108 protein-coding genes and 1 pseudogene (2 of these 109 only partly in view) are annotated in these 112,672 nt (G+C 64.7%); 36 read left to right on the top strand and 73 right to left on the bottom strand.

Annotated features, from left to right (window positions below):
• Positions 1-371, bottom strand: partial view of a 4-oxalomesaconate tautomerase gene (locus A3AS_RS0111995; RefSeq protein ID WP_018317830.1) — the 5' portion only. Its footprint begins 703 nt before the window's first position; only the first 371 of its 1,074 coding nucleotides appear in the window; it begins with the start codon at positions 369-371; its stop codon lies beyond the left edge, outside the window.
• 118 nt (positions 372-489) lie between these two features.
• Here A3AS_RS0111995 and A3AS_RS0111990 point away from each other — a divergent pair.
• The 5 genes and pseudogenes from A3AS_RS0111990 to A3AS_RS0111970 all read left to right on the top strand — a co-directional run bounded on the left by A3AS_RS0111990 (position 490) and on the right by A3AS_RS0111970 (position 6,172).
• Positions 490-1,469 (top strand): annotated as a pseudogene (locus A3AS_RS0111990) (LysR family transcriptional regulator).
• 395 nt (positions 1,470-1,864) lie between these two features.
• The gene (locus tag A3AS_RS0111985; RefSeq protein WP_018317829.1) at positions 1,865-3,250 is read left to right on the top strand and encodes an ABC transporter substrate-binding protein; all 1,386 of its coding nucleotides are present in this window, start codon (positions 1,865-1,867) and stop codon (positions 3,248-3,250) included.
• Between the two features lie 95 nt (positions 3,251-3,345).
• Positions 3,346-4,218 (top strand): carbohydrate ABC transporter permease, encoded by an 873-nt coding sequence (locus A3AS_RS0111980; protein WP_018317828.1) that lies wholly within the window; start codon positions 3,346-3,348, stop codon positions 4,216-4,218.
• Positions 4,215-5,066, top strand: coding sequence for a carbohydrate ABC transporter permease (locus tag A3AS_RS0111975; protein ID WP_018317827.1), 852 nt, complete (start codon positions 4,215-4,217; stop codon positions 5,064-5,066). The genes A3AS_RS0111980 and A3AS_RS0111975 overlap by 4 nt, the downstream gene beginning before the upstream one ends.
• A 113-nt stretch (positions 5,067-5,179) precedes the next feature.
• Positions 5,180-6,172, top strand: coding sequence for a hypothetical protein (locus A3AS_RS0111970; RefSeq protein ID WP_018317826.1), 993 nt, complete (start codon positions 5,180-5,182; stop codon positions 6,170-6,172).
• Here the strand turns inward: A3AS_RS0111970 and A3AS_RS0111965 are convergent, their stop codons facing one another.
• Positions 6,173-6,670 carry a DUF6622 family protein gene (locus tag A3AS_RS0111965; RefSeq protein ID WP_018317825.1) on the bottom strand — a complete coding sequence of 166 codons (498 nt, stop codon included), beginning with the start codon at positions 6,668-6,670 and terminating at the stop codon, positions 6,173-6,175.
• Positions 6,671-6,728: 58 nt separating this feature from the next.
• Between A3AS_RS0111965 and A3AS_RS0111960 the strand changes: the two genes are divergently transcribed.
• The gene (locus A3AS_RS0111960; RefSeq protein WP_245283190.1) at positions 6,729-7,382 is read left to right on the top strand and encodes a hypothetical protein; all 654 of its coding nucleotides are present in this window, start codon (positions 6,729-6,731) and stop codon (positions 7,380-7,382) included.
• Positions 7,383-7,566: 184 nt separating this feature from the next.
• Positions 7,567-7,953, top strand: coding sequence for a hypothetical protein (locus A3AS_RS0111955; RefSeq protein ID WP_018317823.1), 387 nt, complete (start codon positions 7,567-7,569; stop codon positions 7,951-7,953).
• Between the two features lie 13 nt (positions 7,954-7,966).
• On the opposite strand, the gene A3AS_RS0111950 is transcribed toward A3AS_RS0111955, so the two are convergent.
• The 5 genes from A3AS_RS0111950 to A3AS_RS0111930 all read right to left on the bottom strand — a co-directional run bounded on the left by A3AS_RS0111950 (position 7,967) and on the right by A3AS_RS0111930 (position 15,221).
• A complete protein-coding gene (locus A3AS_RS0111950; protein WP_018317822.1) occupies positions 7,967-8,779 on the bottom strand; it encodes an ABC transporter permease in 813 nt (270 codons plus the stop codon).
• A gap of 4 nt (positions 8,780-8,783) precedes the next feature.
• Positions 8,784-9,698: an ABC transporter permease gene (locus A3AS_RS0111945; RefSeq protein WP_018317821.1), complete on the bottom strand. Its 915-nt coding sequence runs from the start codon at positions 9,696-9,698 to the stop codon at positions 8,784-8,786.
• A complete protein-coding gene (locus A3AS_RS0111940) occupies positions 9,695-10,864 on the bottom strand; it encodes an ABC transporter ATP-binding protein (protein ID WP_018317820.1) in 1,170 nt (389 codons plus the stop codon). The genes A3AS_RS0111945 and A3AS_RS0111940 overlap by 4 nt, the downstream gene beginning before the upstream one ends.
• A 52-nt stretch (positions 10,865-10,916) precedes the next feature.
• The gene (locus A3AS_RS0111935; protein ID WP_026201911.1) at positions 10,917-12,395 is read right to left on the bottom strand and encodes a glycerol-3-phosphate dehydrogenase; all 1,479 of its coding nucleotides are present in this window, start codon (positions 12,393-12,395) and stop codon (positions 10,917-10,919) included.
• A gap of 138 nt (positions 12,396-12,533) precedes the next feature.
• Positions 12,534-15,221 (bottom strand): EAL domain-containing protein, encoded by a 2,688-nt coding sequence (locus A3AS_RS0111930; protein ID WP_018317818.1) that lies wholly within the window; start codon positions 15,219-15,221, stop codon positions 12,534-12,536.
• 202 nt (positions 15,222-15,423) lie between these two features.
• On the opposite strand from A3AS_RS0111930, the gene A3AS_RS0111925 reads away from it, so the two are divergent.
• Positions 15,424-16,527, top strand: a complete 1,104-nt coding sequence (locus A3AS_RS0111925; protein ID WP_018317817.1) for an NAD(P)/FAD-dependent oxidoreductase — start codon at positions 15,424-15,426, stop codon at positions 16,525-16,527.
• A 174-nt stretch (positions 16,528-16,701) separates the two neighbouring features.
• Here A3AS_RS0111925 and A3AS_RS0111920 read toward each other — a convergent pair whose 3' ends face one another.
• Positions 16,702-16,881: a YdcH family protein gene (locus A3AS_RS0111920; RefSeq protein WP_026201910.1), complete on the bottom strand. Its 180-nt coding sequence runs from the start codon at positions 16,879-16,881 to the stop codon at positions 16,702-16,704.
• Between the two features lie 329 nt (positions 16,882-17,210).
• Between A3AS_RS0111920 and A3AS_RS0111910 the strand changes: the two genes are divergently transcribed.
• From A3AS_RS0111910 to A3AS_RS0111900, 3 genes are all read left to right on the top strand, one after another.
• Entirely contained in the window at positions 17,211-17,417 is a 207-nt protein-coding gene (locus tag A3AS_RS0111910) for a YdcH family protein (protein ID WP_008546179.1), read from the top strand.
• A 121-nt stretch (positions 17,418-17,538) separates the two neighbouring features.
• Positions 17,539-17,757 carry a hypothetical protein gene (locus A3AS_RS0111905; RefSeq protein WP_026201909.1) on the top strand — a complete coding sequence of 73 codons (219 nt, stop codon included), beginning with the start codon at positions 17,539-17,541 and terminating at the stop codon, positions 17,755-17,757.
• A gap of 23 nt (positions 17,758-17,780) precedes the next feature.
• Positions 17,781-18,032 carry a hypothetical protein gene (locus tag A3AS_RS0111900; protein WP_018317814.1) on the top strand — a complete coding sequence of 84 codons (252 nt, stop codon included), beginning with the start codon at positions 17,781-17,783 and terminating at the stop codon, positions 18,030-18,032.
• Here the strand turns inward: A3AS_RS0111900 and A3AS_RS0111895 are convergent.
• Positions 18,029-18,754: a GGDEF domain-containing protein gene (locus A3AS_RS0111895; RefSeq protein ID WP_018317813.1), complete on the bottom strand. Its 726-nt coding sequence runs from the start codon at positions 18,752-18,754 to the stop codon at positions 18,029-18,031. The two genes, A3AS_RS0111900 and A3AS_RS0111895, sit on opposite strands and share 4 nt — an antisense overlap.
• A gap of 141 nt (positions 18,755-18,895) precedes the next feature.
• On the opposite strand from A3AS_RS0111895, the gene purE reads away from it, so the two are divergent.
• Entirely contained in the window at positions 18,896-19,384 is a 489-nt protein-coding gene (gene purE / locus A3AS_RS0111890; RefSeq protein WP_018317812.1) for a 5-(carboxyamino)imidazole ribonucleotide mutase, read from the top strand.
• Positions 19,381-20,487, top strand: a complete 1,107-nt coding sequence (locus A3AS_RS0111885; protein ID WP_018317811.1) for a 5-(carboxyamino)imidazole ribonucleotide synthase — start codon at positions 19,381-19,383, stop codon at positions 20,485-20,487. Before purE ends, A3AS_RS0111885 begins: the two co-directional genes overlap by 4 nt.
• 37 nt (positions 20,488-20,524) lie before the next feature.
• On the opposite strand, the gene aqpZ is transcribed toward A3AS_RS0111885, so the two are convergent.
• Positions 20,525-21,247 (bottom strand): aquaporin Z, encoded by a 723-nt coding sequence (gene aqpZ / locus A3AS_RS0111880; RefSeq protein WP_018317810.1) that lies wholly within the window; start codon positions 21,245-21,247, stop codon positions 20,525-20,527.
• A gap of 261 nt (positions 21,248-21,508) precedes the next feature.
• On the opposite strand from aqpZ, the gene rpsU reads away from it, so the two are divergent.
• Entirely contained in the window at positions 21,509-21,805 is a 297-nt protein-coding gene (gene rpsU, locus A3AS_RS0111875; protein WP_008546194.1) for a 30S ribosomal protein S21, read from the top strand.
• A 271-nt stretch (positions 21,806-22,076) separates the two neighbouring features.
• Complete coding sequence (locus A3AS_RS0111870) at positions 22,077-22,727, top strand: tetratricopeptide repeat protein (RefSeq protein WP_018317809.1); 651 nt, start codon at positions 22,077-22,079, stop codon at positions 22,725-22,727.
• Positions 22,728-22,752: 25 nt separating this feature from the next.
• Here the strand turns inward: A3AS_RS0111870 and A3AS_RS0111865 are convergent, their stop codons facing one another.
• The 12 genes from A3AS_RS0111865 to A3AS_RS0111805 form a co-directional block, all read right to left on the bottom strand.
• The gene (locus tag A3AS_RS0111865) at positions 22,753-23,706 is read right to left on the bottom strand and encodes a hypothetical protein (RefSeq protein ID WP_018317808.1); all 954 of its coding nucleotides are present in this window, start codon (positions 23,704-23,706) and stop codon (positions 22,753-22,755) included.
• 92 nt (positions 23,707-23,798) lie between these two features.
• Complete coding sequence (locus A3AS_RS0111860) at positions 23,799-24,083, bottom strand: cupin domain-containing protein (RefSeq protein ID WP_018317807.1); 285 nt, start codon at positions 24,081-24,083, stop codon at positions 23,799-23,801.
• Positions 24,084-24,110: 27 nt separating this feature from the next.
• Entirely contained in the window at positions 24,111-25,208 is a 1,098-nt protein-coding gene (locus A3AS_RS0111855; RefSeq protein ID WP_018317806.1) for a calcium:proton antiporter, read from the bottom strand.
• A gap of 50 nt (positions 25,209-25,258) precedes the next feature.
• Positions 25,259-26,737: a sodium:proton antiporter gene (locus A3AS_RS0111850; RefSeq protein WP_018317805.1), complete on the bottom strand. Its 1,479-nt coding sequence runs from the start codon at positions 26,735-26,737 to the stop codon at positions 25,259-25,261.
• Entirely contained in the window at positions 26,691-27,488 is a 798-nt protein-coding gene (locus A3AS_RS0111845) for an alpha/beta hydrolase (RefSeq protein ID WP_026201908.1), read from the bottom strand. Before A3AS_RS0111845 ends, A3AS_RS0111850 begins: the two co-directional genes overlap by 47 nt.
• A 217-nt stretch (positions 27,489-27,705) precedes the next feature.
• On the bottom strand, positions 27,706-29,103 hold the full coding sequence (locus tag A3AS_RS0111835) for an NAD(P)(+) transhydrogenase (Re/Si-specific) subunit beta (protein ID WP_018317802.1): 1,398 nt from the start codon (positions 29,101-29,103) through the stop codon (positions 27,706-27,708).
• A 38-nt stretch (positions 29,104-29,141) separates the two neighbouring features.
• On the bottom strand, positions 29,142-29,459 hold the full coding sequence (locus tag A3AS_RS0111830) for a proton-translocating transhydrogenase family protein (protein WP_018317801.1): 318 nt from the start codon (positions 29,457-29,459) through the stop codon (positions 29,142-29,144).
• An 11-nt stretch (positions 29,460-29,470) separates the two neighbouring features.
• Complete coding sequence (locus A3AS_RS0111825) at positions 29,471-30,598, bottom strand: Re/Si-specific NAD(P)(+) transhydrogenase subunit alpha (protein ID WP_018317800.1); 1,128 nt, start codon at positions 30,596-30,598, stop codon at positions 29,471-29,473.
• A gap of 137 nt (positions 30,599-30,735) precedes the next feature.
• Positions 30,736-30,888 carry an aa3-type cytochrome c oxidase subunit IV gene (locus tag A3AS_RS0111820; protein WP_018317799.1) on the bottom strand — a complete coding sequence of 51 codons (153 nt, stop codon included), beginning with the start codon at positions 30,886-30,888 and terminating at the stop codon, positions 30,736-30,738.
• Positions 30,889-30,985: 97 nt separating this feature from the next.
• Positions 30,986-31,372 (bottom strand): type II toxin-antitoxin system death-on-curing family toxin, encoded by a 387-nt coding sequence (locus tag A3AS_RS0111815; RefSeq protein ID WP_018317798.1) that lies wholly within the window; start codon positions 31,370-31,372, stop codon positions 30,986-30,988.
• Complete coding sequence (locus A3AS_RS0111810) at positions 31,369-31,635, bottom strand: AbrB/MazE/SpoVT family DNA-binding domain-containing protein (RefSeq protein ID WP_018317797.1); 267 nt, start codon at positions 31,633-31,635, stop codon at positions 31,369-31,371. Before A3AS_RS0111810 ends, A3AS_RS0111815 begins: the two co-directional genes overlap by 4 nt.
• A gap of 77 nt (positions 31,636-31,712) precedes the next feature.
• Positions 31,713-33,620 (bottom strand): M3 family oligoendopeptidase, encoded by a 1,908-nt coding sequence (locus A3AS_RS0111805; RefSeq protein ID WP_018317796.1) that lies wholly within the window; start codon positions 33,618-33,620, stop codon positions 31,713-31,715.
• A gap of 127 nt (positions 33,621-33,747) precedes the next feature.
• Here A3AS_RS0111805 and A3AS_RS0111800 point away from each other — a divergent pair, with 127 nt between their 5' ends.
• From A3AS_RS0111800 to A3AS_RS0111790, 3 genes are all read left to right on the top strand, one after another.
• A complete protein-coding gene (locus A3AS_RS0111800) occupies positions 33,748-35,244 on the top strand; it encodes a sigma-54 dependent transcriptional regulator (RefSeq protein WP_018317795.1) in 1,497 nt (498 codons plus the stop codon).
• Between the two features lie 347 nt (positions 35,245-35,591).
• Complete coding sequence (locus tag A3AS_RS0111795; RefSeq protein ID WP_018317794.1) at positions 35,592-37,763, top strand: murein L,D-transpeptidase; 2,172 nt, start codon at positions 35,592-35,594, stop codon at positions 37,761-37,763.
• 268 nt (positions 37,764-38,031) lie between these two features.
• On the top strand, positions 38,032-39,648 hold the full coding sequence (locus tag A3AS_RS0111790; protein WP_018317793.1) for a DUF882 domain-containing protein: 1,617 nt from the start codon (positions 38,032-38,034) through the stop codon (positions 39,646-39,648).
• Positions 39,649-39,774: 126 nt separating this feature from the next.
• Here the strand turns inward: A3AS_RS0111790 and A3AS_RS0111785 are convergent, their stop codons facing one another.
• The 3 genes from A3AS_RS0111785 to A3AS_RS0111775 form a co-directional block, all read right to left on the bottom strand.
• The gene (locus A3AS_RS0111785) at positions 39,775-40,200 is read right to left on the bottom strand and encodes a DUF1801 domain-containing protein (RefSeq protein ID WP_018317792.1); all 426 of its coding nucleotides are present in this window, start codon (positions 40,198-40,200) and stop codon (positions 39,775-39,777) included.
• Between the two features lie 148 nt (positions 40,201-40,348).
• Complete coding sequence (locus tag A3AS_RS0111780; protein WP_014492426.1) at positions 40,349-40,621, bottom strand: DUF2312 domain-containing protein; 273 nt, start codon at positions 40,619-40,621, stop codon at positions 40,349-40,351.
• 198 nt (positions 40,622-40,819) lie between these two features.
• On the bottom strand, positions 40,820-41,125 hold the full coding sequence (locus A3AS_RS0111775; protein WP_018317791.1) for a DUF1244 domain-containing protein: 306 nt from the start codon (positions 41,123-41,125) through the stop codon (positions 40,820-40,822).
• A 177-nt stretch (positions 41,126-41,302) separates the two neighbouring features.
• Here A3AS_RS0111775 and A3AS_RS0111770 point away from each other — a divergent pair, with 177 nt between their 5' ends.
• Positions 41,303-41,896, top strand: a complete 594-nt coding sequence (locus A3AS_RS0111770) for a DUF1036 domain-containing protein (RefSeq protein WP_018317790.1) — start codon at positions 41,303-41,305, stop codon at positions 41,894-41,896.
• Positions 41,893-43,329 (top strand): pyruvate kinase, encoded by a 1,437-nt coding sequence (pyk, locus tag A3AS_RS0111765; RefSeq protein ID WP_018317789.1) that lies wholly within the window; start codon positions 41,893-41,895, stop codon positions 43,327-43,329. Before A3AS_RS0111770 ends, pyk begins: the two co-directional genes overlap by 4 nt.
• 151 nt (positions 43,330-43,480) lie before the next feature.
• On the opposite strand, the gene A3AS_RS0111760 is transcribed toward pyk, so the two are convergent.
• Complete coding sequence (locus tag A3AS_RS0111760; RefSeq protein ID WP_026201906.1) at positions 43,481-44,161, bottom strand: TetR/AcrR family transcriptional regulator; 681 nt, start codon at positions 44,159-44,161, stop codon at positions 43,481-43,483.
• Positions 44,162-44,697: 536 nt separating this feature from the next.
• Here A3AS_RS0111760 and A3AS_RS48985 point away from each other — a divergent pair.
• Positions 44,698-44,988 (top strand): phosphatase PAP2 family protein, encoded by a 291-nt coding sequence (locus A3AS_RS48985; RefSeq protein ID WP_018317787.1) that lies wholly within the window; start codon positions 44,698-44,700, stop codon positions 44,986-44,988.
• On the opposite strand, the gene A3AS_RS0111750 is transcribed toward A3AS_RS48985, so the two are convergent.
• A complete protein-coding gene (locus A3AS_RS0111750) occupies positions 44,981-45,145 on the bottom strand; it encodes a Flp family type IVb pilin (RefSeq protein WP_018317786.1) in 165 nt (54 codons plus the stop codon). The two genes, A3AS_RS48985 and A3AS_RS0111750, sit on opposite strands and share 8 nt — an antisense overlap.
• 415 nt (positions 45,146-45,560) lie before the next feature.
• Here A3AS_RS0111750 and A3AS_RS0111745 point away from each other — a divergent pair, with 415 nt between their 5' ends.
• The 4 genes from A3AS_RS0111745 to A3AS_RS0111730 all read left to right on the top strand — a co-directional run bounded on the left by A3AS_RS0111745 (position 45,561) and on the right by A3AS_RS0111730 (position 50,563).
• The gene (locus A3AS_RS0111745) at positions 45,561-47,051 is read left to right on the top strand and encodes a hypothetical protein (protein ID WP_018317785.1); all 1,491 of its coding nucleotides are present in this window, start codon (positions 45,561-45,563) and stop codon (positions 47,049-47,051) included.
• Positions 47,052-47,147: 96 nt separating this feature from the next.
• Positions 47,148-48,710 carry a hypothetical protein gene (locus A3AS_RS0111740; RefSeq protein WP_018317784.1) on the top strand — a complete coding sequence of 521 codons (1,563 nt, stop codon included), beginning with the start codon at positions 47,148-47,150 and terminating at the stop codon, positions 48,708-48,710.
• A gap of 165 nt (positions 48,711-48,875) precedes the next feature.
• Positions 48,876-49,871: a glycosyltransferase family 2 protein gene (locus A3AS_RS0111735; RefSeq protein WP_018317783.1), complete on the top strand. Its 996-nt coding sequence runs from the start codon at positions 48,876-48,878 to the stop codon at positions 49,869-49,871.
• 8 nt (positions 49,872-49,879) lie between these two features.
• A complete protein-coding gene (locus A3AS_RS0111730; protein ID WP_049814853.1) occupies positions 49,880-50,563 on the top strand; it encodes a class I SAM-dependent methyltransferase in 684 nt (227 codons plus the stop codon).
• Positions 50,564-50,565: 2 nt separating this feature from the next.
• On the opposite strand, the gene A3AS_RS0111725 is transcribed toward A3AS_RS0111730, so the two are convergent.
• The 11 genes from A3AS_RS0111725 to tolQ form a co-directional block, all read right to left on the bottom strand.
• Entirely contained in the window at positions 50,566-52,011 is a 1,446-nt protein-coding gene (locus A3AS_RS0111725; RefSeq protein WP_018317781.1) for a hypothetical protein, read from the bottom strand.
• A gap of 170 nt (positions 52,012-52,181) precedes the next feature.
• On the bottom strand, positions 52,182-54,107 hold the full coding sequence (gene ftsH, locus A3AS_RS0111720) for an ATP-dependent zinc metalloprotease FtsH (RefSeq protein ID WP_018317780.1): 1,926 nt from the start codon (positions 54,105-54,107) through the stop codon (positions 52,182-52,184).
• A 264-nt stretch (positions 54,108-54,371) separates the two neighbouring features.
• Complete coding sequence (gene tilS / locus A3AS_RS0111715; protein ID WP_018317779.1) at positions 54,372-55,430, bottom strand: tRNA lysidine(34) synthetase TilS; 1,059 nt, start codon at positions 55,428-55,430, stop codon at positions 54,372-54,374.
• Positions 55,431-55,507: 77 nt separating this feature from the next.
• Entirely contained in the window at positions 55,508-56,554 is a 1,047-nt protein-coding gene (gene ybgF / locus A3AS_RS0111710) for a tol-pal system protein YbgF (RefSeq protein WP_018317778.1), read from the bottom strand.
• Positions 56,555-56,755: 201 nt separating this feature from the next.
• Positions 56,756-57,244: a peptidoglycan-associated lipoprotein Pal gene (pal, locus tag A3AS_RS0111705; RefSeq protein WP_018317777.1), complete on the bottom strand. Its 489-nt coding sequence runs from the start codon at positions 57,242-57,244 to the stop codon at positions 56,756-56,758.
• Positions 57,245-57,565: 321 nt separating this feature from the next.
• A complete protein-coding gene (locus A3AS_RS0111700) occupies positions 57,566-58,291 on the bottom strand; it encodes a hypothetical protein (RefSeq protein ID WP_018317776.1) in 726 nt (241 codons plus the stop codon).
• A 190-nt stretch (positions 58,292-58,481) separates the two neighbouring features.
• Complete coding sequence (locus A3AS_RS0111695) at positions 58,482-60,812, bottom strand: bifunctional diguanylate cyclase/phosphodiesterase (RefSeq protein ID WP_018317775.1); 2,331 nt, start codon at positions 60,810-60,812, stop codon at positions 58,482-58,484.
• Positions 60,813-61,064: 252 nt separating this feature from the next.
• Positions 61,065-62,411: a Tol-Pal system beta propeller repeat protein TolB gene (tolB, locus tag A3AS_RS0111690; RefSeq protein ID WP_026201904.1), complete on the bottom strand. Its 1,347-nt coding sequence runs from the start codon at positions 62,409-62,411 to the stop codon at positions 61,065-61,067.
• 41 nt (positions 62,412-62,452) lie between these two features.
• Positions 62,453-63,412 (bottom strand): hypothetical protein, encoded by a 960-nt coding sequence (locus A3AS_RS0111685; protein WP_018317773.1) that lies wholly within the window; start codon positions 63,410-63,412, stop codon positions 62,453-62,455.
• A 4-nt stretch (positions 63,413-63,416) separates the two neighbouring features.
• A complete protein-coding gene (gene tolR / locus A3AS_RS0111680; protein WP_018317772.1) occupies positions 63,417-63,866 on the bottom strand; it encodes a protein TolR in 450 nt (149 codons plus the stop codon).
• Between the two features lie 43 nt (positions 63,867-63,909).
• Positions 63,910-64,626, bottom strand: coding sequence for a protein TolQ (gene tolQ, locus A3AS_RS0111675; RefSeq protein ID WP_018317771.1), 717 nt, complete (start codon positions 64,624-64,626; stop codon positions 63,910-63,912).
• Positions 64,627-65,038: 412 nt separating this feature from the next.
• On the opposite strand from tolQ, the gene A3AS_RS0111670 reads away from it, so the two are divergent.
• Positions 65,039-65,557 (top strand): DUF2231 domain-containing protein, encoded by a 519-nt coding sequence (locus tag A3AS_RS0111670; RefSeq protein WP_018317770.1) that lies wholly within the window; start codon positions 65,039-65,041, stop codon positions 65,555-65,557.
• A 112-nt stretch (positions 65,558-65,669) separates the two neighbouring features.
• On the opposite strand, the gene A3AS_RS0111660 is transcribed toward A3AS_RS0111670, so the two are convergent.
• Both A3AS_RS0111660 and A3AS_RS0111655 read right to left on the bottom strand, forming a co-directional pair.
• The gene (locus A3AS_RS0111660) at positions 65,670-65,927 is read right to left on the bottom strand and encodes a hypothetical protein (protein ID WP_018317768.1); all 258 of its coding nucleotides are present in this window, start codon (positions 65,925-65,927) and stop codon (positions 65,670-65,672) included.
• Between the two features lie 128 nt (positions 65,928-66,055).
• Positions 66,056-66,820 (bottom strand): serine acetyltransferase, encoded by a 765-nt coding sequence (locus A3AS_RS0111655; protein ID WP_018317767.1) that lies wholly within the window; start codon positions 66,818-66,820, stop codon positions 66,056-66,058.
• 322 nt (positions 66,821-67,142) lie between these two features.
• On the opposite strand from A3AS_RS0111655, the gene A3AS_RS0111650 reads away from it, so the two are divergent.
• The gene (locus tag A3AS_RS0111650) at positions 67,143-68,306 is read left to right on the top strand and encodes an acyl-CoA desaturase (protein ID WP_018317766.1); all 1,164 of its coding nucleotides are present in this window, start codon (positions 67,143-67,145) and stop codon (positions 68,304-68,306) included.
• Between the two features lie 91 nt (positions 68,307-68,397).
• Here the strand turns inward: A3AS_RS0111650 and A3AS_RS0111645 are convergent, their stop codons facing one another.
• From A3AS_RS0111645 to A3AS_RS0111615, 7 genes are all read right to left on the bottom strand, one after another.
• Complete coding sequence (locus tag A3AS_RS0111645; RefSeq protein WP_018317765.1) at positions 68,398-69,099, bottom strand: peptidoglycan-binding protein; 702 nt, start codon at positions 69,097-69,099, stop codon at positions 68,398-68,400.
• Positions 69,100-69,206: 107 nt separating this feature from the next.
• Positions 69,207-70,100 (bottom strand): peptidoglycan-binding protein, encoded by an 894-nt coding sequence (locus A3AS_RS43400; RefSeq protein WP_018317764.1) that lies wholly within the window; start codon positions 70,098-70,100, stop codon positions 69,207-69,209.
• A 407-nt stretch (positions 70,101-70,507) separates the two neighbouring features.
• Entirely contained in the window at positions 70,508-70,999 is a 492-nt protein-coding gene (locus tag A3AS_RS0111635) for a DUF2852 domain-containing protein (protein WP_018317763.1), read from the bottom strand.
• 121 nt (positions 71,000-71,120) lie between these two features.
• Complete coding sequence (locus A3AS_RS0111630) at positions 71,121-71,873, bottom strand: TetR/AcrR family transcriptional regulator (RefSeq protein ID WP_018317762.1); 753 nt, start codon at positions 71,871-71,873, stop codon at positions 71,121-71,123.
• Positions 71,874-72,002: 129 nt separating this feature from the next.
• Positions 72,003-72,368, bottom strand: a complete 366-nt coding sequence (locus A3AS_RS0111625; RefSeq protein ID WP_018317761.1) for a YciI family protein — start codon at positions 72,366-72,368, stop codon at positions 72,003-72,005.
• 59 nt (positions 72,369-72,427) lie between these two features.
• A complete protein-coding gene (locus tag A3AS_RS0111620; RefSeq protein ID WP_018317760.1) occupies positions 72,428-72,832 on the bottom strand; it encodes a YciI family protein in 405 nt (134 codons plus the stop codon).
• A 126-nt stretch (positions 72,833-72,958) separates the two neighbouring features.
• Positions 72,959-73,324 (bottom strand): nuclear transport factor 2 family protein, encoded by a 366-nt coding sequence (locus tag A3AS_RS0111615; RefSeq protein ID WP_018317759.1) that lies wholly within the window; start codon positions 73,322-73,324, stop codon positions 72,959-72,961.
• Positions 73,325-73,638: 314 nt separating this feature from the next.
• Between A3AS_RS0111615 and A3AS_RS0111610 the strand changes: the two genes are divergently transcribed.
• From A3AS_RS0111610 to A3AS_RS49985, 4 genes are all read left to right on the top strand, one after another.
• Complete coding sequence (locus A3AS_RS0111610; protein ID WP_018317758.1) at positions 73,639-75,303, top strand: PAS domain-containing methyl-accepting chemotaxis protein; 1,665 nt, start codon at positions 73,639-73,641, stop codon at positions 75,301-75,303.
• 183 nt (positions 75,304-75,486) lie between these two features.
• Positions 75,487-76,275 carry an SDR family NAD(P)-dependent oxidoreductase gene (locus tag A3AS_RS0111605; protein ID WP_018317757.1) on the top strand — a complete coding sequence of 263 codons (789 nt, stop codon included), beginning with the start codon at positions 75,487-75,489 and terminating at the stop codon, positions 76,273-76,275.
• 89 nt (positions 76,276-76,364) lie between these two features.
• Positions 76,365-76,802 carry a hypothetical protein gene (locus A3AS_RS0111600; protein ID WP_018317756.1) on the top strand — a complete coding sequence of 146 codons (438 nt, stop codon included), beginning with the start codon at positions 76,365-76,367 and terminating at the stop codon, positions 76,800-76,802.
• Positions 76,803-77,340: 538 nt separating this feature from the next.
• Complete coding sequence (locus A3AS_RS49985) at positions 77,341-77,703, top strand: hypothetical protein (RefSeq protein WP_018317754.1); 363 nt, start codon at positions 77,341-77,343, stop codon at positions 77,701-77,703.
• A 105-nt stretch (positions 77,704-77,808) separates the two neighbouring features.
• Here A3AS_RS49985 and A3AS_RS0111585 read toward each other — a convergent pair whose 3' ends face one another.
• The 4 genes from A3AS_RS0111585 to A3AS_RS0111570 form a co-directional block, all read right to left on the bottom strand.
• The gene (locus tag A3AS_RS0111585; protein WP_018317753.1) at positions 77,809-78,222 is read right to left on the bottom strand and encodes a VOC family protein; all 414 of its coding nucleotides are present in this window, start codon (positions 78,220-78,222) and stop codon (positions 77,809-77,811) included.
• Between the two features lie 30 nt (positions 78,223-78,252).
• The gene (locus tag A3AS_RS0111580) at positions 78,253-78,792 is read right to left on the bottom strand and encodes an SRPBCC family protein (protein ID WP_018317752.1); all 540 of its coding nucleotides are present in this window, start codon (positions 78,790-78,792) and stop codon (positions 78,253-78,255) included.
• Positions 78,793-78,930: 138 nt separating this feature from the next.
• A complete protein-coding gene (locus A3AS_RS0111575; protein ID WP_018317751.1) occupies positions 78,931-80,223 on the bottom strand; it encodes an RNA polymerase sigma factor in 1,293 nt (430 codons plus the stop codon).
• Entirely contained in the window at positions 80,220-80,588 is a 369-nt protein-coding gene (locus A3AS_RS0111570; RefSeq protein ID WP_018317750.1) for a YciI family protein, read from the bottom strand. Before A3AS_RS0111570 ends, A3AS_RS0111575 begins: the two co-directional genes overlap by 4 nt.
• 140 nt (positions 80,589-80,728) lie before the next feature.
• On the opposite strand from A3AS_RS0111570, the gene A3AS_RS0111565 reads away from it, so the two are divergent.
• Positions 80,729-81,694 carry a glyoxylate/hydroxypyruvate reductase A gene (locus A3AS_RS0111565; protein WP_018317749.1) on the top strand — a complete coding sequence of 322 codons (966 nt, stop codon included), beginning with the start codon at positions 80,729-80,731 and terminating at the stop codon, positions 81,692-81,694.
• A 206-nt stretch (positions 81,695-81,900) separates the two neighbouring features.
• Positions 81,901-83,868, top strand: coding sequence for a methyl-accepting chemotaxis protein (locus A3AS_RS0111560; RefSeq protein ID WP_018317748.1), 1,968 nt, complete (start codon positions 81,901-81,903; stop codon positions 83,866-83,868).
• Between the two features lie 176 nt (positions 83,869-84,044).
• Here A3AS_RS0111560 and A3AS_RS0111555 read toward each other — a convergent pair whose 3' ends face one another.
• A complete protein-coding gene (locus A3AS_RS0111555) occupies positions 84,045-84,725 on the bottom strand; it encodes a TetR/AcrR family transcriptional regulator (RefSeq protein WP_018317747.1) in 681 nt (226 codons plus the stop codon).
• Positions 84,726-84,828: 103 nt separating this feature from the next.
• Between A3AS_RS0111555 and A3AS_RS0111550 the strand changes: the two genes are divergently transcribed.
• Complete coding sequence (locus tag A3AS_RS0111550; RefSeq protein WP_018317746.1) at positions 84,829-85,473, top strand: glutathione binding-like protein; 645 nt, start codon at positions 84,829-84,831, stop codon at positions 85,471-85,473.
• Between the two features lie 975 nt (positions 85,474-86,448).
• Here A3AS_RS0111550 and A3AS_RS0111545 read toward each other — a convergent pair.
• The 9 genes from A3AS_RS0111545 to A3AS_RS0111505 all read right to left on the bottom strand — a co-directional run bounded on the left by A3AS_RS0111545 (position 86,449) and on the right by A3AS_RS0111505 (position 98,355).
• Positions 86,449-87,753 carry a TRAP transporter large permease gene (locus A3AS_RS0111545; protein WP_018317745.1) on the bottom strand — a complete coding sequence of 435 codons (1,305 nt, stop codon included), beginning with the start codon at positions 87,751-87,753 and terminating at the stop codon, positions 86,449-86,451.
• Positions 87,754-87,784: 31 nt separating this feature from the next.
• Entirely contained in the window at positions 87,785-88,378 is a 594-nt protein-coding gene (locus A3AS_RS0111540; RefSeq protein ID WP_018317744.1) for a TRAP transporter small permease subunit, read from the bottom strand.
• Positions 88,379-88,388: 10 nt separating this feature from the next.
• Positions 88,389-89,390, bottom strand: a complete 1,002-nt coding sequence (locus A3AS_RS0111535) for a TRAP transporter substrate-binding protein (protein ID WP_018317743.1) — start codon at positions 89,388-89,390, stop codon at positions 88,389-88,391.
• Positions 89,391-89,423: 33 nt separating this feature from the next.
• On the bottom strand, positions 89,424-91,082 hold the full coding sequence (locus A3AS_RS0111530; RefSeq protein ID WP_018317742.1) for a hydantoinase B/oxoprolinase family protein: 1,659 nt from the start codon (positions 91,080-91,082) through the stop codon (positions 89,424-89,426).
• A gap of 2 nt (positions 91,083-91,084) precedes the next feature.
• Positions 91,085-93,169, bottom strand: coding sequence for a hydantoinase/oxoprolinase family protein (locus A3AS_RS0111525; RefSeq protein WP_018317741.1), 2,085 nt, complete (start codon positions 93,167-93,169; stop codon positions 91,085-91,087).
• A 141-nt stretch (positions 93,170-93,310) separates the two neighbouring features.
• On the bottom strand, positions 93,311-94,132 hold the full coding sequence (locus A3AS_RS0111520) for an NAD-dependent protein deacetylase (protein ID WP_018317740.1): 822 nt from the start codon (positions 94,130-94,132) through the stop codon (positions 93,311-93,313).
• A gap of 76 nt (positions 94,133-94,208) precedes the next feature.
• Positions 94,209-96,008, bottom strand: coding sequence for a cation:proton antiporter (locus A3AS_RS0111515; protein ID WP_018317739.1), 1,800 nt, complete (start codon positions 96,006-96,008; stop codon positions 94,209-94,211).
• A gap of 116 nt (positions 96,009-96,124) precedes the next feature.
• On the bottom strand, positions 96,125-96,961 hold the full coding sequence (locus A3AS_RS0111510; protein WP_026201903.1) for an SDR family oxidoreductase: 837 nt from the start codon (positions 96,959-96,961) through the stop codon (positions 96,125-96,127).
• A 74-nt stretch (positions 96,962-97,035) separates the two neighbouring features.
• Positions 97,036-98,355, bottom strand: coding sequence for a solute carrier family 23 protein (locus tag A3AS_RS0111505; protein ID WP_018317737.1), 1,320 nt, complete (start codon positions 98,353-98,355; stop codon positions 97,036-97,038).
• 140 nt (positions 98,356-98,495) lie between these two features.
• Here A3AS_RS0111505 and A3AS_RS0111500 point away from each other — a divergent pair, with 140 nt between their 5' ends.
• Positions 98,496-99,830, top strand: a complete 1,335-nt coding sequence (locus tag A3AS_RS0111500; RefSeq protein WP_018317736.1) for a dicarboxylate/amino acid:cation symporter — start codon at positions 98,496-98,498, stop codon at positions 99,828-99,830.
• 186 nt (positions 99,831-100,016) lie between these two features.
• On the opposite strand, the gene A3AS_RS0111495 is transcribed toward A3AS_RS0111500, so the two are convergent.
• From A3AS_RS0111495 to A3AS_RS0111450, 10 genes are all read right to left on the bottom strand, one after another.
• Complete coding sequence (locus A3AS_RS0111495) at positions 100,017-101,630, bottom strand: ABC-F family ATP-binding cassette domain-containing protein (protein ID WP_018317735.1); 1,614 nt, start codon at positions 101,628-101,630, stop codon at positions 100,017-100,019.
• Between the two features lie 164 nt (positions 101,631-101,794).
• Complete coding sequence (locus A3AS_RS0111490; RefSeq protein ID WP_018317734.1) at positions 101,795-102,142, bottom strand: RidA family protein; 348 nt, start codon at positions 102,140-102,142, stop codon at positions 101,795-101,797.
• A 15-nt stretch (positions 102,143-102,157) separates the two neighbouring features.
• Positions 102,158-103,279: an FAD-binding oxidoreductase gene (locus A3AS_RS0111485; RefSeq protein ID WP_018317733.1), complete on the bottom strand. Its 1,122-nt coding sequence runs from the start codon at positions 103,277-103,279 to the stop codon at positions 102,158-102,160.
• Positions 103,276-104,694 (bottom strand): NAD(P)/FAD-dependent oxidoreductase, encoded by a 1,419-nt coding sequence (locus A3AS_RS0111480; protein ID WP_018317732.1) that lies wholly within the window; start codon positions 104,692-104,694, stop codon positions 103,276-103,278. Before A3AS_RS0111480 ends, A3AS_RS0111485 begins: the two co-directional genes overlap by 4 nt.
• Positions 104,691-104,987, bottom strand: coding sequence for a (2Fe-2S)-binding protein (locus A3AS_RS0111475; protein WP_018317731.1), 297 nt, complete (start codon positions 104,985-104,987; stop codon positions 104,691-104,693). Before A3AS_RS0111475 ends, A3AS_RS0111480 begins: the two co-directional genes overlap by 4 nt.
• 28 nt (positions 104,988-105,015) lie before the next feature.
• A complete protein-coding gene (locus A3AS_RS0111470; protein ID WP_018317730.1) occupies positions 105,016-106,152 on the bottom strand; it encodes an FAD-binding oxidoreductase in 1,137 nt (378 codons plus the stop codon).
• 8 nt (positions 106,153-106,160) lie between these two features.
• Positions 106,161-106,970: an ABC transporter permease gene (locus A3AS_RS0111465; RefSeq protein ID WP_018317729.1), complete on the bottom strand. Its 810-nt coding sequence runs from the start codon at positions 106,968-106,970 to the stop codon at positions 106,161-106,163.
• Positions 106,967-107,842 (bottom strand): ABC transporter permease, encoded by an 876-nt coding sequence (locus A3AS_RS0111460; protein ID WP_018317728.1) that lies wholly within the window; start codon positions 107,840-107,842, stop codon positions 106,967-106,969. Before A3AS_RS0111460 ends, A3AS_RS0111465 begins: the two co-directional genes overlap by 4 nt.
• A complete protein-coding gene (locus A3AS_RS0111455; protein WP_018317727.1) occupies positions 107,839-108,879 on the bottom strand; it encodes an ABC transporter ATP-binding protein in 1,041 nt (346 codons plus the stop codon). The genes A3AS_RS0111460 and A3AS_RS0111455 overlap by 4 nt, the downstream gene beginning before the upstream one ends.
• Positions 108,880-108,903: 24 nt before the next feature.
• Positions 108,904-109,938: an ABC transporter substrate-binding protein gene (locus A3AS_RS0111450; RefSeq protein ID WP_018317726.1), complete on the bottom strand. Its 1,035-nt coding sequence runs from the start codon at positions 109,936-109,938 to the stop codon at positions 108,904-108,906.
• Positions 109,939-110,209: 271 nt separating this feature from the next.
• On the opposite strand from A3AS_RS0111450, the gene A3AS_RS0111445 reads away from it, so the two are divergent.
• The gene (locus A3AS_RS0111445) at positions 110,210-111,127 is read left to right on the top strand and encodes a LysR substrate-binding domain-containing protein (RefSeq protein ID WP_018317725.1); all 918 of its coding nucleotides are present in this window, start codon (positions 110,210-110,212) and stop codon (positions 111,125-111,127) included.
• Here the strand turns inward: A3AS_RS0111445 and A3AS_RS0111440 are convergent.
• Both A3AS_RS0111440 and A3AS_RS0111435 read right to left on the bottom strand, forming a co-directional pair.
• Positions 111,117-112,490: an amidohydrolase family protein gene (locus A3AS_RS0111440; protein ID WP_018317724.1), complete on the bottom strand. Its 1,374-nt coding sequence runs from the start codon at positions 112,488-112,490 to the stop codon at positions 111,117-111,119. The two genes, A3AS_RS0111445 and A3AS_RS0111440, sit on opposite strands and share 11 nt — an antisense overlap.
• Positions 112,487-112,672: the end of an ABC transporter substrate-binding protein gene (locus A3AS_RS0111435; RefSeq protein ID WP_018317723.1), read on the bottom strand. Its footprint extends 1,398 nt past the window's final position; only the last 186 of its 1,584 coding nucleotides appear in the window; the start codon falls outside the window, past its right edge; its stop codon occupies positions 112,487-112,489. The genes A3AS_RS0111440 and A3AS_RS0111435 overlap by 4 nt, the downstream gene beginning before the upstream one ends.

Below are 112,672 nucleotides of genomic sequence, written 5' to 3'. Positions count from 1 at the left end.
ATACGCACATGGGTGCGATCTGCGGTAGCGGCGACCAGGCCGGCTTCGATTGCGAATGGCCCGACCGCCGCAAGCATGTTTCCGCAGTTCGGCGAGGTATCGACGATCCCTTCACGGACCCTCACCTGGGCAAACAGGTAGTCGACATCGGCGCCGGGCACCGTTGCCGGTCCGATGATCGCGACCTTGTTGATCACGGCATTGTCGCCGCCGATTCCATCGATTCCGAGATCGTGCCCGCCTCCCATTACCGACAACAGCACCGCGTCGCGCGAGCTGGGGTCGGCCGGAAGGTCGCAGGCCAGGAAAAACGGTCCGCGCGAGGTCCCACCGCGCATGACCACACAGGGAATGGCAATCTGATCGTTCATGATGTTCTTCCGTTCGAAGACATGCTCGTCTGAACCAGAGCATCCTCCGTCCGAACTATTTTGTGAAATGCAAATATCTGAGGTATTATTTCTCTATTCGACATAATGGAGCCCTGGCATGAACGCAGAACTGCTCGACCTCAAGGCGTTCATCACCGTCGCGGAGATGGGCAGCTTCGTCCGGACCGCGAAGGCGCTGAATTTGTCCCAGCCGGCGCTCAGCCGACGCATTCAGAAGCTGGAGGAAAGCCTTGGTGCGCCGTTGCTCGAACGGTCCACGCGCCACGTCAATCTCACCATGACGGGACGCGACTTCCTGCCGAAGGTCCGCCGCCTCATCGACGAGTTCGAGACCTCGGTGCTCGCCATCCATGATATCGGCGCGCGAAGTTCGGGTTTGGTCTCCGTGGCTGCGGTGCCGACGGCGGTGTTCTATTTTCTTCCGCGAGCGATCGGTCGGTTCGCCGAAGCCTATCCGCGCATTCGCATCCGCATTCTGGACATCGGCGCCAATGAGGGGTTGGAAGCGGTGGCGCGTGGAGAAGTCGACTTCGGCATCAATTTCATCGGCGCTTCGCATGCCGAAATCGAATTCGAGAAATTGGTTGAGGACCCGTTCGTGCTGGCCTGCCGCCATGACCATCCGCTAGCATCGCGCAAGCAGGTGAGCTGGTCGGAGATCGTGTCGCACCGGGTCATCACTGTCGGTCGCAACAGCGGCAACCGCGCGCTGATCGACAATGCGCTCGCGCGGCAGGGCCTGCAGCTGAACTGGTCCTATGAAGTCGCGCACCTCTCCGGCTCGCTTGGTCTGGTCGAGGAGGGATTGGGCATCGCCGTGCTGCCGAGGCTCGCGACGCCCGCCGCCGGTCATCCGATCATTCACACCGTTCGGCTGGTCGAGCCGGAAGTGTCGCGGACGATCGGATTGTGCGCAGGCGCGGGGCGACGCTATCGCCGCATGCCAGCCAGTTTCTCAAGATGCTGCTCGAAGCATGGCGCTCTCCATTGCGGATGAGCGGGCAAGCCAGGTCGCGGCCCCGATCAACCGAGGCAAGTTCGAATGCCACTTCGACGGGGCCAAAGCGCAGACGCTGACATTTCACCCGCAGAACGGCGCCAGACTGTTCCCGAGCCAAACCGGAACCCCTCGGATCGCCCCTGTAATGTCTTCAAAGGCATGTTGGATCCACGGCCGCGGCGGTGGCGCGGGTGCCTGTCACGTTGCACCCGGTCCTCGCACCGCTTACAACAGCCGGTCTTTCGGCGATCCGGCGTTTGACGTCGCGGATGGCCCGGCGAAGCCAGAACGCACAAGGCGAATTGATTGCCGCGAATTGATGCGGCGATTGGATCGATGCACGCGTTAAGCATCTCCGCAAGGCCCGTCCCCACGACCTATGTCTGACAACATGCCGCTAGATCGGGTTAACGGCATGGGCTAGTGTTTTATACGACCGGTTAAAAACACCGGCCGTTTGAGGGAGAAAAACGTGAAATCCAAGGTTATTGGCGCAGTATCACTGGCGGTCGCTGCGGCCGGGCTGTTTGCAGCCGCTGCACCCGCATTTGCGCAGCAGAAGACGATCACGGTGTGGTGGGGCAAGGGCTTCTATCGCTCCGAAGACGACGCGCTGATCGAGACGATCAAGAAGTTCGAAGCCAAGACCGGCATCAAGGTCGAATTGTCGCAATACGCGATCCAGGACATGATTCCGAAGACGGTCGCCGCGCTCGATGCCGGCACCGTGCCCGATGTCGCCTATTCCGACTCTTATGACGTGCAGGCGCAGGGCAAGTGGGCCTATGAAGGCAAGCTCGAGGATCTCTCCGAAGTGATGGAGCCGATCAAGGGCCGGTTCGTGCAGAACACGCTGGATGCGTCGATCCTCTATAACGACGTCACCAAGAAGAAGGCCTATTACGGTTTCCCGCTGAAGCAGCAGAGCATGCACGTCCAGATCTGGAACGACATGCTGGAGAAGTCCGGTTTCAAGCTCACCGATATCCCGAACGACTGGACCGGCTACTGGACGTTCTGGTGCGACAAGGTGCAGCCGGCGATCCGCAAAGCTACCGGCCAGCGCATCTATGCCGTCGGCCAGCCGATGGGCGTGGAATCCACCGACGCCTTCCAGTCGTTCTACACCTTCATGGACGCCTACCACGTCAAGCTGGTCGACGACGACGGCAAGCTCACGGTCGACGATCCCAAGGTTCGCGAGAACCTGATCAAGGCGATGAAGGATTACACCGACACCTACATCAAGGGTTGCACGCCGCCGTCCTCCACGACCTGGAAGGATCCCGACAACAACGTCGCCTTCCACAACAAAACCATCGTGATGACCCACAATTTCACGATCTCGATCGCCGCGAAGTGGTTCGAGGATTCCCAGAACCAGGCGCTCACGCCGGAACAGCGCGAAGCCGGCAAGAAGGCCTATGAGCAGGACATCGTGACGGCGTCCTTCCCGAAGGCGCCGGATGGTTCGACCATCCGCTACCGCTCCGACGTCAAGACCGGACTGATCTTCACCGCGGCCAAGAACAAGGCCGAGGCCAAGCAGTTCATCAGCTTCCTGCTCCAGGAAGAGAACGTCCGTCCCTACATCGAGGGTGCGCTCGGCCGCTGGTTCCCGGTGACCAAGGAAAGCCAGGAAAGCCCGTTCTGGCAGGCTGACAAGCACCGCAAGGCCGTCTACACCCAGTTCAAGGGCGGCACCGCGGCGTTCGACTTCACCAAGAACTGGAAGTTCACGATCCTCAACAACGAGAACGTGTGGGCGAAGGCGATGAATCGCGTCGTCAGTGAGAAGGTTCCGGTCGACAAGGCCGTCGACGAACTGATCGCCCGCATCAAGCAGGTCGCAGGCTGAATCATCCTTTCCCTCTCCCCGCTGTGCGGGGAGAGGTATAAGAACAACACCGGCCGCGTTTCGCGGCCGGCATCTCTTTGAAGAGTCCGAAAAGAATGGCGATCACGCTCTCTGGCGACCAGGCAATCCCCGCCCCGCCCCTGTCGTCGCGGCTGACCCCGGCGCAGGTCTGGGGCATCGTGCTGCTTGCGCCCTATCTGCTCGTTTTCCTTGCCTTCGTCGTCTATCCCGTCGGCTACGGGCTGTGGCTGGCGCGAGCCCCGTCGAATTATGTCGCGCTTTACAACGATCCGATCTTCGCGCGTGCCGCGGTCAATACGCTGATCTTCCTGGTCATCGGCATCAACATCAAGATGCTGATCGCGCTATTCCTCTCCGGCTTCTTCGCCGTGCAGCGCCCCTGGATCAAATGGCTCTCGGTGATCTTCATCCTGCCCTGGGCGGTGCCGTCGATCCCGACCATCCTGTCGGTCCGGTTCATGCTCAATCCCGAATGGGGCATGGTCAACCATTTCATCTTCTCCCTGACCGGCGATGACGGCCCGAACTGGCTGAACGATCCGACCGTGGCACTGACCATGGCGATCGCGGTGCATATCTGGAAGTCGCTGCCGTTCTGGACGCTGATCCTGATCACCGGCCGCCTTGCGATCTCGCACGATCTGTTCGAGGCCGCCGAGGTCGACGGTGCGAGTTGGTGGCAGAAATTCCGCTACATCACCTGGCCGTCGATGCAGACGCTCTACGTCACCTGCACGCTGCTCTCGATGATCTGGACGCTCGGCGACTTCAACAGCGTCTATCTGCTCACCGGCGGTGGCCCGGCCGACCTCACGCACGTGCTGTCGACCCTCGGCATCCGCTATCTCCGGCTCGACCAGCTCTCGCTGGCCATGGCATCGATCGTCTGCGCAATGCCGTTCGTCCTGCCGCTCGTGTACTTCATGATGAAACGGTTGTCGCGATGAAGCTCCCTACCCTGCGCGAAGTCGCAACCGAAGCGCGGTTGCTGCTGATCGGCATTCCCGTCTTCCTCTGGACGATGATTCCGATCTACCACATGTTCCTGTTCGCGATCTCGCCGAAGGAGGACGCATTCTCCGGCAAGCTGTGGCCGGACCATCCCACGCTGCACAACTTCGAAATCGTGTTCAAGCAGCAGCACTACTTCCTGCGCGACTTCTACATACAGTTCTGGAACTCGCTGGTGATCGCGGCATCCGTCGGCGTGCTGACGCTGTTCATCGCCACCGCCGCGGCGTTCTCGATCTCGCGGCTGAAGGTGCCCGGCGGGCGGGTCGTGATGAACCTCGCGCTGTTCACCTATTTCATCCCGGCGGCATTCCTTGCCGTGCCAATGTACCGCACCATGGGTAATTACGGCCTGCTCAACAATCACTGGTCGCTGATCCTGGCGATGGTGACCATCGCCAGTCCCTACGCGATCTGGGTGCTCAAGCAGGCCTCCGACAAGCTGCCGGTCGAATTGGACGAAGCCGCCGTGATGGACGGTGCGACGACGCTTCAGATCTTCCGCCTGGTCTACCTGCCGCTGATGATGCCCTCGCTGGTCGCGATCGGCACCTATGCGGTGCTGTTGGCCTGGAACGAATATCTCTACGCGTTCCTGCTGCTCTCGAACGACCGCGAGATCACCCTGCCCGTCGCGCTCGGCAACTTCCTCGCCGCCGACGACTCGCCGTGGGAGCTGTTGATGACGACCGGCTTCATCTACGCACTGCCGCCGGCCGCGATCTACTATGCCTTCCGCCGCTACATGGTGGGCGGGCTCACGGCAGGTGCGGTGAAGTCCTGACGCGACAGGACGCATCGGGTCGCCGCAAGCAGGACGTTCGAGCGACAAGGTGGACAATTGCGGGTTGTTCACGCCTGCTCTAACCTCGGTGCCCCAATGCAGGGCACGGCATCATGCGCAGCAACGACGCGATCCATCTCGGCCTGATGCTGCTGGCGCTCGCGGCGGCCTATCTGATGCCGTTCGAGCTGTTGCTGCTGGCTTATGTCGTGCTCGGCCCGGCGCACTACTTCACCGAGATTTCATGGCTGCACGACCGCAGCTATTACCTGCCACATCGTGGGATTGCGGCAGCCCTCGCAATCATCGCCGTGGTCGCGGCCCTGATCGACAACGCCTCGTGGTTCGGCTTTGCGATGTGGGGCGCGCTGATCGTCTGCGCCATGCTTGCGGCCACCACCTCGGCGATCGAGAGCATGTTGCTGTTCATGACGGCGATCGCACTGTCCGCGCTCATGTATTCGAGCGGATCCTCGCTCGCCGTGATCGGCATCCTGATTCCGACCTTGATCCACGTCTCGCTGTTCACGCTGATCTTCATGGTGCTCGGCGCGCACCGATCCGGCAGCCGCGTCCAGGCTGCGCTGGTGGCTGTCTACCTCGTCGCGATCGCTACGATTCTGCTGCTGCCGCCAACCGCTGAAATCCGGATCGCGAGCTTTGCCCGGGTCGGACAGGACTATTTCGGCAATGTCGGCCCGGCCCTCAGCCGGCTGTTCGGCGTGCCCGGCCTCGTCCTCGACACCAGGCTGACGAGCCTGCTCGCCTTCGTCTATACCTATCATTACCTCAACTGGTTCATCAAAGCCGACGTGATCCGCTGGACCGCGGTCCCGAAGGCGCGGCTGGCGGCGATGGCCGCCGCCAGCGCAGCTTCCACCGCGCTCTATTTCTACGACTACGCGTTCGGCTTTACCTTCCTGCTGGCGCTGAGCCTGATCCATATTCTGCTGGAATTTCCGCTCGACGCCCTGGCGCTGCGGCAGCTCGGGGTGGCGGTGCAGGGCGCAGTGCGCGCGCGGTATGCCGCCCCCGTCGCAGCCACCGCAACGCGGCCGCGTCCCACAGGCACCAGAGGCTCGAAACGTCCGCCCCGGTCGCGCTGATCATCCGAGGGTGCGTTTTCGTCGATAGGCCATCACCAGCGCGATCGTCGAGCCGATGAAGTAGCCGGCGGTCGCGCCCGAGATGGCGCGGCCGATGATGATTGCCAGTGCGCGGTCGCTCGCATCGATCACCGAGATCACGCCGACCGCATATTGCAGTGAGAACACGACAAGGTTGCGGATCAGGGCAAACGCGCTGCCCTGGCGGATGATCTCACCTGTCGTGTGATCGACCTCGAAAGGACGCGGCGTCAGCACACCCAGCAGCAGCAGTGCCAGCGCGGCCGCGATCCACGCGATCAGCGGCCAAGCACTGCCCTGAGGCCCGAAGCCGATCCGAGACATCCCCCAGACGATGAACACGACCGGCAGGATCAGCGCGCGCCAGATCGGCGTCGTGCGTGGCTGCATCGACTGGATACCCTGCCAGACCAGATAGGCGAACAAGATCCAGACCCATAGCGGGGTATGGGCGGCGATAGCGAGCCAGCTCTTCATGAGACCTCCAGTCCTGCCGACCGGGCGGAGAAAGGCAAGAATCGGATTGACAACCTAAGTGTGCGCGCAGGATATTCTCTACTTATTGCCTGTGCCGCGTATTTTTCAATTCAATTGCCCGACGGATAGCAAAATGCTGCTACACCGACTGACGAGATTTGCCCTCATCGTGCTGATGCTTCTCTGCGGCGGCCTGGCTTGTGCGCAACAGCTTCCCGACAATCCGAGCCCCAGCGCCACCGCGACGCCCTCAGACGTCAGTCAAGATCAACGGATTACCAATCCGCCGCCGACGGGACAATCGCCCGCAAGCGTGGGGACCGGCAAGCCGGCGCAGCAACAGGGTTACATCACCTACAAGACGCCTTATGAATTCTGGTTGACCGGCCTCGCCATCGCATTGGTGGTCACAATGGCAATCCTGCTGTGTGTAATGGCGGCGATCGGCAAACTCACACAGGAGTTCTATAAGGCCTTCCTACTTCTCGTCGTGGTTTTTGCCGCGTTGTTCTTGATCGTAGCCGGCTACACCGACACGCAGACCGCACCCGTATTCAGTCTCCTCGGCACGATCGTCGGGTATATTTTCGGCAAGTCGGCGGCCGGGGCGGCCGAAGAACCTCAGGGCCAACCGCCAGCCCTCAATGCTGCCAACGCGGCTCCTCCCAATCAAGCGGCACCGCCGGGCACCGCGACCGCACCTAGAGGTTAACGTTAGACAAGAGGGCATCGTCATGGACTGCTTACGCACCGCAGTAGCGACCGCCGGCCTTATTCTGATTTCGGCGCCCCAGTTGGCATCGGCTCAATCAGCCTCGCCTGGAAATCTTGGCTTGCGAGCCCCAAATCCGCAGACCGCGATCGAGAGAAACGCGATAAGGCCTGATCTGGCCCCGATGACTCCCTATGTGACCCAGATGCCGCTCCAAGTCCCCGGACTTGCGCCGGGCCACGTTCCAACAGCCACAGGGCTGGCTCCGAATGGCAATCAAGGTCTCACCGTTCCCGTCCGCTCGCTCGCCGAGCCGGTGGTCGCAGCAAACAGCGTCGGCTTTTACAACGACGCCGGTCAGCCACTCGGCTTCCAGTTCGTTGTCGGGGGAGTTTCACAAAAGATCGAGCTGGCGCCACGGCAGATCTTGACCGTACAAGCCGATGCAGCCGGCAGCGAGCTCAAGGCCATCATCGGAACGGGAAATACCGATTTCCAGACCGTGTTGGCGCGCGGCAAGCTATACATCTTACGCGCGGACGGAGCCAAGTGGGTGTTGGCTGCTTTCTGAGAAGCGCGCCCGCTTACAGCGGCGCGGCGCTCTCGCCCTGCGAACTCGACAGTTTTGAGGCGAGCGAAGCGATCACGATCACCACCGCGATCAGGGCGATCACCAGCGTGCAGATCGCGTTGATCTCGGGTTTCACGCCCAGCCTCACCTCGGAATAGATCCGGATCGGCAATGTCGCCGAGCCGGGGCCGGTGGTGAAGCTCGCGATCACGAGATCGTCCAGCGACAGCGTGAAGGCCAGCATCCAGCCTGCGACGATCGCGGGGACGATCAGCGGCAGCGTCACCGAAAGAAAGGCGCGCACCGGGTCGCAGCCAAGGTCCATCGCCGCCTCCTCCAGCGAACGATCGAGCGAGCCGAGGCGGGACTGCACGACCACGGCGACGAAACACATCGTCAGCGTGGTATGGGCGATCGTCACCGTCCAGAAGCCGCGCTCGGCGTTCAGCGCCACGAACAGCAATAGCAGCGACAGCCCCGTGATCACCTCGGGCATCACCAGCGGCGCGTAGAGCATGCCGGAGAACAGCGTACGGCCTCGGAAGCGCTCGCCGCGCGACAAGGCGACCGCGGCGAGCGTGCCGAGCAGCGTGGCGATGGTCGCCGAGGAGACCGCCACGCGAAAACTCATCCAGGCGGCCTCGATCATGGCGCGGTCGTTGAAGAACTCGTGATACCAGCGCAGCGACCAGCCGCCCCACACCGTCACCAGCCGCGAGGCATTGAAGGAATAGATGACGAGGATGAGGATCGGCAAGTAAAGGAACGCCAGCCCCAGCGCGAGCGAGGCGACGTTGAAACGGGACAGGCGCGAGACCTTGCGCATGGCGTCAGCGTCCCTGTTCCAGCTGCCGCTTCTGGAGGCGCTCATACAGCAGCAGCGGCACCAGCAGCACCACCAGCAGCACGGTGGCCGCTGCAGAGGCGACCGGCCAGTCCTTGTTGGTGAAGAATTCGAGCCACAGCGTCTGGCCGATCATCAGCGAATTGGAGCCGGCCAGAAGGTCCGGGATGACGAATTCGCCGACGATGGGAATGAAGCACAGCAGCACGCCGGCACCGACGCCGGGCAGCGACAGCGGGAAGGTGACGAGCCAGAACACCTGCCACGGCGGCGCGCCGAGATCGGAGGCCGCCTCCTCCAGCACCGGCTCCATCTTGGCGAGCGTGGCGTAGAGCGGCAGGATCATGAATGGCAAATAAGAATAGACGATGCCGATATACATCGCGCTGTCGGTGGAGAGCCAGACCACGGGCTGGCTGACCAGATGTAGCGCCAGCAGGATCTGGTTCAGCAGGCCGTCGTGCTGGAGGATGTTGATCCAGGCATAGATGCGGATCAGGAACGAGGTCCAGAACGGCACGATCACCAGCACCATCGCCACAGCCTGCCAACTCTTCGGCAGCCGCGCCATGCCATAAGCGATGGGATAGCCGATCAGCAGCAGCAGCGTAGTCGCGGTCAGAGCGACGGTGAGGCTGCGCGCATAGGCGAACACATAGATGTCGTCGGAGACGAGCAGCCTGAAATTGTCGATCGACAGTGCGGCAAAGGCCGCCTTGAGCGCATCCCACCCCGCCGTCAGCGCGAATACCGGCTCGTAGGGCGGCTGTGCGATCGCCGTCTGCGACAGGCTGATCTTGAGCACGAAGGCGAATGGCACCAGGAAGAACAGCACCATCCAGACATAGGGCGCGATCGCGGCAAAGCGCGCCGGGCGCGCGAAGATGCGGCGGGAGCTCATGACGGCAGCACCACGCAATCATCCGGCGTGAACCAGGCGACGATTTGCTGGCCCACGCTATAGGCGTCGACATCCAGGCGGGCGCTGTTGGCGACCGAGGCCCGTACGATTCCGCCGGTATCGAGCTTCACTTTATAGGTCGTGGTGCCGCCGAGATAGCAGATCTCCGCGACCACGCCGTCCAGGCTGTTGATCATGGTTTCACGACCGGCTTCGCTCACCGGGGCGCGCCGCGACAACTTGATCTTCTCGGGACGAATCGCGATCGAGAATCTTCCCGCACCGACCGGTTCGCGCGGCTCCGCCACCACCAACGTACCCGCATCACGCGTGCCAATGACCAGACGATGACCGTCGCGCAATTTCGTCTCGCCGTCGAACAGGTTGACGTCGCCGACGAACTCCGCGATCCAGCGCGAGCGCGGCGCTTCGTAGAGCTCGCGGGGACTCGCGACCTGAGCGAGCTTGCCTGATTTCATCACGCCGATCCGGCTCGCCATCGTCATGGCTTCCTCCTGGTCGTGCGTGACGACGATGAAGGTCATGCCGAGACGGCGCTGCAGCTCCATCAGCTCGCCTTGCGTATTCTCGCGCAGCTTCTTGTCGAGCGCCGCGAGCGGCTCGTCGAGCAGCAGCAGTTGCGGCCGGCGCGCCAGTGCGCGGGCAAGCGCCACGCGCTGGCGCTGGCCGCCGGAGAGCTGATCTGGCTTGCGCTTCTCGAGCCCTTCGAGCTTCACCAGGGCGACCATCTCGGCCACACGGGTGGCGATGTCGGCGCGCGCCATGCCGGCGCGCTTCAGGCCGAAGGCGATGTTGTCGCGCACCGACAGATGCGGAAACAACGCGTAATTCTGGAACATCATATTGATCGGGCGCTCATGCGGCAGCGCCTGCGCGATGTCCTTATCACCAAGCAGGATGCGCCCCTCGTCCGGCGCCTCAAAGCCGGCGAGCATGCGCAGCAGCGTGGTCTTGCCGCAGCCGCTGGGCCCGAGCAGCGCGAAGAATTCGCCAGCCTTGATGTCGAGCGAGACGCCATCCACCGCGCGGAAAGTGCCAAAGTTTTTGACGACGCCCTCGATGCGCAGCAGCGGCCGGCCCGCCGCGGATGCGTCTCCATCGGCCGCACCTGTCGCGGCGTGCGTTTTGGGCAATTCGTCCGTCATGTTCCCTGCCAACCCCGATTCCGCCGCACGCTAGCGGCCGATCGGCTTTTGCTCAACCAATTAGCGGTGCATCTTTCACACCCGCCATGAACGCCGCCAGAGCGTCACGATCCGCCGCGGGCATGGTCAAGCCGAGCTTGGAGCGGCGCCAGAGGATATCGTCCGGAAAGCGCGCCCATTCGCTGGCCATCAGATAACGCACCTCGGCACCGGTCAGCTCGGGGCCGAACGCCGGGCCAAGTTCGTCGCGGGTCTTTGCCTCGCCTAGCACTGCGGACAACCGCGAGCCATAGGCTCCGACCAGACGCTGGGCTTCTGGCTCCGACAGAAAGCGCCAGCGGTCGCGCGCGAGGTCGACTTCGGTGTCGAAACTGTCCCAGGCGAAATCTCCGCCGGGCAGCGCAGCTCCAGCAGTCCAGGGCGGCGACATCGGATAGAACGGCGTCAGCTTCGTCACCGCCCATTCCGCGCGCAGGCGCGAGGTGGTGACGTCGCCGCCGAACATCGTGAGCAGCGGCGCCTTGCGCCGACGTGCATGGAACAGCATCGTGCCGTCGCGTCCGCGCTCGGACGCCAGCGTCAGGTTGACGCCGGAGACCGTCCGGACCACGTCGGTCGGGGCGACGCGCTCACGAAAATAGCGGCTCGCCGCTTCGCAGAGATAGCCGACGTCGGCCCCAGGCATCGCCACAATTGCGGGATCGCCGGTGAAGGCGTGCGTGACCGTGCCGATCAGCGTGAAGTCGCGCTCGAAGGGCCGGGCAAAGATCAGCCGCCCATCATTGTTCTGAAAGACGTAGACGTTCTCGGAGTCGAACAGCCTGGGCACGATAATCTGGCTCATCTGCGTGGCCGCCATCGCGGGCTGCGGCTGCCGCAGCACGGTCTCAGCGACCATTGGCGTCCAGCCGCCGGTGGCGTTGGCCAGCGCTCGCGCCGTGACCGTGCGGCGGTGGCCACGATCGACCACCGCGAGCCGCCAAATGTCGGTTCTGTCGGCACGGACGCAACGCGCACCGGTCCGGATCGCCGCGCCATGTTCAGCGGCATCCAGTGCCGTCAGCGCCACCAGGCGGGAGTCGTCGACAACGCAGTCCGAATATTCGAACGCTGTACCGAACGGGCGTTTCAGCGCGTTGCCGACCGGATGATGCGTGATGTCGATGGTCGCCGAGGGTGGCAGACCGCCCCGGTTCGTGAGACCGTCATAGACATAAAGGCCGACCCGCAGCAGCCATGGTGGACGCTCGTCGGCATGCGCGGGGATCACGAAGCGCATCGGCCGGACCAGATGCGGCGCGATTTGGAGCCAGGTCCGGCGCTCGGCCAGGGCCCGGCGCACCCGCCGGAACCGGCGCCGCTCCAGCACCGACAGATCGCCATGGATCAGCCGCGGTGTTGCCGAGGAGGCCGCGCCGCCGAGATCGCCCTGCTCGAACAGGATGACCCGCAAGCCGCGGCCGGCCGCATCGCGCGCGAGGCTGACACCGTTCAGCCCGCCGCCGATGATCGCGAGATCGTAATCCGCCATGAAGCCGTCGAATGGGAGCAAAGCGCCCCATCATCACTAGAGCCATTTCCGTTCCGATGAAATCGGAACGGGGCTCTAGATTCTTATTCTGACGCTTTTTCTTGACGCGAACCGGTGTCCACTTCGCTCGAAAATGCTCTAACCGGTTTTGAGCGCAAGCTCCATGAGTTCAGCGCGGCCGACCAGCCCGGCATATTTCCCGATCGGCAGGGGCTTGCCGAGCAGATAGCCCTGCACGCCGTCACAGCCCTCCTTGGCGAGGAAGGCGAGTTGCTCGACCGTCTCGACGCCCTCGGCAATGATCGACATTTCGAGGCCGTGGCCGAGATCGATCACCGCGCGAACGATCGCAGCCGATTGCGGGTTGCGGCCGAGATTGATGATGAAGGCCCGGTCGATCTTGATCTTGTCGAACGGGAACGCCTGGAGGTAGCTCAGCGAGGAGTAACCGCTGCCGAAATCGTCCATGGAGATGCGCACGCCGAGCGCCTTCAGGCGGCGCAGCAGCGCAAGGCCCCGGTCGAAATCCTCGATCAGCACACCCTCGGTGATCTCCAGCTCGAGCCGGCCGGGTGCAAGGCCGGTCTCGATCAGGATCGAATGGACGAGGCCGACCACGTCGCCGTGCATGAACTGCGCCGGCGACAGATTGACCGCGACCTGAAGCGGCTTCGGCCAGGACGCCGCCTCGCGGCAGGCCTGGCGCAGGATCCACTCGCCCATCTCGACGATCAGACCGCTCTCCTCGGCGATCGGGATGAATTCGGCCGGCGAGACCTGGCCGCGCACCGGATGCTGCCAGCGCGCCAGCGCCTCGAAACCGATGATCTCGCTCTCGGCAACGCTGTGGCCGGCGACGCCCTGCGGCTGGAAGGCAAGCGAAAGCTCGCCGTTCTTGATCGCCACCGACAGGTCCTGGTGCAGCACGCGGCGGTCGCGGATCTGATGGTCCATCTCGGGCTGGTAGAGGCTGATCGTGCCGCGCGACTTCTGCTTGGCGCGGAACAGCGCCGCACCGGCATTGGCGAGCAGCGAGGCGCCATCGGCGCCGTTGTGCGGGAAGATCGACATGCCGGTGGTAACGCCGGCGCGGACCGCACGGCCGTCGATCTGGAAGTCCTTCGCGACGGCGTCGCCAATCTGCTGCGCCAGTGCAAGACCTGCGTCCGGCTGCTTGCCGTCGATGATCAGGCCGAATTCGTCGCCGGACAGGCGCGCCACCACGCCGCCACGGGCGGAGTCCTGGAGCCGCTGGGCCACCTCGATCAGGAGCTTGTCGCCGAGCGCATGACCGAAGACGTCGTTGACCTCCTTGAGGCCGTCGAGGTCGACGCAGAGGACCGCGAACTCCTCGCCGGTGCCTTCGCAGGCCTCGATCATCTGGGTCAGCGCCTGGAGGAAGGCGGCGCGGTTCGGCAGATCGGTGAGGCCGTCGTGATAGGCCATGTGCGCCATGCGCGACTCGGTCTGCCGGCGGTCGGTGACGTCCTCGTGGGTCTTGATCAGATATTGCGGCTCGCCGGTATCGCCGAGCACCGTGGCACGCCGGGTCAGGAACAGCCGCAGGCCGTCCTTGGTGGAGATCGGATGCTCCTCGGTGATCATCCCGCGTTTCTTGATCGCGGCCTCGTCGCGCGCGATGATCAGCTTGGCTTCCTTGGGGTTGAAGATGTCGGACGCGGTCAGGCCCGTGGCCTCCTCGCGCCGGCGGTTGAGGATCGTCTCCGCGCTGCGATTGGCGAGCAGATAGCGGCCGTCCTTGACCTGCTCGACGATCAGCGCCACCGGGATGTTGTCGACCACGAGCTCGAGGAACTTCTTGGTGCTCTCCAATTCCTGCGACAGCGACCGGCGGTCGGTGATGTCCTCGAACACCAGCAGCAGAAACTCGGGCTTGTTGCTCTCGTTGCGGACCACGATCCGGATCGAGGCGACCATGCGCCGCTCGCCGCCGCGGTCGACCTCGAATTCGTTGCGGAACTGGCCGTCCGGGGAGTTGAGCGCCGCCCGGTCGGTCGCCTCGATAATGGCTGCCGAGACCGGCGCAAACAGCTCGCCTGCGTTCTTGCCGACGGCGTGATCCCGCGAGAACCCCCAGAATCGCTCATAGGCGCTGTTGGCGAAGATGTAGCAACCATCCTCGATGTTCTTCGCGGCCACGCAGGCCGGCACATGGTCCAGCACCGATTCCAGGAATTGCTTGGTGGAAGCGAGCTGTCGCGACAGCTTGCGCTGCTCGCTGACGTCCAGATGCGTCGCCACCGAGCCGCCGTTCGGCAGCACGAAAAACTTCACCAGGATGGCCCGGCCGTCGGGCAGCTCGGTGATCAGGCCGTTGTGGCTTGCCGCCTTCTCGTAGAACTCATCGTCGGAGATGCCGCCAAGCACCCCGCGCTTGCGCCTGAGCTCGAGAAGCTCATGGCCGTCCATATTGGCCCAGAGTTCCGACCGCGTCAGGCCGTAGATCTCGAGATAGCGGTCGTTGCAGAAGATGATGCGACGCTGCGCATCCGTCATCACCACGCCCTGATTGAGATTGTTCATGGCGGAGGAGACGAAGGCGTTGCGCCGCAACTGCAAGCGCCTGGTCCGGCGCAGCGAGGAATGGATCCACAGCACGATCGCGGCGAGGAACGCGCAGACGACGATGCCCGCGATCAGGACCTCCCAGACCACGTTGGGATCGAGCTGGCCGAGATAGCTCGGCGCGGCGAAGCTGTCCGACAGCGCAAAGGCGCGCGCGGGCGCAACCGTGCCGGCCAGGCACACAACGGCCTGCACAGCAATCGGAAGCGTGCTGCCCTCGTGCCAGTTCTTCTCAGCCATCAGCCACCCGCGATTTCAACGTCGGATTGTCTGGCTTCACGCGTTTGGATCGGGTAAACGCCTGTACGCGCAACAGAAAAATGTGACGTGAAATACGGCAATTGCCCTGACATGATAAATTCTTCCTTAACGGAGAATGGCCCCGCGGCATTCTCTCCAGTCCTGACGCCACCGGCGCTTCTAGCGGACATCCTGCACAACCATGGATAGGGTCGATTGCGTCGTCATCGGAGCCGGCGTGATCGGGCTCGCGGTGGCTCGAAAGCTTGCGCAGGCCGGGCGCGAGGTCATCGTGCTCGAGGAGGCCGAGGCGATCGGCACCATCACCTCCTCGCGCAACAGCGAGGTGATCCATGCCGGCATCTACTACCGCGCCGGGAGCTGGATGGCGCGCATGTGCGTCGACGGCAAGCACGCACTCTACCGCTACTGCGCCGAGCGCGGCATCCCGCACAGGAATTGCGGCAAGCTGATCGTTGCGACCAGCCCGCAGGAGACCGCAAAGCTGCAATCGATCAAGGCGCATGCCGAGGCCAATGGCGTGCTCGACATGCAGTTGCTCACAGGCGAGGCGGCACGCGCGCTGGAGCCGGCGCTGGCCTGCGACGCCGCACTGCTGTCGCCCTCGACGGGCATCATCGACAGCCACGCCTACATGCTGTCGCTGCGCGGCGAAGCCGAGGAAGCCGGCGCGGCCTTCGCGTTTCACACCCCGCTGATCCGCGCCAAGGCGGCGGACGGACTGATCGAGATCGACGCCGGCGGCGAGGCGCCAATGACGCTGCAATGCAGCCTCCTCGTCAATGCCGCGGGGCTCTCGGCGACGAATGTGGCGCGCAACATCGACGGCATGCCGCTGGACCGAATTCCACGGGCCTATCTCGCCAAGGGAAATTACTTCAGCTGCAATGCCAAGGCGCCGTTCTCGCGCCTGATCTACCCGGTGCCCGAGCCCGGCGGGTTGGGAGTGCATCTGACGCTGGACATGGCAGGCCAGGCGCGCTTCGGCCCTGACGTCGAGTGGATCGAGACGATCGATTACGAGGTCGACCCGTCACGCGCCGAGCGGTTCTACCCGGCGATCCGCAAATACTGGCCGACGCTGCCTGACGGCGCGTTGATGCCGAGCTATTCGGGTATCCGGCCGAAGATCGTACCGCCCGCGGTGGCCACGCAGGACTTCCTGATGCAGGGCCCGCGCGATCACGGCGTCGCTGGCCTGATCAATCTGTTCGGCATCGAATCGCCGGGACTGACGTCATCGCTCGCGATCGCAGATCACGTCGCCGAGCTCGCAGACATCTGAAAGCGTTTTCGAGCGAAGCGGGTACCGGTTCGCGGCAAGACAACGCGTTCAGACAAAAACGAAACACCGCGCAAACTTCTTTGCACGGTGCGCGCTTTGCTGCAGGGATGAGCGCAAAAGCTCTCACCCCTGCGGGATAAGGGTACGATCAACTCTACGCTGTTACGGGGGTCACTAGTGGAGCGTGTCGCCGTGCCTCAGACGCTCGATCTGGTCCTTGACCATCAACTTCCGGCGCTTCAACTCAACAATTTGCAGGTCGTCTGTTGAAAGGTGCACGAGAGCTTCGTGCAATTCGTTTTCGAGAAGTTTGTGCTTCCGCTCCAATTCAACGAGATGTGCCTGAATTGTCATTCGAAACCTCCTCGGTAGGGTTGAACCTCAGGATTCGATCCGGACAGGGAAGTGTACATCAGCGATTCGTTCTGTCGATGGGTAACCGTCGCCGCAGCTTCATTTTTGAAATTTCATATGTAACGAAGCGTGAGTAAAGGAACCGCGCGGGAAAAATCCATGATATCAATGCGCTTGCGCAGCGCCGCGGCGATCAGCGGAAATATGTCGCTGGAGATCGGCGAACGGTGGTCGCAGATCGCTTGCGATCACGCCGCGCAAGGACGATAATTTCCACAGGGCATCCACAGCCTTAATCCCACGCCTATCGGTTTTCGGCCACCGCAGACATGACCAATGAAGACGAGCGTGAGCTCGAAGCCGAGCTCACCCGGTTGCAGCAGGAACACCGAGATCTCGATGCGGCGATCGATGCACTGCATCAATCGCCCGCCCCCGACCTATTGCGGTTACAGCGCTTGAAGAAGCGCAAGCTGTTGTTACGAGACCGCATCGCGTTCATCGAAGACCAGATCACCCCCGACATCATCGCCTGACCTGCGAGCCGGCTTCCGTCGTGCGGATGAATCCGCTTGACTCGAATAGAACAAAATAGGAACATTTGAGCACCCCAGCGCCCCCAGGAAATGTCCAGCACAACTGACAAGGACAATGCAGATGTCGACCGCCGCCCTTCTCGACAACAGCCATTATGAACAGGCCTGCGATCAGGCGATCGCGATGTGCGACGGCAATCTGCGCAGCACCATCAAGGCGCTGATCATGGCCAACGAATATCTGGAGGCCGAGCTTGAGGAATTGCAGGCGGCGATTTCCGCCGGCTGCATTCCGGAGACCTCGCGCAGCAAGATGCGGAGCAAGAGCAGCGCCGCCTGAACCGTCAGCTATCGGAGCCGACCATGCCCGACGTCACCTACTACGTTGCATTGCCCTTCCTGATCGACGAGGACGGATCGCCGGTGGCAGGTGCGGCCGAGGAATGTCAGACATCGGCTGCCGCCCTGCGTCGTGCGGAAATGCTGGCGCACGGCGCCGGCCATATCGGCGCCGTCGCCTTCAGCCGCAGCGGCGACCCCCTGACCGGCGAGTTTGGCGACGCCAAATTGCTGCGGACATTCGGTAACGTACCGCCGGATCTCAGCGCGCTTTAGCTGCCGAGCAGCCTGATCCGCGGCTCGTGCCGCCGGTGCGCCTTGCGCACATACATGGCGGCATCGGCCTCCTCCAGGGCGCGGCCCGCGTCGGACTGCGCGCCCAGCAGCGCGACACCGGCGGAGGCGCCCGCGGTCACGTGCTCGCCGCGAAAAACAAAGGACAATTCGTCGACCGCCTGCTCGAAGACGGCCGCCTTCGCCTTGGCGTCGGTCTCGCTGAGATTCCACAGCAGCAGCGCGAACTCGTCGCCCCCCAGCCGCCCGACCACGTCGGAGGCGCGAACCTGCCGCGTCAGCGTGGCGGCAATCGCCTTGAGCACCTCGTCACCGGCGCCATGACCGAACGAATCGTTGATCGGCTTCAACCGATCGACGTCGAGCACGATCAGTGCCCCGCTGGCGCGGTAGCGCTTCATGTAGGCGATGGCGCGCGCCAGCTCGCGCTCGAAGCCGCGCCGGTTGGGAATCTCGAGCAGGAAATCGGTGTCGGCCGCAGCTTCCAGTTCCGTGACCCGGCGCTGCGCCTCCTTGAGCTTGGTCCGCAAGCCCCGGATCGTCGCCCTGACGGTATCCTTGGCTCCATCATCGCCCGACGCGCCACGCCCCGGCGGCTTCGCCGGCCGCCTGGTCAGCCGTGTTGGGGCGGCTTTGGATCGGCCGGCACTGGTCTTCCGGCCCTTTTTGGCCTTCGCAGCGCCTGCCCTTTTTGGTTTCTTCATGGGCATCCTGCTCAATGAAGGCTTGCGGGGATTCACCAAGACAGGATAGTGGATTCCCTTCTCCTTGCCACCGCCTTGCGAGCCGCCGGCCGGAACCGTTAATCTGGCCTATCTTTCTGTTTTTCGGGCACAATTAACGTCATGACCGCGCCGATCGCCATCATCATGGGAAGCCAGTCGGACTGGGACACGATGCGGCATGCCGCCGACACGCTTGCCGCGCTCGGCGTCGCCGCCGACACCCGCATCGTCTCGGCCCACCGCACCCCCGACCGTCTCTTTGCTTTCGCCAAAGGCGCCAAGGCCGCGGGTTACAAGGTCATCATCGCCGGCGCAGGTGGCGCTGCACACCTGCCCGGCATGGCGGCGGCGCTGACCGAACTCCCGGTGTTCGGAGTTCCCGTCGAATCCAAGACGCTCAAGGGCCTCGATTCGCTCTATTCGATCGTCCAGATGCCCGCCGGCATCCCGGTCGGCACCCTCGCCATCGGCAAGGCCGGCGCGACCAACGCCGCGCTGCTGGCGGCGGCCGTCCTGGCGTTGTCCGACCCGGCCTTGTCCGATCGCCTCGCGGCCTGGCGCAAGGCGCAGACCGAGGCGGTCGCCGAGCGCCCGGAGGACAAGGCGTGACCGACACCAGGCAGGTGAAGCTGAAGCCCGGTGACACCATCGGAATTCTCGGCGGCGGACAATTGGGCCGGATGCTGGCCATGGCTGCGGCGCGGCTCGGCCTGCGCTGCCAGGTTTTCTCGCCCGATCCGGACTCGCCGGCCTTCGACGTCGTATTGAACGCGACCTGCGCCGAATATGCCGATGTCGAGGCGCTCGAACTGTTCGCCAACGACGTCGACGTCATCACCTACGAATTCGAGAATGTGCCATCGGCCGCCGCGATGGTGCTGGACGCGCGCCGACCCGTGCTGCCCAACCGCAAGATTCTCGAGACCACCCAGGACCGGCTCGCCGAGAAGGATTTCGTGACGCGGCTCGGCATCGGCACCGCAGCCTATGCCGACGTCACCTCCGTGTCCTCGCTGCGCGAGGCGATCGCCAGGATCGGCCTTCCGGCCGTGCTCAAGACCCGCCGCTTCGGTTATGACGGCAAGGGCCAGGCCATCATCCGCGAGGGCGACGACATCGCCAAGGTGTGGACCAGCCTCGCGACCAAATCGGCGATCCTGGAAGCCTTCGTGCCCTACGAACGCGAGATCTCCGTGATCGCCGCACGCTCGGTCACAGGCCAGGTCGAGTGTTTCGACGTCACCGAGAACGAGCACCGCGACCACATCCTGAAGATATCGCGCGCGCCCGCGCCGATCCCGCCTGCGCTTGCCGAGGAAGCACGCAGCATCGCCGGCAAGATCGCAAGCGCGCTCGACTATGTCGGCGTGCTCGCTGTCGAGATGTTCGTGCTCGCCAACGGCACCGGCCCGAAGGTGCTGGTCAATGAGATCGCCCCGCGCGTGCACAATTCAGGGCACTGGACGCTCGACGGCGCCTCGGTCTCGCAGTTCGAGCAGCACATCCGCGCCATCGCCGGCTGGCCGCTCGGCAAGCCCGTGCGCCACGGCGAAATCGTCACCATGACCAATCTGATCGGCGACGAGATCAATGATTACGAAAAGTGGCTGAGCGTGCCGGGCGCGACCGTGCACATCTATGGCAAGGGTGCGCCGCGTCCCGGCCGGAAGATGGGCCACGTTACCGAAGTCAGGCCGACGAAAGGCAAGTAGAGGGACCGCAGCTTCGAGCTGCGATCCCGCTCCGCGATTACGCCGTCTTCGCGCCTGCGACGACGCCCGTGGGCTCCTCGCTGAGCCAGCGATAGATCACCCCGCCCAGCGCGCCGCCGATCAGCGGTGCGACCCAGAACAGCCAGAGCTGCGCCGTCGCCCAGCCGCCGACGAACAGCGCGGGGCCCGTGCTGCGCGCCGGGTTCACCGAGGTGTTGGTGACGGGGATGCTGACGAGATGGATCATCACCAGCGCGAGCCCGATCGCGAGCGGCGCGAAGCCTGCGGGCGCGCGGCCATGGGTCGCGCCCATGATGATGAACAGGAACATCATGGTCATCACCACCTCGGTGAGGAAGCACACGATCATGCTGTACTGGCCGGGCGAATGCGCATCATAGCCGTTGGATGCGAAGCCCTTGCTGACATCGAATCCGGGAGCCCCGCTCGCGATGACGTAGAGGAGCCAGGCGGCCACGATCGCGCCGGCCACCTGCGCGATCACATAGGGCAGGATCTGCCCGGCCGGAAAACGCCCGCCGGCGGCAAGACCGACCGTGACGGCCGGGTTGAGATGGCAGCCGGAGATATGGCCGATCGCATAGGCCATGGTGACCACGCTCAGTCCGAATGCGAGGGAGACACCGACCAGACCGATTCCGACCTGCGGAAAGCCGGCAGCGATCACCGCGCTTCCGCAGCCTGCGAATGTGAGCCAGAAGGTGCCGATGGCTTCAGCAGCGTATTTCTTGATATCCATGTGTAGTCCCCTGCTTTCAAGATTCCGGAACAAAGCTCCGGAAACGGCCCCATCCCTGGCGTCGAATCGCCCAAATCAGGGCCGCACAGAGGTATTTTTGCCTCATTTAATGGCTGAACTTGGCCCGAAAACCCGCTTGTCCGGTGGACATCCCGGGAATTGTCTGATACATCCGCGCCCTCAAGGTTAAGGGCTTGCGCGTTTTCGCCATCCCCTTCGTCTTACCAGAATTCAAATCCGATCCACTGAAGAGGATGCCGCGTGCAGGTTCTCGTTCGCGATAACAATGTCGACCAAGCCCTCAAGGCGCTGAAGAAGAAGATGCAGCGCGAGGGAATTTTCCGCGAGATGAAGCTCCGCGGTCATTACGAGAAGCCCTCCGAGAAGAAGGCCCGCGAAAAGGCCGAAGCCGTGCGCCGCGCGCGCAAGCTGGCCCGCAAGAAGCTGCAGCGCGAAGGCCTGCTGCCGATGAAGCCGAAGCCGGTGTTCGGCGCAGGTCCCGGCGGTGATCGCGGCGGTCGTGGCGGCCCGGGTGCAGGTCCGCGCGGACCGCGCTGATTCACCGAATTTTGCAAGATTTCAGTTTCGATGACGCGGGCCTCTGGCCCGCGTCATTGTTTGTGCGCGCTGCTCTTTGGGCCAGGCACCACGGATGCGGCACGCAAACGCGATGAGATTTGGATTGAACGTCGTCGCGCTTTAGTTTGTTGTTTGACCTTGATCTCTACGCAAGCGCGTTCCGCCTTTGTCGCGAGGGAAAACCGCTGCATACTTTTCGCCAACGCGGCCCTTCGGGTCCGGATCATGCCCTAGCGCGAGCGAACCGCAGATGGCCTCCCCCTTCCCCGAGCGCGGCTTGGCGCGGCGACGCCGGATCTGGCGGCAGCCGTGCGCGCTGGCCTTGATGGGGATTGCGCTGTGCGGCTGCTCCTTCGATCTGGGATCGTTGATGCCGGAGAAGGACAAGCCGCAGGAGGCCCCCCAGGCGGCTGCGCCCGCCGAGGGCGCGGTGAGCGCCGGCAACGTCACCGAAGCTCAGGCCCACACTGCAAAAGCCCAATCCCTGGCCAAGTCAGGCGAGGTCGCGGCAGCGCTCGACGAGTTCAATCGCGCGGTCGGACTCGATCCCTACAATGCGCAGGCGCTGTATGGCCGTGCCCTGATCTACCAGGGCAACAATCAGCACGCCTTCGCCATCGCAGATTTCAGCGCTGCGAGCGGACTCAATCCCCAGAAGGTCGAGCCGCTGCTCGGCCGCGCCACCAGCTATCTCGCGCTCGGCAAGGTCAAGGAGGCCACGGCCGATCTGGATGAGGCCTCCGAGGCCGATCCGCACAACGCCCAGGTCTGGACCACGCGCGGACAGGCCTATGAGCGGCTGGGCGACAGGGCCAAGGCGGCGGCGTCCTACACCAGGGCTGTCTCGCTTCGCCCACGCGACGACGCCGCACGCAGCGGTCTTGCCCGCGTCGGCGGCTGACGGTTTTGACGGCGCAGGCGCCGTCTTAATCGGGGGTGGCGCTCTTCGGCAGAACCGAGTGGAACATCGACTTCATGCCCGACAGCATCTCGTCGGCGACATTGGTCTTCTTCGGCCGCGGCATGGAACCACCGGCGTCGGCGCGCAGATCGAGCGGTGGCGCGATCATCGGCACGGGAATGTCAGCCGGCGGCGTCATCCGATTCGGATCATTGCCGACCGAGGCCGTGTACGGCGGACTGGCCGGCGAGAAGCCATCCTTGCCATAGGCCTCCGGTGAGGGCGTCGATACCGTGATCGGCGGCGGCAGCGGACGGACCGCAGCCGGCTCCATGCTGACGACCCGCGGGGCCTCGGGCGTGCGGGCTGCTTCCCGCATGGCAGGCTCAGTCGGCCTCTCGGCTGACCTGGTCTCGGACGGCCTGACCTCGGCAGGTTTGGTTTCGGCAGACGACTTTCCTTCGGAAGACTTGCCCTCGGAAGATTTGCCCTCAGGAGTCTTGCGCAGGCGCTCGATCGCGGCACGCACGAGGTCGTTGGCGTCGGGGGCCGGAGCCGCAGCAGCCGGCGCCGAATTGGCCTCGACCACCGGAGCGGCGGGAGCGGGCGTGCTGGTGGCCGGGGTCGACTTGGCGACCGCCTTCTCGCGCGCCGACGGCTTGCCACGCGGGCTGGCCTCAGCCGGGGCCACATCGGCAGCCTTGTGCTCGGCGGACGGCTGATCGGCAGCCTTTTCGGCCGCCGGCTTGTCCGTCACGCTCTTCTCGGGGATGCCTTTGGCCTTGACGCCGGGCGCAGGGAGATTGGCGACATCGGCGGGTTTGCCGTTCTTGCCGGCCTCGGCAGGGGCCACGACGGCCGCAGGGGCATCAGCCGCCGGCTTGGCGTTGATGTAGTGGTTAACGATGTACGCCCCGATGATCGTCGCGAGCACCGAGGGGAAAATATCCATCGAGATTTTAGCGAGGTATTTCAGCATTCCGGCCACTCCCCGCGCGATCTGATGCGGGAACTTTAGGGCATTGTAAGGGATCAACTGCGACGGATCGATGGCAAGTGTTAAGGCCGGATCTACGGCTTTAGCTCGATCTCAAGGAACACGATCTCGGTTGAGGTTTCGTTAAGTACGTCATGTTGGACGCCCGCCTTGCGGAAGTAGGATTTCCCGGCTGCCAGTAGCGCCTTGGACCGCTCGCCGCCCGGCGCCACGATGGTCATCTCCCCCGCGACGACGGGAACAATCACATAGTCCATGCCGTGGGTGTGATGCCCGGTGGCGCTACCGGGCGGAAGCCGCCATTCGGTCACCCGGACCTCCTCGTTGTCGACCTGGATCTCGGACTTGGCGGCAAGCATCTGAAACCTCTCTTGGGACGTCGCGCTTCAGGGCACGAAAACCATGAACGCGTAGACGGCAAATACCACCATATGGACCAGCCCGAACAGGACATTGGTCCTGCCGGTGCCGAAGGTCAGCATGCTCAGGAAGAAGGTCAGGAGCAAAAGCACACTGCCCTGGGCGCTGAGGCCGAGCGTGAGTTCCTTGTCGAGCGCGTAGGTGGCGACCCCCACCGCCGGGATGGTCAGCCCGATGGTGGCGAGGGACGAGCCGAGCGCGAGGTTGATGCTCTTCTGGAGGTCGTTCTTGCGGGCCGCCGATACGGCCGCGACGCCTTCCGGCATCAGGATCAGGAGCGCGACCAGAAGGCCGGCAAAGGCCGGCGGCGCGCCGATCTTGGCCGCGACGGCGTCCACCACCAGCGAAAACTTCTTGGCGAGCAGCACCACGGCCAGCAGCGCAATCAGCAGCAGCACGACGCTGACCACCAACATCCGGCCCGGCAGATGCGCCACGCCGCTGCCGCCGTCAGCCCGTTCATGGACGAAGTAATCCTTGTGCAGGACGGTCTGGGTGTAGAGGAACACTCCGTACAGCGCGAGCGTGACCACGTCGACGAAACCGAGCTGAACCGCCGAATAGACCGGCCCCGGCGTGCTGGTCGTGTAGTTCGGCATGATCAGCGTGATGGTCGCGAGCGCGAACAGGACGCTGAGATAGACGTTGGCCCCCGAGAGCTGAAAGCCCTGCTCGCGATAGCGCAGGCCGCCGATGAAGATGCAGAGCCCGACGAGGCCGTTGCAGACGATCATGACAACGGCGAACACGGTGTCGCGCGCCAGTTCCGGAGCGGGCTTGTCGCCCAGCATGATCGTGGTGATCAGGGCCACCTCGATGACGGTCACCGAGAGCGTCAGCACCAGCGTGCCATAGGGCTCGCCGACCCGCTCGGCGATCACTTCGGCATGATGAACCGCGGCGAACACCGTGCCGAACAGGATGATGAGCAGCACGGTCGCGAAGACGAGCCCGCCCAGCGACAGCGTGAAGACGTAGCCCGTCGCGCTGACGGCTGCGAACAACAGCACGGCCAGCGCCGGAAAGATCCAGGCCGACCGGGGCATCGGATTATGCGCGCTCATCTACCGGCTCCAATCACTGAAGACGAGCAGTAGCAAATCGGCCGGCAGATTCAATGCCAGCGCAGGATCGGGGCGACCGGCAGCAGCGTCAGCAGCATGAACAGCGGGATCAGCACGGCGCCGGCGCGCAAGAGATAGCCGAAGAAGCTCGGCATCTCGATGCCGTTCTCGCTCGCGATGCTGCTGACCATGAAGTTCGGCGCATTGCCGATATAGGTGAGCGCTCCCATGTAGACGGCGCCCATCGAGATCGACGCGAGCGTGCCCGACAGCTCGTGCATCAGCGTTTGCGGATCGCCGCCGGCAAGCTGGAAGAACAACAGATAGGTCGGCGCATTGTCGAGAAACGCTGACATCAGGCCGGTGAACCAGAAATAGGCGACCTCGCGCGGCGCACCGTCCGGTGCCGTCACGGCCGACAACAGCCAGGCGAAGGCGCCGTGGTGGCCGGCATTGAGCATGGCAATGACCGGGATGATGGCGACGAAGATGCCCGCGAACAGTTTTGCGACCTCGCGGATCGGCTCCCAGGTGAAGCCGTTGGCCTCCCTGTGCTCGTCCGGTGTCAACCACACCGACAGCGCCGCAATGGAAAGCAGCGCCACATTGCGCGCGATGTCTTCCAGCCCCAGCTTCGTTCCGAGAATGTCGAAAGCAACAGCGGGCTTCCACATCGCCGAGGCCAGCAGGCTCGCGACGATGGCTGCGATGAGCACGAGGTTGACGAGACCGCGGATGCGGACCGGATCCGCGGGACCGGCGTCGCTGAGCCGAGGCTCGCTGCGGAAGCGCCAGAAGTCGATGGCGATGAAGATCGCGAGCAGCAATCCGGCGACGATCGCGGTCTGCAGCCAGATGCTCCGCGTGGTCCAGAAGAAGTCGACGCCGTGGAGGAAACCGACGAACAGCGGGGGATCGCCGAGCGGGCTCAGCGCGCCGCCGACATTGGCGACAAGAATGATGAAGAAGATGATGACATGGGCATTGTAGCGCCGCGGCCGGTTGGCACGGATCAGTGGACGAACCAGGATCATCGCGGCTCCCGTGGTGCCGACGATGCTCGCCATCAAGGTGCCGAGCGCGAGGATGCCGGCATTCGTCGCCGGCGTGGCCTTGATGTCGCCGGTGATGAGAATGCCACCGGCCACGACATAGAGCGCGAACAGCAGCACGATGAAGCCGAGATATTCAGCGAGCATGGCATGGACGAAAGCCGCCAGCGTCGTCATGCTCCCGGCAAAAATGACGAGCGAGGCCAGCGCCAGCAGCGACCAGGCCGCGGCGATCTTGCCGTAATGATGGTGCCAGACTTTCGCAAACAACAGCGGTCCGAGCGCGATCGACAGCAACAGGCCGGCAAAGGGAAGTGCATAGGGCCAGCGCATCGCCGCACCATCGAGACCGGTTGCGGCCCAGGCCTGCTGCGGCAACAAAGCGAGGATGGCGGCGAGGGATACGCCCCGGAGCCGGGTGACGAGCCGTTCAGGATCCAATGAAGCGCCTTGCCGTTTCGATCGCTCCGAATGCATCGAGATTGTCATGTCCGCCGCCCGCAAAGCGAACGAACTGCTTCGGTTCATGCGCGAGCGCGAACAGACGTTCTCCGAACACGATCGAAATGACAAGGTCATTGGTGCCATGCATCACCAGGAGCGGCACCGTGACGCGCGCGATCCGCTGGTCGGAAGGGAACGGATCGCGCATCAAGAGGCGCACCGGCACGTACCAGAATGACGAAGATGCAATGTCGGCCGTCGACGTATAAGGCGCCTCCAGGAGCAGCTTTCCAACACGCTGTTCCGAGGCGAGCGCGACCGCCACGCCGGTCCCGAGCGAGAAGCCCCAGGCGACGATTCGTTCCGCCGTGTAGCGCGCCGTGGTGAAGGCGTAGGCGGCGGCGGCATCGCGCAGCAGCCCCTCCTCGCTCGGCGCGCCGCTCGAGCCGGCATAGCCGCGGTAGGACAGCGCGACGAGGCCGGTGCCATCTGCCGTCATGGCCTTGAAGCGGCTGACACGGCCGGCAAGAAAGTCGCCATTGCCCGGAAAATACAGGATCACGGGACGACCGGGCCTCGCCGGCACGTGCCAGACGATGATCTTCTCGCCATCCGAGGTGGTCAGGACATGCTCCTCCGCCTCGGGACAATCTGCCGCCTCAGGCGGGGTCCGCTTGGCGGTCGGTATCGGAAACAGCATCTCGCGCTGCCGGGCATAGAGCACGAGGAGCCCGGCGAGATAGACGGTCGCAAGCAGGATGACGGTCCATTTGGCGATGGTGATCATTGCGCGGCCGGCCCCAGGTTCAGCTCAGGGCTTGCGACGGCTCCGCAGCAATTTCATGACGTCGGGCCGGAGGCTCGCCGGTACGTCCCGGCAGCCGCACGCCGCCTTGTGGGCGGCATGCCATGCGACGCGCTGCTCGCGCGTCGCCTTGAGAGGCATGCGATGAGACCGGTGCCAATCCCTGTTGATGGCCACGGTCCGTTTCCCTCGCGTGCTACATCGCCTTGACGATGTTCTCGGTGACCTTCTTGGCGTCGCCGAGCAGCATCATGGTGTTGTCGCGGTAGAACAGCGGATTGTCGATGCCGGCATAGCCGGAGGCCAGCGAGCGCTTGATGAACATCACGGTGCCGGCCTTCCAGACCTGCAGCACGGGCATGCCGTAGATCGGCGAGGTCTTGTCCTCCTCGGCCGCCGGGTTGGTGACGTCGTTGGCGCCGATCACGAAGGCGATGTCGGCCTGCGCGAACTCTGAGTTGATGTCCTCGAGCTCGAACACCTCGTCATAGGGGACGTTGGCTTCGGCGAGCAGCACGTTCATGTGGCCGGGCATGCGGCCGGCGACCGGGTGAATGGCGTACTTCACCTCGACGCCTTCCTTCTTCAGGATGTCGCCCATCTCGCGCAGCGCGTGCTGCGCCTGCGCCACCGCCATGCCGTAGCCGGGCACGATGATGACCTTCTGGGCGTTCTTCATGATGAAGGCCGCGTCGTCGGCCGAGCCGAGCTTGGCGGGCTTCTGCTCACCGCCGCCACCGCCGGCGGCGGCGGTCTCGCCGCCGAAGCCGCCGAGGATGACCGAGATGAAGGACCGGTTCATCGCGTGGCACATGATGTAGGACAGGATCGCGCCCGAGGAGCCGACCAGCGCGCCGGTGATGATCAGCGCGGAATTGCCGAGCGTGAAGCCGATGCCGGCCGCAGCCCAACCCGAGTACGAGTTCAGCATCGAGATCACGACCGGCATGTCGGCGCCGCCGATCGGGATGATCATGAGCACGCCAAGCGCCAGCGCCAGGATGACGATCAGCCAGAAGTCGAGCGCGCCGCCGGTCAGGACCAGCCGGACGATGAAGAACACCAGCGCCACCGCAATCGCGATGTTGATGATGTGACGGGCGGGCAGGATGATCGGCGCGCCGCTCATGCGCGCGGACAGCTTCAGGAACGCGATCACCGAGCCGGTGAAGGTCAGCGCGCCGATGGCGACGCCGAGCGACATCTCGACCAGGCTCTGCGGATGGATGTTGCCGGGGGTGCCGATGTCAAAGGCTTCGGGCGCATAGAACGCGCCGGCGGCGACCAGCACCGCGGCCATGCCGACCAGCGAGTGGAAGGCGGCGACCAGTTCCGGCATCGAGGTCATCGGCACGCGGCGGGCGATCACCGCGCCGATCGCGCCGCCGATGGCGATGCCGACGATGACGAGCACCCAGGCGAGGCCGTCTGCCGGCGGATGGTTGGCCAGCGTGGTGGCGACCGCGATCGCCATGCCGATCATGCCGAACAGATTGCCCTGGCGCGACGAAGCCGGGCTGGACAGCCCGCGCAGCGACAGGATGAACAGCACTCCCGCCACGAGATACAAGAATGCAGAGAGGTTGGCGCTCATCTCAGGTCCCCATTAATCCTTCAGCCCGAGGTGGCCGCTTACTTCGACTTCTTCTTGTACATCGCCAGCATGCGCTGGGTGACAAGGAAGCCGCCAAAAATGTTCACGCAGGCGAAAATGAGCGCGACAAAGCCGAAGGCGCGAGCCCAGCCCGAGCCACTCGAGACGTTCGCGACGCCGCCGGCAAGCAACGCGCCGACCACGATCACCGAGGAGATCGCGTTGGTCACGCTCATCAGCGGCGTGTGCAGGGCCGGTGTCACCGACCACACCACGAAATAGCCGACGAAAACGGCGAGGACGAAGATCGACAGCCGGAAGATGAAGGGGTCGACGACCTGTGCAGCATGCTCCATGGCGGGTCTCCTTAAACCTTCGGCTGGAAGTTCGGGTGGATGACGGCGCCGTCTTTCGTGAGCGCGGTCGCCTTGACCAGTTCGTCATCCCAGTTCACGGCGAGCTTCTTCTCTTTCTTGTCGACCATGGTCTCGATGAAGGAGAACAGATTGCGCGCGTAGAGGCTGGAGGCCGAGGCGGCAACGCGGCCGGCGACGTTGGTGTAGCCGACGATCTTGATGCCATCGAGGTCGACGACCTCGCCGGCCTTGGCGCCCTCGACATTGCCGCCGCGCTCGACGGCGAGATCGACCAGCACCGAGCCCGGCTTCATCGACTTGACCATCTCGCCGGAGACGAGCTTCGGCGCGGGCCGACCCGGAATCAGCGCCGTGGTGATCACGATGTCCTGCTTCTTGATGTGCTCGGCGGTGAGCGCGGCCTGCTTGGCCTGGTATTCCCTAGACATTTCCTTGGCGTAGCCGCCGGCGGTCTGCGCGTTCTTGAACTCCTCGTCCTCGACGGCGAGGAATTTCGCGCCGAGCGATTCGACCTGCTCTTTGGTCGCGGGCCGCACGTCGGTCGCGGTGACAACGGCGCCAAGACGGCGCGCGGTCGCGATCGCCTGAAGGCCGGCAACGCCGACGCCCATCACGAACACCTTGGCCGCGGGCACGGTGCCGGCGGCGGTCATCATCATCGGGAAGGCGCGGCCGAACGCCTCGGCGCCCTCGATCACGGCGCGGTAGCCGGCAAGGTTCGCCTGCGAGGACAGCACGTCCATCACCTGCGCGCGCGTGATGCGCGGCATCAATTCCATCGCGAAGGCGGAGACGCCGGCATCGGCGATCGTCTTCAGCGCAGCCTCGTTCCCGTAGGGGTCCATGATGGCGATGACGAGCGCACCGCGCTTGTACTGCGCGAGCTCGGAGGCTTCAGGGCGCTTCACCTTGATGATGATGTCGGCATCCTTCAGCGCATCTGCGCTGACGGTGGCACCCACGGCGGTGAATTCGGAATCAGGCAGGCCCGATTTGATGCCGGCGCCCGGCTCGACGGCGATCTCGGCGCCCAGCGCCTTGAACTTCTTCACCGTATCGGGCGAAGCGGCGACTCGCGGCTCGAGCGGATCGATTTCCTTGGCAACGGCGATCTTCATAGGTCCTCCGGCGGCGCGGGACAGCGCGCGCGCAAACTAAGCGTTACTCCCGCGGCGTTCGATACCGGTTTTGGCACCGGCTTGGATGCAAATATTCTGGGCAGCTGCTGCCGCTGGCGTGTGCAGCCGCCGACAGATCAGGTCAGGAAGATCGCCATCAGGATCACGATGAGCGCGACCGAGGCCGTGCCGTACTTCACCAGCTTGATGAAGCCCTCGTAGGTCTGCTCGTGGGCAACGTAGTCGTTGCCGTCGGCGGTGCTGTACGCCACTTCGCTATGATCAGCCATGGATTGTCCCCAGTCGAAAGTCGAATTCTTGGGCTGGGATACCTGAAAGATTTAGACAGGGCAACGGCACTTGGCAGCGGTTTTCCGCCAAATCAGGTCATTTGGAATCCAGATTGTCGCGGATCCAGCGCGTCAGGCCCTCCTCGCTGACTTCGCCGGCGGCAAGGGAGAGGATGATGGCTGCCGCCTCTGCCTCGGACACAACGAAGCCGACGCCGTTGACACCAAGGAAAGTGTACAGCGCCAGCAGAGACGTGCGTTCGTTGCCGTCGACGAACGGATGGTTGCGCGCGATGCCGAAGGCGTACGCCGCCGCCAATTCGGGAAGATCGGCGCTCTCGGAAGACCATTGGTTTCTGGGCCGATCGAGCGCGGATTCGAGCATGCCTTCGTCCCGAAGGCCGCTTGCACCACCATGGATCGCCAGCTGTTCGTCGTGGATCGCAACGATGATCCGACGCGTCAGCCAGAACGGCTCGCTCATTTGGCGAGTTCGGCGAGGGCGTTGTGATAACGCTTCATGCCTCGCCGTGCGATTTCCATCGCTTTTTCGAAGTCGGGATCATGCGGCGTCAACAAGACGCCACCGTCCGACTGCTCGACCGGAAACAGCTTGTCGCCCTCTTTGAGATTCAGACGACCGGCAAGTTCCTTCGGCAGGATAACCCCGATGGAATTGCCGATCTTGCGGACCTGAAGCACGGTGGAGTCGCTCTTCAGGTCCTTGGGGTCCGCCTTCTCGTTCATGGCCGCACCTCGTTATACATCTGTATAACGCCCGGCGAACAGACGTTCAACAAATGTTTTACGGGCCGCCCACCGGCTCAGCCCATCGCCTCCAGCTCGTCGATCATCCCGGCGATGACCGAGAGACCGCCGTCCCAGAATTTCGGGTCCTTGGCATCCAGTCCGAACGGCCGTAGCAACTCGGAATAGTGCTTGGTGCCGCCGGCGGCGAGCATGTCGAGATAGCGCTCGGCAAAGCCCTCGTTCGCGTTCTCGTAGACAGCATACAGCGAGTTCACGAGGCAATCGCCGAACGCGTAGGCGTAGACGTAGAACGGTGAATGGATGAAGTGCGGGATGTACATCCAGTAGTTCTCGTAACCCGCCTTGATCTCGATCGCCGGTCCGAGGCTGTCGCCCTGCACCGACAGCCAGATCTCGCCGAGCCGGGTCGCGGTGAGCTCGCCGTTCTTGCGCTCGGTGTGGACCGCGCGCTCGAACGAGTAGAACGCGATCTGCCGCACCACGGTGTTGATCATGTCCTCGACCTTGCCGGCCAGCAGCGCCTGGCGCTGCTTGGCGCTCTTGGTCTGCGCCAGCAGCCGCCGGAAGGTCAGCATCTCGCCGAACACGCTTGCGGTCTCCGCCAGCGTCAGCGGCGTCGGCGCCATCAGCGCGCCGTTCTTCGCCGCCAGCACCTGATGCACGCCATGGCCGAGCTCGTGGGCGAGCGTCATCACGTCGCGCGGCTTGCCCTGGTAGTTCATCAGCACATAAGGGTGCGCCGAGGGCGTGGTCGGATGCGAGAATGCGCCGGGCGCCTTGCCCGGCCGCACCGGCGCGTCGATCCAGCGATCGGTGAAGAAGCGCTCGGCGATATCAGCCATTTTGGGCGAGAAGCCGCGATAGGCCGTCAGCACCATGTTGCGCGCATCGGGCCAGCCGATGACGTCCGTCGCGGCAAACGGCAGCGGCGCGTTGCGATCCCAATAAGCCAGCCGCTTCTTGCCGAACCACTTCGCCTTCAACGCGTAATAGCGATGCGACAGCTTTGGATAGGCCGCCTGCACCGAGGCGACCAGCGCATCCACCACCTCGCGCTCGACGCGGTTGTTGAGATGGCGGGAATCCGCGACGTCCTGGAAGCCGCGCCAGCGGTCGGAGATGTCCTTGTCCTTGGCGAGCGTGTTGGTGATCAGTGCGAAGGTGCGCTCATTGGCCTTGAAGGTTTTTGCCAGTGCCTCGGCCGCGCTCTTGCGCTTGGCGCCGTCGCGGTCCTGCAGCAGATTGAGCGTCGGCTCGATCGCCAGCTCCTTGGCTCCGACCTTGAAGCGCAGTCCGGAGATGGTCTGGTCGAACAGCCGGTTGAAGGCGGAATAGCCGGTCTGCGCCTTCTCCAGGAAAAGCTGCTCGAGCTTGTCGTCGAGCTGATATGGCTTCTCCTTGCGCAGATCCTCGATCCAGGGACGGTAGTGCGCGAGCTCGGGCGCTTGCATGGCCCGGTTCAAAATATCGTCATCGACACGGTTGAGCTCGAGCGCGAAGAACAGCAAATGCGTGGACGCCGCCGTCAGCCGCTCCGACACATCGCCGTAAAACTTTGAAATCGCAGGGTCGACGCTGTCGCCGGCGTGGATGAGCCCGGCATAGGAACCGAGCCGGCCGGCAAGATCGTCGATTGCCTCATAGCGTCGCACGGCTTCCGCGAGCCATTTTCCGCCATCTTCGTTTGCTGTCCCTGTCGCCAGCTTGCCCTTGTAGTCCGTCTCGAACGCGACGCAGTCGGCATCCATCTTTTCGAGATCGCGCGCCACTTCCGGCGCATCGATTCCGGAATAGAGATCGGCAAGGTTCCACTCCGGAAGCTTGCCGGTCTTGCTCGCAGGCTTTGCGCGTGAAGACCCGGAGGACTTCGTCTTGACGGTAGATTTCTTGGCGGCGGATGTCTTGGCAGCTGGCTTGTGGAGGGCGGACTTTTTAAGAGCAGGCTTGGAGCGCGAATTCATTGTGTGGGAAACCTGTGTTCAACAAGCGCGACGGCGGGCGGGGGCATCAAGGTTTAAGAGTGCGTTAATCGGCTTCGGCCAGAGTGCCCCGATTCGAGACAAATAGTAGTAGCGTGCGGGGAACACCATGGCTGCCAGTATTTTGATCGCCGACGACGACGCCGTAGCCCGCCGGCTGGTCGAGAACATGGTGCAGAAATGCGGCTATGAGACGGTCGTCGTGGACTCCGGTGACGCCGCGATCGCAGCCCTCACCGCGCCCGATGCTCCGGCCATCGACGCCGTCATCCTCGATCTCGTGATGCCCGGCCTCGACGGCATGGGCGTGCTGGCGAAAATCCGCGAAGCAGGTCTCAGCGTCCCCGTCATCGTGCAGACCGCCCATGGCGGCATCGACAACGTGATCTCGGCGATGCGCGCCGGCGCGGCCGATTTCGTGGTCAAGCCGGTTGGTGTGGAGCGGCTCCAGGTCTCGCTGCGCAACGCGCTCAACGCCTCCGCGCTCAAGGGCGAATTGCAGCGCATCCGGCACAGCCGCGAGGGCCGGCTGACCTTCTCCGACATCATCACCCGCGCCGAGGCGATGGCAGGCGTGATGCGCGCCGCGCAGAAGGCGGCGAACTCCGCGATTCCCGTTCTGATCGAAGGCGAGTCCGGCGTCGGCAAGGAGATGTTCGCGCGCGCCATCCATGGCAGTGGCGAGCGCAAGGCCAAGCCCTTCGTCGCCGTCAATTGCGGCGCGATCCCCGACAACCTCGTCGAGTCCATTCTGTTCGGCCACGAGAAGGGCGCTTTCACCGGCGCGACCGAACGGCACATGGGCAAGTTCGTCGAGGCCCATGGCGGCACGCTGTTTCTCGACGAGGTCAGCGAGCTGCCGCTGACCGCGCAGGTCAAGCTGCTGCGCGCGCTTCAGGAAGGCGCGGTCGAGGCGGTCGGCGGCCGCAAGCCCGTCAAGGTCGACGTCCGCATCGTCTCGGCCACCAATCGTCGGCTGCTGGAGCGGGTGAAACAGGGACACTTCCGGGAAGACCTGTTCTATCGCCTGCACGTGCTGCCGCTGACGATCCCCTCGCTCCGGGCCCGGCGCGAGGACATCCCGCATCTGCTCCGGCATTTCCTGGCGCGGTTTGCCGCCGAGGAGAACCGCGCGATCACCGGCATCAGCGGCGAGGCCATGGCCCATCTTGCCCAGCTCGACTGGCCCGGCAACATCCGCCAGCTCGAGAACGCGGTCTACCGTGCCGTGGTGATGAGCGACGGCGACCAGCTCGGCCTCGGCGACTTCCCTCTGCTCGCTTCGCAGCCGCATCCCGTAACCGAGATTCCGACCGCTCCGCTGATGCTCGAGCCGGCGGCAACCCCTTCGGTGGTATCGGGCAATGAAATACCAATCGCGCCGCTCCCGGCTGTGGGAAATCTTGCCATGCTGACCCCCACCGGCGACGTCCGCGCGCTCGAGGACATGGAGAACGAGATCATCCGCTTCGCGATCTCGCACTACCGCGGCCAGATGTCCGAGGTGGCCCGCCGCCTCAAAATCGGCCGGTCCACCCTCTACCGCAAACTCGACGAGGCCGGGGTTCCCGGACATGGCGGGAAAAGCGGCGAGGAGACGCACTGAGCCTCATGCGAACGAGGGTTCGTGCGGCGATGCGAGACCGGCTGTAAGCCGTTCGCATGACGACAGAATTCGACTGCTTCTTGAACCGTGACTTGGAAGTGACAGACACAGGGAAAAGCGCGCTGGGCAGGCGCACAATCCGTTGCCAAGAGGCTCCCTTGAAGTCAGTTTGGCGTGAGTTGTCCCGGTTAGCGCTGGCTGCAAAACCGGGGCCTTTATATCGTCTGCGTATGAATCGTTGCGTGCAGGCGTGCAACTTTCGAGAGGCCGGCGCGATTTAGCCGAAGCTCAATAGGCGATAACAAAGCTGTTCCACGAGGAACAGTTCACCCGAGGGGTGCGACACAATGCGTGACTGTTTGAACCACCGTGCGGGCTTCGACCGTGTCTTGATGACGGTCGCGGCAACCTTCCTCACGGTGTCGGCCAGCTCGGCCCTGGCGCAGGATCAGGCGCGCAGCAGCGCCGCCGAGCTCGCGATCGAAGCCGCGATCCCGCGCCCCGAGCCGGCCAACGTCCCTCCCCCGACCGCCTCCGATATCAAGCTCGACACCACCGCCACGGTGCAGGATTCCGCCAAGGAGCCGGCACAGGCGCCCGTAAAGGCTGACGTCGCGCCCGCCCCGGCCCCCGAGAAGGTGGAAACCAAGCCGTCCGACGTCGCCACCACGCCCGCGCCCGAGGCGCCGAAGAGCGACACTGCGAAGTCCGAGCCCGCAACCGCTGCGCCTGCGGCACCCGCCACGGCTGCGGCCCCTGTCGCTGAGCCCGTGAAGGCCGCGAGCAACGTTGCCGCCGCCGACCAGCCGGTCGCCGACAAGCTCAGGGACATCATCGGCGCCAAGACCTCGCGCCATTTCGATCGCAAGAACGAGCGCGCGGCGATCGAGAAGTTTTATGGCGCACGGGACTTCGCGCCGGTCTGGACGCAAAGCGGCAGCCTGACCACCGCGGCCAAGGGCGTCATCGCGCGGCTGAAGGACGCGGCGTCCGACGGCCTCAATCCCGCCGACTATCCGGTGCCGGACTTCGCCAGCGCCAGCACGCCCGATGCGCTGGCCGATGCCGAGCTCAAGCTCACCGCCAGCATGTTCGACTATGCACGCCAGGCCCAGAGCGGCCGCATGCACTGGTCCCAGGTCAGCGGCGACATCCTCTATCCCGAGCATCCGGTCGACCCGAACGAGGTGCTCGCCAAGGTCACGACCGCGGCGGACGCCTCCGCGGCGCTCGACAGCTACAATCCGCCCCACAAGCTCTACAAGGAGCTGAAGGCCAAGCTCGCGGAGCTTCGCGGTCAAGGCAGCGGCCCGGTGATCGAGATCGCCGATGGTCCGGCGCTGAAATACACCCCGGCCAGCAAGAAGCAGGCTGAGATCGTCGTGGAAGATCCGCGCGTGCCGCAACTCCGCGCCAAGCTCGGCCTTGCCGAGAACGCCAGCGACACCCGCTATGACGCAGCGGTCGCGGACGCCGTGCGAAAATTCCAGAGCGGCGCCGAGATGAAGGCGACCGGCATCCTCGACGACAAGACGGTCAAGGCGCTCAACACTCCGAAGCGCGACAAGCAGATCGACGTGGTGCTGGTGAACATGGAGCGCTGGCGCTGGCTGCCGCGCGATCTCGGCGCGCCCGCGCTGGGTGATGCCTATGTGATCCTCAACATTCCCGACTACACGCTGAAGGTGATGCAGCGCGGCCAGCAGGTCTGGACCACCCGCGTCGTCACCGGCAAGCCGGGCACGCACGCGACCCCGCTGCTCACCGAGACGATGAAGTACATCACGGTCAATCCGACCTGGAACGTGCCGCCGTCGATCGTCTACAACGAGTACCTGCCGGCGTTGCAGCAGGACCCGACCGTGCTCCAGCGCATGGGCCTCAAGCTCGAACAGAACCGCGACGGCTCGGTGCACATCTCGCAGCCGCCCGGTGAGGCCAACGCGCTCGGCCGCATCCGCTTCAACTTCCCGAACAAGTTCCTGGTCTATCAGCACGACACGCCGGACAAGAACCTGTTCGCGAGGGAAGATCGCGCCTTCAGCCATGGCTGCATGCGCGTGCAGAACCCGGATCAGTACGCGTCCGTGCTGCTCAACATCACCATGCCGAACGAGAAGTACACGCCCGAGCGCGTGCGCAGCATGTACGGCAAGAGCGAGATCGACCTGAAATTCCCGACCCCGGTCCCGGTCAACATCACCTATCAGACCGCCTTTGTGGACGATGCCGGCAAGCTGCAGTTCCGCAAGGACGTCTATGGCCGCGACGCGACCATGATCAACATCCTGAAGAACAACCGCGGCAAGGATCTCGAGGCCGTCGTTGCGCACTCGCAGCCGAGCTATTCGCGCCCGGCGACGACCCTGCCCTCGGGCGTGGCGGTGGCCAACAATGGCGGCGGCTTCGGGTCCTCCGGCCCGAACTTCTTCGAGCGGCTGTTCGGAGGCGGGGCGCCGACGCCCCCGCCGGCTCCGGTCGGCCGCCGGCCCCAGCAGCAGCGGGTCTTCACTCGGTAAGCCAGCGCGGACCTGGCTTTGCGAATTTCACAACGATATCAACGGCCCCATCCCATGGATGGGGCCGTTTAACGTTAACCATTGTCCACCTGGCTCCCGGCACCGGGCGTTTTTTTGCCACACTCAACGGGTTAGGATTGTAGTCTGACTTGGTTTGGGGGCGGGAAGGTCAACCTCGAATTAACCTTCTCGCTTTAAGAAAGCGTTCATCCTCTTTCGCGCTGCTACGGGGTTGGCGGGAGAGTCCATTTGAACGCTCGTCGACTGGGTGGGCTCATACGTGCTGACTGGTCTCGCACGCCAATTAACTGTGCTGTCGTTGTCCCATGCGGGAGTGAAGACCGGTTCGCGGATCGGCCTCGCTGCCGTATTGCTGCTTGCGGGCGCAGGCTCGGTTCATAACGCCGCCGCGCTGAACGAGACCAAGACGCTCTCCTTCCACCACACCCATTCCGGCGAAGACCTGACCGTCACCTTCAAGCGCGATGGCCGCTATGACGAAGCGGCGCTGAAGCAGCTCAACCACTTCCTGCGCGACTGGCGCACCCAGGACGAGACGGTCATGGACCGCCGCCTCTTCGATATCCTCTGGGAAGTCTACCGCGACGTCGACGGCAAGCAGCCGATCCAGATCATCTCCTCCTACCGCTCCCCCGCCACCAACGCCATGCTCCGCCGCCGCTCCTCGGGTGTGGCGCGCGCCAGCCAGCACATGCTGGGCCATGCGATGGACTTCTACATTCCGGGCGTGGCGCTGGAGCAGATCCGCTTCGCCGGCCTGCGCCTCCAGCGCGGCGGCGTCGGCTTCTATCCGACCTCCGGCTCCCCCTTCGTGCATCTGGATACCGGCAGCGTCCGGCACTGGCCGCGGATGACGCATGACCAGCTCGCCCGCGTCTTCCCGGACGGAAAGACGGTGCATCTGCCGACCGACGGCGTGCCGCTGAAGAACTATGAGCTCGCTAAGGCCGAGATCGAGCGCCGCGGCAATGGCGACGACTCCAGCAGCAGCAAGCCGAACTTCTTCGCCGCTTTGTTCAAGGGCAAGTCCGCCGCTCCGGCCGCCAGCAGCGACGAGGACGACGAGGGCGCGCCCGCCCCGGCCGCCAAGCCGGCGGTACCGACCGTGGTCGCAGCCGCCGCCAAGCCCGCCGAACCGGTGCCGACGCCGCGCGCCAAGCCGCAGATCCCTGCCGCGATCCAGCTCGCCTCGGCCGATGCGCAGCTCGTTGCACCGCCCAAGCCGAAGCCCGCGCCGGTGGCCGACAAGCCCGCTGCCGGCAAGCCGGAGACCCCGGCCGACATCATCAATGCCCGCGGCTTCTGGGATGATGTCCCGGCCGCGCCGCAGCAGGCGACGCCGGCGCAAATCGCTGCGCTGAAGGCCCGCCAGGCCCTTGCCGCCGCCACCGATTCGCAACCGACCGCGAGCGTGTCCAACGCCGCCCTTCAGGCGCTGGCTTTTGCGCCTGCCGCCTCCCCGGTCGATCGCGCCAATGTCGTCGCCGCCTCCGCGCCGATTCCGCGCTCGGCCCGTCCCGCGTCGCGCAACATCGCTCAGGCGACCGAAATCAACACGGTGGTCGGCAAGAGCGTCGACGGCGCGGTCGCGACCGCGACCCGCCTCTCCGCCGCCAAGAGCGAGAGCATCTGGCTCAAGATCGTGATGCTGTCGCCGAGCGCCAGCCGCGCGATGTCGGTCACGCTGATGGGTGAGCTCGATACGGCCGCGCTGCGCGGCTATTTCGTCAAGCCGCAGGCCGTGATCGCGATGGGCTTTGTCGACGACCCGATGCACGGCCTGTCCTGCGACAGTTTTTCGGGCAGCGCGACCGCGAAGCTCCAGACGACATCGTTCGTCATGCGCACCGCCGCGCTGCGCTGAGGCGCCGAGCTACCTCCACGAATTCAGTCTCGTCGCCCGGACGGAGCGCAGCGCAATCCGGGAATCGCGCCACGAGCAACGACGGCCCCGGATTACGCTTCGCTCCATCCAGGCTACGAGAGCGCCCTACCGCGCTTTCCTCGCTCGCCGGTCCAGATGATAGGTCAGCGCCAGCGACAGGCAGACGGATAATTCCCGCTTTGGCAGCCGGCCCGCCACCGGCAACAGCAACGCCCGCGTCTGCCGGTATTCAAACAGATCGGGAAAGCGTTCGCGGAAGCTATCGATCAGCGTCGTCTTGCAATTGAACAGGATGGCGGCATGCGCGGAGTCTTTGACGCGGCCAAGCCGGATCGTCGAGCCGCTGCCGGTCTGATCGGTTAGATAAGCCGGCTCGCCCCATTTCAGCGTCTCGGTGAGCCGGCCGACCTCTTCATGCGCCGCGGCGGTCGCGAAGATCAGCGCACGCACCTGAAGCAGCCGCTTGCCGATCGGCGCCGGAAGAGCGCCGAAGGCACGGCTCACCTCGCGCGGCGGCGATGGCGCAGTCATTCGCGACTCCGTTCGCAAACGAAACACGCGCAATTTGTAGCCCGGATGGAGCGCGGCGCAATCCGGGGATTGCTTTCACACTGCGAGAGCCCGGATTTCGCTGTCGCTCCATCCGGGCTACGGCAGTCGTGCTTGAGGCGCCAACGCCTCAGAGCATGCCCAGCGCCTGCATGTAGGTCTCGAGGATGGTCTCGGCCTCGGCGCGCTCGTTGGGGTCCTGCTTGCGCATGCGCACGATGGTGCGCAGCGCCTTGACGTCGTAGCCGTTACCCTTGCTCTCGGCATAGACGTCGCGGATATCGTCGGAGATCGCCTTCTTCTCTTCCTCCAGCCGCTCGATGCGCTCGATGATGGATTTGAGCTGGTCCTTGGCAAATTTCGTCGCGGGCTCGTCGTCGCGGACGGCGGCGGAGGTGGCCATCTAGGTACTCCCAATGGAACTGGCAAAACGAGGTGACGCCGGCATCCCTCACCGCGCGTGCTGGTAGACCCTTAGGGTTGGTACCGACGGCGTTCAAGGCAGCATCGCGCTCGTCCACAGCGCGCCCACACCTTCCTGCGGCGAGGCCAAGAAAGCTGTTGTGTGGTGCGACTCAGGCGAGGCGCGCGCCCGGGCCGTTCAGTGCCCGTGGGGATGGACCTTCTTCATCGTCTCGAGCTGTTCGGGCGTGGCCGTGCCCTGGTATTTCGACTTCCAGGTCTCGTAGGGCATGCCGTAGACGGCTTCCCGGCTCTCGTCCTTGCTTAAGGCGACGCCTTGGGCGTCGGCGGCTTCCTTGAGCCAGTTGGACAGGCAGTTGCGGCAGAAGCCAGCCAGATTCATCATGTCGATGTTCTGGACATCCGTCCGCGACTTCAGATGATCGACCAGACGGCGGAAAGCGGCCGCCTCGAGCTCCGTTCTGGTTTTGTCGTCGATTGCCATGGCTGTATCCTTGGTATCCCCTTGGGCCTGACCCGATGGAGGTCACCCTTACGGGATCAGGTGGGTCCTGTCACAGATTTTGCCATATCCCGGCGCAAACCGACCCGAACCCGGCCTTGAGGCAGTTCCCCGGCCCCTACGCCAAATCGTCAATGATCTGATATAGCTTCCGCGACAATGATCGCCGAATCTCCCCGCTCCCCCCTTCGCATGCTCGTCCGGTTGGTCCCGGTGCTGGCGATTGGCCTGCTGTGCTTGTGGAGCAGCCCCGCCTCCGCCGATTTCCGTCTCTGCAACAACACGTCGAGCCGGGTCGGCATTGCGCTCGGCTACAAGGACGCCGAGGGCTGGACCACCGAGGGCTGGTGGAACATCTCGTCCCGCTCCTGCGAGACCCTGCTGCGGGGAACGTTGGTCGCCCGTTACTATTACATCTACGCCATCGACTATGACCGCGGCGGCGAGTGGTCGGGGCAGGCCTTCATGTGCTCGCGCGACAAGGAGTTCACCATCCGCGGCACCGAGGATTGCCTCGCGCGCGGCTATGACCGGACCGGCTATTTCGAGGTCGACACCGGTGAGCAGCGGGCGTGGACGGTGCAGCTTACCGATGCCAACGAACAGCCGGCGCAGCAACGCGTACCCGGCCTCCCCGGTCCGGTTGGCCCGGGCGGGGTTCCGGGTTTGCCCAATAGCCCGCCCGGTGGTACGCCCCCCGCCCCGCCTGGCCTCCCGCCAGCTCCCTCGCCCCCGTCTGGAAATAAGCCATGAGGCGTCTTCGCCGTATCAAGATTCTCGCGACCCTGGGCCCAGCCTCTTCAGACCTCGCGATGATCCGCCGCCTGTTCGAGGCCGGCGCCGACCTGTTTCGCATCAACATGAGCCACACCCCGCATGACAAGATGCGGGAGCTGGTGGCGACGATCCGAAACGTCGAGAGCAGCTATGGCCGGCCGATCGGCATCCTGGTCGACCTGCAGGGCCCGAAGCTCAGGCTCGGCTCCTTCGCCGAAGGCTCGGTGCAGCTGCAGAACGGCCAGACCTTCACGCTGGATTCCGACAAGGCCCCCGGCGACACCACGCGCGTCCACCTGCCGCATCCGGAGATCCTGGCGGCGCTGCGGCCCGGCCACGCGCTGCTGCTCGACGACGGCAAGGTGCGCCTGATCGCGGAGGAGACCTCGAAAGAGCACGCGGTGACGCGGGTCGTGGTCGGCGGCAAGATGAGCGACCGCAAGGGCGTCAGCCTGCCCGACACCGACCTGCCGGTCTCCGCCATGACCTCGAAGGACCGCGCCGACCTCGAGGCGGCGCTCGTCACCGGCATCGACTGGATCGCGCTGTCCTTCGTGCAGCGCGCCGACGACGTGATCGAGGCCAAGAAGATGATCCGCGGCCGCGCCGCAGTCATGGCCAAGATCGAGAAGCCGCAGGCGATCGACCGTCTCGCCGACATCATCGAGGCCTCCGACGCGCTGATGGTGGCGCGCGGCGACCTCGGCGTCGAATTGCCGCTCGAGCGCGTGCCGAGCCTGCAGAAGCAGATGACGCGGATGGCGCGCCGCGCCGGCAAGCCGGTGGTGATCGCAACCCAGATGCTGGAATCGATGATCCAGTCGCCGGTGCCGACCCGCGCCGAAGTCTCCGACGTCGCCACCGCCGTCTATGAGGGCGCCGACGCCATCATGCTGTCAGCGGAATCGGCGGCCGGCAAATTCCCGGTCGAGGCGGTCTCGACCATGAACCGCATCGGCGAGGAGGTCGAGCGCGATCCGATTTATCGTTCCGTGCTCACCGCGCAGCGCCCCGCGCCGGAATCCACCGCGGGCGATGCCATCGCCGACGCCGCGCGGCAGATCGCCGAGACGCTCGACCTGCCCGCCCTGATCTGCTGGACCTCATCGGGCTCGACCGCGGTGCGGGTGGCGCGCGAGCGGCCGAAGCCGCCGATCGTGGCGATCACGCCGAACATCACCGCCGGCCGACGGCTCGCGGTGGTCTGGGGCGTGCATTGCGTGGTGGCGGAAGACGCGCGCGACCAGGACGACATGGTCGGCCGCGCCGGCCAGATCGCGTTCCGGGACGGTTTCGTCCGCGCCGGCCAGCGCGTGATCATCGTCGCCGGCGTGCCGCTCGGCATCCCCGGCACCACCAACATGGTGCGCATCGCCTCGGTCGGCCCCGAGGGCGACGCGATCATGTAGGCCCGCCAGGGCACGCCAAACAAAAAATCGAAAAACAACCCCATGCACAGTAGCCGGAGGGGCCGGCGAGCCTGCTGCGGTTTTGCGAAAAGGCTCGCTCAGTCAACCAGCTGAGCGCTGTCAGGCCGGCCGCTTCGTGCGCACCGCGATTTCACGCCCCAACGAGCGCCTTCGCGGTCGGCAGCAGCGTCTGCTGCACCACCAGACCCCGGGCGCGGGCGTCCATGACGCCGACGGCACGGAGCGCCAGCAGCGTCACGGTCTGCACTGCATCGCGCATCTTGACGGGATCATCGAGATTGTCAGGCGCAAGCGGCCCGACCAGGGCCTCATGCAGCGCGCCGAGCAAGGCGGTCGCGGCGAGTGCGGTGTCCTGCGCCGGCAGGTGACCGGCACGCACGGCGGCGTCGATCCGGGCGGCTATCTCGCCGGCAATCTCCCGCCGGCTGGCAAGGCGGGAGGCGCTGACATCGACATCGACAGGTTCGGCCAGAATGCCCCAGGCCAGCCGCCGCTGCGACAGGGTATGGACCGCCACGGTGGTAACGGCAGCCGCCAGCGCCGAGGACGGCCCCGGCGCGGCATCGGCCGCCCGGCGGATCGCCGCGAGCTCATCGCGGGAGACCTCGGCAATCAGCTCGGAGATCAGCTCGGCCTTGGAGGGGAAGTAGCGGTAGACCGTGCCGGCCGCGACATTGGCCCGGACCGCGACGGGCGCGATCTGCACCGCCGCCATCCCGCCTTCCGCCGCAGTCTCCCGCGCCGCCGTCAAGATCGCACTGCGCCGCGCCGCAAGGCGCTTCACCACTTGATGCGTCCGCCGATAAACCATGGCGCGCTTCCTGTCCCACACGCCTGCCGCACGCCCTGCGGCCAAACGCTTCGTCACGCAAAAGATGCAAATCGCCCCGCAAGGACTGAACAACTATTCAGGCGGGATGACAAGATGCAAATGCGTGGGAGCGCCACCGGAGAGGCCGCGCCACAAACGCTAAAAGTACTGCGCGCTGGTTGTAAGACCGATAACCACAGTTCTTACCACGATCTTGAAGGCGGTCCGTGACTGTACGGTAGTAATGCAATTGCACCTCGGCGCACCATGCTCGACACGGACTCCCGGACCGCCTGGCAGCTCTTCCACCTCAACCGGATTCCGATTCTCGGGATGGCCACCCTGCTGGCGCTCGGCTTCCCCTCGACCGGACTGAGTCTCGAGCCGGTCGCCTACGGTGTGACCCTGGCGATCGCCGCGGCGCTACTCGCGGCCGCCTATGGCCACCGGCTCGTCAAAGGCGAGCTTGCCGGCTGTTCTCTCTGTCCGGCATCGTCTCGTTTCCGAGCTTTCACGCGGCGTCGGCCGTGCTCTATATGTGGGCGCTGTGGCCGGTGCGTGGCATCGGCGGCATCGTGGCCGTGCTCAGTCTGTTGATGATCGCGGCGACGCCGGTGATCGGTGCGCATTTTATCATCGACGTCGCTGCCGGCGCCGCGCTCGCCGCAGCCTCGATCTGGGCCGCGAAATTCTATCTCGACCGGAGTTACGGCGTGTGGGTCCGCAGCGCCGGCTTCGTTAGGGGCCTTGCCGGCCTCGCCCAAAAGAAAAGAGCCCCGTCAGCGACGAAGCTCTCAGAAATTCGCAGTTCGTCCGGTCTTACTTGAGGCCGGTCGAGATCGCGGTGAACTTGGTGTTCAGCGTGGTGCCGAGATTGTTGACGACGGTGATGATCGCCAGCGCGATGCCGGCAGCGATCAGGCCGTATTCAATGGCGGTGGCGCCGGATTCATCCTTGAGGAAACGCGCAACGAGGTTCTTCATAGAGTGCTCCAAATGAGTACACGAGGCTACAACTGATCTGGTCTTTTCGGCTTCCCAGCGCCGCCCGACCATGGAACCGAACGTAGAGGCAAAGAATTGCGCCGCAGTTAATTCGACTGCGTAAACACCGAGCGCTTCGCGTGTATTCGCCGATGGTAAATTGAAATCTAAAACAATCTGTTAAATTTGTCGGGACCTGAAACCGGCGTGGCCTGCCGGTTTACCCGAAGTTATGACCGCCCGTGGTCCAATGCCGCCCGCTCGGACTGGCGCGCGATGAGATAAATCGTTCATCGCGCTTCAGGTGATTGCTCGAGCATGATCTTCTCGGAAACCGCGCCTCACTTTGCGCCAACGCGGCCCGCCGGGTCCGGATCATGCCCGACCGACAAGAACAACAGGACGACGAGGCGGCATGTCACTTTCCTTTGCCAACAGCATCGCGGCGCAGAGCCGCGCGAGGGCCCTGGTGCCGCTGTGTGTCGGCGCCGGCGTCTATCTGTTCTTCCTCTACCTCGGCGACACCCGGCTGCAGGACTCCGACTCGTTCTGGCAGGTGAAGATCGGGCAGTGGATCCTCGATCACCGCGCCATGCCCACCACCGACTTCTATTCGTTCACGCGAACGGGCGCGCCATGGATCTCGACGTCGTGGCTGTCGCAGGTGCTGTTCGCCTATTCCCATGCGCAATGGGACTGGGCAGGCCCCGTCATCCTCACCGCGGTCGCGGTCGCGGTCACGGTCGCGATCTTCGTCTATCTGCTCGATGCTCAGATCGAGGCACCACGCGCAGTGCTGTTCGCGATGCTGGCGCTGCTGCTGTCGGCCCATCACGTGCTGGCGCGGCCGCATATCCTGGCGCTGCCCGTCATGGTGGCGTGGGTCGGCCTGCTGATGGCAGCTGCCGACCGCAAGAGCGCGCCGTCCTGGTGTTGGCTGCCGCTGATGGCGCTCTGGGCGAATTTGCATGGCGGCTTCGTGCTGGGCCTCGTGCTGATCGGCCCGATCGCGCTCGAGGCTGTCGAGCACGCCGAGAAGGGACGACGGCTCCAGCTGTTCATGCGCTGGGTGTTGTTCGGAATCGGCGCTCTGATCGCGAGCTGCTGCACGCCGTATGGCTGGCGGACGCTGCTGGGCGCGACCAATATTCTCGGCCTCGGCGAACTGCTGTCGCTGATCTTCGAATGGATGCCCGCGAACTTCTCCACGTTCACCCCATTCGAAGGCGCCCTGCTCGGCCTGATCGCATTCGGCTATTATCGCGGCCTGGTGCTGTCGGCGCCCCGGATCCTCCTGATCCTGTTCCTGACCTGGAGCGCGCTGACCCATGTCAGGAGCATCGAGGCATTTGCGTTCGTGGTGCCGCTCGTGCTGGCAAAGCCGCTCGGCGAGATGTTCCCGCGCACGGCGCCTGACGCCGCCGGAGCCGGGCGCTGGCCCGCCCGCTATGTCACCGCGCTTGGCGCGCTGATGATCGTGGCGGCGAGCTGGACCTCGACGTCGCTCTACATGGCGCACCACCGCTTCACCTTCACGACGACGCACACGCCGGTTGCGGCCGTCGACGTGCTCGAGCAACGCAAGGTGCAGCGCATCTTCAATGCCTACCAGTTCGGCGGCTATCTGATCTCGCGCGATATTCCGGTCTTCGTTGACGGCCGTGCCGAGCTCTATGGCGAGAAATTCGTCATGGACTTCTTCAAGGCGACGGAGGGCAAGAAGCCCGAATTGCTGCCGCGCCTGCTCGACGAGTACAAGATCGATGCGACGCTCCTGGTTGCCGATGCGCCGGGCCCGCAGATCCTCGACCAGATCAAGGGCTGGAAGCGGATCTATACGGACGACATCGCCGTGATCCATGTGCGAGACCATGCGGACGGCGCGACCGCGGCGCCTTCGAAGTGAGAACCTACTTACGGGCGTGTACGCGTAATCGTGAGACGTCCTTCCAAAGGCGGCGTGGACGCGACCACTGCGCTCAACCCCCGGCGATCCCGCGACATGTCTTCTTTTGACAGGCCGATTTTGACAATCCCGGCTCGGCTCGGCTCGGAGCGGTCCCTGGCGATCGCCGTTCTTGCGGTGCTGGCGGCGGTCTCCTTTCTTCCGGTGCTGCTGACCCCCATTCCTGCGATGGTGGATTATCCCAATCACCTCGCCCGCATGTACATTCTGAGCCAGAGCGGCACCCCCGATGCCAATCCGCATTACGAGGTGGCCTGGGCCTTCTATCCCAACCTTGGAATGGATCTGCTGGTGCCGCAGCTGGCGCGGCTGATGAGCGTCGAGAACGCCACGCGGCTGTTTTTGCTGCTGAGCCAATTGCTGATCGTCGGGGGCGCGCTGCTGCTGGAATGGACCCGGAAGGGACGGGTCCATCTTGCCGGCTTCGCTGCACTCGCTTTCCTCTACTGTCTGCCGTTCAGCTGGGGCTTCGTGAATTTCGAGTTTGGCCTCGGCCTCGCTCTCTGGGGCATCGCAATCTATCTGATGCTGGCCGAAGGCCCATGGCCGCTGCGCTTCGTCGCCAACGTGCTGTTCGTCGCTGCGCTCTACGCGGCGCATTTCTTCTCGCTCGGCATCTACGGTGCGACGCTTGGCCTCTACGAGCTCTCGCGCATTCGTCAGCAGCGAATATCGTACCGGGTGGCGGCCGCGCGGCTCGGCGCGCTGGCCCTGCCGGCGCTTGTGTTGTTCGGGATCATGCAATTGACCGCGGGCTCGATCGGAAGCGAAGGGACGAGCTGGTTCTTCGGATTCAAGCCGATCTGGCCGCTGCGCATCCTGAACGGCTACAGCCCGACGGCATCGGCAGTGACCGGGCTGGCGCTGATGATCTCGTTGCTGTTCGCTGCAAGGCGCGGCGTCCTCAAGCTCGAGCCGGCCGGCCTCTGGCTCGCGATCGGCTTTGCGCTGCTTTACCTCGTCATTCCCTCGAAGCTGTTCGGAACCTCGTTCGTCGACCTTCGCGTGATTCCCGCTGCAGCTCTGATCCTGCCGGCCTTCTGCTCGCTGTCGCTGCCCAGCCGGGCCTGGAGAACGGCTGCGCTCGCCGCGATCAGCGGCATCATACTGATCAATCTCGCGGTCGTTTTCGCGGTGTGGCTGCCTTACCGCGCCGATTATGCGGCGATCATCGCCTCGTTCCAGAAGATCGAGCGCGGCTCACGCGTTCTCGTTGGCAGCACGGGCGACAATGGTGATCCGCCCTTCGCCGACCTCACCTCGTATCCGATGTACTATGCGCCGACGCTGGCCGTGCATTATGCCAACGCGTTCGTGCCCAACCTCTTCACGGAAGCGGGCAAGCAGCCGGTGCGGCCACGCGAGGCCGTGCGCCGCCTTGCCATTCCCTACGGAGGACCGGTGCCGTCGGAGCTGCTTGCGGTGATCGCAACGAGACAGCCGCCGGCGGACGTTCCGCCGTTCATCCGCACCTGGTACCGGGACTACGACTATCTCTATGTGCTCGGACCGCCGGCCGCGAACCCGCTGCCGGATCTGCTGGAGGTGTTGGATAGCTCGCAGCGATTTGTTCTCTACAAGATCCGCCGCAGCTCCTAGACCGACGCCGCAGCTGCGCAAGCATGGTTAATCGGGCATCGCCATCCCGTTCCGCCTCCGCCCTCAATCGCCCGAGGGCCCTAGATCCTTAACGGTTGCGGCAAGGCGACCTTAACCACCGCCGAACTAGACTCCCGCCCCTGCAACCCAGCCGGATTCTCTCGCATGGCGGCCAATTCCAGATCGATCCGCTACAGCCTCGTCATCCCCGTGTTCAACGAGGAAGCCGTGCTGCCGGTCCTGCTGCGCCGGCTCGACCTGGTCTTGTCCCGGCTCGACGGTCCGGCCGAAGCGATCTTCGTCGACGACGGCAGCAGCGATTCCAGCTCGATCGTGCTCGAGGCGCTCGCCAAGCGCGATCCGCGCTTTCGCTATATCGGCCTGTCGCGAAATTTCGGCCATCAGGTTGCCATCACCGCCGGCATGGACGCAGCGGAAGGTGACGCGATCATCGTGATGGATGCCGATTTGCAGGATCCGCCCGAAGTGATCGAGCAATTGATCGCAAAATGGCAGGAAGGCAACGACGTCGTCCACGCCCGCCGCCTGTCGCGCGAAGGCGAAAGCCGGTTCAAGCGTGCGACGGCGCATCTGTTCTACCGGCTCCTCGGCAGGATGTCCTCGGTCGGCATCCCCGCCGATGTCGGCGACTTCCGCCTGATCGATCGCAAGGTGCTCGATGCACTCAGGCAGATGCCGGAGCAGGATCGATTCGTACGCGGCATGATCGCCTGGCTCGGTTTCCGGCAGGCCGAGGTCGCCTTCCACCGCCTCGAGCGCGCTGCGGGCGAAACCAAATACCCGCTGTTCAAGATGGTGCGGCTCGCGGTGAACGCCGCGCTCGGCTTTTCCGATCTGCCCCTGCGGCTTGCGATCTGGTGCGGCTTGACGGTTTCGGGACTGGCCCTGCTCTACGGCGGCTGGGTGATCCTGCTGTGGCTCAGCAAGGACAGCCATCTCGTCACCGGCTGGTCGTCGACGATCGTCGTGGTGTCCCTGCTGTGCGGAATCAACATGCTGATGACCGGCATCGTGGGGCTCTATGTCGGCCGCATCCATGCCGAGGTGAAGCGCCGCCCGCTTTATGTGGTGCAGACGCGCGCCGGCTTCGATCGCAACGAGGCGGCGGCAGCCCCTGCCATCCACGCCGTCAACGAGTGACCCGGCGCATGAGCGAGCTCTTCGACGGCTATCACGCCAACTACCGTGACGTTGTCCAATCCTCGATCGACTTCTCCGGCTTGCCGCATGATTTCTTCATGCGCGCGAAGGCCGATCTGCTGCGCAATCTGATCGCGGAGCGGCTGAACACCGAGAGGCCCGACATGCTGGACGTCGGCTGCGGCGTGGGCAGCCTTCATCCGCTGCTGCACGGCATGGTCGGCTGCTTGAGCGGTATCGACGTTTCGTCGGCCAGCCTGGCGCAGGCCCGCGCGGCCAATAGCGGGGTCGACTACCGCGAGTTTGACGGCCGCAGTTTTCCCTTCGAGGACGCCAGCTTCGATCTCGTGACGGCCATCTGCGTGATGCACCATATCGTGCCGGCCGAATGGACGCATTTCATCACCGAGATGCGGCGGGTGGTGCGCCCCGGGGGGCTCGTCTGCGTGATCGAGCACAATCCCTACAACCCGCTGACACGTCTTGCCGTTGCGCGCTGTGAGTTCGACCGGGACGCCGTCCTGCTCAGTGCCGGCAAAGTCCGAAAGCTGATGGCTGCGGGCGGCTTGCGCGAGATCGGCGCCCGCCATTTCCTGCTGCTCCCCTGGGACACCAAACCGGCGCGTCGCCTCGAAGATGCCCTGAGCGGCGTGTCGCTCGGCGGCCAATACGCGGCCTTCGGGACCGTCTGACTTTATCTTTGCGGCGTATCCCGCCGCTTGTGCACGACCGCCACGTCGTCGCTGTAGACGCGTTGCCACTGCGGCAGCCGGTCGAGCATCGCGACCGCCGGTGTCCGCGGCGCGAGCAGCGTCGCGCCAATGTCGTATTCGTCGAGCAGCTTGAGAAAATCTGCGAGGTCGACCAGCGCCAGGGCACGATTGTAGCGGTCGATGAACGGCCCGCCATACAGTTCGCCGCGACCATCGATAAAGGTGGGAATGCCGGCAAAGATCAAATAGCCGCCGAAGGAATAGTCGTTGAGCACACGCCCCGCCTTGGCGAGGTCGGCTTGAGCGATGGCAGCCTGAGGGGTGATGACGGGAGCCGGCCGTATGTCGCGCGCCAGCGCCGCCCCGCTCATCGCGATCAGAACACCGAACGCGGCCAGATTCAGGCCACGCGACGCCCCCTCCGCATCGTCCGTGACCCGCCCGCCGAACTTCCTGCCCAAGGGAGCCGCCAGATAGAGCGGCGCCAGCATGGCCAGCAGATCCGCGTTGCGGACCTGCGCCAGTGCGAAATGGAGCAGGCCGATCACCACCAGGGCCCGCACGACCGGCAGCGTCACGCCGCGCGCGAGCGCAAAGATGCCGGCCAGCAGCAGCAACTCGAAGCCACCGACATGGCTGAAATCCTGCGGCCGCCATTCCCCGATCCAGGCGAGCGCAGAGCCGAGGCCGAGCGTCGTCAGCGGCATCAGCAGCGGCTCCGGCCCGTGCGGCGTCAGGCAGGACGCTGCGAGGGCAAGGGCCGAGAAGGGCAGCCATCGCAGCAGCACGCGCGGCCATTCGCTTCGCTCCTCACGCAGCAGCGCCTCGAGCACCGCCGGACCGATCAGCCCGAGCGCGAGCACGACGCTGCCATGCAGATTGGTCCACAGCACCAGCAGCGGCAGCGCCCAGTATGGCGGAGGCCCGCCGCGATCCATGCAGCGCACCAGGGCGGCCGCCCAGATCACCATCACCGGCAGCACGAGGACATGTGGCCGCGCCAGCATATGCGGCGCCAGCAGGATGACGGCCGCGATCACCATCAGCAGCGTCAGGGCCGGCGAGAGCTCGCGCAGCAGGAAGAAGGTGAACAGGCCAAAGGCGAGCGCTATCGCCGCTGCTGCGACGACGACGACGCCGGGCCAGCCGGACAATGCGTAGGCTCCGGCGTAGACGATTTCCGAGAGCCATTCGAACGTGATCCAGGGCGCGCCATGCTTCGAAAACGAAAAGGGATCGCTCTCCGGCAGGGTGCCATGCGCGATGATCCAACGCCCGACCTCGATATGAGAATAGCTGTCGGGATCACCGAGCAGCCACGGCCCAACGATCAGCAGCAGGGCATAGACACCGAGGCCCACTGCCCAAGGGAGCGCTGCACGTGCCGAAAACGGTTGAACCGCGCTGTGGACGACCTGGTCAGTCATGGCGGGCCAAAATAGGCCGCAAGCGTTAAGTTCTTCTTTAGTGATTCCCGCGTTTGCCCCGGAAGCCGCGCGCCTCGCTCGCGCCGGGGACGCTCTGCATCCACGAACCGCCGGCCAACAAAAAACGCGGCGTTTCCGCCGCGTTTTGCAATCTCATCTGTCGCTCGCGATTACGCCTGCGGCTGCGGCTCCAGGCCGGGATCCGCATCGGGCCGCGGGCGCGGCGACTTGCCGGCCGGGGGCACCGCCGAGGCACGCGGCGTGCTCGGCTCGAGCACGGACTCGCGGTTCGGCTTCTTGCCCTTGAGCAGATCGACGATCTCGTCGCCGCTCAGCGTCTCGAACTCGAGCAGGCCCTTGGCGAGAGCTTCGAGATCGGCGCGCTTCTCGGTGAGAATACGCGTCGCTTCGTTGTAGCCCTCTTCCACGAAACGCCGGATCTCGGTGTCGATCTTCTGGACCGTCGCCTCCGATGCGTTCTGGGTGCGCGACACCGACATGCCCAGGAAAACCTCGTCCTGGTTTTCGCCATAGGACACGGTGCCGAGCGCCTCGGACAGGCCCCAGCGCGTCACCATCATCCGGGCCAGGCGTGTCGCCTGCTCGATGTCGGAGGACGCACCCGAGGTCACCTTCTCGCGGCCGAAGATCAGCTCTTCGGCGACACGGCCGCCCATCATGATCGCGAGCCGCGAGGTCATCTGCTCCAGAGACATCGACAGCTTGTCGCGCTCGGGGAGCTGCATGACCATGCCGAGCGCACGACCGCGCGGAATGATGGTCGCCTTGTGGATCGGGTCGGTCGCGACGACGTTGAGGCCGACGATGGCGTGGCCGCCCTCGTGATAGGCCGTCAGCAACTTCTCTTCCTCGGTCATGACGAGCGACTTGCGCTCGGCGCCCATCATCACCTTGTCCTTGGCCTCTTCGAACTCGGCCTGCGTCACCATCCGCTTGTTGCGGCGGGCGGCGGTCAGCGCAGCCTCGTTGACGAGGTTCATCAGGTCGGCGCCGGAGAAGCCCGGGGTGCCGCGCGCGATGGTCTTGAGGTTGATATCGGGGGCCAGCGGCACCTTGCGAACGTGAACCTTGAGGATCTGCTCGCGGCCGACGACATCCGGATTGGGCACCACGACCTGGCGGTCGAAGCGGCCGGGACGCAGCAGCGCGGGATCGAGCACGTCGGGCCGGTTGGTCGCGGCGATCAGGATCACGCCCTCGTTGGCCTCGAAGCCGTCCATCTCGACCAGCAACTGGTTCAGCGTCTGCTCGCGCTCGTCATTGCCGCCGCCGAGACCGGCGCCACGGTGACGACCGACCGCGTCGATTTCGTCGATGAAGATGATGCAGGGCGCGTTCTTCTTGGCCTGCTCGAACATGTCGCGGACGCGGCTCGCGCCGACGCCGACGAACATCTCGACGAAGTCAGAACCGGAGATGGTGAAGAACGGCACGTTGGCTTCGCCCGCGACCGCACGCGCGATCAGCGTCTTACCGGTGCCGGGAGGGCCGACCAGCAGCACGCCGCGCGGAATGCGGCCGCCGAGGCGCTGGAATTTGCCGGGGTCGCGGAGGAATTCGACGATTTCCTGGAGGTCCTGCTTGGCCTCGTCGACGCCGGCGACGTCCTCGAAGGTGACGCGGCCATGCGCTTCGGTCAGCATCTTGGCGCGCGACTTGCCAAAGCCCATCGCCTTGCCGGCGCCGCCCTGCATCTGCCGCGACAGGAAGATCCACACGCCGATCAGGGCGATGAACGGCAGCCAGGAGACCAGCAGCGAGACGAACCACGGCACGTTGTCGCCCGGCGGCTTCGCGGTGATCTGGACCTTGCTGTCATAGAGACGCTTCACCAGCGTCGGGTCGCTGGGCGCATAGGTCTGGAAGCTGGAGCCGTTGGTGAAGGTGCCGTGAATGTCCGGCCCCTGGATCACGACGTCGCGCACATTGCCGCGGTCGACCTCGCTCAGGAGCTGCGAGAAGGCGATGTCCTGCGAGGAGGCCCGCTGACCTGGATTCTGGAAGAGCGTGAACAACGCCAAAAGCAGCAAGACAATAATGACCCAGAGGGCGAAATTGCGCAGATTGGCGTTCATCGATCTTCCTTCGTGGTCGCGCGGATCGCGGCCTCATCCTTGGGCTCTACGAGGAAATCCCCAAGGAATCCTCATCGTTAGACGCATACAATTTAGGTGCCGCCCCGGTCGCTGCCAAGGGAACGAGATGGGACTATTTATCCCATCTTAGAGCGATTCCCGCTGAAATAATGGCGACCTGACCGGGGTTTTTCCTGCCTGGTTAAGGTGTCCTGACGGCACGGGGCCGAATTGGCCGGTGTCATGATCCGCCCACGCCCGCGCCTATCCGCCCTTGCGACGCCGGGCCGGCGCCGGTGCGATGTGGATACGCCCGCGGGCAAGGCTGATCAAGGCTCCCGCAAGGGTCTGCCTCATGGCCGGACGGCCGTTTGCGCCTGCGCGAGGGCTTGCGGCGATGGCCTGGTCGAGCACGGCCAGGAGAGATTCAATCTTGCCGAGTTCCGCCGGCCCTTCATGCCCGAGCGCGTTGATGGCCCGCAGCAGCAGCCGCAGCCGGACCTCCTCCGGCAGGCCGGCAAAGGTCGCGGCCTCGAAGCTTCGAACGCCAGCCTGCGGCGCATCGCCGCGATCCCGCAAACGGAGGAAGCGCTCGGCGCCGTCGGCCAGCACCTCGACCGCCGCATTGGCCCGCGCCAGCCGGGCCGCGAGCCGCACCAGCGTGCGGGCATCGCCACCCTCGGCCGCAAGCAGCGGCAGCAGCGCGCGCAGCCGCGGCCGGGTGAAGGCGGTGTCGCGGTTGGTGGGATCGTCGGCAAAGCCGATCCTGGCCCGCCTCAAGGTCGCGATCAGTTGCGCCTTCGGGACCTCAAGCAGCGGACGCGCCAGCACGATCCCGTCGCGCTCGCTGAGGGAGGCCATTGCCGACAGCCCGGCAAGTCCGCTGCCGCGCAACAGGCGCATCAAGAGGGTCTCGGCCTGGTCGTCGCGGGTGTGAGCGGTCAGCACATGGCTCGCGCCGACGGCACGCGCGGCCTGCGCGAGCAGGCGGTAGCGCGCCTCGCGCGCCGCCGCCGGCAGTCCGGTCTTCGGCTTTGCGCCGCGCCAGCGCAGGGTCCGGTGCGGCAATCCGAGCTCAGTGGCGAGCCGCTTGACCTCGCGCGCCTCACGCGCCGCCTCTCGCCGCAGGCCGTGATCGATCGTGACGACGGTGAGACGCGGGCCGCGCGCAAGGCTGCGCTGCCAGCGCGCCGCGAGCCACATCAGCGCGACCGAGTCCGGCCCGCCCGACACGGCGAGCACCAGCGCCGGCGCGCGCTTCAGGCCGGCGAAGAGCCGCCTCGCCTCGCGTGCCGAGATCGGAGAATTGTCATCGTCTGACATGACGCGGGCCCTGACTGCCGCAGGCGGATGGTTACGATGTCTAGCGCAGCACCATCCGCATTGTCAGGACCCCGACGTCAGCACTTCACCCGTTTCTGCTCGCGGTCGACCGCGGCTTTGACGCCGGCGGAGGCGCGCGGATATTTGCGGCCGACCTCGCCGAAGGCGGCGCAGGCGGCCTCCTTCTCCTTCAGCGCGGCGAGCGACTGGCCGAGCCGCAGCAGCGCATCCGGAGCCTTGGCCGATTTTTCATATTTGGTGGTGACGGCGAGGAAGGCTTCCGCGGAGTCCCGATATTGCTGGCGCTGGAAGTAGCTCTCGCCGAGCCAGTATTGCGCGTCCCCGAGCAGCGGGTCGCTCGGATATTTCTGCGTGAAGTTCTTCATGGTCTGCTCGGCGAGCGCGTAGTCCTTGCGCTGCATGTAGCCGATGCCGAGGTCGAACTCGTCGCGCGGCGTCGCCGAGGGCGGCAGGGTGGTCAGGCCGGCGCCGCCAGCCGGCGGCGGATAGCCGGATTGGGCCGGCGGATAGCCGGGCTGCGCGGCCGGGGGAGCGGCCTGCTGCTGATAACGGGGGCCGGTGTTGGCGAGATCGAGCGGCTCGCCGGCGCCGCGGCCGCCTGGTGCTCCCGACGGCATCGGCTGCGGGCCGCCGCCGAGCGCGCGCGGCGCACCGGGCGCGTTCGGGTTCTGGCTCGGATCGAAGGCATCGCCGCGGCGACGCGTGCCGGGAGCGCCGGGCGCCGGCTGCTCCTGAATGATCGGCGCCGGAGCGGCGCTCTGCGGCTGCTCGTAATTCGGCTGCACGGCCTGCTGCTGCGGCTGCTGGCGATAGCCGGGCGCGACCTGACCTGGTCCGACCTGGGCGGGCGGCATCGCCGCGACGTTGGGCGCCTGTCCGGGCGCGCCTTGGGCGCCGCCCTCGAGCGCCCGCAGCCGCTCTTCGAGCTGGCGGTTGCGGTATTGCAGCTCTTCGTTCTGGCCGGTGAGCTGGCGCAGCTGGTTCTCCAGCCGCTCGATCCGCATCTCGGGATCATCATCGGTCTGGGCGAAGACGGGCGTGCACAAGGGGAGCAGCGCGGCGATGGCCACGGCGCCTGTAAAGACCTTAAATCTGGATGACATCTTGCCCTGACGACGAAAGCGAAATGGCCTGCGACGGAACATGCGACGCGCCACACATTGAAGGGGAGTACGCCAAAAATGTGTCTGGCACCACGGGGATTCTGTCACGGATTGCTGAAACGAAACCGGCGCCCGAGAGGGCGCCGGCATAATCGGTCTTGGAAGATGAACGGCGCCTGACTGAGAGCCAGTATCTCGGCGTCAGGAGCTCGCGTTCAGCACGGTGACGGCACGACGGTTCTGCGACCAGCAGGAGATGTCGTTACAGACGGCGACCGGCCGCTCCTTGCCGTAGGAGATCGTGCGCATGCGGTTCGGATCGATGCCGCGCGAGGCGAGGAACGAACGCACCGACTGGGCACGGCGGGCGCCGAGCGCGATATTGTATTCGCGGGTGCCGCGCTCGTCGGCGTGGCCTTCGACGGTGAAGCTGTAGCGCGGATAGGTCTGCAGCCACTGCGCCTGCTTCTCCAGGGTCACGATCGCCTGCGGGGTCAGATCGGTCTGGTCGCTTTCGAAGAACACGCGGTCACCCACGTTGACGACGAAATCCTGCTGACTGCCAGGCGTTGCCGCATTGGCCATCGCATCCGTCGCAGCATTCTTGTTGGCGCAGGCGCCCATCGACAGCGCGACGGCGAGCACCGCGACCAGCTTCAATCCCTGGAGGATACGCATAGGATGTTTCATTCCGGAGCCTCCACGCTCACGTTAGTCCACTGCTGTCCGGTCTACAGGGGGTTGGTTAAGCGAACGTTCCGTCAACCTTGACGGAACCTTGCCTCAGCCGATCAAATGCCCCCAACCAGCGAAAAGCACCCGTCATGGTTAATGGGTTGTAAATGTGGCGCGAGGGTGAAGGCAAGTCGCACCGGCCGGCAAAAACGCCGGCTTTCGCCTGAATTTTGGGCCAAGGGCGTGATGCGTGGCGACGCGCGATGGGTAAGGGGTGACGGGCAAAAGGCCGAGCCCAGGCTCAAACCTGGCGCCGCATCCGCGCCACCGCCGACTTTAGGCGTGCGCGGCGTCCGCCACGAGCACCGGTCGCTGCGGCACCTGGCGCTGGCCGCCGCGCCCGAACAGCATCCGCCGCTCGAACGCGGTCGACCGCATGATCGGATAACGCTCGAACACCTTCTTGCGGAAGGTCGGGAAGTCCGCGGCCATCAGTCCGAACGGCTTGGTGAGGCCGGGAACCAGGCGGGGCTCGGCGATGGTCTCGTGCAGGAACACCCGCCGGTAGAAAGCCTGATGCTCGGGACGCACGATGGCGAGACCGAGATCGGCATTGAAATGCTCGCAGGCCATGTAAGCGAGACGCGTCGTCAGATAGGGCAATTCCGGAACCCGCTTTACCTGGTCGGGATCGGCGACGAAGCGGGTCGGGTCGATCATGACCTCGCCGCGGTCGAGCCGCGGCAGCAGGATGTCGGGGAAGACATCGGCCGAGGTGGACTCGCGCCATTCCGATGTCAGCACGCTGATGCGCACCGAGCTGCAGAGCTCGCCATGGAGATAGACGCCGAAGGTCCACGCGTTCGGCAGCTCGTCGTAGCGGTCGGTCACCCGCGCATCGGCGGAGGGCTTGACCGCGCCCTCCCGCAGATAGGCGCGGTAGCGGAGATTGTAGATCTCCTCCTTCTCAGCGACGGTTTCCGCAAGATGATAATCGACGTCGGTCAGAAGCTCCGCTCCCCGTCCAACAGCCGAAATGACAGATCTGGCTGAGGACTGCATTCCAACTCCTTACCCACACTCACGTCGCGACATTCAAAGGCAATTCCCGCAAGACAACTTGCGCGCGCGCCATGATTTATTAACACCTTCTTAACAAGTATGCAAAGCAATCGAACGGTTAGGGTTAACCACCGTAGCACTACGGTACCCTGCAACAGCCTGAAATGTTGGGACGTTTTGAGAAACGGACTTAAGCGAAGGAGCGCGAGCTGGCGACGTGAAGCTGGCCTTCGCCGCGCCGTCCATGCGAGGCGTTGAGCAGCTGGCGCATCCGCACGGCGGGCACCGGACGGCTGAACAGATAGCCTTGCGCCTCGGAGACGGTGCCGTCGGCGCTGATCAGATCGAGCTGCTCATTGGTCTCGATGCCTTCGACCACGACGGCCATGCCGAGATCGGCGGACAGCCGCGCCACGCCGCGCAGCAGCGTCAGCGGGCGGTCGGTGTCGATGCCTTCGAGGAAGGATCGGTCGATCTTCACCTTCTGCATCGGGAAATTGTGCAGATAGCTGAGGCTGGAATAGCCGGTGCCGAAATCGTCGAGCGAAATGCGCACGCCGAGCGCATGCAATTGCGACAGGATGTCGTGGGTCAGCTGGGTGTTGCGCAGCAGGGAGGACTCGGTGATCTCGATCTCCAGCCGATGCGCCGGCAGGCCCGACACCTCCAGTGCGTAACGGATTTCGCTCAGCACGTCGCGCTGGTGGAATTGCTGCGGCGAGAAGTTGACGGCGACGCTGACGCCCTCCGGCCACTTCATGCATTCCATGCAGGCGCGGCGCAGGATCCAGCGGCCGAGATCGACGATCAGGCCCATGTCCTCGGCGACCGGGATGATGTCGATCGGCGAGACCGTGCCGCGCACCGGATGATTCCAGCGCAGCAGCGCCTCGCAGGTGGTGATCTTGCCGGACTTCAGATTGACCAGCGGCTGGTAGAACAGCTCGAATTCCTCGTTGGCGAGCGCCTTGCGCAGGTCGAGCTCGAGGATGCGGCGGGCCTCGACGGTCGCCGCCATCTCGTCGCGGAAGAAGCAGAAGGTACCGCGGCCGTCGGCCTTGGCGCGGTACAGCGCCATGTCGGCATTCTTGAGCAGCGTATCGGCACTGGCATCGCCCGGCGAGGTCAGCGCGATGCCGACGCTGGCGCCGATCTCGACCAAATGATTGTCGATGCGGTAGCGCTCGCTCAGCCGCTCGACGATGCGGCGGGCCAGCGCGGCGGCGTCCTCGGGCGAGGAGATGTTCTGCTGGAACACGACGAATTCGTCGCCGCCGAAGCGGGCGACGAAATCTTCGGGGCGCAGCATCTCGCGCAGACGGTTGGCGACGGCGCACAGCAGCTGGTCGCCGCAGGGATGACCGAGCGTGTCGTTGACCTGCTTGAACTGGTCGAGGTCGACGAACAGCAGTGCGGACAGCCGCTCGGCATGATGCGAATTCTTCAGCAGCCGCTCGATCTCGTCGTGGAAGCTGACACGGTTGGGCAGCGCGGTGAGCTCGTCATAACGGGCGAGATGGCTGATGCGGGCTTCCGCATTGGTGCGTTCGGTGATGTCTTCCAGCAGCAGCACCGTGCCGCCGCCGGTCATCGGCTGGAACGTCCAGGCCAGGGTGCGGCCGCGCGAGGAATCCGGATCCGCGGTGACGATCTCGCAGATCCGCGCATGCTCGATCTCGGCCAGGATCTGATCGCCGCTCTCCGCCGAGATCGACCCGGCGGAAACGCAGGCCGCCGCGATATCGGCGGCGGTGGCGCCGCGCTTGACGAGGTCCTCGGGCAAAGCCATCAGCTCGCCGAAACGATGGTTCATCACCGCAAGGCGGCCGTCGGCGCGGAACATGCACAAGCCATGCGGCATGTTGTTGAGCGCGGTGTCGAACTGGCTCGCCAGCGCGGATTCGCGGAAGCTCGAGGTCAGCGCCTTGACGAAGATCGCATGCAGGCTGAGGTTGATGTTCTTCAGCCCGATGAAGAAGAACACCAGCAGGATGGCAAGACCGATGTGGTAGAAGCCGCCGTGCAGCAGCAGGGCGAGCGACATCGGACCGCAGGCCAGTGCGACGTGCCACTGGATCACCCGGGGCTGCCCGTAATTGCGGGCGGCGCCGCCCGCAGTGTAGCCGATGCCGATGGCCACACAGAGCATGTCGGCGACCGGATCGTTGTTGTTGTAGATGACGACGAAGGCCCACACACCGAGCACCGCCGCATAACTCAGCGCGCCGATCCAGTAACGCGGCTCCAGGTGCTTGGCCTCTTCGAATGACAGCACCTGGGTGCGGTTTTCATATCCGCGCATCTGGAACGCGCGCGCGGTGCCGATGGCGATCAGCAGAAACGCGAGCGGCCACAGCCAGACATCGCCCGTCTTCAACGCAGTCATCACCGCGGCCACGGCCGCGGAGGCCGAGCCGAAGAAGATCGCCCAGAAATTCTGCACCATGGAGTTGATGAGAGCGGCGTAGAGTATCGGCTCCAGCTCGTCTCGATCACTCTGCTTCTGGTCGGCCAGTTGCATTGGCTTGTTACGCGTCCTGTTTGGCGCGTAGTCTTACCCAGCCCAGATGAAGTCTTTCTGAGGGAACATCGTTAAAGTCGAGTTGTTTTTCGGTATCAGCGAACCGATTTCCGCTTAAATATCAAGCAACTAGGCAAGCCTTGCCGGGCGCAAGGTGAAGGAAAGCTTGCTTGGCGCCGAGAAGTCGAAAAAATCGGCGCGTTTTTCGACAACATCGCGCGTCTGAACGCGCGATGTTTTAGCGTTCTCTTGTCAGCCCGCCGTCGAGGACAGCAGCGGCGACCACGCGGGGTCGGAGGCGAAGCCCGGCGTCGGCACCTTGAGCTCGTTGCGGCCAGAGATGTCGACGCTGAACAGCGACGGCCCGCCACTGCCGCCGGGATCGCGGAAGAACATTAGCACGCGGCCGTTCGGCGAGAAGGTCGGCCCTTCGTTGTGGAAGCCGGAGGTGAGCAGCCGCTCGCCGGAGCCGTCCGGCTTCATGACGCCGATCGAGAACTGTCCGCCGCCCTGCCTGGTGAAGGCGATGTAATCGCCCTTCGGCGACCACACCGGGGTCGAGTAGCTGGCGTTGGTATCGTCCTTGGAGAAGGAGATGCGCTGCGCCTGTCCTCCGCCCGCCGCCATCACGTAGATCTGCGACCTGCCGCCGCGATCGGACTCGAAGCAGATGCGGGTGCCATCCGGCGAGTAAGACGGAGACGTGTCGATCGCCGGCGTGTCGGTGAGGCGCGTGGTCGAGCGCGAGCGCAGATCCATCACGAACAAATTGGAATTGCCGCCCTGCTGCAAGCTCATGATGACGCGCTGGCCGTCCGGCGAGAAGCGCGGCGCAAAGGTCATGCCCGGGAAGTTGCCGACGATCTCGCGCTGGCCGGTCTCGATGTTGAACAGATAGACCTTCGGATCGCCCTGGCCGAACTCCATATAGGTGATCTCTTGCGAGTTCGGCGAGAAGCGCGGCGTCAGCACGAGGTCGGAGCCGCGGGTCAGGTAGCGCACATTGGCACCGTCCTGGTCCATCATCGCGAGCCGCTTGACGCGGCGCTCCTTCGGACCGCTTTCGTCCACGAACACCACGCGGCTGTCGAAATAGCCCTTCTCGCCGGTCATCCGCTCGTAGATCTGGTCGGAGATGATGTGGGCGATGCGGCGCCAATATTCCGGCGAGGTGAAATATTGCTGCCCGGCAAGCTGCTGGCCGGAGACCACGTCCCACAAACGGAATTCGGCCTTCAGCCGTCCGTCTGACTGCCGCGTCATGCGGCCGGTGACGAGGGCCTGCGCGTTGAGGGTTTTCCAGTTCTGGAATTGCGGCGCGACGTCGATGTTGCTGATGCGCTCGATGAAGGCGGCCTGGTCGATCGGCGCGAACAGGCCCGAACGCTTGAGATTGTTGGTGATGACCTGCGTGACGCCGTTGCCGACGTCGCCGTCGGACGGCGAGCCCGGCACGAAGCCGGTGATCGCGATCGGAATCGGCTGAAATGCATTGGGGTCGATGCGGATGCGGCCGTCCTGGCCTTGAGCGAAGGCACGTCCGCCCCCGAGCATCGCGAGCGTCGATCCGGTCAGGGTCATGAAGCGGCGGCGGTTCATCGATCGGACGTCATTCATTGCAAAATTCTTTTGTTCGGATGTCACAACATATCTTTCAGGCCGAAAGTCATCGGAATGAGCTTCCAGCTCTCGTACTGCTGCTTCGGCATGAACGAGTAGACCTGGCACTGCACGATGGCGCGCTTGGCGCTCTCCGCCACCGCCTGGGCGATCGACCGCGACGGTCCCCTCACCGCGACCACGATGGGCTCGGACGCCAGCGATCCGTCGATCTTCATGGGAATGTCGATGTCGGCTTCGTACTGGTCGGCATCCTGCCCGTTATAGGTCGGCGTGAAGCAGCGCTTGACCGCGCCCTGGAACGCACCGCGCCATGTCGCAACGTTGTTGGCAGCAGTGCCGGTCGCCGATCCCAGCGAGGCCGACGCGTTCAGCGCCGTTCCCGTGAGCTCGTGCCGGGTCGCGGCACGCTTGTCGAGGTCGCGCTGGATCTGTGCGGGATCGAAGCTGCGCTCCTTGGGCTTCGGCTGCTGCTGCGGCTGCACCGCCGCGACCTTCTGCTCAACCGGCTTGGGCGGCGGCTTCTTGGTCTCCAGCTTCTTCTGCAGCTCGGCGATCGGATCTTCCTTGGCCGGATCAGGCTTCTTTTCCTGCGGCTTCGGCTCTTCCTTCGGCTTCGCCTCGGCGACGGGCTTCGGCGGCTCGGGCTTCTTCTCCACCGGCTTCTCGACCGGCTTCGGCGGCGGCTCTGGCTGCGAATTGGTCTTGATCAGCTCTTTCTTCTCGGTGACCTTGCCGACGGCGTCTTCCTCCGGCTTGGGCTCGGCGATCTTCTCGACCTTGGGCTTGAGCTCTTCCTTCTTGCCGGTCTTCTGCCCGGCCATCATCTTCGCGAGCTGATCGGTGGAGATGATGTCGATCGGGAGCGACTCTTCCGGCGCGACGTAGGCCTTGCTGCTAAAGGTGACCAGCCCCCATCCCAGCACGAGGACATGCAGGGCAATCGACGCAACGAGTGTCTTGTCGACGTTCACCTTCACCGGCCTATCCCTGATCCGCTTCCGTGACGAGGGCGAGCTTCTTGAATCCGGCGCCGGACAACTGGCCCATCACCCTGGCCACCGTGCCGTAATCCGCCTTCTTGTCGGCACGCAGATAGATGCGCTCCTCGAGCCCGCCGCGCGCGTCGGTGATCGCCTTCAGCTTGGGCACCAGCTCGTTGATCGCGATCTCGGCGTCGTTGATGAACACCTTGCCCTTGATGTCGATCGACATCTGGATCGGCTTCTGGTCATTGTTTTCGAGGCTCTTGGCCTGGGTCTGCGGCAGGTCGAGCGGCACGCCGACCGTCAGCATCGGCGCCGACACCATGAAGATGATGAGCAGCACCAGCATCACGTCGACCATCGGCGTGACGTTGATCTCGGCCACGACGGGCTTGCGCCGGCCACGGCGCCCGCCGCCTCCGGACGAACTCGCAACGTTCATCGCCATGATCGCGTGCCCAAATTGCCCTTCACACTATACATGCCGTCCGTCAGCCCCGCTCGTCGATCTGACGCGACAGGATGGCGGAAAATTCATCAGCGAAGCCCTCGAGCCGCTGGGCCTGCCGGTTCACCTCGGAGGTGAACTTATTGTAGAAAATAGTGGCAGGAATGGCGGCGATAAGGCCGACCGCGGTCGCAAACAGTGCTTCCGCAATACCGGGGGCGACGACCGCCAGAGAGGTATTTTTCGACGCCGCGATCGACTGGAAGCTCGACATGATGCCCCAGACGGTGCCGAACAGGCCGACGAAGGGGCCGGCGGAGCCGACGGTCGCGAGCACCAGCAGCCGGCGTTCCAGCCGTTCGACCTCGCGCGCGATCGAGACGTTCATCACCTTGTCGATGCGCATCTGCAATCCCGCGACCGAGCGGGCCTGGTTCTCGAACGAGCGCTTCCACTCGCGCATCGCGGCGACGAAACAGGCGGCCATGGAATGCGTCGGCTTGGCCGAGAGGGTGCGATAGAGCTCCTCGATCGATTCGCCGGACCAGAAGGCCTGCTCGAAACGGTCCATCGAGCGGCGGGTACGGGCAAACAGGAAGATCTTGTCGATGGCGATCGCCCAGACCCAGACCGAGCAGGACAGAAGTCCCAGCATCACCGCTTTCACGATCCAGTGAGCCTGCCAGAACAGCGCGATCAGCGACACGTCCGCGGAAGCGGCAACCGGAAGGGCTGACTGAGCCACGTCGGCCGGATTCATAAGCAGTATCCTCTCAAGGCGATCGTTACCCGATGTGCCGGCCAGCAAATGGCTGCCGGTTCCCCAATGGCCGCGCTAGAACCGGCGCGGCCGGCAAGCCCGCTCAAAGCCTTGTCTTTCTGGGTGCAGGGGCTCGTCCAAAGCCGGCCGTCTGCATTCCCTGCCAAGATGTCAAAACTATGGGCCTTTGGCCCCGGGCCTTGACGGGTCTCGGCTTCGGGCTTTGGGCGCGACTGTCCGCCCTTACCAGAGCCCGGCGTTGGTTAATGCGAGGTTACCGCAGGCAAATTTGGCTGCGGGAAAGGTAGATCGCGCAGGCAGTTGGATCGGCTTGAGTCCGGACACCTGGTCCGGAGGAACCAGCCCTCGCCCGAAAAATTGTCCCAAAAATCACTTTCCGCGAGGTCCTGCCATGACCATCAACCCCAAGACGACCGCCGCGATCGGCGATCACCCGCTCCACCCCATGCTCATCCCGTTCCCGGTCGCATGTCTGGTCGGCGCGCCCATCGCCGATCTCGCCTTCATCGAAACCGGCGACAATTTCTGGGCCAGAGCCGCGATGTGGCTGATCGGGGCTGGCATCGTCATGGCGCTCGTCGCGGCCGTGGCCGGCTTTACGGACTTCTTCAGCGAGCCCCGCATCCGCCGCCTCAACGATGCCTGGTACCACATGGTCGGCAATCTCGGGGCGGTCGTGCTGGCCCTGATCAATTTCTACCTGCGCTACGCCCAAGGCGCCGAGGCTGCGATCAAGCCGTGGGGCGTGGTGCTCTCCCTGATCGTGGTCGGCATCCTCCTGTTCACGGGATGGAAGGGCTGGGAGATGGTCTACCGTCATCACGTCGCGGTGCTGGATGCGCCGGGCCAGACCAGCTCGGAGCCGATCACGCCCCAGCATGGCGGCGAGAGCCATCGTCGCGCCGCCTGAAACCAGCGATCGCGTTACGGGCGAGCTCGCCGGCGCAGGCTGAGCACATAGAGCCAGCCGCCTGCCGCGATCAGCACGGGCAGAACAAAGAGCACAAAGTCGCGGAGCAGGATCATGGGTCCAGCCCCGCTTCCGCAAACGAAACAGCGCGCCCAAGCGCGAAGGCGGCAAGCTGATAGAGGGCGCCGCTGAGAAAGACGTGCCACGCACCGCTTTCCACGAACTCCTGATAGGTCTTGACCTCGGTCGGCCAACCATTGAGGAACGCGATCGCGACCGGCAGCAAGCATCCGAACCGTTCGAACAGGTCCGAGGCACGCGCAAGCAGCGCGATGCGCTGCCTGGTCTCCTTGCATACAATAGTGGTCATGGTCGTACCCGTCGGCGCAGGCGAAAACGCGCCGTCGGGGCTTGGTCGGGCCTCATCGCGATTCGGTTCTAAGGCGCCTGTCTTTTTGCGCGGGCGCATGGATTGGAACGTCGCGCTCTCGGTGAGCGTCAGGCCGCGGAAGCGGGTTCGGGGCAGTTGGTCAGACGCGCGGGATTGCCGATTGCCGTGCAGCCGGCGGGCACGTCACTGATCACCACCGTCCCGGCGCCGATCTTGGCGAAATCGCCGACCTCGATGTCGCCGAGGATGGTCGCGCCGGAGCCGATGAAGACGCCGCGGCCGATACGCGGCGAGCGCATCGGCAAGTCGCCATGGCGCCCGATGCTGACGTTCTGAAGGATGGTGACCTCGTCGCCGATCACCACATTGGCGCCGATCACGATCCCGGTGGCGTGGTCGAGATACACCGACGATCCAAGGGTCGCGGCGGGATGAATGCTGACCTGCAGGACGTTCGAGGCCTCGTTCTGCAACAGCAGCGCCGCGTCGCGCTGGTCATGACGCCAGAGCCGGTGCGAGACGCGCCAGGCTTGGAGCGCCAAATAGCCCTTGAAATGCAGCAGCGGCGGCAACAGGCCGGCGACGGCGGGATCGCGGAGCACGATCGCCTGCAAGTCGCGGCCGGCCGCTTCGATCAATTCCGGCGCGCCACGAAAGGCGTCGATAGAAAAGGCCGTGAAGCGTGCCTGTTCGGCGGCGTTGCCGCCAAGCCTGCGCCCGATCAGATCGGCCAGAGCCGCGGCAAGACTATCATGCGCCAGCACCGCATCGGCAAGCGACTTGCCGAAGACGGGATCGGATGCGCACGCACGCTGCGCCTCCGCGCGTATATTCTGCCAGAGGCGATCATTCGTTGCGGTCGCAGCTGCCATCAAGGCCGCCTCCGGTGCTTTGGTGCTTCCTTCACGTGTCGAATATAGGCTGCGGGCAACCCGCGCGCCACGCGGCGGCCGCAATGACTACCTGAGCACCATGCCGCAGCTCCCCGTGGAGCTACGAGCTTGCATGCCAGCCATCCGCGACCATATAGTCAGTCGAATTTTCGGCCGACGCTGCTTTGGCCGGGATGATCACGCAAAGCAGCTCGCTCAAGCCCCGCGGTGGTCCGCCACCCGCGGGTTTTTCGTACCCGGCGGCCCTCAATGCTGCCGATGCAAAATCCCGGATCCCCGTTACCTGAGGTCACGCTGAAACATGTTGCCCAACGCGCCCGCCGACGACCACCACGACGACGTCATGTACCCCTCCGCCATACCGTTCGTGCTGGTCCATCTCGGTTGCTTTGCGGCGATCTGGTCAGGCGTCACGTGGCAGGCCGTCGCGATCTGTGGGGCGCTGTATGTCGTGCGGATGTTTGCGATCGGGGCGGGGTATCACCGCTATTTCTCGCATCGGGCTTTCGCCACCGGCCGCGTGTTTCAGTTCATCCTGGCCTGCCTTGCGCAAAGCACCGCGCAGAAGAGCGTGTTGTGGTGGGCGGCCAAGCACCGGCATCATCATCTGCATTCCGACACCGAACTGGATGTGCATTCGCCGCGGCAGCGCGGTTTCCTGTACAGCCATCTCGGCTGGATCTTTTACCGGGAGCACGATGGGACTGATCTCGTGAAAGTCGGCGATCTCACGGTCTTTCCCGAGCTGATGTGGCTGCATCGGCTGGAGCTGCTGCCGGCCTTCGTGCTTGCAGCGCTCTGCTTCATGGCGGCGGGGTGGTCGGGTCTGATCGTCGGTTTCCTGTGGAGCACGGTGCTGGTCTATCACGCGACCTTCTGCATCAACTCGCTGGCCCATGTGCACGGACGCAAGCGCTACGTGACGGGCGATGATTCCCGCAACAACTGGCTGCTGGCGCTGCTCACTATGGGCGAGGGCTGGCACAACAATCACCACGCCTATCAGAGCAGCGTGCGGCAGGGTTTTCGCTGGTGGGAGATCGACGTCACCTATTACGTGCTGAAGGTGTTGTCCTGGTTCGGAATCGTCTGGAACATGAAGGCGCCGCCCGAACAGGTGCTGCGCAACGAGCAGCCGCTCGGCGCCCGCGTCATCAATCGGGCCGCCCGCGAGCTTGCCGGGCGGTTCGACGCGCCGAAGCTTGCCCATGCGATCTCTTCGGCGCTGCACCGCGCCGACCCGACCCAGCTGCAGCTGCCGACGCTGCACGACATCCTCAATCGCGCGCATGACGGCGTCGATGCGCTGACACACCTGCATCTGCCGAAGATACCGACCCGCGAGGAGTTTCTCGCCGAGGCCAAGGCGATGTTCGCACGAACGCGATCGCTCAACGAGATCGTGGATCACGCCTACGAACACTTCCTGGCTTCGGTTCACGCGCAGCTCGCCACCGCGCGCTGAAGCCGGCGGTCATGCGATGCAGCCCGGCGCGCGTCATGGCGCCGGGACGCTTCCGTCGCGCGCGCGGCAGGTGAGAGAATCCCGCCGATCCCTAGAGTTCGATCTTCAACCGTTTTGCCGTCTGCGGTCCTACCTGTCCGTCGACAATGAGTCCTTTGGTCGCCTGAAACGCTGCGACCGCCGCCACCGTCAGGTCATTGTATTCACCGTCGATCGGCCCCGGATTGAATCCCAGCTCTTTCAAAGCGCGTTGAATGTCTCGAATGACGGACGCCTTCATGTTCGGCTGCCCAAGCGCATACAGCTGGCTCGGCTCAGCCAGGTCGAGTGCTCCACCCGCCGCCCCATACGTAAAGTTCGGCAGCAAGACGCCGGTATCCCAATTCCGGCCCGACACCTTGCCGCGACGAACGCCATAAGCGGTGCCCATCGCCTCCACGGTGCCGCCCTCGCCGTCACAAACGACGATGTGCCCCATCATGCCCGGTCCGGGCGGATAGCGGAGAAGAATGCCGCCCACCGTTGAAGCTGCCTGCCGCCACGGCACGCGCTTTCCGAGTTTTTGTGAATCGCTCTTCCAGGCGCCCGTATAGGCTTCGACCGTTGCAGGATTGCCGTTGTCGTCGACGCATCCGTACAGGATTCCACCGACCTGATACACTAGCCAGGACATGAACTCCGCGCAGTCCCATGGACCGTGCCAGTTCTTGTTGTTCTTGGGAACGCAGACATTGACGTATTTCTCGCCGATGCGGGACTCGGCCAGCTTCAGCATCTTTTCGCCGTCGGTCATGCTCAATTCCTTCTGCGCAATGAACTTGCTAAAATTCGGCCCTCAATAATCGAGACATCTATTCGCGAAGCTCCGGCGAACTTCGCGCGTCAAAAGGCGGCACGCTCTTAGGGGCGCTCTGAAGCCGTCCGGGAATTCAGGCGGAGATTCAACGCCGCCTGCGTCACCACGCCTGCATTTCCATCGACCGGAATCTTGGCGTGGTTTTGAAACCACTCGACCGCCTGCGCCGTGGCGGGACCATATCGTCCATCCACGACAAGCGCCGGCTCAGCCCCGAGATCGTTCAGGGCCTCCTGAAGCTCGCGCGTTTCATCCGACGTGGTTGCGGCTTTCCAGGCCACCCGGTTCGCGCCGCTCTTGCCTACTGCGCTCCACACGATCTCGAAGAGCTCCGTGCGTCCGCTCAGGCCGTTGTAACCACCGTTGATGAGCCGCGTGATCGTACGGATGTCGTTCCGATCCGCATACGCGTTCAGGCCTCCCTCATTCCATTCGTGTAGGGCGGGAAGCAGAGCCGCTTCGGGTGAGACAATCAGATCCGGGTTATTGTAGAAGTCCACGCCTGCGAGCTTGCCCATGCGCAGGTAGTTGGCGCCGCCCGTCGTCTGCAACAGACCGCCGCCGCGATATTTGTATCCGTCTCCGGGCTTGCTGTTGCCAAGCTCCTTCGCCTTCTTCGGATTACCCAATCCATAGACGCGCTCGGCCAAGGCACGATCATTGTTGAGATATTGATCGACCTCGTCGGGCCGGATGGCCGCGCTATGATGGCCGATGCCGAAAATCTCGAGAAGTCGCGCCGAGGTTTTGTATTTGAGGCTCTCGAACAGAACGGTACCGCGGCCGGTTTCATATAGCGCCTGAGCGAGGAAGTGCGCGATGCGAAGCGGCGTGTTGATCTTGAAGCGGTCGAAGATTTCGTCGCCGTCTTCAAAAGCCTTGAGGTAATTGGGATAGCAGCGAGGGGCTATCTTCCGAACGATCGTTACGATCCGCACGAAAATACTCCCTAATAATAATATTCAGCCAAATATCATCGAGTGAAAACGTACTTAGATTATGCATAGCACCCTTTGGTTGCAAGAGAAGATTCGCTTTCTGGACAGGCCGCATTGCACCAGTCAGGCGGCATTTTGCAGCAACGTCCGGTTTAGTTACGACCAGTTGTCGCTGCCATCAATTACAACCCGCATCTCGAGACAGGGCTAGGCCCGGCACGACGAGCAATGCGAACAATGATGGCGGCCGAAACCGGCCAACGCCTGCTCTCTCTCGCGCGCGCGAGAGATTGAACCCAAAAACCAAACCGCCCGCCTGCGGGTTGCGCAGACGGGCGGCTCGGGGCCATCAGGACTTTGGGGGCATGCGCCTGAAGGCTTTGAGAGGTGTCAGTCAGCCTTGAAGGTCAGCCCTGCTGCTGGTCGGTCGGCGGCGGGGTCGGACGCGTCTTGTGCTGCGCCATGAACTGGTCGAACTCTTCCTTGTCCTTGGCGTGACGCAGACGGTCGAGGAAGTTCTTGAACTCGACCTGCTCCTCCTCGAGCCGCTGCAGCGTCTCGGTGCGGTACTCGTCGAAGGCGCGGTTGCCGGAGGACGGGGGGCCGAAGCCAAAGCCGAAGCCGCGGCGCTCCATGCGGCCGCGCATGCGGTCCATCTTGTACTGCATCTTTTCCATCTTGTTCTGCCAGCGATCTTGGTGGCTCCAGCACGACATTCTTCTGCTCCCGAGTGTGAAAAAGAGAAGGGCAAGTCCGATCGGCCACCAGATGATGAAGCCGAGGATGGTCACGGCGATCCAGCCGGGATGCCAGGGCGTATCGAGCATGCGGGGACGTTCGTACTGTTGGTATTGGTCCGAAGGGCCGCGCCAGCGATTAACGTCAGCGGTGTAGGCCATTTCCCATCTCCATCACGGCACCAGCGCCGTTGTGAATGTAAATAACATTTACATAGCTAGACCATCCCGCGATTTTGTCAAGCTGGCCGCCAGACACGCCCGCGTGATCATTTGGGTAATTTTATTTCGGCTTGCCCCAAGGACCACCTGGAGTGCCGCCGGGCGGCACGCCTGAACCGGAGGGCACCTCCGGGGGCACCGGCGGCGGCTCGGCGCCCTTGCCCGCAGGACGACGGTCGGTCGGGAAGCCGAGGCCGCGCAGATAGATCAGCACCTCGGCCTCGAGCAGCTCGTCCGGCGACATCGGCAGTTTTCGTCGCGCGGCGTCGCCACGGGAGAACAGCGAAGCCACGCCGTGCGCCATCGACCAGATGTGCAGCGCCATCATCATCGCCGGCGGCCGCGGCGTACCCGGCGGCGTCAGCGCCGCTAGCCGCTCGGCTGCAGCGCGAATGATGTTGAAGGCGCGTTCGCTGGCGGCCTGAAGTGCGGGATTGGCATCGACCGGCACGCCCGATTCGAACATCGCGTTGTAGAACGCGGGCTCCTCACGGGCGAAGGCGAGATAGGCTTTGCCGACGCGCTCGAACGCGGTGACCGTGTCGGGGCGCCCGTCGTCCCAGGCCGCGGTCAGGCGCTGCTCGAACTGCTCGAAGCCGCGCTGGGCGATCGAGGACAACAGCTCGTCACGGTCGCGGAAATGCCGATAGGGCGCCGCTGCGCTGACGCCGGCCATGCGTGCGGCATCGGCGAAGGTGAAGCCGGCCGCGCCCTTCTCGGCGATCAGCCCCAGGGCGGCCTGCAACAGGGCTTCCTTCAGATTTCCGTGGTGATAGCCGCGCTCGGCGCGGCGCTGCTCCTTGCGCCAGCTCATGTGAACGATCTTTACATGAGCCGGCGGTGAAGGTCACTAGCAGGAATCGGGCGTGATTAACCCCGTACTTTCACGGGCGATGCCGGGCCTGAGCGACGGCATCGCACCCGGAATTGGCCTCGTCCGCAGCTACATCTGCGGAATCGGCAGCACGGGCATGACCTCGATCGCCTCGCCCGGGAAGATCGCAAAATGCGGATGGTTCTCGAACAGTTTTGCAGCTTCCTCCTGCGAGGCAGCCCGCACCACCGTGAAGCCGGTCAGCGCATTGCTGATCTCCGTAATGCCGCGTCCGTCGATCCGGCGGGTCTTGCCGAGCGGGCCGCCCATCTCGACGATGACGTCCTTATGCTTCTCGACCCAGCCGTGCCAGGCGGCCATGCCCTCGCGCTCTTTTGCCTTCCGTTCAGCCTCAGGCATCGCATGCCAGGCCTTCATCTTTTCGCCGCTCATGCTGCCGAGATAGACGGCGAGGAATTTATGTTCGGTGCTCATCGGTTCTCTCCTTGCTGATTGATTGACGACAGCCGCGAATTTTTCCGCGGCCGCTGTGGCTAGTTCTTCAGATCGTCGAAGCCGGCGGCGGCCGCCTGCACGTCAGGGGGAAAGTCGGCCATCTCCTGCACCTGGCGGATCTCGATGATTTCGTTGGCCGAAGCCGGACATTTCTTCGCCCAGGCGATCGCCTCTGCGCGCGAGGCGACCTCGATCATCCAATAGCCGCCAAGGACTTCCTTGGCTTCAGCGAATGGGCCGTCGGTCACGACAGGCTCGCCGGTCGCAAATGAAACTCGCGCGCCCATCGACGGCGGATGCAGGCCATCGAGCGTGATCAGCACGCCCGCGTCCTTCAGCGCCTCGTTATAGCGCATCATCGCCGCGACGCGTTCGGGATCGAGCTGGACGTCCGGCGGCGCGGCCTCGTAGCCGAGCGGGATCATCAACATCATGAATCGCATGGGTCGTATCCTGGCTTCTGCGGTGGTTCCGGGATGCGCCGTGAGGCGCAGGCCCGCTCGCCTTCAAGACGAACGAACTCTCACGGAACCGACACGCCGGCGGAAATAATCTGGAGGGCCCCGGCCCTAGCGCGGCTGCGGCAGGAAACGACCATCCCGCCGGGCAGCGCCGAAATAGACATCGATGCGCCGGACCTTGCCGCCTGCGAAGGTGAAGAACTCCGTGTTGCGAAAACTCCTGCCATCTGTCGCAAGGCAGAGATAAGTGACGAAGGCTTCCTCGCCCCGGACGAAGATGCGCTCGATGTCATGCCGTGCGATCCAGCCGCTGTCGCTCCAGCAGCGTTCGAAATAGGTCGCCTTGTCGAGGTCGTCGTCGAACGGGCTGGTGAAGCGGAAATCGTCGGCCAGTGCGTCGGCGACCCGCTGCCGGTCGTTGGCGAGATAGGCGGCGAAGAGGTCTCGGATCAGGCGTTCGCGGTCGTCGGGCATCAATGGTCTCCGCAGCGAGCATCTTGTTAAAGACGGTTCGCCCTCGACCGCGCCGACACCGCCATGCGAGGCGACGCGAAAAAATATCTCGGCTGCGCCCCCGTACAAGTACGGCTCCGCATTGTGAACTCCACCGTGCATATAAACCAAGAGCAGCTGTCAGTTGAAGTAGTTGGCTATTGCTCGTGAAATCGCGGAGCTCGTCGCAGCGTTTTCCAGAATTTACCGATGCTCAAGGATAGCATGCAACTTTCAGCTCAGGGGAAACGGTATGGCGATCCTGTCAGATCGCTTCCGAGCATTGCGGGGCTTACGTGTTCAATTTCCTGAGCAAGAAGGTCAGGCACGCCATCGCGGAGGTCGAGGCGCTCGACCGGTCGCAAGCCGTGATCGAATTCGGTCTCGACGGCACCATCCTCGACGCCAACGAAAACCTTCTCAAGATGAGCGGCTATACGCTTGCCGAGATCAAGGGAAAGCATCACAGCATCTTCGTCAACCCGGCCGAGCGCGAGAGCACTCGCTACCGCGATTTTTGGGCCAGCCTGAACCGCGGGGAATTCCAGACCACGCAATACAAGCGTTTCGGCAAGGGCGGCAGGGAAGTCTGGGTCCACGCGTCCTACGCCCCGCTACGCGACGAAAACGGCAAGGTGGTCAGCTTCATCAAGTTCGCCACCGACATCACGGCCTATAAGATCAAGGCCATGGAAGAGTCCGGCAAGATCGCCGCGATCAACCGCGCGCAGGCCGTGATCGAGTTCAACATGGACGGTACCATCGTCACCGCCAACGAGAATTTCCTTGGCGCGATGGGCTATTCGCTCGATGAGATCAAGGGCAAGCACCACTCCATGTTCGTGACACCAGAGGACCGTGCGAGCCCGGCCTATGCCGCGTTCTGGGCCAAGCTGAACCGTGGCGAGTTCGAGGCTGCCGAATACAAGCGGCTCGGCAAGGGGGCTAAGGAAATCTGGATTCTGGCCACCTACAATCCGATTCTCGATGAGAACGGCAAGCCGTTCAAGGTGGTGAAGTTCGCCACCGACGTCACCGCGCAGAAGATGAAGGCGGCCGACAATGACGGCCAGCTCGCCGCGATCCAGAAATCGCAAGCGGTGATCGAGTTCAATATGGACGGCACGATCCGCACTGCCAACGAGAACTTCCTGAAGGCGATGGGCTATGCGCTGGCCGAGATCAAGGGCCAGCACCATTCCATGTTCGTCGAGCCGAACGAGAAGAATTCGGCCGCCTACCGCCAGTTCTGGGAAGCACTCAATCGCGGCGAATACCAGGCCGCCGAATACAAGCGCATCGCCAAGGGCGGCCGCGAGATCTGGATCCAGGCGTCCTACAACCCGATCTTCGATCTCAACGGCAAGCCGTACAAGGTGGTGAAATACGCCACCGACATCACCGCGCAGGCGATCGGCCGCAAGAAGGCCGACAACGCGCGCGGGCTGATCGATGCGGTCGCGGCCGGCAGCGAAGAGATGAGCGCCTCGATCCGCGAGATCTCCGAGACCATGACGAAGTCGCGCGAGACGTCCAAGGTCGCGACCACAAGGGTCGAGTCCGCCGACCTCCAGGCCCAGAAGCTGACGGCCGCCGCACAGGCCATGAGCGGCATCGTCGAGATGATCTCGGGCATCACCAGCCAGATCAATCTGCTCGCGCTCAACGCCACGATTGAATCGGCCCGCGCCGGCGAAGCGGGACGCGGCTTTGCGGTGGTCGCCTCCGAGGTGAAGAATCTCGCGAGCCAGGCCAAGCAGGCGACCGACACGATCACGTCCGAAATCGACGCGCTGAACACCATCTCCGGCGACGTCGCGAGCTCCCTCACCGCGATCAAGGCCGCGATCGCAGGTGTCAACGAGTTCATCGCCTCCACCGCAGCCGCGGTCGAGGAGCAGAGCATCGTGACCGCGGACATGTCGGCCAACATGCAGCGTGCCTCGGCGGAGCTGGCGTAAGGACGACTTCCCCTCATGTTCGTCATCCTTCGAGGGCCGCGAAGAAGCGGCCGCCTCGGGTGACGGATTTGGCATTTTTCCAGCTGCACGCAGCCCTCGCCTGCCCCTTCCTCGTCAGCACAAAAGCGCAGTAAAAGGAGCCTGCACTCCTGCGCCCATATGCTACTCGAGGACAATTCTGCCATGCCGCAAGCCCCGCAAAAAATCGCTCTCGTTACCGGAGCCGCCCGCGGCATCGGGCTTGCGACCGCGAAGAAGTTCCTGGCCGAGGGTTGGCGCGTGGCGCTGCTCGACATCGAGGGCGAGTTGCTCGGCCGGGCGGTCGCCGAAATCGACCAAGGCGAGGCGACGCTGGCGCTGACCTGCGACGTCTCGGATGCCGCCGCAGTGAGCGATGCAATGGAGGCGGTCGAGCGCCGGTTCGGCCGACTGGATGCACTGGTCAACAATGCCGGAATCGCGGTGTTCGCACCGCTGATGGAGACGTCCGAGACCGATTGGCGCCGCGTGATCGAGGTCAATCTCACCGGCCCGTTCCTCTGCACCAAGGCCGCGGTTCCCTTGATGCGCGAAGGCCATGGCGGCGCCATCGTCAACATCACCTCGATCTCGGCGGTGCGCGCCTCGACGCTGCGCTCGGCCTACGGCACCAGCAAGGCCGGGCTCGCGCACCTGACCAAGCAGCTCGCGGTCGAGCTCGCCTCGCTCAACATCCGCGTCAACGCGGTCGCGCCGGGGCCGGTCGACACGGCGATGGCGAAGCAGGTGCATACCAAGGAGATCCGCGCCGACTATCACGACGCCATTCCGCTCAATCGCTACGGCCTGGAGGAGGAGCTTGCGGAAGCGATCTACTTCCTGTGCTCGGCAAATGCGAGCTACATCACCGGCCAAATTTTGGCCGTTGATGGCGGCTTCGATGCGGCAGGTATCGGCCTGCCCACGCTGCGCGGCCAGCGCCGCAACGGATAGGTCCGGAAATTGTAGGGTGGGTTAGCACTGCCGCTGCGCGGGCCGCTGGGCGTAACCCACCCTACGGAACCGATTTAGGTGGAGACTTCATGCGACGCATCTCTTTGCTCAACGCCCTGATGCTTGCATTCGCGCTGCTCGCCACCGCGCCCGCGTCCGCGGAAATCCGCATCATCCAGTCTCCGGGCGGACAGGTGGGGCCGTTCCTCGATTTGTTCGAGAAGGTGCGCGAGAGCGGCGAGCGCGTGGTGATCGATGGTCCCTGCCTATCGGCTTGTACCCTGGTGCTGAGCATCGTGCCGGGCGAGCGCATCTGCGTCACCAAGCGCGCCGTGCTCGGCTTCCATGCGGCACGTTCGGTCGACCGGCGCGGGCGCTTTTATGCCGAGCCGGAAGCATCGGTCGCGGTGCTTGCCGCCTATCCCGGCCCAGTGCGCGACTGGATCAGCCGCCGTGGCGGCCTCACCTCGCGGCTGCTCTTGCTCAAGGGGCGCGATCTCGCCGCGATCTATCCCCGCTGCCGCTGACGAATGTGGCAGCCGCCACGGATGTGACGTGAATGAGTTCTGTGAACCGCGTCACATCAAAGGCATTTGGCTTGGCCGGCCCGAGGCCACACGGCAGGTTCCCTGTGTCGCACCCAATGTGCGCACCGGGGTCTCCACGCCATCACACTTTGGCTGCCGTCAATAAAGAGTCTGGATCACCGGCCCCAGCTTCATGCTGACGCAGATAAGCATCCCCCACAGGGCAAAATTGATCTGTAGCGCCGCCGCCATCGGTCGCTCCCCTTCCAAGTGACGTCCACCCCAGCTTTTTAGATTTTGTGATTCACCAATAGCGATTCTGACGTGCAGATTACAGCCCAATATTGCGTCAATTGTTGTGCGATGCAGTCCGCATGGTTTCACGAAGCGGCCTCACTGCTCCCGCAAAGTGATGCGAATCGTGAGTTCATTCCTCGGCCACGCCCGCCAATCGTTTGCCTTAAGTTCCATTTGACCGATGCCATGCAAGTTTCCCGTGTGGAAGTTTGCGCATTGCGCATCGAACTTTGGGTCCGGCATGATACGACGCGGCTTCATCTTGCTTACTTTCTGCACAGCGCTGCTTGGATGTGCAGTCGCATCGGCGCAGGAGCGTCGTCCGATCGCATGGGATGGCCTCGGCCAGGACCCCAACAAAAGCTCGCATCGCCCGCATGTCGCGAAGCGGCGCGCGACGAACCCCGCGCCCGCGGCAGCTGATCCCAATCAGGAGCGGGAACGAGTGCTCGGCACCTTGCGGCCATATTCGGATGCGTGGTGGGCGGTCCATGACGAGATCGAAGCCGAGAACGACAAGCAGCTCGGCACCAAGCTCGTGATCTGCCCTCGCTGCGTTCAGTCGCCGCAGCAGAGCGAGGACGCGACCGGATCGGTCCGTTGAGCGAGCTCACGACCGATCCGCGTATGACGCGATAAATCCAGGCGTCCCCTCCCGACAGTGGAGAGAGGGGATCGCAATTCCACAGATCGTGCAGGCTCGCGCCTGTCACATTCCTTCGGCCGGGCAGTTCACCATCCAGGGAATGCCGAACTTGTCGACGCACATGCCAAAGCCCTTGGCCCAGAACGTCTTGCTGAACGGCATGGTGACGGTGCCGCCATCGGCGAGTGCATTGAACTTACGCTCGCCGTCCGCAGGGTCCTTGACGGTGAGCGAGATCGAAAAGCCTTGCGGCTTGGCGAAATGCTCCGGCGGCGCGTCGGAAGCCATCAGCACGCTGCCGTCGGGCAGCGACATCCGCGCATGCATGATCATCTTTTCGCGGCCGGGCGCGGCGGGCATCTCCGGCGGCGCGTCCGATGACCGCATCATGGCGTCGATCTTGCCGCCCAGGACCTTGGCGTAGAAGTTGAACGCAGCTTCGCAGGTGTCCTGATAGAACAGATAAGCGTTGAGCATCGTTTCTCTCCTCTTCGTTTGCAGTGAGGCTTATTGCTTCTCGGCCAGCTTCTTCAGCCTGGCGAGGCCGGCATCGAAATCCTTGCCGATCATGCTGTCCATGTTGATGAACACCTGCATGATCTTGGACATGAACGGAGCCGGACCGTACATCGCCCATGTGACCAGAGTAGCATCGCCTTGCGGCACAAAGGTGAACTCGGCGGTGTTGTGACCTTCGAACGGCCGCTCGAAATCGAGCTTGATGCGAAGCTTGGACGGCCCGGTCGCCTCGAGGATCTCCATGCGGCCGGCGCCGACATTGTTGTTACCATCCCAAGCATAGGTCGCGCCCTTGCCTCCCTCAGATCCACCGAAGGTGCGCTTCATGGCGGGATCGCGGGTCTCATAGGGGGACCAGTTGGTCCAACGGCGGAAATCGGCGACGTGTGGATAGATCGATCCGGCTGGCGCCTTCACCGCGAGGCTCCGCTCGACGCGGAAGGTGTCAGATCTTGTCAGGGCAAAGGCGAGGACGCCCGCGATTCCAACGGCGAGCACGACGGCGATGACGGCAATGGCTTTCAGCATGAAGGGGCTCCGTGGGTACGGGCTTAGGACGAACGGGAACGGCAGGAGCCGACAATTGCCGGAATGAAATTTTGCACGCTACCCACCCCACGTCATGGCCGGGCTTGTCCCGACACGATGATGTGGAGACAGACGGGTCTACTTCACTTTCGCGCCCTGCCGCGCGCCCGCCTTCGGCTGGCTATCCCGGATCAGGCGATCGATGTGCATGCGAATGTGGGCCGCTTCTGCGGACGTGTTGGCAAGCGCGATGGCGCGGTCGAAGGCGACACGTGCCTCGTCGTTGCGACCGAGCTGCATCAGGAAGGCGCCGCGCACGCCGTAGAAATGGAAGTAGTTGGCGAGCTTCGGTGCAAGCGGCTCAATCAGATCGAGCGCGGCTTGCGGCCCCCGCACCTTGGAGACCGCGACCGCGCGGTTGAGCGTCACCACGGGAGACGGCTGCACGACCTCGAGCGCGCCGTAGAGCAGGTCGATCTGCGCCCAGTCGGTCTCCTCCGGAGTCGACGCGCGGGCATGCAATGCAGCGATCGCGGCCTGGATCTGATAGGGCCCGCTGCGGCGGTGGCGCATCGCCTTGTCGATGAGCGCCAGCCCCTCCGCGATCATGGTGCCATTCCACAGCGAACGGTCCTGGTCGTCCAGCAGGATCAGCGAGCCGTCGGCGGCAAAGCGCGCGGCACTGCGCGCATGCTGCAGCAAAATGAGCGCCGTGAGCCCCATGATCTCCGGCTCGCTCGGAAACAGCCTGAGCAGCAGGCGCCCCAGCCGGATCGCCTCCTCGCAGAGCGGCTTGCGGATCTCCGCGGTGTCGCCGCTCGCCGAATAGCCCTCGTTGAAGATCAGGTAGATCATCGCCGCGACGCCGGCGAGCCGCTCGGAGCGCTCGATTGCGCCGGGTGCTTCGAACGGCGTCCCGGCTTCGGCGACCTTCGCCTTGGCGCGGGTGATGCGCTGCTCCATCGCCGCGTCCGACACCAGGAAGGCGCGCGCGATCTGCTTCACGGTAAGCCCCGAGACGATGCGCAGCGCCAGCGCGATCTGCTGCGTCGCCGGCAATTGCGGATGGCAGCAGATGAACATCAACCGCAGGATGTCGTCGCGGTAGTGCGAACCGTCGAGCCGTTCGGCCAGCGCGCCTTCGGCGTCGTCGAGATCGGAGATCGCCTGGTCGTCCTCAGGCAGCGGCTGCTGCTTGCGGGTCCGGCGCACCTCGTCGATGGCGGCGTTGCGGCCGACCATGATCAGCCAGGCCGCAGGATCGCGCGGCGGCCCGTTCTGCGGCCAGGACTTGAGCGCGCGCAGCGAGGCGTTCTGGAACGCCTCCTCGGCGGTGTCGAGATCGCGGAAATAACGCAGCAGCGCGCCGACCGCCTGGGGTCGCGCCGAGGTCAGCGCGGTCTCGATCCAGCCGGTGTCGGTCTCGCTCACGTCAGGTTTCCTCCGGGCCGGAACACGCCGACGGGACGCACCTCATAGGCGCCGCCGGGATTGGCAGCGCCAAGGTCGCGGGCGACGTCGAGCGCCTCATCGAGATTCTTGCAGTCGACGATGTAGAAGCCGAGCAGCTGCTCCTTGGTCTCGGCATAGGGGCCGTCGAGCACCAGCGGCGGGTCCTCCTTGCGCAAGGTAGCAGCGGCCGTAGTCGGCAGCAGCCGCGCCACCGGCCCGAGCCGGCCTTGGCTCATGAGCTTCTCCTGCACCACGGCGAGCTTCTTCATCACGGCCTCGTCCTGCTCCTTGCTCCAGGAGCCGACGAAGTCCTCATCGTGATAGCAAAGGATGGCATAAAGCATAGGCGACACTTTCCTCGTCTGTTCTAAAGACGCGCCAATATGCCCCGCCCCGACAGGACTGCGGAAAAAATTTGCGAGAAAAATCCGGCAGATCGTGCCAAGGAGGGCCTTCGTAAGCGGAACCCGACGAGGCAATTCGAATGACCAAGGGCACACTGGCCGTCCTGATCAACAGCACGCAGCAGAACTGGTTGCCGGAGCGCTGGAAGGCCCGGTTTGATGCTGTCTGCGGCGGCCGCCGTGTAGTGCTGCTGCCAGATTCCACGCTCGACCCGGCCGAGGTGCACTATGCCACGGTGTGGAAGCCGGTGCCGGGCGATCTCGGCGCCTTCCCCAATCTGCGGGCGATCTTCAATCTCGGCGCCGGCGTCGATGCGCTGATGGCGGACAAGAGCCTGCCCGATGTGCCGCTGGTCCGGGTCGCCGTACCCGACCTGACCGGCCGCATGACCGAATATGTCGTGCTGCACGTACTGATGCACCACCGCCAGGAGCTCTATTTGCGGGACTCGCAGCGCGCAAAACGCTGGGAGCCGAAATATCAATGGCCTGCCAGCGCCGTGACGGTTGGCGTCATGGGGCTTGGCACGTTAGGAGCGGATGCGGCCGACGTGCTGCGCCGGCTTGGCTTCCGCGTCGCCGGCTGGAGCCGCAGCCCGCGCGCGATCGACGGCGTCGAGTGCTTCCATGGCTCGGCCCAGATCGATGCGTTCCTGCGCGCGACCGATATCCTGGTCTGCCTGCTGCCGCTGACGCCGGAGACGCACGGCATCCTCAACCGCGACGTCTTCACCAAGCTCAACCGCAACAGCCCGCTCGGCGCGCCGGTGCTGATCAATGCCGGCCGCGGGGGCTTGCAGAACGAGGCCGACATCCTCGCCTGCCTCGACGACGGCACGCTGGGCGCCGCCTCGCTTGACGTCTTCGTGCAGGAGCCGCAGCCGGCGGACAGCCGGTTCTGGACCCATCCCAAGGTGGTGCTGACGCCGCACAACGCAGCCGACACCGATGCGGATGCGATCTCGGCCTATGTCGCCGAGCAGATCGCACGGTTCGAGGCCGGCGGCGCGTTGGAGAACGTGGTGGACCGGGCCAGAGGGTATTAGGCGCCGGGATTTTCGCGAGCACCGTCACCTCATATTCAGTGTCGTCCCCGCCTAGTGCGCAATTGCGCACGGGCGCGGGGACGACACCGCTTGTGGGGCAGACAGCCTCCCCCCACAACCACCGCGTTCCGCCGGTATCCCGTTCACTCTCTCTTAGCGAGAAGTTGATAAGCGGTGTTAACCAACGCTCAAACAACGAGTCGGACATGCGCGCGAGCCTCGGCCTCAGGATGCGGATCACGGTTGCCCTCGCGGTGACGGCGGCGGCAACCGCCCTGTTCGCCGTGCTCGGAGCGATGTGGATCATCGCTGGGATCATCGACCGCGCCGACCAGCGCGAGCTGCACAGCCATTATGATGCCCTTCAGTCGCGCATCGCCGAGGAATCGCACCGGGCCGCCGCAATGAGCACGGTCGTGGCCGCGATGCCGGCGACGCAGGATGCGATGGCCAGGCAGGACCGCAACGCCCTGATAGCCCTGTTCGGGCCGGTCTTTGCCGCGACCAAATCGGAATACGGTGTCGAGCAATTCCAGTTTCATGTGGCGCCGGCGACCTCGTTCCTGCGTGTGCACCAGCCCGCGAAATTCGGCGACGACCTCAGCGGATTCCGCAAGACCGTCGTCGTCGCCAACCAGGATCGCAAGGTCGTGGTCGGCCTCGAAGGCGGCGTTGCCGGGCTCGGTATTCGCGGCGTGGTGCCGATCGCGCAAGGGGCTAGGCATCTCGGCTCGGTCGAATTCGGCCTGACCTTCGGCCAGTCCTTCCTCGACGACTTCAAGACCAACCGCCATGTCGACGTCGCCTTCCACCTCGCCGACGGCTCGGGCTTCAAGCTGTTCGGCGGCACGCTGAAGGGCAAGAGCTTCTTCGACGCGGCCGATTACGGCCGCGCTACCACAGGCAGCTTCACGGTGAAGCGGGCCAAGCTCGACGACACGCCGGTGGCAGCGCTGCTCGGCCCGATCAAGGATTTTTCCGGAAAGCCGCTCGGCGCCGTCGAGCTGGTGATGGACAATGCCGATTACGAGGCCTCGGCCGACCGCGCCTGGATGCTCGCGATCGCGATCGCCGCGATCGGGCTCGTGCTTGCCGCCATCGTCGGCTATCTCATCGCCCGCAGCATCTCGCGTCCGATCCTCTCCATCACGTCCGTCATGCGCGAGCTCGCCGACGGCCGGACCGACGTCACCATCCCCGCCAGCAAGGCGAACGACGAAGTCGGGGCGATGGTGAAGGCGGTCGCGGTGTTCCGCGACAACGCCGTCAGCTTTGGCAAGCTTCAGGCCGAGCAGCTGGAAGCCAAGGCGCAGTCCGAGGCGGAGAAGCGGCGCGCCTTCGCCGCGCTTGCCGACAATTTCGAGGCCAGCATCCGCGATGTCGTCACCACGGTGTCCTCGGCTGCGGTCGAGATGGAGCATACGGCGCGGTCGATGTCGGCCATCGTCGAACAGTCCCGACAGCAGACGCGCGCGGTGTCGTCGGCCTCGACACTGGCCTCGGAGAATGTGCAGACCGTCGCGGCGGCGGCGGAAGAGCTGTCCTCGTCGATGACCGAGATCAGCCGGCGCCTCGCCCACGCGACCGAAGTGGTGGGCAAGGCCGCGAGCGACGGACGGCGCTCGAACGAGCGCGTGCAGAGCCTGGCGGACGCGGCGCAGAAGATCGGCGACGTGGTCTCCTTCATCAACGGCATCGCGGGCCAGACCAACCTGCTGGCGCTGAACGCGACGATCGAAGCGGCGCGCGCGGGCGAAGCCGGCCGCGGCTTTGCCGTGGTCGCTTCCGAGGTCAAGGCCCTGGCGACGCAGACGGCGAAGGCGACCGAGGAAATCGGCGCCCAGGTCCACGCGGTGCAGGGCGAGACATCAGGCGCTGTGGACGGCATCCAGTCGATCTGCGCGACGATCCAGCAGGTCGACGAAATCTCCGCCGCGATCGCCGCAGCAGTCGGCCAGCAGGGCACGGCGACGCAGGAGATCGCACAGAACGTCCAGCAGGCGGCTGCCCGCACCGGCGAGGTCTCGCAGAACATCTCCGGTGTCACCGCGGGCATCGCCGCGACGGGCACGGCGGCCGAGGAAGTGCTGGGTTCGGCGATCGAGCTGTCGAAGCAGTCGCAGCGACTGCGGGACGAGGTGGATCGCTTCCTCGCGCAGATTCGCGCGGCGTAGTTGGGACGCAGGATCGCGCAGCATACTCACTGTCGTCCCCGCGAAGGCGGGGACCCATAACCCCAGGGAGAAGTTGTTAGGCGAGCTGGTAACTCCGAGTCTTCGCCAAACTCCTCCCCGTGGTTATGGATCCCGGATCTGCGCTCCGCTTCGCTGCGCTTGTCCGGGACGACAGCCTACTCCTTGCCTCCCACCATCACGTCGATTGCGCCCTTCACGATCGCCTCCAGCTCCTTGCGCGACACGCGCGCGCGCGAGCGGATGGCGATGGTGTGGACGGTGGCTGATGCGATCTGTGCCAGCACGACCGGGTCGGCGCTCTCCGGCAGCTCGCCCTTCTCCCTGGCGCGGCGGAAGCAGCTCGCAAAGGCCTTGTCGAGCTCGGTGAGACCGTCGAGCACCATGGCGCGAATCTCGGGATCGCCAACGGCTTCTGACGCCGCGGTCACCACCGTGAAGCAGCCGCGCGGGCCGGTCTCGCCGGAGAGATAGATGCTCAGCGCGGAGGCGAAGATGCGCTCCAGCCGCTGACGCACCGGCATCTCCTCGCGGAAGATCGCGGCCATGGAAGCCCGCGCGTCCTCGCGGTAGCGTTGATAGCTCTTGATGTAGAGCTCGCGCTTGTCGCCGAAGGCGCCGTAGAGACTCGGTCGGTTCATCCCGGTCGCTTCGCTCAAATCATCGAGCGAGGTCGCGGCAAAACCCTGCTTCCGGAACAGGTCGAGCGCCTTGCCGAGTGCAACGTCAGGCTCGTAGGCACGCGGACGGCCGCGGCGCTTAGGTTGGCCGCGGCGCTCGGGTTGGCCGCGGCCCTCGGGCTCACTGGCAGCAGTTGGCGGCTTCGATTTTTGTACCATTTCGCAAATTAATCCTTGACCGACCTCATATTATGCAAGATGGTACAAAAATCAATCTGGCCAGGTTGAGCGAAATCCCAGGAATTGCCCAAGGAGGCTACAGATGGATCTCTATTTCTCGCCGCTCGCCTGTTCGATGGCAACCCGCGTCGCGCTGTATGAAGCCGGTGCCGAGGCCAACTATCTCGAGGTCGACCCGCCGACCAAGACGGTGCTGAGCGACGGCTCCGACTTCCGCGCCGTCAATCCGATCGGCCTGGTGCCGACGCTGCGCACCGACGAGGGCGTGGTTCTGACCGAGAACGCGGCAATCCTGCAATATGTTGCCGACCGCTTCCCGCAATCCGGGCTCGGCGCCGCGGTAGGCATCGATCGCACCCGCCTGCATCAATGGCTCTGCTTCGTCGGCACCGAGCTTCATAAGGGCCTCTTCATCCCGCTGCTCGACCGCAAGGCGCCGCAGGAGGCCAAGGCCTATGCCCTCGAGAAGAACCTGTCGCGACTCGACTATCTCGACAACTACCTGAAGGGGCGCGACTTCCTGCTCGACCATTTCAGCGTCGCCGACGCCTATCTGGTCACGGTCATCAACTGGACCATGGCGACGCCGCCGATCGAACTCGCCAAATGGCCGAACGTGAAGGCCTATTACAAGCGCCTGCGCCAGCGGCCGTCAGTCGCGAAGGCGGTCGCGGAAGAGTTCGAGCTGTACAAGGCCGAGCTCGCGCGCAAGAAGGCGGCGGCGTAAGCCGAGCTGAACACCCCTTCGCTCTTGCTCGCGCAAGTCGTCCCGGTCGACAAGCCGGGACGACGTTTGGCGCGCCTCTCTCGTGTCCCGGACGTGCTGCAGCGTTCTTACGCTGCTGCGCTGCATCTGGGGCACGAGACCGTTGTTGGCGATGGTTCGCAGGATGGGTAGAGCGAAGCGAAAACCATCAACGCCTTTTCCACGTTGAAACATGATGGGTTTAGCAAGGGCTCTACCCATCCCACAGCATCGTTCCATCTTCACACACCTTCGCGTTCTCGCGGCTTGTTCGCCCGAGCTTTGCTGATCTCTTCCGCCCTTTGAAAGCAAGGGCGCAGGGAAGGCCGGGCGCCGGCTGGCACCCGAAGTCCCGCGTGTGCTAAAGAAGCGCGCACGGGGTGGACGACAGGTGACGCCGGGACATCCCGGCCTTCCCTGCGCGGATGGTTTTCACGGTGTCCTTCGTGCTCTCCCCGGGGAGCGATGCACTATTGCCCCCGTCGCCTTGCGGATGATCGATGCGCGCCGGTTGGCGCGACATCTCCGCAGGACTTGACGCACAGACCCCGGGCGTCAGGACCACACGACTTCTCCGTCCGCGCACATCCCCATCCGCATTCCCGATTGCTGGCGTGCGCTCGCCATCGAGACTGGACAGAGACGCTGTCAGCGCCGTGTCGTATCGCGCCTGTCGCTGCTCACGGTTGCCCGCCCTGCAGCCACCATTCGCGCCGACGCCGTCGCGGCCACCGCATCCCGACCCGCGTCCCGTGACGATCGCGAAACGCCCCTTGTGGCGGGCGGGATGGCGCGGGTTGTACGGCAAAACCGAACTTCTGTAAATTCGAATATTTTTGCAAGCGGCTATCGACCCAGCGCTTGCGTTTTGGCTGTCGGGCAACACAACGGATGGTAGGTGGGACGAGCCGGGCGGCCTGGCCGGGGAGCTATCGAAAGTCGGCGACGAGACGTCGATTACCCGTACAGCACCCGCGGTAAAATCGTGACGATGCCGGGCCAGAGCGTCAGCAGCAGCACGAAGCCGATCATGATCATGAGATAAGGCATCGTGACGCGTGCGATGTAGCCGAGACCGTCTTCCGTCAGCCCCTGGATCACGAACAGGTTGAAGCCGACCGGCGGGGTGATCTGCGCCATCTCGACCGCAAGCACGAGGAAGATGCCGAACCAGATCTCGTCGAATCCTGCTCCCTTCACGATGGGCAGCACGATCGGCAAGGTCATCACGATCATCGAGAAGCCGTCGAGGAAGCAGCCGAGGATCAGGTAGAAGACGATCAGCACGACGATCAACATGACGGGCGACAGGCCGAGCCCCTTGACGAAGGCGGCGACGGCCTGCGGGATGCCGAGGAAGGCCGCGGCATTGCCGAGGATCGAGGCGCCGAGCACGATCAGCGCGATCATCGAGCAGGTCACGACCGAGCCGATCAGCACGTCGCGCATCACCTGCTGCGACATCGAGCCCTGCGCCCAGGCGACCAGCGCGGCGCCGAGCACGCCGACGGCGGCGGCTTCCGACGGCGTCGCGAGCCCGCCATACATCGAACCGAGCACGCAAGCGATCAGGAACAATGCCGGCGCGAGATCCTTCAGCGCGGCGAAGCGCTCGCTCCAGGGCACCTGCGAAAGCTTCGCTTCCGTCTCCGGCACCATCGCGGGCTTGAGGCTCGTATGCAGCATCACCCAGCCCATGAAGGTTGCGGCGAGCAGAAGTCCGGGCAGCACGCCGGCGGTGAACAGCTTCAGGATCGAGACGTCGCCGAGCACGCCGTAGATGATCATGATGTTGGACGGCGGGATCAGGAAGCCGAGCGTGCCGGCGCCCGCGAGCGAGCCGATCGCGATGTCGCGCGAATAGCCCCGGCGCAGCAGCTCGTTGAGCGACATGCGGCCGATCACCTGCGTGGTCGCGGCCGATGAGCCGGAGATCGCCGCGAAGATGGTGCAGCCGATCACGTTCACATGCAGAAGGCGGCCCGGCAGAAGCCCGGCCCAGGGCGCCAGCCCCTGAAACAGCGAGCGCGACAGGCGGGTGCGGAACAGCAGCTCGCCCATCAGGATGAACAGCGGCAGCGCCAGCAGCTCCTGCGTGGTCAGGATGTTCCAGGCATATTGCGGCAACAGCTTGTCGAGCGGGATCGAGCGGAACATCGCGAGTAGCAGCGTCGCGGTGAGCGCGAGCGTGAGGCCAATCCACACGCCGCAGGCCAGCAGCGCAAACAGGATCGCGAACAGGGCGACGACTTCGATGGTCATGCGATCTTGAATCCGGGTGCGGGCGCGGTGGTCATTCGACGGGCGAGGCCTTCATGCGGTGATCCTCCAGCGGCAGGCCGAGCACGGCCTGGATCGCGCGCGCCAGGAACTGGAGCGTGAGCAGCAGCATGCCGAAGGTGACGACGGCTTCCGGAAACCACAGCGGCGTATCGCTGGAGGTCGAGACCTGGCCGCGCGTGTACGCGGCAAAGGCAAACTTCGCCATCGCTGACGTCAGGAACGCCATGAAGGCGAAGCCGGCCACCGCCGAGAGGATCTCGAGCCCGCGCTGCACCGGCACTGGTGCATTCTTGAGCAGCAGCACGACGCGGATGTGGCCGCCGACGCGCAAGGTCATGGCGGCGCCGAAGGTGAAGGACGCCGCCATCAGATAAGACGAGTACTCCCAGGCAATCGAGATCGTCGGCGGGAAGAACGGCAGGAAATTCGAGAGGAAGCGCGTTGCGACCTCGCACAGCATCAGCAGCGTCAGCATCAACAGGCAACCGCCGCCGATCCAGCCGTCGAGCCGGCCGAGACGGTCGATTCCGTCGAGCAGGATGCGCAGCGGCACTGGTGCCGCTGCATTGAGGCTTTGCGGTGCTTCGGGCGAAACGCTCACCACGATCCCGCCCTCAGCCGCGCTTCATTTCGGCGAGATAGGCCCGCACCGGCTTGTCGGCCGCCGGCACGCGCTTGAGGAAGGCATCCAGCTGCGGCGCGGTCTTGGCTCGGATATCCGTCATCATCGCGCCCGAGACCGGCACCACCTCCATGCCGCCCTCCTTGAGGCGGTTGAGGCTGTCGACGTCGGCCTTGAGCGAGTTCGCCCAGAAGCCCGGCTCCATCTTTGCAGCGATATCGCCCACGAGCTTCTGCTGATCCGCGGGAAGCGCCTTCCAGGAATCCAGATTGACGGTGAGCATCTGCGACGACCAGACGTGGTTGGTCGGGTAGACATATTTCAGGAATTCCCAGAACTTGCCGTCAACACCTGATACCGACGAGGTGGAAACGCCCGACACAGCGCCCGAGGCGAGCGCGGGAATCGTTTCGCCCCAGGGGATCATCACGGCGGCCATGCCGATCGCATTCAGCATGTCGACCGCATTCTTGTCGGGCACGCGGATCTTGATGTTCTTCAGGCCCTCGACGTCGGCGACCTTCGCCTTGAGGTGCAGATACTGCGTCGGCCACGGCACGATGTAGAGGATCTTCTGGTTGTTGCGCGCCGCGATCTTCTCGTATTCGGGCCGCACATATTTGTGCAGCACCTTGAGCTCGTCCACGGAGCCGCAGAGGAAGGGAATGCTCTCGACGCCCATGAAGGGCTCGTCGCCGACCTGCTGGATGTTGAGGACGTCGGCGAGCGGCACCAGGCCGTCGCGCACGGCGCGCAAATGCTCGGGCCCCTTGAAGCCGAGCTGGCCACCGGCCTTGACGGTGATCGCGACCGCACCGCCGGTCTGCTTCTTCACCTCTTCGGCAAAAGCCATCGCGTTCTGGGTGTGGAAATTGCCGTCGGGCCAGACCGTCGACATGTCCCAGCTCGTCGTCGCCGCCCGGGCGCGGGTCGAGATGTGACCGGTGGCGAGCAGCGTCGCTGCGCCCGCGGTGAAGTTCCGTCGCGTGATCATTGCTCCCCTCCGTTGATCAAGCGCACTGACATGTCAGCGCGCGTACCCATAAACTGCAGCCGCATTGTCGGCGGACACAAGCCCGCTTTCGATATCGTCCTTGACCGCCGCACGATCGCGCGTCGTGGGAGCACCGATGCCGGCGCCGCCGGGCGTCAGCACCACCAGCCGGTCGTCCGGCGGCACCTGCTGAAAGCCTTTGCCACGCAGCTTTTTTCCGGACTTGAGGCCGACATAGCCGGCCTCGCCGTTCTGGCCGCCATCGCGTCCGCGCGGCGGATGATCGATGCGGTCGAACGCCGCCAGGATGTCGAACGGCGCATCGACGCCGCTACCGACCTCGATGATCTGCCCAAGGCCGCCGCGGGTGCGCCCTGCCCCGCCGGAATCCGGACGCAGCTCCTTGCGCCAGAAGATCAGCGGCGTCTGCGTCTCCGCGATCTCGACCGGCGTGCCGCGCACGCCGCTGGGATAGGCGGTGGCCGACAGCCCGTCCTTGCCGAAGCGCGCGCCGGTGCCCCCATTCGATGTCACCGCCATCGAGAACCCGTAATTGCCGCCGACGCCGGAGCGGGTCTGGCCGCGGACGTTGAGATTCCACAGGCACGAGGTGCCTTCAGCGGGCACGCGCTCGGGAATGATCTGACGCAGGCAGCCGAACACGACGTCGGGCAGCATCTGGCCGATGATGTGGCGCGAGGCGACCGGCGCCGGCTTGGGTGCATTGAGGATCGCACCTGCGGGCGCCGATACCGTCAGCGGCGACAGCGAGCCGGCATTGTTAGGAATCTGCGAGGCGACGACACAGCCGAGGCCGAACACGGTGTAGGCGGTGGTGTAGGACAAGGGCACGTTGATGCCGAACTTCGAGGCCGCGGAGGTGCCGTCGAAATCGACATGGATGCCCGCATCCGAGATCGTCAGCGTCGCCGCCAGCGTCACCGGCGCATCATAGCCGTCGACCACCATGGTGTTGCGCCAGCTGCCCTTCGGCAGTTTCGCGATCTCGGCGAGAACCGCCTCGCGCGAACGGTCGCAGACGTAGTCGCCGAGCTCGTCGAGCGTGTCGATACCGAACTCGGTCATCATCTCGACCAGGCGCTCGCAGCCGACGTCGTTGCAGCCGGCCAGCGAATAGGTGTCGCCTTCGGTATCGATCGGCAGACGCGTGTTGGTGCGGATCATCGCCATCAGCGTCTCGTTGACGACGCCCTGGTCGATCAACTTCAGCATGGGGATGTAGAGCCCCTCCATGAACACGTCGGTAGCGTCGGGCCCGAAGCCGATGCCGCCGATGTCCATGAGATGGCTGGTGCAGGAGAACAGCGCGACCGGTTTGCCGTCCTTGAAGCAGGGCGTGGTGACGACGAAGTCGTTGAGATGACCGGTGCCCATCCAGGGATCGTTGGTGATGTAGGCATCGCCCTCCTTCATCGTCTCGATCGGGAAGTGGTTGATGAAGTGCTTGACCGATTCCGCCATCGAATTGACGTGACCGGGCGTGCCGGTCACCGCCTGCGCCAGCATCCGCCCCTTGAGGTCGAACACGCCGGCCGAGAGGTCGCCGCATTCGCGCACGATCGGGCTGAAGGCGGTGCGGAGCAGCACCTGCGCCTGCTCCTCGACCACGGCGATCAGCCGGTGCCACATGATCTGAAGGTCGATCAGGCTCGCGCCATTTGCCTTGCTCATGATCAGGCCGCCTTTCGTTCCATGACGATGCTGCCGGCACCATCGATATGGGCGTCAAAACTGGTGGAGACGAAGGTCGAGGTCTCGTCCTCCGCGATCACGGCCGGGCCTGCGATGGTCGCGCCCGGCGCCATGTCCTCGCGGCGATAGAGCGGGATCTCGATCAGCTCGCCGGCGCGGCCGTCGAAGAATTTGCGGCTGCCGACAGCCTTCCCTGCGGGCTTGCGCGTGACGGCCGCAACGGTGGGCGGATTGCGCGCCTCGGTGGTCGCTAGCACCGACCAGCTCAGCACTTCGATGGCGGCGCCCGGAATCGGCCGCTCGAACATCGCGGAATAGTCCGCCTCGAACTTCTGGCGAAGGCCGGCGAGATCAGCCGTCGTCAGCCGCCGGTTCGGCAGCTCGACCGAGATCTCATGGCCCTGGCCGACATAGCGCATGAAGGCGGCACGGCGCTCGCGCACCGGCGCACCGGCGGCGCCAGGCTCGACCAGCGCGCGCGCCTCGGTCACCATCTCCTGCAGGAGATCCGACACCGCTTCGGTGTCGAAATCATCGAGCCGGACATGTCGGCTGCGCACCAGCTCATAGGCGATCGGAGCGGCAAGAAAGCCGACGGCCGAGCCGACACCGGCATTGGACGGCACGATCACCCGGGAGACGCCGATCTTCTCGGCAACGCGCGCCGCATGCAGCGGCGCGGCACCGCCAAAGGCGATCAAGGTGTGCTGGCCGACGATCTCGCCGCGCTCGACCGCATGGACGCGCGCCGCGCTCGCCATGTTCTCGCAGACGACCTCGTGCACGGCATAGGCCGCAGTCTCTGCCGACAGGCCCAGCGGCTCGCCGACATCGCGCAGCAGCGCCTGCTTCGAAAGTTCCGGGTCGAGCTTGATCGTACCGGCCGCAAAAGCATCGGGATCGATCATGCCGAGCACTACGTCCGCATCGGTCACGGCCGGACGCTGGCCGCCGCGGCCATAGCAGGCCGGGCCCGGCTCGGACGAGGCACTCTCGGGCCCGACGGTGACGCGCTTCATCGCATCGACATGCGCGATCGAGCCGCCGCCGGCGCCGATCTCGACCATCTCGATCACGGGAATACGCACCGGCAGGCCGGAGCCTTTGAGGAAACGCGCGGCGCGATCGACCTCGAACACGCGCGAGGTCTCGGGCTGGTACTTTTCGATCAGGCAGATCTTTGCCGTGGTGCCGCCCATATCGAAGGACAGGACCTTGCTCTCGCCAAGACGCGCCGCGATCTGCGCCGCGAAGATTGCGCCGCCGGCAGGCCCGGACTCGACGAGGCGCACCGGAAAGCGCCGTGCCGTCTCGATCGAGGTGACGCCGCCACCTGACGTGACGAGATAGATGGCGCCGCGGAACTGCTCGACCTGCAAGGCGTCGGCCATGCGGGCGAGATAACCGTCGATCAGGGGTTGCACATAGGCGTTCGCGACCGCTGTCGATGTGCGCTCATACTCGCGGATCTCCGGGCAAACGGCCGAGGACACCGTCACGGAGATGCCCGGCATCTCCTCGGCCAGGATCGCGGCCGCACGTCGCTCGTGCTCGGGATTGGCATAGGAGTGCAGGAAGGCGATCGCAACGCTCGCGACGCCCAGCTCACGCAATTTCGGCGCGAGTGCACGCACCGATGCTTCGTCGAGCGGGAGACGGACCGCGCCGTGGGCGTCGACGCGCTCGGGCACGGTGAAACGCAAACTGCGCGGCGCCAGCGGCCTCGGCTTGTCGATTCCGAGATCATATTGGTCGTAGCGGCTTTCGGTGCCGATATCGAGCACGTCGCGAAAGCCTTCGGTCGCGATCAGGGCCGTCTTGGCACCGCGGCGCTCGATGATGGCGTTGGTCGCCAGCGTGGTGCCGTGAATGAAGACGTCGATGTCGCTGATATGCGCGCGCGCATCGGCGAGAATGAGACGCATCCCGTCCAGCACGGCCTGTTCGGGACGCTGCGGCGTCGTCAGCACCTTGCGCGTCTTGCGATCCTGACCCACGTCCAGCACGATGTCGGTGAACGTGCCACCGATATCAACGGCAAGCCGCACCTCGGCTCCCTCAAGCATTCCAAATTCTCCGCGCTGATCGTCAAGACTGGGGTCGAAAGCGCAGCAATTTCCATGCCATGGACGACGAGGACAACGCCGCGCCCGGCCATTCTGCTTGCCACCTATGCAATAGGCAAGACGTGTTCGGCGCTGGCGCGATCAGAGCAGGAATGCAAGCGCCGCCTCGCAGCGCTCCTCGACCTTCAGCGTCAGGAGATCGTCGGCGCGGGTGCGTCCGAGATTGACCGCCGCAATCGGAATATTGCGCTGCGCGGCAGCCTGCACGAAGCGGAATCCGGAATAGACCATCAGCGACGAGCCGACGACGAGCATGGCGTCGGCCTGTGCCAGATGATCCTGCGCGGTGGCAACGATGTCGCGGGGGACGTTCTCGCCGAAGAACACGACGTCGGGCTTGAGGATGCCGCCGCAGGCTTCGCAAGGAGACACCTGGAAGGACGAAAAATCCTCGTGCTCCAGATCAGCGTCGCCATCGGGTGCATCGGCCGCATCGAGCGTCAGCCAGGCCGCATTCGCGCGACCAAGCGCGTGCTGAAACTCATCGCGCGGCGTCTTGCGGCCGCAGTCCATACAGCGAACCAGGTCGAGCCGGCCGTGCAGGTCGATCACCTGCCTATGGCCGGCGGACTGATGCAGCCGGTCGACATTCTGGGTCAGCAGCATCCCGCACCGGCCGTTGGCCTCGAGCCGGGCCAGCGCGTGATGCGCATCGTTCGGGCGAGCCTGGCCGAACCGCCGCCAGCCGATCAGGCTGCGCGCCCAATAGCGCCGCCGCGTATGCTCGTCCGACATGAAGGACTGGAAGTTGACCGGCTGGGTCCGCTTCCAGTCGCCGTTGCTGTCCCGATAATCGGGAATGCCCGAATTGGTGCTGCAGCCGGCGCCGGTCAGCACGAACAGCTTTTCGTGCCGGCCGACGAAATCCTGGAGCGGGGAGCTTGCCCGTGGAGCGTTTGCCATGGCGCAGATGTAGTCTGCGCGGGCCGATTTTGCCAGATCATCGCAGTCTGCGGCGCATAGCGACCCGGATGGGCTGCTATCGCGGGGATTGGCGGCCGGTGAGATCGAGCGGACGCGCTTTCTCTTGCCCGGCAACGCGGGCGGCTTGCTGCAGCGTCAGCCGGAATTCATCCCGCTTCTCGTGGACCGAGGCTATCGCATGCCCGACCGCAACTCCGAGGCCGACCAGTGCGGCTTCGGAAAGCTGCAGGCTTGCCTCGATGGTTTCCGGCACCGCATCGGTTGCGCCGATCGCATAGAGGTGCCGGGCATGGTCGGCGTCCCGCGCACGTGAAACGATCAGCACATCCGGCCGCACCGCCCGGATCCGTTCGACGACAGCATCGATCGCCGGCCGCGACTGGATGGTAATGATCACACCGGTCGTCTGCATCAGGCCGCAAGCTTCGAGGAAACCCGGTTCCGTCGCGTCACCAAAATAGACCTTGTGGCCGTCGCGGCGGTCGCGCGCCACGGCGACTGCCTCGTGATCGACCGCGATGTAGTTCAGGCCGTGGCTGGTGAGCAGCGAACAGACGACTTTCCCAACGCGGCCGTAGCCGACCACGATGGCCTGCGCCCGGTCGCCGGGCGGCCGAACCGCCAGTTCGGGATCGGGCGAGCGCTCAGGACCCAGCTTCGCGGCCAGTCGGCGTCCGAGCATGCTCAAGAGCGGCGTCAAGGCCATCGTCACCGCGGTGACGGCGACGGCAAAGCTCGACACGCGAGGCTCGATCAGACCGCCGGCCACCGCCATCCCGATGCTGACGAACGCGAATTCACCGACGGGGCCCAGCAGGAAGCCGATCTCGATCGCCGTCGCCCAGGACAGCTTGAAGAGCCGGCCGAGGAGGATGAGCACGATCGCCTTGCCGACGAGAATGCCGATGACCGCGGCCAGCAGCCAACCAGGCTCGCGCATGAACACGCGGAAGTCGATGGCCATGCCGACCGTGAAGAAGAAGATGCCCAGCAGCAGACCCTTGAACGGCTCGACGGTGGCCTCGATGGCCTTGCCATATTCGGTCTCCGCCAGCATCAGTCCCGCAACGAATGCTCCGAGCGCCATCGACAGGCCTGCCTGGTGCGCGGCAATCCCTGCGCCGACGATGACGAACAAGGTCGCGGCGACAAACAGCTCCGTCGAATGGGTGCCAGCAACCATCTGGAACAGCGGCCGCATCAGCAGCCGCCCGAGCAGAGTGAGGACAGCGACGGCCAGCGCGGCCTTCAGGATTGCGCTGGAGATGTGCGTCAACACCGAGTCGCCGCTGCCGGCGCCGAGCACCGAGACGAAAACCAGAATGGGAACGACTGCGAGATCCTGGGCCAGCAGCACCGAGAAGGTCGCGCGGCCGGCAGTGGTCGCAAGTCGTTTCTCAGTGGACAAAAGCTCGAGCACGATGGCCGTCGAGGACAGAGCAAGGCTCGCGCCGAGGATCACGGCCGTATCCGAGCTCTGCCCGGTGAGAAGCGCCGCGCCAAAGATCATGGCGGACGTCGCCAGCACCTGCAGGCCGCCAAGCCCGAACACCAGGCGTCGCATCGTGACGAGCCGCCTGAAAGACAGCTCGAGCCCGATCAGGAACAGCAGGAATACAATGCCGAGATTGGCGATCCCCTCGACGTTCTGCGCGTCCGCGACGGTGACCCAGTACAGGAACGGAATGTCCTTGACGAGCGAGCCGAGCCCGAGCGGACCGAGAATGGCGCCGGCGCCGAGATAGCCCAGCACGGGATTGATGCCCCAATGGCGGACGATCGGCACCACGACACCGGCCGTGCCGAGGACCACCAGCGCGTCGCTGTAGGCATTGATGTTGATGCTTGTGGTCACGAGCCCTTCATGTGTCGACGCTTGCCAATAGCGGCAGCGTCGTCCACGGTCGATAGCACACGGCGCCGCAGACCCCTACCCGGACCAACCGCCATCCTCGCAGTCCCAAACCGAGATCAACTCGCCCAGTTCTCGCGAAACTCGGGGAATAGCGTCAGGCCTCCGCAAGCGTACAGGGTCTGCCCGGTGATGTAGCTCGCATCATCGGACGCGAGGAAGGCGAACACGGCGGCGATCTCCTCCGGCGTGCCAACGCGTCCCATGGGAATGTGGCTGGTGACGACGCCGCGCTTTGCGGGATCGCCGGTCCAGGCCGCGTTGATCGGCGTGTCGATCGCGCCAGGCCCGACCGCGTTGACGCGAATGCCGCGGCCGGCGAATTCCAGCGCCAGCGTGCGTGTCAGATTGGCCATGCCGCCTTTGCTGATCGAATAAGCGAGATAGCCCGGCTTCGGGATGATCTGGTGGACGCTCGAGCAGTTGATGACGGAGCCCCCTCCCCCGCGCGCGACGAAGTGCGCGAGCGCCTTCTGCGCGCAGAGCACGGCGCCGTTCAGGTTGACGTCGATGATCCGGCGATAGGTCTCGATGTCGAGCGCCTCGCTCGGTGATTCCTTCTGGAAGCCGGCGTTGTTGACGAGACAATCGAGACGCTTCCAGCGCGAAAGGATCGCCTCGAACATCGCAGCAATCTCTTGCTCGTCGGCGACATTGGCCTTGACGATGCAGTGATCGGGCGCGCCGTGGCCGCGATCACTCGAAGCGGACCGCGCGAGCGCGAGCGTCTCCTCCGCCCGTTCATCGTGCTCGAAATAATTGATGGCGACGGTTGCGCCTTCCTGGGCGAGCCGGATGGCGACGGCGCGGCCGATGCCTTGCGAGGCGCCAGTCACCAGGGCGTATTGGCCAACCAGGCGCGAGGGAAAGGAGGTCGAGCGATCGGTTTGCGGCATGGATTTTCTCCGGGGATGCTCATCATCGACGGACGGCGCGTTTTGTTCCATCCCCTTTCGTGCATCCCTGGGATTCATTCCGCGCGCCGCGCCAACGGCGAGGTCAGGATCTGATAGAGGATGATGGCGCCAAAAGTTGCGGTGCCGATCCCGCCGATCGTGAACGCGCCGAATTTGAGCGTGAGGTCGCCCGCCCCGGCGGTCAGCGCCACGGCGACGGTGATCAGGTTTGCAGGGTTGGCGAAATCGACCTTGTTCTCGACCCAGATCCGGCCGGCCATCGCCGCAATCAGCCCGAACAGCACGATCGAGAGGCCGCCAATGACGGGCCCCGGGATCGACAGGATCAGCGCGCCGAATTTCGGCGAGAAGCCGAGCAGGATCGACACGATGGCGGCGAAGGCAAACAGCAATGTCGAATAGACCTTCGTCGCCGCCATCACGCCGATGTTTTCGGCATAGGTGGTGACGCCGGTGCCGCCGCCGCAGGCCGCCACGATGGTAGCCAAGCTGTCGGCGAACAGGGCGCGGCCGAGATAGGCATCGAGACTCCGGCCCGTCATGGCGCCGACGGCCTTGATGTGACCGAGATTCTCGGCGACGAGAATGATCGCAACCGGCGCGATCAGGAAGATCGCATCGGCCTGGAATGTCGGCGTGGTGAAGCTCGGCATGCCGAGCCACGGCGCGGCTGAGAGTTGCGCGAAGTCGATCGGCTTGCCGAAACCGAGGCCGTTGGCGAACAGCAGGTACAGAAGATATCCGCCGATCGCACCGAGGATGATCGGCAGGCGGCGCCACAAGCCAGGGGCGGCTACGGCCACCACGCCGATGATCAGGACGGTCGCGAGACCGATTCCGGTGTCGAACGCATTCGCGCTCACCGCCTTGACCGCCACGGGCGCGAGGTTGAGGCCGATCGCGGCGACCACGGCACCGGTGACGGCCGGCGGCAGCAGCCGCTCGATCCAGCCGACTCCCGACCACATCACGATCAGCGCGATCACGCCATAGAGCACTCCGGCTCCGACGATGCCGCCGAGCGCGACCGAAATATTGGGATTCGCCCCCTGTCCGGCATAGCCTGTGGCCGCGATGACGACGGCGATGAAGGCGAAGCTCGAGCCGAGATAGCTCGGCACGCGCCCGGCGACGATGACGAAGAAGATCAGCGTGCCGATGCCGGAGAAGAGGACGGCGACATTGGGATCGAACCCCATCAGCAGCGGCGCGATGATCGTCGAGCCCGACATCGCGACGCAGTGCTGGAGACCGGAGACGATGGTCTGGCCCCATGACAGCCGCTCCTCCGGCATGATCACGCCCGAGGTCTTCAACGTCCAACGCGGGAAATAGCCTTGCTGTTGCCGGCCGGAGCCTGATGAAGTCGACATGTTCCCCCCAGTTGCGGTGCAGCGACCGATCTTCGTGCGAACAGACAAAAATGTGATTGTCGCTTCTGCGGCGACCATCACATGATGCAAGCCATGCAAGATCGAAATCACGCAAAATCAATGCGTTCCGGGGCCACTCTATGACACAAGTCGCGATCCAGCCAGCCATCCATCGCCGGCATCAGCCCTGGTACAAGATCCTCTACGTGCAGGTGCTGATCGCAATCGTGCTCGGCGTGCTGATCGGCTATTTCTACCCCGATCTCGGCAAGGCCTTGAAGCCGCTCGGCGACGGCTTCATCGCGCTGATCAAGATGATGATCGCGCCGGTGATCTTCTGCACCGTGGTGCACGGCATCTCCTCGATGGGCGATCTCAAGAGGGTCGGCCGGGTCGGGCTGAAGTCGCTGATCTATTTCGAGACGGTCTCGACCGTCGCGCTCGCGGTCGGCCTCCTGGTCGGCGAGATTCTCCAGCCCGGGCACGGCTTCAACATCGATCCCGCCACGATCGATCCGAACTCGGTGGCTACCTACGTCACCAAAGCCAAGGAAGAGGGCATCGTCGCCCATCTGATGGCGATCATCCCCGACAGCTATTTGGGCGCGATCGCGCGCGGCGACCTTTTGCAGGTGCTGCTGATCTCGATTCTGTCCGGCTTCGCCATCGCCTTCCTCGGCAAAGCCGGCGAGCCCATTGCGGACGCGATCGACAAGGCCGCAAAGATGTTCTTCGGCATCATCCGCATCATCGTGCGCGTCGCCCCGATCGGCGCGTTCGGCGCGATGGCCTTCACGGTCGGCGCCTACGGCCTCGGCTCGCTGATCAACCTCGCCGCCCTGATCGGCACGTTCTATCTCACCAGCATGCTGTTCGTGCTCGTGGTGTTAGGGGCGATCGCGCGGCTCGCCGGCTTCTCGATCCTCCGCTTCATCGCCTACATCAAGGACGAGCTGCTGATCGTGCTCGGCACCTCGTCCTCCGAGACGGTGCTGCCGCAGATGATCCAGAAGATGGAGCATCTCGGCGCCTCGCGCTCCGTGGTCGGCCTCGTGATTCCGACCGGCTACAGCTTCAACCTCGACGGCACCAACATCTACATGACGCTGGCGACGCTGTTTCTGGCGCAGGCGACCAACACGCATCTGACCATCTGGCAGGAGCTCGGCATCCTCGGCATCGCCATGATCACCTCGAAGGGCGCCTCGGGCGTGACCGGAGCAGGCTTCATCACGCTCGCCGCGACGCTGTCGATCGTGCCTGACATCCCGATCCAGTCGATCGCGATCCTGGTCGGCATCGACAAGTTCATGAGCGAATGCCGCGCGCTGACCAATCTGATCGGCAACGGCGTCGCCTGCGTCGTCATCAGCATCTCCGAAGGCGAGCTCGATCGCGAGGCGCTGCATGAGACCATGGCCCATCCGCTCGAGATCGGCGAAGCGCTCGAGCCGGGCGGGAGTGCAGCATCATAGGTTGCAAACCAGCCGGCTCAGCGCGATTCCGACGCGGTAGTTTCCCGGAGTGGTCAATTGCTGCGGGACGCGTCACAACAGTTGCGTTGGGATCACGGATTGATACTCATTTTTTCCACCCGACGCGCTGGGGGCAGGGCGTCGGGTTTTTGAAAATCACTGCCATATCAGGACCGCCGGGCGGGATCAGACGATCCCGCCATGAGTGCGCAGGACCTTGGCGGCGAGGTCGAGCCGTCGCGTGACCCCGATCGCCTGCAAGAACGCTTCATCATGACTGACGACGAGCAGCGCGCCGTCATAGGCCATCAAGCCTGCTTCGACCGCTTCGATGGACTCGATGTCGAGATGATTGGTCGGCTCATCCAGGATCAGCAGCGACGGAGGCGATGACCCGCCCAGCACGCAAGCGAGGCCCGCCCGAAACATTTGCCCGCCACTGAGGCTTCCGGCTGCCTGTAAGGCGGCGTCGGCGCGAAACATGAACCGCGCCAGCGCGGCATGGCATTCGTTCGCGCCCGCCTTCGGATTGAGGCGCCGAAAATTGTCCAGGATGGAGATCGCGGGATCGAGCAGGCTGACCTTCTGATCGAACAGCGCGAAATCCGGCCTGACCCGCAGGGTGCCCGAGAGCGGACGCAGCTCGCCCGCGATCAGCTTCAGCAGTGTCGTCTTGCCGGAGCCGTTGGGCCCGACCAGCGCGACGCGCTCCGGACCGACGACGGCGAATGAGAGATCGCGCAGGACCGGTTGCTCCGGCCGGTAGCCGGCGCTGACGCCGTCGAGCCAAAGCACCTCCCTGCCGGCCGGCAGGCCGGTCACGGGCAGCTTGACGGAGAGCGGCTGAAGAATTTCGACGCGCCGGCGCGCCTCGTCGACGGCTTGAAGCGCCTCCGCGCGCTGCCGCTCGGCGATTTGTGCGGTCTTGCCGCCGGTATCCTCGCTGCGATCCTCGCGCGCCCCGGCCAGGATGCGCGGCATGTCGCCCTTGGCACGCTTCTTCCTGCCGCCGCTGTCCTTGCGCGCTTTCTTCTCCGCGGCCTCCTGCGCCTTGCCGTCGATCTCGAATAGCCGTCTCTCGGCATGCGCGAGGTCGTGCCTGACGGCAGCGAGCTCGACGGCTTTCTGTTCGCGGTAACGGCTCCAATTGCCGCCGTATCGCGTGGCGCCGAGCGACGTCAGCTCGACAATCGCGTCCATCGCTTCGAGTAGGTTGCGGTCGTGGCTGACGATGATCGCGCCACCGCGCCAGGCCGCGAGCAGATCGATCACGGCCTTGCGGCCGTCCCGGTCGAGGTTGTTGGTGGGCTCGTCCAGCAGCAGGAAGTCAGGCTCGGCAAAGACCAATGCGGCGAGACGGACCCGCGTGATCTGGCCGCCGGACAACCGCTCCAGTTCGGTCTCGGGAGCGAGATCGAACCCGAGACGTGCAAGGGCGACTTGCAAGCGCGCTTCGAGAGTCCAATCGACCTCGGCGAGGTCGTCGGCCGAAGCTTCGCCGCGCTCAGCCTGGCGAAGCAACGCGAGTTGATCCCGCGCTCCGAACAGATCGGCCACCGTCGCGCCCGCTGAGAGCTGGACATCCTGGCGCAGCAAGCCAACGGATCCGGTGACGGCGACATGTCCCGCGGGGGGACGGTGCTCCCCGGAGATCGATGCAAGCAGCGTGGTTTTCCCGACGCCATTGCGGCCGACGAGGCCGGTCCGCTCGGCGCCGAACGTCAGATCGAGGTTGGAAAAGAGAGAACGGCCGTCAGGCGTGGACAGCGACAGATTCGACAGGATGATTGAAGCAGGCATGGAATTCCCCGTGAGCAAGGCGGATGGGCTTTGCGGTCGGGGTAAAATCCATGGCTCTCGAATGTCCTGATTGAGGGAGCCTCTAAGTATTACCTTCCAAAGGCGAGATCAAGGCACCGCGCGAGGGACGCCGGCGCCGGAGAGCGCCGACGTCCCTGTCGCGTTCAGCCCTTCAGTGCGGTGACCACCACCTCGATCAGCGCGCTGCCGCCGAGATCGGCAACGCCGACCGTGGCACGGGTCGGCAGATTGTCGCCGAAGAACTCGGTCCAGGCCGCGTCCATCTCCTTCTTCTTGGAGAGATCCGTGACGAAGATCGAGGCGCTGACGACGCGGCTCTTGTCGGTGCCGGCTTCCTTCAGATAGCCGGCGATCTTGCCGAGGATGTTGCGGGTCTGCTCGCCCATCGAGACCGAGGTGTCGTCGGCGATGGTGCCGCCGAGGAAGACGAAGCCGTTGGCCTCGACGGCCCGGTGCATGATGGGCGTGCGGATGCTGCGGGTGATGCTCATGATGTCCTCTTGTTGCTAGAGCGTAGTGGGATGGAAGCGGTCGATGCCGAGATCACCGATGCGGGTCTGGGTGCCGCCGTTGACGATCAGCTCGGCCATGACAGCGCCGGCGCCGGGGCCGAGCTGAAAGCCGTGCAGCGAGAAGCCGAACTGGTGATAGAGCCCCTTGTGACGGCTGCTCGGCCCGAACACAGGAATATCGTCCTTCATCTTCGCTTCGATCCCGGCCCAGGCGCGGACGATCGTGGCGCTGCGCATCACCGGGAACAGCTCGAACACGGTGCGGGCGCTGATAGCGAGGCTCTTCCAGTCCAGCACCGTCTCGTTGCGATCCTGATCAGGCGTTGCCAGATGGCCGCCGCCGATCAGCACCGTGCCGTTGGAGAACTGCTTGAAGGACAACTTTCGCCCACGCAGGATCACGACGGGGTCGATGAAGTGCGGCACGCGCGAGGTGATCATCAGCATCGGCGCCACGGTCTCGACCGGCACGGGCTCGCCGAGCGCAGCCGCGATCTTGCCGGCCCAGGCGCCGGCGGCGTTGACCAGCACCGGCGCAGCAAAGGTTTCGGTGCCGACATCGACGTGCCAGAGCCCATCGCTGTAGCGGATGTTGCTGGCGGCGACGCCCTCGCGCACGGTCGCGCCGAGCTGTCCGGCCCTGCGGCGGAACGCCGTCGTCGTCTGCGCCGGATTGGCGGCACCGTCGCGGCGTGAGACCACGCCGCCGGGACAGCTTTCAGCCACCGCCGGCACCAGCCGGCGCAATTCAGTCGCGTCGATCAGCTCTTCGTGGGTGAAGCCGAGCGCATTGAGTTCGGCCACACGCGCGCGGCAGACCGCGAGCTCCTCCTCGTTCTCGGCGACCAGCACCTGGCCGTGGCTCTCGAAGCTGCAATCGTCGTCGAGCAGATCCCTGATCTTCTCCCAGATTCCCATCGAGCGGATCGAAAGCGGAATCTCCGGGATGTGTCGCGCGAGCTGGCGGACGCCGCCGGCATTGACGCCGGAGGCGTGGCGTCCGGCGTAATCCTTCTCGATCAGCACCGGCTTGAGGCCGGCAAGGCACAAATGCAGCGCGGTGGAGCATCCGTGGATGCCGCCGCCGACGACGATCGCATCCACGCATCTTGTCATCCGCGCACCACCGCCTTGACGTCAGCCTCGCTCTTCGGAACGGCCGCGAGCTCGGCGAGCGTGATCGGCTTCACCGGCGCGCGCAGCCGGTAATAGCCGATCTCCTGCGGAGTCTTGCCGCGCGCCTGCGCCATCAGCTCGGTGACGGTGAGGCCGCAGAGCCGGCCCTGGCACGGACCCATGCCGGTGCGGCGATAGGCCTTGAGCTGGTTCGGCCCGGTCGCGCCGATCGCGACGGAATCGAGGACGTCCTTTGCCGTGACCTCTTCGCAGCGGCAGACGATGGTGTCGCCGGAGGGAATTCGGAACTGCGGCGCCGGGCGGAACAGCGTGTCGAGGAAGACGCGGCCACGCTCGGCCCTGGCGAGATCGGAACGGAGCGTCGCCATCGCTGCGAGTTTTGCGGCAGCCGCAGGAGCCAGAGCCTCCACGGCCGCGCGCGCCGCGATACGGCCGCGCACCACAGCCGCATTGGCACCACCGATGCCGGCGCCGTCGCCCGCGATCGCAATGCCGGCGACCGACGAATTGCCGCTGGCGTCCAGCACCGGCGACCAGCACAGTTGCAGATCGTCCCAGCGATGCTCGACACCGGCTGCCATCGCGAGGTTGACGTTGGGCACGACGCCCTGATGCAGCAGCAACAGGTCCGCAGGAATGGTGTCGCGCTTGCCGCCGGCGACATAGCTGACGCTGGCGAGCTGGCCGTCGCCGGCCGCCGAGAGCTCCGTGACGCCGGAGACGACCTGCACCTTGGCCTTCACCTCGCGCATCATGGAGAGGCCCTTGGTGAAATAGGGTGAGGTCAGGAATGCGAAGGCGTGCGGCAGCGCTGCGAAGTAATTGCCGCGCTCGGTGGTGTCGAGGATGCGGTCGATGCGGCCGCCGAGGCGCAGGATCTGCGCGGCAAGTAGCCAGAGCAGCGGCCCCTGCCCCGCAATCACGGTGCGGCCGTCAGGCACGAGAGCCGAGGATTTCAGCATGGTCTGCGCCGCGCCCGCGGTCATCACGCCCGGCAGCGTCCAGCCGGGAATCGGGAACGGTCGCTCCAGCGCGCCGGTCGCAAGGATCACGCGCTGCGCCTTGACGAAGGCGGACGCGCCGCCGATCGAGACGGCGATCTCGAGGTTGCGGTCCAGGCTCCAGACCGTGGCACGATGGATGACCTCGGCGCTGGTCGTACGCAGCGCCTGCACGAGATCGGCACCGACCCAATAATCGGCGCCGAGTTGATTGCGATCGGTCACCGGTGTGGACGAAATTGCGCGGAACACCTGGCCGCCCGGGCCGATGTTCTCGTCGAGCAGCAACGTCGAGAGGCCGGCTTCGGCGGAGGTCGCAGCGGCAGCAAGGCCCGCTGGCCCGGCGCCGATCACCACGACATCATAGGCTTCGCGTTTGGGAGCCACAGTCATTTTCCGATCTCCCGCTTGCCCTTCTGAATCTCGATCTGCATGCCCTCGGCGACAGGCACGAGGCAGCCCTGGCGGTTGCCGACACCGTCGATGGTGACGAGGCAGTCGAAGCAGACGCCCATCATGCAATAGGGCAGACGCGGCGCGCCGCTCACCGCAGTCGAACGCCGCGCGTCCAAGCCGGAGGCCAGCAGCGCGGCAGAGACGGTGTCGCCCTGGCGCGCGGCAACGGCAACGCCGTCGACGAGGATCTGCACCTGCGGACGTTTGTCCTGTTCGGATCTCTTAAACATGGGATGCCTCGTGGCTCCTTAATATTCTCTAATAGCCGCTGTTGTTCGCAGCCCCCGCGTCGCCGAACCGGCTGGCGGAGAACGCACCGACCAGCTCCGGCTCGAGCGCGCCCTGTGCGACCATGCGCGCGATCTCGAAGGCGTGGTTGGAGGCCAGCGTCACGCCGGAATGGCAGCAGGCGACGAATGCGCCGGGATGCGTCTCCGACTGGTCGTAGATCGGAAACCCGTCCTGCGGCATGACGCGGATGCCGGCCCAGCTCCTGACCACGTTGAGCCGCGACAGATGCGGGAACATGCGCTGCGCGCGATCGGTCATCACGGCGCTGATCGAATGCTTCAGCGCGCGATCGTCGAGCTCGTCCTCCTTGCTGTCGCCGATCATCACCGTGCCCTCGTCGGTCTGGCGGATCGTGGTCAGGGGATGCGGCAGGAACGGCATGGTGCGCTCGGTCACCACGATCTGGCCGCGGGTCGGGCCCATCGGCGCGTAGAGGCCGACCATGGGCGCCAGCGTCTGGTTGGCATTACCGGCGGCGAGCACGATCTTGGCGGCGCGCAGCTCGCCCTTCGGCGTGGTCAGACGGAATTCGCCGCCGCTCTTGCTGATCGCGGAGACCGGCCGCTCCGGGAAATAGTCGATGCCGAATGCCCTGAAGCCGGTGTGAAAGGCGCGGAACGTGCGCAACGAATTGACGTGGCCGTCGAGCGGGCAATAGCTGCCGCCGGAGACTTCCGGTCCGATCAGCGGCAGCGACTTCTTCACCTCGGATGCGGAGAGCATCTCCATCTTGTAGTCGGCAGCACCAGCCTGGTTGTGCATGCGCTTGACCAGCTCGGTTCGCTGGCCGAACTCGTCATCGCCGAGCGTGAGATGGAAGCCGCCATTCTGCTGAAGCGAGACATCAAGGCCGGTCTGTTGCTTCAGCTCGGAAGCAAGCCGAGCCCACGCCTGCGACGCCTGCACGGTCCAGACCGTATAGGCGGGCATGCCGAGCCCCTTGCTCTGCACCCAGACCAGCGCAAAGTTCGCACGCGAGGCGCGCTTGGTGATGTCGCCTTCGTCGAGCACGGCGACCTTCTTGCCGAGCCGGCCGAGGCCCCAGGCAATCGCGGAGCCGAGCAACCCGCCGCCGACGACGGCGACGTCGTAATCCGTTCGCATAAGTTCTCCTATCGCCCCGTATCGCCGCCCTTGCCGGCGAGCACACGGTCGAGCCCGTAGAAGCGGTCGAGCAGAATGAGAGCGGTCATGGTAACAGCGATCACGCAGGCCGAGACCGACGTCACCAGCGGATCGATGTTGTCCTGGATATAAAGGAACATGCGCACCGGCAACGTCTCGGTGCCGGGTGCCGCGAGGAAGACGGTCATGGTCAGATCGTCGAAGGACTGGATGAAGGCGAGCGCCCAGCCGCTGATGACGCCGGGCAGGATCAGCGGCAGGGTCACGCGGCGAAACAGCGTCCAGCCGCCGGCGCCGAGCGAGACCGCGGCTATCTCGACCGTGCGGTCCATGCCCGTCGCGGCCGCAAGCGTCAGCCGCAGCGCGAACGGAAACACGATGATGACATGCGCGATGATCAGCGCGGCAAAACTGCCGCCGAGGCCGGCCGAGGTGAAGAAGCGCAGGAAGGCGATGCCGAGCACGACATGCGGGATCATCAGCGGCGAGAGGAACAGCGCGGCCAGCGCATCACGGCCGCGGAATCGATAGCGCGCGATCGCCAATGCCGCCGGCACAGCGAAGAGCAGCGCGACGAAGGATGACAGCGCGCCGAGGCCAAGGCTGACCCAGAAGGCGTGGATGAATTCGGGATAGTTCGCGATCGTCCTGAACCAGCGCAGCGAGAAGCCGTTGGTCGGCAGTGACAGGAAGCCTTCGGGCGTGAAGGCGACGAGACAGACCACCAGGATCGGCGCCACCATGACGATGACGAAGAAGGTATGGAAGATCAGCGCCAGCGGGCCGTTCCGTCTCATCGGAACACCTCGGCGTATCGCCGCTCAATCAGCGTGTTGCTGCCGACGACGATCAGCACCAGCGCGACCAGCAGGAGCGTGGCGACCGCCGCACCCAGCGGCCAGTTCAGCGTGTTGAGAAATTCGTCATAGGCCAGCGTGGCCGCGACCTTGAGCCGGCGGCCGCCGATGATCGCGGGCGTCGCAAACGCGCTGGCCGAGAGCGAAAACACGATGATCGCACCCGACAGCACACCCGGCATGATCTGCGGCATGATGATGCGCCGGATGATGGTGGCGGGACCCGCGCCGAGCGACATCGCGGCATTCTCGATCTGCGGATCAAGCCGCTGCAGCGCCGCCCACACCGAGAGCACCATGAACGGCATCATCACATGTGCGAGCGCGATGATCATGCCCGTCTCGGTAAACATGAAGGGAATGGGGGAACGCATCACCCCAAGCGACATCAGGAGCTTGTTGACGAGGCCGTTGTTGCCGCCGAACAACAGCGCCCAGCCCAGCGTGCGCGCCACCACGGAGATCAAGAGCGGTCCGAGAATGACAAGCAGGAAGAAGCTCTTCCAGCGCCCGCTCATGCGATTGAGGATGTAGGCTTCGGGCGCCCCGAGCAGCGCGGTGAGCAGCGTGGTCAGGATCGCGATGCGAAAGGTGCGCCAGAACATCTCGGCGTAATAGGGATCGGTCGCGATCTCGTGCCAGTTCTTGAGGATGAAGACCGGCTCGATGCCCTTGTACTGGCCCCAATCGTGGAACGACAGCATCACGGTCATCGCCAGCGGAATCAGCAGCACGCCGACGAACAGCATCAGGGCGGGCGCCGTCAGCGCCCACGGCGCACGCGCGCTGCGCTCCTCGGCGACCGCGCTCATGCGCCGGCCCTCGCGCGGACGCTCATGTCTTCGGGCCGCCAGCTGAGACGCACGGCCTCGCCTTCGCCTGGTTGCGTCGTGCCGTCATTCTGGCGGATCACGATCGCGGGGCCGCATTCGCTGTCGCACTGGAACAGCCAGTGATTGCCCTGGAAGATGCGCGTGACGATCTTTGCGCTGAGGCCGGCATCGCCGAAGCCGATTCTTTCAGGGCGGATGCTGACAGTGACGGGACCGCTGAGGCCTGCCGGAGCCGGCGCACTCCAGGAGCCCGCTGTCACCCGCGCTGGCGTAGCGGTCCGATCGACCGCCGCGGCAAAATCGTTGGTCTTGCCGAGAAATTGCGAGACGAAGGCCGAGGCCGGCTTCTCATAGGTCTCCTGCGGCGTGCCGATCTGCTCGATCTTGCCCTGGCTCATCACCACGATGCGGTCGGACAGCGACATCGCCTCGTTCTGGTCATGGGTCACGAGGATCGTGGTGGTGCCGATGGTGCGCTGGATCTGGCGCAGCTCGATCTGCATCTCCTCGCGCAGTTTTGCGTCGAGATTGGACAGCGGCTCGTCGAGCAAGAGCACGCTCGGCTTGATCACCAGCGCGCGGGCGAGTGCCACGCGCTGCTGCTGGCCGCCGGACATGCGGCGGGGATGACGGTCCTCAAAGCCGGCAAGGCCGACCATCGCGAGCGCGGCACGAACGCGCTCGGCTCGTTCAGTGCGCGGCACGTTGCGCATCTCGAGACCGAAGGCGACGTTCTCCGCCGCCGTCATGTGCGGAAACAGCGCGTAGCTCTGGAACACGATGCCGAGGCCACGCTTGGCCGGATGGATCGCAGTCAGGTCCTTGCCCTCGAGGCGGATGGCGCCGCGGGTGGGATCGAGGAAGCCCGCGATCATCTGCAACGTCGTGGTCTTGCCGCAGCCGGAGGGGCCGAGGAAGGAGATGAACTCCCCCTTCCTCACGGCGAGACTGAAGTCGTCGACTACAGTCTGCGCCCCGAATTGCTTGGCGACCCGATCGAGCTCGAGATAGGCCATACGCTGTCTCCGCGAACGATCAGATCAACGCTCGACCTCGCGATTCCAGCGCTTGGTCCACTCCTCGCGCTTCTCGTTGATGACGGTCCAGTCCGGATTATAGAGCTTGGCCGCACGCTCGCCGATCGGCGCCATCTTTCCGAGCTCGGGCGGGATCACCAGCGACTTCAGCACCGGGCCGTAGCCGTAATCCTTCAGCATCACGAGCTGGATCTTGGGGTCGAGCAGCATCTTGACGAAGCTTGCTGCCAGCGGCGAGGCGTTGGGCTTGGTGATCGGACAGGCCGTCGTCAGCAGCGTCGCGGCACCTTCCTTCGGGTAGACGAAGTCGACAGGGAAGCCGGTGTTGGCAAAGCTCTGCACGCGGCCGGTGCCCCACACTGCGATCACGGCCTGGCCGGACTGGAACAGCTCGGTCATCTTGCCCGGCGACGGCTCGTAGGCGAGCACGTTCGGATTGATCTGTTCCTTGAAGATCTTGAAGCCGGAATCGACATTGGTCTCGCCGCCGCCGTTCATCTTCGACAGCATCACCAGCGCTTCGAGACCGTAGGTGTTGTTGATCGGCGGGATCACGAGTTGCTTTGCGTATTTCGTGTCCTTCAGGTCGTTCCAGGAGGTCGGTGGCGCCCAGCCTTTCTCCTTGAACACCTTGGTGTTGTACATCAGCCCGGTCGCGACGATGCCGATCGCGACGGCACGATCGTCCTTGAAGCGCGCGGTGTCGTAGAGATCGGCCGGCAGCCCCTCGAGCTTGCCGCAGAAGCCGAGCTGAATCGCCTGGTACATCGGGCCGTCATCGACGATGGCGACGTCGATCTGCTGGTTGCCCTTCTGCGCCTGGAGTTTTGCCAGCGTGTCGGTGGAGTTGCCGGCAACGTATTCGACCTTGACGCCGTTCTCCTTCTCGAAGGCAGGGATCACCTCATCGCGGATCGTCTTCTCGAACGAGCCGCCATAGCCGGCGACGTAGAGCGTCTTTTGCTGGGCCGAAGCGACTGAGGGGGCGGCAATGAGCGCTGCGATGCTGACCGCGGTCAGAAGGCGAAGAGTCTTCATGTGGACCGATCTCCATACCGGAATGAGGTGACGTGCCGACGAGTCTCGCTGGCTGAAGCCTCTTCCGCATTTCCTTCCGCGCAATCCCGTCTCCAAACAGGGCTCCGGCGCCCATTCGGCGGGTTTTGGCGCGATCTGGAGGCTTGAACCCCTCCAATCTGCCGAAAAAGCGGGCTGTCTCCAGTCCTGATGAAAAAGATCGCAACCTATACTTCCATCGTCCAATGAATAATGGCAACCTCTGTATGCCTAAATGTTATGTATGTTTGGAATGGCGCGGATCAATTCGCGGCAGGTGGAAGCCTTCCGCGCGACCATGCTGACCGGCAGCGTCACCGAGGCCGCGAAGCTGATGGTGGTGACGCAGCCGGCTGTCAGCCGGTTGCTGCGCGACTTTCAGGCGCTGTTGAAGATGGAGCTGTTCGAGCGGCGCGGCACCGGCCTCGTGCCGACCGCCGCGGCAATGGCGCTCTACACCGAAGTCGAACGGTCCTTCGTCGGTCTCGAACGCATCACGGCTGCGGCCGAAGAAATCCGGGGACGCCGCACCGGCTCGCTGCGCATCGCCGCGCTGCCGGCGCTGGCGAACGGCTATCTGCCGCGGCTTGCCGGGCACTTCCTGATGGAACGGCCCAACCTCAACCTGGCCTTCTTCGGAGTGATCTCGCCGATTGTGGTCGACTGGGTTTTGAACAATCAATGCGACATCGGCTTCGCCGAGGTGCCGATTGCCCATTCCGGCCTGCCGAGCCTGCGGCTGCCGGCGCTGGCGCGCGTCGCGGTGCTGCCGACCGGACATCGCCTCGCGGAGAAAGAAGTGCTGGAGCCGCGCGATTTCGAGGGTGAGACGTTCATCTCGCTGTCGGCGGGATCGTCGAGCCGGCACCTCGTCGACCAGGTCTTTCACCGCAGCGACGTCCGCCGCGTGTTGCGGGTGGAGACCACGCTGTCGGAGATCATGTGCGGGATGGTGTCATCCGGGCTCGGGGTCTCGATCTGCGATCCCTTCACCGCGCAGGAATTTGCCACGCGCGGCGTCGTCGTGCGGCGCTTCCTGCCGCGCATCGACTTCGAATTCTCGGCTGTTTTCCCGGCGCAGCGCAGTCCGTCGCCGGTGGCGCTGGATCTGGTGGAGACCATGCGCAAGGCGCTGATGGAGTTCGAGGGCGGCGCTGGTCTCAGCCGTTGAACGCCGCCTGCGCTTCCGGCAGATCCCAGATCTTGCCGATCGCAGCGCCGCCTGCTGCGGTGATCGCCGCTTCGTCGACGCCGAGATAGCGGCCGGCATCGATCAGCACGCGGCCATCGACGATCACCTGATCGATATTGGCGCGGTTGGCGAGCGCGATCAGCGCGCGGCGGGGATCGAACAGCGGCTGGAGATGCGGGTGGGTGAGATCGACCACGGTCAGATCGGCGGTTGCACCCGGCTCGATCCGACCGAGATCAGGCCGCCTGATGACGTCGGCGGCGACCGCCGTGTTCGCCTCGATCAGCTGCGGCGAATTGGCGACGTCGGGACGCGCCGAGGTGATCTTGGAGATCATCGACGCGGCATTCAGCTCGCCGAGCAGGTCCATGTTGTAGCCGTCGGTGCCGACCACGGTGCGCACGCCATGCTCGGCGAACCGGCTGAAGGCCGCGGTGACGCCGGCGCGCGCGAACACGCGCGGGCAGTTCAGCACGGTCATGCCGCGCGCGGCCATCAGCTTGAGATCGTCGTCGGTGCTGAACATGCAGTGCGCCGCCATCAAATCGGACGCGAGCAGGCCGAGCCAATCCAGATATTGCGCCGGCGTGCGGCCGCCATAACGCTTGCCGATGGTCTCGACCTCGGCGCGGCTCTGCGCCATATGCGTCGTGATGGGAACGCCGAGCTCGCGCGCTCGCGCGGCGCAGGCTTTGAGCAGATCGGGGCCGCAGGTGTCGGTGGCGTGCGGGCTCATGGCGAGGCCGATGCGGCCGTCGCCGCGCTTGTTCCAGCGCTGGTAGAGCGCATCCCATGTCGCCATGTCGGCGGCACCGTCATCGCCGGAATAGCGCACCACGCCGTCAGGGCCCGCCTTGGCGTCGGACGTCGAGAACAAATAGGGCGCACCATAGAACCGGATGCCCATCTCCTCGGCGGCGTCGAACATCTCCGGAATCGAATTCCGGAACGGCTCCATCACCGTGGTGGCGCCGCCCTTGAGCAGTTGGAGGATGCCGAGCCGCGCCACCGCCATACGTTCTTCCGCCGACAGCAGATCGGCGCCACGCTTGGTCAGCGGCAACAGCACCGTGTAGACGATGCTCTGGTTGTTCTTGCGGCCGTTGCCGTCCTCGGTGTGGCTGCGCGCTACCGCCTCGCTGAAGCAGTGATTGTGCAGGTTGAGCAGGCCCGGCAGCACGAAGCGGCCGGGGCGGTCGTAGACCTCATCGGCACGCGGCTTGTCGCGCGTGACCGCAGCGATCTTCTTGCCTTCGACCAGGACCCAATGGTCGCGCAGCACATCCTGCGCGCCGTCTTTCCGTGACAGCACATAGCTGCCGAAGATTGCTGTGGTGCTCATGCGGGGCGTACGTTCCAGAACACGGCGGTGCCGTCGAGAATGCCGGTGATGGCTTTGCGATAGGCGGTCGGCTGCTTGTACAGGCCGATCGGGATGTAGGGAATCTCCTCGAACGCGACCGCCTGGACCTGACGGCAGATGCGCTGCTGCTCGGCGAGCTCGGACGCCGCCAGCCACTGGCT

Origin of the sequence: Bradyrhizobium sp. WSM2793 (assembly GCF_000379585.1) — a bacterium.
Taxonomy (GTDB): Bacteria; Pseudomonadota; Alphaproteobacteria; order Rhizobiales; family Xanthobacteraceae; genus Bradyrhizobium.
Note: the sequence above shows the minus strand (reverse complement) of the source record. Positions and strands in the feature narration are given on the sequence as shown.

Bases quoted from the DNA above. Each gene is read 5' to 3' on its own strand.
- A3AS_RS0111980 (WP_018317828.1), top strand. From the start codon at position 3,346: ATGGCGATCACGCTCTCTGGCGACCAGGCAATCCCCGCCCCGCCCCTG.
- A3AS_RS0111975 (WP_018317827.1), top strand. From the start codon at position 4,215: ATGAAGCTCCCTACCCTGCGCGAAGTCGCAACCGAAGCGCGGTTGCTG.
- A3AS_RS0111970 (WP_018317826.1), top strand. From the start codon at position 5,180: ATGCGCAGCAACGACGCGATCCATCTCGGCCTGATGCTGCTGGCGCTC.
- A3AS_RS0111965 (WP_018317825.1), bottom strand. From the start codon at position 6,670: ATGAAGAGCTGGCTCGCTATCGCCGCCCATACCCCGCTATGGGTCTGG.
- A3AS_RS0111955 (WP_018317823.1), top strand. From the start codon at position 7,567: ATGACTCCCTATGTGACCCAGATGCCGCTCCAAGTCCCCGGACTTGCG.
- A3AS_RS0111950 (WP_018317822.1), bottom strand. From the start codon at position 8,779: ATGCGCAAGGTCTCGCGCCTGTCCCGTTTCAACGTCGCCTCGCTCGCG.
- A3AS_RS0111945 (WP_018317821.1), bottom strand. From the start codon at position 9,698: ATGAGCTCCCGCCGCATCTTCGCGCGCCCGGCGCGCTTTGCCGCGATC.
- A3AS_RS0111940 (WP_018317820.1), bottom strand. From the start codon at position 10,864: ATGACGGACGAATTGCCCAAAACGCACGCCGCGACAGGTGCGGCCGAT.
- A3AS_RS0111935 (WP_026201911.1), bottom strand. From the start codon at position 12,395: ATGGCGGATTACGATCTCGCGATCATCGGCGGCGGGCTGAACGGTGTC.
- A3AS_RS0111930 (WP_018317818.1), bottom strand. From the start codon at position 15,221: ATGGCTGAGAAGAACTGGCACGAGGGCAGCACGCTTCCGATTGCTGTG.
- A3AS_RS0111925 (WP_018317817.1), top strand. From the start codon at position 15,424: ATGGATAGGGTCGATTGCGTCGTCATCGGAGCCGGCGTGATCGGGCTC.
- A3AS_RS0111920 (WP_026201910.1), bottom strand. From the start codon at position 16,881: ATGACAATTCAGGCACATCTCGTTGAATTGGAGCGGAAGCACAAACTT.
- A3AS_RS0111910 (WP_008546179.1), top strand. From the start codon at position 17,211: ATGACCAATGAAGACGAGCGTGAGCTCGAAGCCGAGCTCACCCGGTTG.
- A3AS_RS0111905 (WP_026201909.1), top strand. From the start codon at position 17,539: ATGTCGACCGCCGCCCTTCTCGACAACAGCCATTATGAACAGGCCTGC.
- A3AS_RS0111900 (WP_018317814.1), top strand. From the start codon at position 17,781: ATGCCCGACGTCACCTACTACGTTGCATTGCCCTTCCTGATCGACGAG.
- A3AS_RS0111895 (WP_018317813.1), bottom strand. From the start codon at position 18,754: ATGAAGAAACCAAAAAGGGCAGGCGCTGCGAAGGCCAAAAAGGGCCGG.
- purE (WP_018317812.1), top strand. From the start codon at position 18,896: ATGACCGCGCCGATCGCCATCATCATGGGAAGCCAGTCGGACTGGGAC.
- aqpZ (WP_018317810.1), bottom strand. From the start codon at position 21,247: ATGGATATCAAGAAATACGCTGCTGAAGCCATCGGCACCTTCTGGCTC.
- A3AS_RS0111870 (WP_018317809.1), top strand. From the start codon at position 22,077: ATGGCCTCCCCCTTCCCCGAGCGCGGCTTGGCGCGGCGACGCCGGATC.
- A3AS_RS0111865 (WP_018317808.1), bottom strand. From the start codon at position 23,706: ATGCTGAAATACCTCGCTAAAATCTCGATGGATATTTTCCCCTCGGTG.
- A3AS_RS0111860 (WP_018317807.1), bottom strand. From the start codon at position 24,083: ATGCTTGCCGCCAAGTCCGAGATCCAGGTCGACAACGAGGAGGTCCGG.
- A3AS_RS0111855 (WP_018317806.1), bottom strand. From the start codon at position 25,208: ATGAGCGCGCATAATCCGATGCCCCGGTCGGCCTGGATCTTTCCGGCG.
- A3AS_RS0111850 (WP_018317805.1), bottom strand. From the start codon at position 26,737: ATGCATTCGGAGCGATCGAAACGGCAAGGCGCTTCATTGGATCCTGAA.
- A3AS_RS0111835 (WP_018317802.1), bottom strand. From the start codon at position 29,103: ATGAGCGCCAACCTCTCTGCATTCTTGTATCTCGTGGCGGGAGTGCTG.
- A3AS_RS0111830 (WP_018317801.1), bottom strand. From the start codon at position 29,459: ATGGAGCATGCTGCACAGGTCGTCGACCCCTTCATCTTCCGGCTGTCG.
- A3AS_RS0111825 (WP_018317800.1), bottom strand. From the start codon at position 30,598: ATGAAGATCGCCGTTGCCAAGGAAATCGATCCGCTCGAGCCGCGAGTC.
- A3AS_RS0111820 (WP_018317799.1), bottom strand. From the start codon at position 30,888: ATGGCTGATCATAGCGAAGTGGCGTACAGCACCGCCGACGGCAACGAC.
- A3AS_RS0111815 (WP_018317798.1), bottom strand. From the start codon at position 31,372: ATGAGCGAGCCGTTCTGGCTGACGCGTCGGATCATCGTTGCGATCCAC.
- A3AS_RS0111810 (WP_018317797.1), bottom strand. From the start codon at position 31,635: ATGAACGAGAAGGCGGACCCCAAGGACCTGAAGAGCGACTCCACCGTG.
- A3AS_RS0111805 (WP_018317796.1), bottom strand. From the start codon at position 33,620: ATGAATTCGCGCTCCAAGCCTGCTCTTAAAAAGTCCGCCCTCCACAAG.
- A3AS_RS0111800 (WP_018317795.1), top strand. From the start codon at position 33,748: ATGGCTGCCAGTATTTTGATCGCCGACGACGACGCCGTAGCCCGCCGG.
- A3AS_RS0111795 (WP_018317794.1), top strand. From the start codon at position 35,592: ATGCGTGACTGTTTGAACCACCGTGCGGGCTTCGACCGTGTCTTGATG.
- A3AS_RS0111785 (WP_018317792.1), bottom strand. From the start codon at position 40,200: ATGACTGCGCCATCGCCGCCGCGCGAGGTGAGCCGTGCCTTCGGCGCT.
- A3AS_RS0111780 (WP_014492426.1), bottom strand. From the start codon at position 40,621: ATGGCCACCTCCGCCGCCGTCCGCGACGACGAGCCCGCGACGAAATTT.
- A3AS_RS0111775 (WP_018317791.1), bottom strand. From the start codon at position 41,125: ATGGCAATCGACGACAAAACCAGAACGGAGCTCGAGGCGGCCGCTTTC.
- A3AS_RS0111770 (WP_018317790.1), top strand. From the start codon at position 41,303: ATGATCGCCGAATCTCCCCGCTCCCCCCTTCGCATGCTCGTCCGGTTG.
- pyk (WP_018317789.1), top strand. From the start codon at position 41,893: ATGAGGCGTCTTCGCCGTATCAAGATTCTCGCGACCCTGGGCCCAGCC.
- A3AS_RS0111760 (WP_026201906.1), bottom strand. From the start codon at position 44,161: ATGGTTTATCGGCGGACGCATCAAGTGGTGAAGCGCCTTGCGGCGCGG.
- A3AS_RS48985 (WP_018317787.1), top strand. From the start codon at position 44,698: ATGTGGGCGCTGTGGCCGGTGCGTGGCATCGGCGGCATCGTGGCCGTG.
- A3AS_RS0111750 (WP_018317786.1), bottom strand. From the start codon at position 45,145: ATGAAGAACCTCGTTGCGCGTTTCCTCAAGGATGAATCCGGCGCCACC.
- A3AS_RS0111745 (WP_018317785.1), top strand. From the start codon at position 45,561: ATGTCACTTTCCTTTGCCAACAGCATCGCGGCGCAGAGCCGCGCGAGG.
- A3AS_RS0111740 (WP_018317784.1), top strand. From the start codon at position 47,148: ATGTCTTCTTTTGACAGGCCGATTTTGACAATCCCGGCTCGGCTCGGC.
- A3AS_RS0111735 (WP_018317783.1), top strand. From the start codon at position 48,876: ATGGCGGCCAATTCCAGATCGATCCGCTACAGCCTCGTCATCCCCGTG.
- A3AS_RS0111730 (WP_049814853.1), top strand. From the start codon at position 49,880: ATGAGCGAGCTCTTCGACGGCTATCACGCCAACTACCGTGACGTTGTC.
- A3AS_RS0111725 (WP_018317781.1), bottom strand. From the start codon at position 52,011: ATGACTGACCAGGTCGTCCACAGCGCGGTTCAACCGTTTTCGGCACGT.
- ftsH (WP_018317780.1), bottom strand. From the start codon at position 54,107: ATGAACGCCAATCTGCGCAATTTCGCCCTCTGGGTCATTATTGTCTTG.
- tilS (WP_018317779.1), bottom strand. From the start codon at position 55,430: ATGTCAGACGATGACAATTCTCCGATCTCGGCACGCGAGGCGAGGCGG.
- ybgF (WP_018317778.1), bottom strand. From the start codon at position 56,554: ATGTCATCCAGATTTAAGGTCTTTACAGGCGCCGTGGCCATCGCCGCG.
- pal (WP_018317777.1), bottom strand. From the start codon at position 57,244: ATGAAACATCCTATGCGTATCCTCCAGGGATTGAAGCTGGTCGCGGTG.
- A3AS_RS0111700 (WP_018317776.1), bottom strand. From the start codon at position 58,291: ATGCAGTCCTCAGCCAGATCTGTCATTTCGGCTGTTGGACGGGGAGCG.
- A3AS_RS0111695 (WP_018317775.1), bottom strand. From the start codon at position 60,812: ATGCAACTGGCCGACCAGAAGCAGAGTGATCGAGACGAGCTGGAGCCG.
- tolB (WP_026201904.1), bottom strand. From the start codon at position 62,411: ATGAACCGCCGCCGCTTCATGACCCTGACCGGATCGACGCTCGCGATG.
- tolR (WP_018317772.1), bottom strand. From the start codon at position 63,866: ATGGCGATGAACGTTGCGAGTTCGTCCGGAGGCGGCGGGCGCCGTGGC.
- tolQ (WP_018317771.1), bottom strand. From the start codon at position 64,626: ATGAATCCGGCCGACGTGGCTCAGTCAGCCCTTCCGGTTGCCGCTTCC.
- A3AS_RS0111670 (WP_018317770.1), top strand. From the start codon at position 65,039: ATGACCATCAACCCCAAGACGACCGCCGCGATCGGCGATCACCCGCTC.
- A3AS_RS0111660 (WP_018317768.1), bottom strand. From the start codon at position 65,927: ATGACCACTATTGTATGCAAGGAGACCAGGCAGCGCATCGCGCTGCTT.
- A3AS_RS0111655 (WP_018317767.1), bottom strand. From the start codon at position 66,820: ATGGCAGCTGCGACCGCAACGAATGATCGCCTCTGGCAGAATATACGC.
- A3AS_RS0111650 (WP_018317766.1), top strand. From the start codon at position 67,143: ATGTTGCCCAACGCGCCCGCCGACGACCACCACGACGACGTCATGTAC.
- A3AS_RS0111645 (WP_018317765.1), bottom strand. From the start codon at position 69,099: ATGACCGACGGCGAAAAGATGCTGAAGCTGGCCGAGTCCCGCATCGGC.
- A3AS_RS0111635 (WP_018317763.1), bottom strand. From the start codon at position 70,999: ATGGCCTACACCGCTGACGTTAATCGCTGGCGCGGCCCTTCGGACCAA.
- A3AS_RS0111630 (WP_018317762.1), bottom strand. From the start codon at position 71,873: ATGAGCTGGCGCAAGGAGCAGCGCCGCGCCGAGCGCGGCTATCACCAC.
- A3AS_RS0111625 (WP_018317761.1), bottom strand. From the start codon at position 72,368: ATGAGCACCGAACATAAATTCCTCGCCGTCTATCTCGGCAGCATGAGC.
- A3AS_RS0111620 (WP_018317760.1), bottom strand. From the start codon at position 72,832: ATGCGATTCATGATGTTGATGATCCCGCTCGGCTACGAGGCCGCGCCG.
- A3AS_RS0111615 (WP_018317759.1), bottom strand. From the start codon at position 73,324: ATGCCCGACGACCGCGAACGCCTGATCCGAGACCTCTTCGCCGCCTAT.
- A3AS_RS0111605 (WP_018317757.1), top strand. From the start codon at position 75,487: ATGCCGCAAGCCCCGCAAAAAATCGCTCTCGTTACCGGAGCCGCCCGC.
- A3AS_RS0111600 (WP_018317756.1), top strand. From the start codon at position 76,365: ATGCGACGCATCTCTTTGCTCAACGCCCTGATGCTTGCATTCGCGCTG.
- A3AS_RS49985 (WP_018317754.1), top strand. From the start codon at position 77,341: ATGATACGACGCGGCTTCATCTTGCTTACTTTCTGCACAGCGCTGCTT.
- A3AS_RS0111585 (WP_018317753.1), bottom strand. From the start codon at position 78,222: ATGCTCAACGCTTATCTGTTCTATCAGGACACCTGCGAAGCTGCGTTC.
- A3AS_RS0111580 (WP_018317752.1), bottom strand. From the start codon at position 78,792: ATGCTGAAAGCCATTGCCGTCATCGCCGTCGTGCTCGCCGTTGGAATC.
- A3AS_RS0111570 (WP_018317750.1), bottom strand. From the start codon at position 80,588: ATGCTTTATGCCATCCTTTGCTATCACGATGAGGACTTCGTCGGCTCC.
- A3AS_RS0111565 (WP_018317749.1), top strand. From the start codon at position 80,729: ATGACCAAGGGCACACTGGCCGTCCTGATCAACAGCACGCAGCAGAAC.
- A3AS_RS0111560 (WP_018317748.1), top strand. From the start codon at position 81,901: ATGCGCGCGAGCCTCGGCCTCAGGATGCGGATCACGGTTGCCCTCGCG.
- A3AS_RS0111555 (WP_018317747.1), bottom strand. From the start codon at position 84,725: ATGGTACAAAAATCGAAGCCGCCAACTGCTGCCAGTGAGCCCGAGGGC.
- A3AS_RS0111550 (WP_018317746.1), top strand. From the start codon at position 84,829: ATGGATCTCTATTTCTCGCCGCTCGCCTGTTCGATGGCAACCCGCGTC.
- A3AS_RS0111545 (WP_018317745.1), bottom strand. From the start codon at position 87,753: ATGACCATCGAAGTCGTCGCCCTGTTCGCGATCCTGTTTGCGCTGCTG.
- A3AS_RS0111535 (WP_018317743.1), bottom strand. From the start codon at position 89,390: ATGATCACGCGACGGAACTTCACCGCGGGCGCAGCGACGCTGCTCGCC.
- A3AS_RS0111530 (WP_018317742.1), bottom strand. From the start codon at position 91,082: ATGAGCAAGGCAAATGGCGCGAGCCTGATCGACCTTCAGATCATGTGG.
- A3AS_RS0111525 (WP_018317741.1), bottom strand. From the start codon at position 93,169: ATGCTTGAGGGAGCCGAGGTGCGGCTTGCCGTTGATATCGGTGGCACG.
- A3AS_RS0111520 (WP_018317740.1), bottom strand. From the start codon at position 94,132: ATGGCAAACGCTCCACGGGCAAGCTCCCCGCTCCAGGATTTCGTCGGC.
- A3AS_RS0111510 (WP_026201903.1), bottom strand. From the start codon at position 96,961: ATGCCGCAAACCGATCGCTCGACCTCCTTTCCCTCGCGCCTGGTTGGC.
- A3AS_RS0111505 (WP_018317737.1), bottom strand. From the start codon at position 98,355: ATGTCGACTTCATCAGGCTCCGGCCGGCAACAGCAAGGCTATTTCCCG.
- A3AS_RS0111500 (WP_018317736.1), top strand. From the start codon at position 98,496: ATGACACAAGTCGCGATCCAGCCAGCCATCCATCGCCGGCATCAGCCC.
- A3AS_RS0111495 (WP_018317735.1), bottom strand. From the start codon at position 101,630: ATGCCTGCTTCAATCATCCTGTCGAATCTGTCGCTGTCCACGCCTGAC.
- A3AS_RS0111490 (WP_018317734.1), bottom strand. From the start codon at position 102,142: ATGAGCATCACCCGCAGCATCCGCACGCCCATCATGCACCGGGCCGTC.
- A3AS_RS0111485 (WP_018317733.1), bottom strand. From the start codon at position 103,279: ATGACAAGATGCGTGGATGCGATCGTCGTCGGCGGCGGCATCCACGGA.
- A3AS_RS0111480 (WP_018317732.1), bottom strand. From the start codon at position 104,694: ATGACTGTGGCTCCCAAACGCGAAGCCTATGATGTCGTGGTGATCGGC.
- A3AS_RS0111475 (WP_018317731.1), bottom strand. From the start codon at position 104,987: ATGTTTAAGAGATCCGAACAGGACAAACGTCCGCAGGTGCAGATCCTC.
- A3AS_RS0111470 (WP_018317730.1), bottom strand. From the start codon at position 106,152: ATGCGAACGGATTACGACGTCGCCGTCGTCGGCGGCGGGTTGCTCGGC.
- A3AS_RS0111465 (WP_018317729.1), bottom strand. From the start codon at position 106,970: ATGAGACGGAACGGCCCGCTGGCGCTGATCTTCCATACCTTCTTCGTC.
- A3AS_RS0111460 (WP_018317728.1), bottom strand. From the start codon at position 107,842: ATGAGCGCGGTCGCCGAGGAGCGCAGCGCGCGTGCGCCGTGGGCGCTG.
- A3AS_RS0111455 (WP_018317727.1), bottom strand. From the start codon at position 108,879: ATGGCCTATCTCGAGCTCGATCGGGTCGCCAAGCAATTCGGGGCGCAG.
- A3AS_RS0111450 (WP_018317726.1), bottom strand. From the start codon at position 109,938: ATGAAGACTCTTCGCCTTCTGACCGCGGTCAGCATCGCAGCGCTCATT.
- A3AS_RS0111445 (WP_018317725.1), top strand. From the start codon at position 110,210: ATGGCGCGGATCAATTCGCGGCAGGTGGAAGCCTTCCGCGCGACCATG.
- A3AS_RS0111440 (WP_018317724.1), bottom strand. From the start codon at position 112,490: ATGAGCACCACAGCAATCTTCGGCAGCTATGTGCTGTCACGGAAAGAC.